Origin of the sequence: Variovorax nitratireducens (assembly GCF_051216545.1) — a bacterium.
In the GTDB taxonomy this organism is placed as follows: Bacteria; Pseudomonadota; Gammaproteobacteria; order Burkholderiales; family Burkholderiaceae_C; genus Variovorax.
Genome location: NZ_JBPJZO010000012.1, coordinates 57,672 through 169,375, shown reverse-complemented (window position 1 = coordinate 169,375; position 111,704 = coordinate 57,672). Strand labels below are relative to the sequence as shown.

Sequence of the window (111,704 nt, the reverse complement as noted above, 5' to 3'; positions counted from 1 at the left end):
AGGCGGTACAGCATCGCCGTGAATCCCTCCCTGCGCCGTGCGTAGCGCTCGGCGAAGAAGGTCGAGATCATGTGCCAGAGGTTGTGCGGGTCGATCCTGGCGAGGGTGACGAGTCCGTCGCCTTTGCCGTAGCCGGGGTTGGCCTCGATGAAAAAGCGCGCCGCGGGCTTGTCGCATTGGCGCCAGTAGTAGCGCTCGACCTCGGAGTCGCGCGTGATCCAGTGCACCTGGCGAGTAAGCGGGTTGTCGGAGGTCACGCGCTCGAGGCCGAACGAGTTCGCCAACTCGTCCATGACGTCGACCACGGCCGGCGGCGGCGGATGCCGGGTGCTCGGCCAGACCACGTCGAAGTGCTTGGCAAACAGGCAATAGCTCGAAGGGTGCACCAGCGAGCCGAGGTAGTAGACGCGCCGCCCGGGGTAGCGCAGCAGGTAAGGCACGCCGAGCTTGAGGCCGAAGCGCGTGTTGGTATTGCCACCCCGGTAAGCGCGCAGCGAACCGGCCTCGGCACGAAAGATGGCGCTCGCCTTGCCGGCCAGTTCACGCTCGAAGATGTGCAGCGCGAAGTAGCCGACGATCTCGCCTGCGTGGTTGCGGTGCACGTTGATCCAGGTGTGCTCGGCCGGGGACTCGACCACGTACTTCGCGAACGAGTCGCGGCTGACGCCGTCGAACACCTCGCAATGGACCTTGTAGAGCGCATCGATGAACTCTTGCCGCGCGGCGGGGTCGAGCTTGCTCGGGACGACGATGGCGGATTTGGCGATCTTCGGCATGGGTGTCGGGCTCGCTGCGGACCACCCGTCGAACCGCCGGAAATCCGAAGGCCTGCGGGTGGCACGCGTGGCGGCATACTGACGGCCATGCTCGCCGAACCGCCGCCCCTTTGCAACCGCCGGACGCATCCGGCCGAGGCGCTCGCAGTCCTCGCCGAAGGTTGCGGGTTCCTGCTGCTCGGCGTGCTCGGCGTGCTCGCCGCACCAATTGCCCTGCCGATCGAGAACGTCGCGCGCCGGGACGCCCTGGTGCCCGGCCTGGCGCGATGACGCCTGCGCTCGCCCTGCACCCGCTGTTCGCCGGCATTTCGTCCGAGGCGCTCGCCTCCCTTGAACGACACCTGCAAACGCGTCGCTTCGAAGCGGGCGACATCATCCTGCGCGCCGGCGTGCCGTCGGCCGAGCTGTTCGGGCTGATCGACGGCGCTGTGCGCGTCGAGCTGGACGGGGGTGGCCGGCGGCTGCTGCTGTTGCCGCCCCAGTGCTTCGGCGAGCTGTCGGCGTTGACCGGCGATCCGGTCTCGGCCACCGTCGTCGCCCAGCGCGATGTGCGAACCTGGGTCCTCTCGGCCCCCGTTCTCTTGGAGGCGATGTCGCAGGAGGTCGCGTTCTTCCGCAACGTCGCGACCTTGCTGGGGCTGCGCCTTCGCGAGCGGACGCGCCGTGCGCCGGCGGCGCGGCCGCGCGTCGTGCTGGTGCCGACGGGGGAGGAAGGCGACCCGATCCTGTTGGCGGCGCTTGCCCGCGGTTTGCAGCACTACGCGCCCGGCTCCGAGCACGACGAGTCGCGCGACGACGCGGCAAGCGGCGCGCAGCGCATTCGCCGCTGGCGGGACGTTGGGCCGAGCGACGCAGTGCTGCTGCTCGGTACCGGCCAGGCCGGCAGCGCGGCGTTGCTGGCGGAACTCGATGCCGATGACGCGTTGCTGGTCACCGCAGACGATCTGCGCCGGCTCCCGGATACGCACGCCGCCCCCGTCGTCTGGCGCCCGGGTGCGCTCTCCGGGGCGGCGGCACTGCAGCGCTGGTGCCACGCGGTGCCGCGCGACGAGATCGACGCTGCGGCATCGGGCGGCGACTGGTCGCGGGCGCGCCAGCCGGCGCTCGATCACCTCGTGCGGCGGCTTTGCGGCCGGGAGGTGGGCGTGGCCATGAGCGTGGGCGCGGCTGCCGGGCTGGCGCACCTGGGGGTGCTCGAGGTCCTGGAAGGCGACGGGCTGCCGATCGACTTCCTTTGTGGCTCGAGCATGGGGGGTGCCGTGGCACTGGCCTTTGCCCGATTCGGCAGCGCGCGCGCGGCGACCGAGAACGTCCTGCGCGTGGTCGCGGACTTCGCGCGCGCCAGGGGCATGCAATGGCTGCCACGCGCCTCGCTCTTCTCCGCATCGCGCATGACGACGCTCACCCGCGAGCTGTATGGCGATGCCACGTTTGCGCAGTTGCGGTTGCCGGTCGCGGTCGTCGCGGCCGACCTGACGATGGGCAAGCGTGCCGTGCTCGACAGCGGCGCCGTGGCGCCGGCGGCACGGGCCACGGCGGCGATCCCGGGGGTGTTCGCCGCGGTCCGGCTCGGCGACTCGGTACTCGTCGACGGTGCGGTCGTGTCGCGCCTGCCGGTCGATCTGCTCGCTGCGCGCGGCTGCGGCTTCAGGCTCGCCGCGCTGGTCCGACCCACCTATCCCGAGGCGCCCCCCGATGCTGCGCGCGCCGCCGATCGCTTCGAACAGCGACTGCGTCGCCCGTTCGGCCTGCGCGCCGCGATGGGCGGTGCCTGGCGCTTGCAGGGCTGGTGGGACGCCGCCGCCCAGGCCGATCGCGCCGACCTGTCGCTGACCGTTCCGATCCCGGTCGGCGAAGGCTTCAACTTTGCGGCGGCCGAGGCCATGGTCGACTGTGGCCGGCGCACGGCGCTGGAGCGTCTGCCGCAGATCCGCCTGGCGATGCAGCAGGTCCTGGCGCCAGGGGTGCCTTGACAATACGCAGCCGGGCGTGGGTCACCGGCACCCAGTAGTTGACCTGCGGCGCGCCGCGCGCTCCACGCCCCTACGCCAGGCGCGCGCCTGGATTCCACCGCGCACGCCTGTACCGCCTGGCTCGGTGGCATACCGGCTGCGGCAGGCTGGCCAAAGCGGTCTCGACTTCGGTGAAGTCGCCCAGGACGTCTGGTTCCAAGAATGGGAAAAGGAGCTGGACCTTCGGGAGATTGCTCGCCACTAAGCTTCCACCGACACCGCAGCGACTTTCTTGGAAAGATCCTGGTAGTGCAGTTGGTCGCTGTCCCACCCGTGCACGAAAAGTACGCCAGGCTGATCGATCGCTCCCCCGACCAGATCGCCTTCCAGCCGTTCGCCTCCGCTCTGGATCGTGATGTCTTGTGTTTGCAGTGCCATGACGCGAAGGTGGTTTGCTCGTTCGCGTGAAATATTCAGTTGGCGGCCTGGGTGCAGTGCGCAGCCGGCGCCGCGCCCCGGCGCGCGGAGCCGCCTACGCGCAAATTTCCCTGAGCCCATGAATGCCCTCGGTCGGAAACAGCAGTGCGGGCTTTCGCAACGATTGGCGATGGAAGCTTGGGGCGCTTTGTTGAATATTCTGCCCCCAGTCCATGCGAGGAGACCTTGCGCGCTTCCCGCGGATCAGTTCGCGACCCCAGCAAGGTGCAGAACAGCCCCAAGCGCTCGGTGCGCCGGCGAGGCCGTCTTCGATTTCGAGCGCCGAGCGGGTGGCAACCATCAAGCGGGGCTCGGGCAGGTGTCCGCGCCCGCCGGATCGGGCGCTCAAATGCCGAGCAATGCCGGGTTGTGCCACAGGGAAAGCGGCGGATGCAGCTATCCTTGTGCCATGTCGTCTGATCTGCGTTTCATTGGCGTTTCGGTTGTCGAGGAGGTGCCCGGCGAGTTCCGCTGGGTCATCCTCAAGGGACTGGGAACCGTCCCCCTGATTGTGGAGCGGGATCTCTCGCCATGCGCCTTCACGAGCTGGGCAGCCGCCCTGGATGCCGGTGTGGTGGCACTCAAATGGTTGGCCGACGACGATCAAGCCGGGCCTCGCTGGTTCGAAGACTGCGAAGGCTGAGCCGCCTTCCGAGGACGGCTGCTGTGGCGGCGACCCCCCGCGCCTTCGCCGTGTCGATCCGCCGTGGCCGCCCGGACTCTGGCAGAACCGTGGTCATTTGCGGCGTCTGTCGTGCGCCGCCATCGTCCGGCCAATCTCCGAAGCCTTACGCGACCGCACCAGCGCTCGGGCTCGCTCGACCGACGCCGGGGCGAATTCGGGCGCCTCGCGCAACACGCACCACCAGGTCTGCGGGAACACTGTCCCGCTGCCCTTGGCGCCGCGCGGCGGGTAGACCTCGTAGCCTGACAGCAGCAGGCCGCGGTCGTTCAACTCCAGCACCCTGATCTTCGTCAGGACGGGCAGCTTGTAGCGCTCGCCGTCCGGCCCGAGCAGCACCGCAATGCGGCTGTTGAAGCCATGCCGGCGGATTCGCAGCTCGCCGCTTGCAGGGTCGGCCTTGACCATCGCCTGGTCGACCAGAACGCCCTGGCGGCGACATCTGTAGACGATTGCGTACATGGCGATACTGTACAAATAAACAGTATATGGCTACGATTGATCTCATGGAACAGGAACCGACGGCAGTCTGGATTGCGGCGTGCGCCCACCGGCTGCAGCAGCACTGGCGCACGGTCGATCCAGGCGAGCTGGAAGTGGTTGCCGGAGAAATCTGGCGCGACCCGCGCTTTCGATCGATGGCGCCCGACAAGGCCGCTGGCGAGTGGCTTTCGCCGGTAGCATCCGATCCATGTGCACCCGATACATCCCGCCGGACGTAGCCGAGATCGAGCGCGAATGGCACGGCTAGATGAGTTCTGATAGATCTGTCAGCGTGACGTGACCGAGGTTGCATCATTCGGGAACGCTTTCCCGATGCGTGCCTGGGCATGGCCGAGAAAGGCGCGCAGCTGAGGAGGTCGTACCGGCTTGATGATCACGGGCAGGCCAGCCGCGCGCGCCGCCATCAGATAGTCGCCCCCCACATCGCCGGTGACGATCAACGCGGGCAGTACGGCCTCGTTCAGCGCCGAACGCAGATCCTCGATGGCCTGGATGCCGCTCACCTGCGGCCCCAGCCGCAGGTCCACCACCAGCGCATGGGGTCTGAAGCCGGCGTGGAGCATGCCCAGTGCGCCCTCCACGTCGATCGCGGATCGAACGTCCATTCCCCATGAAGCGAGCAGCCCATCAAGCGCCTGCAACGAACTCGGGTCATCGTCGACCACCAGTATTCGCATCGCCAATGCGGTTGCTGAGGACGATGCGGCGGGCCGTTCGACATCCTCCGGCGGTTCGCTCATGGCGGCATCGGCCAAGGGGAGGTGAAGCTCGAACACGCTGCCTTGCCCTTGTACCGAGTGCGCAGTCACCCGCAGGTCGAGCAGTTCGCTCAACCGCTTGACGGTGGACAGCCCCAGGCCGTAGCCCAGCCGCCGGTCGCGCGCCGGATTGTCGACCTGGTAGAACTCTTCGAAAACGTGCGGCAGATGATCGGAAGAAATGCCAATGCCCGTGTCCTCGATGGCCAGCCTCAGCTGGCCGCTGTCGATCCGGCTGCTGATGCGCACCTGTCCCTCCCGCGTGTAGCGGATGGCATTCGCCAGCAGGTTGGTGACGACCCTGGCCAATAGGGCCCGGTCGCTGCGTACGACCACGTGGCCGGCGGCGATCTCGAAGCGCAGCCCCTTCGCGATGGCCACCGCCTGGTGCGGCCGGCAGCAGTGGCCCAGCAGTTCGTCGATGGCAAAGGTCGACCACTGCGGGCTGAGCGATCCGGCGTCGGCGCGCGTGATGTCGAGCAGGTCGTCCACCACGTCGGTCATGCCGTCGGCGCAGGCCACCAGCTGTTCCGACATCTCCTTCACGTGGCGCTCCGTGCTCACGGTGTGCACCGTCTGCGCCAGCAGCGCCATCGCGTTGAGCGGCTGGCGCAGGTCGTGGTTGGCCGAGGCGAAGAAGCGCATGCGCGCGGCCACCGCTTCTTCGGCGGTTCGCCGCGCCGAGCTGCTGCGCTCGTTCTCGGCGCGCAGCGCGATCACCAGTTCGGCATTGCGCTTGCGCTGCGCCTGGATCTCGTGAAGCGCGGAGGACAGCTCCCTGGCGCTGAGCAACGTGTAGACGCCGATGAGCGACACGATCGACGCCATGGCCAGGTGATAGCTGCCGCCGAACCAGATGTCGCGCAATACCAGCGGCCCGAGAATGAGCACCACATAGACGATGGCCGCGCGCCCCATCGTCGCGAGCCGGATCGCTCCGCCCAGCGAGACCGTGACCATGGTGATGTGAAGAATGGCCTCGGCCTGCGCAGGCCCGTCGCTCTGCAGCAGCACGCACAGCACACCGAACGAGAAGGCCATGAGCTGGTTGGTGGCCATGATGGGCAGCACCATCGCCGGCAGGTTCGCGCGAAGCCCCGGCCGCAACGCCCAAGCCAGCCAGATGCCCATGCGTGCGGCGACGATGACGCAGTAGACGGCGAACCATGCCTTCACGCGCTGGCCGTCCACGCCGTCCTTGTATTCGAGGTAGCACAGAAACCCCGCGGCAGCGGCCAGGATCCACGCCCAGGGCGTGGAGCGGATCATCTGCTCCAGTTGCTGGAACTGGAGATCCGAGAAGGACAGGCGCGAGGCGATAAAGCCGCGTGCGCGCGGCGCTTGCGCGGGAGAAAAAGAGTCGGAAGAGGAGGGCGCGGACTTCATCGCAAATCCAGCATCAGCCCCGCGCGCCGCGCTTGCACCAGCAGGTGGGTGCGGTTGCGCGCGTCCATGGTGTCGAGCAGGGCCGTGATGTGCAGCTTGACCGTGCGTTCCGCGATGTTCAGCTCGGCGGCGATCTGCTTGTTCTGCCGACCTTGGGCGACCAGCAGCAGCACTTCGAGCTGCCGCGGGGTCAGGTTGGAAGCAGGCAGGCAGGCGCGCGGCTGCAGCACATCGAAAGCCTCGCCGCCCGCCGCCACTTCGTCTAGAGCGGCGGCGATGCGCGCCACCGACTGCGACTTGCCGACGAAGCCGGCCGCGCCCGCGGCGCGTGCGCGCGCTGCGAGTGCCGGTTCCTCGTCGCCCGAGATCATCAGGCGGGACACGAGCGGGTGCCGGGCGCCGAACAGGCGCAGCCCTTCGAGGCCGTCTTCGCCGCCCAGGCGGTAGTCGATCAGCACGATGTCCGGCGGGCACTGCGAGGCGCGTTCCACGCCCTGCCCCAGCGACAGGGCGGTCTCCACCTCGAAGTCGGGCCGCGCGTGCGTCAGTGCATGCGCAAAGCCGACACCGAACAGCGGGTGATCGTCGACAAGCAGGAGTTTCATGGTGCCGTGATCCTCGGCGCGAGCCCGGCAGGCCGCGCAATCTCCTCGTAGGACGCCATTGTCCACACCGGTGGGTGTGGTGCGAGCCCGCGCCTCAGTTGCAACGACCGGCAGCGCGCAGCAGCGCGTTGCAAGCCGGTGCCGGTGTCGAGCTGGTCGCCGGCCTGGCATTGGAGCGGCGCGCGGATGCGGGCGCATCGCTCTGGCGCATCTCCTGGCAGATCGCATCGCTGACCACCCGGCCGACCACCGACACCGAACCTTCCACGTAGCAGTTGTACGTGCGGCCACCGTCGGTCTTGGCCAGGAAGGTCGTCTGCACCCCGCTGTCGGCCCGGTTCGAGATGGTGAACGCAGAGGGCGGCAGGCCCAGCGCACGCGACGTGTTGGTGACGATCGCGTCGTCGGTCACGGCATGCGATGCGCACCCGCCCACGAGGACGGTGGCAGCGAGAAGCGCGAAGAAGAGGGAGGTGGGTGAAGGTGTCATGCAACGCCGGGAAGTTCAGGGATGCGAGCGAACCCGCACTGGAACCCCCAGCCTAGCCAAACACTGCGCGCCCGGAAACAGCACCTTCGGGCAGGTGCCCGATGGTGCTATGGCCCGCGCCGAACCTCCTTTCTACGATCCGACCCTCTTGAACGAGCACAGAAGGCGCCGGGCCCCGGTGTCAGCTAACGAGGAATGGCAGTTATGACGAAGAAGAGCGCCTGCAGGCGATGGATGGCTTGTGCGTGGAGCCTGGCCTTGTTGACAGCCTGCGGAGGCGGCGGCGGTGGAGGGTCCGGTGGCAGCTTGCTTCCACCCATCGGCTTTCCTCCGCCCGTTGCGGTGACGCATCGGCTGGACGTCGGCATCACCGGTGCCGGTCGTGTCGCGTCGCAGCCCGCGGGCATCGACTGCGCCGACAACTGCGGCGCAGATTTCGCATCGGGCACGCAGGTCACGCTCACGGCCACACCGGCGGCGGGGCGGGTGCTCGGCAGTTGGGGCGGCGCATGCAGCAGCAATGCCAGCACTTGTACCGTGCGGATGGACGCCGCGCTCGCCGTGACGGCTGCGTTCGTCGCCGCACCGCCGGTGGTCGGTTGGGGCGATGCGGTCACGCTGTCCGCCGGCGGCGCCAGCCAGCCGAAGGTGGCAGTCGACGCGCAAGGGCGTGCACTGCTCGTGTGGCGCCAACTCGAGGCCGACCAGCTGACTGACCGGCTGTGGGGCAGCCTCTACCGACCGGGCAGCGGCTGGAGCACGCCGCAGCGTCTGGAGGCCAACAGCGGTGGGGTGCGCGACGTCCGCGTCGCCATCGACAAGGCCAGCGGTCGCGCCGTCGTGGTGTGGACGCAGCTGAGTTCGGTGACGGGCTACGACCTGTGGGCGCTGCAGGTCGACCCGTCGACCGGCTGGGCCACGCCGGCGCTGCTGGAGACAGGCAGCGGTACGGTCGGGTTCGCGAGCGCAGGCATTGACACCAACGGCAACGCGGTGGCCGTGTGGTCGCAGATCGGGCCCACCACGCGCTTCAGCATCTATGCCAACCGCTACACGCCGGCGGGTGGCTGGGGCACGGCCGCATTGATCGAGACCAATGAGGTCGTGGGCACCGTGGATGGCGATCCGGCGGTCGTGGTGGCGGGCTCGGGCGAATCGCTGGCCGTGTGGAAGCGCTCCACCGGCAGCAGCGCCTCGCTCTGGACCAATCGTGCCGATGCGAGCGGCAACTGGGCCGCAGCGGCCGAACTCGTGCCGGACGCGGGCACCGCGCAGTCGATCGGCGCGCACGATCTGGCGATCGACGCCGGCGGCAATGCGCTGCTGGCCTGGGGCCAGGTCGACCTGCCCGGTGGAAGCAACCAATGGGAGAGTGCCGTGTGGTTCAAGCGGTTCTCGGGGGGCGCCTGGCAGGGCGGGACCGCACGGGTGGGCGCGCCGTTCATGTCGACGCAGGCCTTGTTGAGCACGCCCGTGCTGCGCATGAACGCGGCCGGTGCGGCGGTCGTGAGCTGGGGGCGGCTGGACAACGCGCTCATGGCCGCAACGGCGCCACCGGGCGCGGCATTCGGCGCGGACACCGTGCTCCGGCCGGCCGCTTCTCAGGCGTTGACGAGTCTGCCCGCGCTGGGCGTGGACGACGCGACGAATGCGCTGGCAGCGTGGACTCAGGCCAATGGCGCAAGGACCGGCGACCTCTACGCTGCCCGCCACACGCTGGCCGGAGGTTGGGGCGCGCCGACGCTGCAGGAGCGCACCGATGAGGCGGCTGAAACGCCCGACATCGGCATGAACGAACTGGGGAATGCAGTCCTGGCCTGGCAGCAGTTCGAGCCGAGCGCGGGAACGCGCATCTTCATCCGACACTACGGTTCTGGTAGATAGGGTTGACCACTCTGCGCTTGCATGGGGGGTGCGGCACCGCGCGGAAGCCAGGTACGGCGCCAGGCATTGCTCCAAACAAAAAGCCGCGGGTCGGGTGCAACATACTTTCCGGTCAAGCCGCGCCTGCTGCTGGGGAGCTGGGAAGGAACGTGCATCCTGTCTGATCGGGATGGCCGAGCGGAGCGGTAGGCTGTGGGCGGCTGTGCCATCGGGCCGCTACCGTGCCTTGCCATCCCGGCGGGTGTGTCCGTCAAGGCGGATGGCAAGCAACGTCCGCAGGGCATGCCGCGCTGAAAGACAAGATCGTCCAGCAGGCGGTGGTGACAGTGCTCACGCCGATCTAGGAGACAGACTTCCTCGGCTTCTCCTCTGGGTCCCGTCCGGGGTGCGACCAGCAAGAAGTTTGCGTGTCAAATTTTTTCGTGCAGACGCATGAGTATGTTGGACGGCAGCGTCTCGTCCAGGAGTTTGCGCGCCGTCTCGACGCCGGCCACTGGCAGCAGATTGGGGTCGAGCAGGCCCACCTGCACCAACACGCTGGCCTGGTCCCAGCGTTGTTCACCAACAGGTGGTTGGCGTGGCCGTTAGCAGCCACATCGAGCAGCCGCTTCTTCGCGCGCTGCGCGCGTACAAGTCATCGATCGAAGTGTCCGGCGTCTGCGCAATCGCCGGCAACAGGTTCGCCGGTGGCGTGGCCGTCGGGCTCTCGTAGTACGCCACCATGCGCTGGGAAAATGCGCTACGCCTTACCAACCGCCGCTGTCGTCAGCAGCGCTGCGGTGGTCTTCGAAGCGGCCCAGCATGAAGTCTACGAACACACGCGTTTTGGCGGACATGTTGGCTTTGCTTGGGAAAACAAGATAGATGTCGGCCGGCGGCAGCGACCAGTCGGTCAAGACAAGACGCAGACGGCCGGATCGGAGATACGGCGCCGTATCCCACATCGATCGCATGAGGATGCCGTGGCCATCCAGTGCCCAGGTGAGCGCGCAGTCGCCATCATTGCTGCTCAGGGGTCCCCTGACCTTGACACTCTCGTTTCGAGTGCCGGAGCGCAGGTGCCAGGTTCCGAAGGTGTCGTCACTTTCACGGATGAAAAGGCAGGGGTGCCGCTGCAGTTCGCCAGGCTGGGTCGGCTCGCCGCCTCGCTTGAGGTAAGACGGCGCAGCGCAGAGGATGCGCTTGTTCGACGCCAGCAGTCGCGCGGTCAGTCGGGCATCTGGAAGTTCCCCGAAGCGAATGGAGGCGTCGAAGCCCTGCTCGACCAGATTGACCGGGCGATCGGTCAGGCTGAGTTGCACTTCGACCTCCGGATAGGCGCGAGCGAACTTCGACAGGGCGGGCGCGATGTGACGGCGGCCAAAACCCAAGGTGGCGCTGAGCTTGATCTGGCCTCGCGGGACAGCCTTCGCGCCGGCCACCTTGCGTTCCAGTTCATCCATATCCGCCAACACCCGCGCACCTTCGCTGACGTAGATCTCGCCCTCGGGCGTGAGACTGATTCGACGCGTAGTCCGGTTGAGCAGGCGCACCCCCAATCTCGCCTCCAGCATTGCCAGGCGCTTGCTGGCCGACGGAGGCGTCACGCCCATCTGCTGGGCTGCAGCGGCAAGCGTGCCCGACTTGATCACCAGCGTGAAGAACGCGAGATCAGAGTAGGTGTCCATGGTTTCTATTCGTTCTTTGAGCGCAAGTATGAAGTGTCTTTTGAGCCATTTATGTTGCCAGAGGATACTTCTACTATTCACTTCATGGATGGGTCATCGGGCGCCGGAGCATCGTTCTTCAGGCCCGATCTACCCAGCCTGCGCCCGGAAGTCCGCGCAGGTTTCACCGTCAAATCAATCTTCCAGGAGAGTCTCAATGACGTCTCGTACCCTGTACCAAAAGCTCGTCGACACACACACCGTGACGAGGCTCGACGAACAAAACGTTCTGCTGTTTTGCGATCTTCACTTGATGAACGAGTACACCAGCCCTCAGGCTTTCGCGGGGCTGCACGAACAGGATCGCGACGTCCTGATGCCTGCACAAAACGTCTCGACAGTGAGCCACGTCATTCCGACCCACCCTGTCGCGAATCGCATCATCCAGAACCCGGCTGCTGCCCTGCAAGCGAGCAACCTCAAGCGCAACTGTGTGCGCCATGGGATCCCCCTGTTCGACACCAACGATGCACTTCAGGGGATCGAGCACATTATTGCGCCCGAGCACGGAATGATCCGGCCTGGGATGGTGGTGATCTGCGGAGACAGCCACACCACGACCTACGGCGCGCTGGGGGCGCTTGGCTTCGGCATCGGCACGTCCGAGGTGGAGCATGTGCTCGCCACCCAAACCCTGGTCTATCGCACGGCGAACGACATGCGGATTCGAGTCGACGGGCAACTGCCGATCGGCACGACCTCGAAGGATCTGATCCTCATGATCATCAGCCGCATCAGTGCACAGGGTGCGCGCGGCCACGCAGTCGAGTTCTGCGGCAGTGCAATCAACGCGCTTTCCGTCGAAGCGCGATTCACGCTGTGCAACATGGCCGTCGAGGCCGGTGCCCGCGGGGCGCTCATCGCGCCGGATCAAGCGGCCATCGACTACGTCCTGGCGCGCGCGCCGGACATCACCGGCGACATTCGCGATCGTGCACTGGCCCGCTGGGCAACGCTCTATAGCGACGACGACGCCGTGTTTCACATCGAGCATCGCTTCGACGCCAGCGACGTGGCGCCCTATGTGACCTGGGGTACCAGCCCCGATCAGGCGATCCCCATCACTGGCAGCGTGCCAGCACCAGAAGGCCCGCAGCGGCTCAGCACAGAGCAGGCCCTGCGCTACACCGGCCTCGAGGCTGGCATGTCTCTCGAAGGACTGAAGGTGGATCACGTTTTCATCGGGTCATGCACGAACGCACGGATCGAGGATCTGCGAGCCGTTGCGAAAGTAGTGGAGGGGCGGCGCGTATCGCCAACGCTCCGGGCGATGGTTGTTCCCGGCTCAGGCGCGGTCAAGGTTCAAGCGGAAGCCGAGGGGATCGCCAAGATTCTCATCGACGCTGGCTTTGAATGGCGCCAACCAGGCTGCTCAATGTGCCTTGCAATGAACGACGACATTCTTTCCCCGGGTCAACGATGCGCGTCGACCACCAATCGAAACTTCGAAGGGCGCCAGGGACGCGGCGCCGTCACCCACTTGATGAGCCCCGCCATGGCCGCCGCAGCCGCGATCACCGGCCACATCACCGACGTTCGCCACATCGGCGTTGAAACCGCTGAAAGCGCCGTATGACTGAACTTGCCAATCGTATCGAGGGCATCGCCGCCCCCATTGAAATTGCCAACCTCGACACCGATCAAATCATGCCGAAGCAGTTCCTGCACGGCATCGACAAGGCGGGGCTCGATCGGGGGCTGTTGTGGGATCACCGCTTCACCGGCGACGGGCAGGTGAAGCAGGACTTCATCCTGAACAGCCCAGCGTACGCCGACACTCGCGTTCTCATGGCGGGCCCGAACTTCGGATGCGGCTCGAGCCGGGAGCATGCGGTGTGGGGACTTCAGCAGTTCGGCATCCAGGCGGTCATTGCTTCCGCCTACGGTGAAATCTTCTATTCGAACGCCATGAACAATCGCTTGCTGGCCGTCATGCTCGCAGAGGAGGAAGTGCAAGCATTGCTCAGCGAGTCACGGCAGAACCCAATGCCACTGCGCGTGTCGATCGATGTGGAGACCACGACGGTCAAGTCCCCGCAGCACACCTTTGCGTTCACGATGAGCGTGCGCCATCGCACGATGTTCCTGCAAGGCCTGGACATGATTGGCGCTTCCTTGAGCCACAGGGCCGAGATCGAGGCATTCGCTTCTCGACATTGGGCAGCCCAGCCATGGGTGAAAGACGTGGCGGGACGCACGAAGGCGCGTCTCGACGCGCACTGAGACCCAGCCGGCAACAAACGCAGCGCCCTCGTGCGCATTGCGATTCGACAACCCCCCAGGAGACAAACTCATGCATCGTCGTCACGTACTACTCTCGCTTGCTCTTTCCATTGGCGCATCACTCGGGGCAAACGCCCAGACTTGGCCGCAGCGGCCGATCAAGCTGATCGTTCCCTACGCCCCCGGCGGGAGCGCCGACATCGCAGCGCGGCTTGTCACCGATGAATGGGCCAAGAAGCTCGGCGGCGTCATGGTGGTCGACAACCGGGCCGGGGCAGGCGGCACTCTGGGCGTTGATGCCGTTGCAAAGGCCGCACCCGACGGCTACACCATCGGCCTCCAGACCGTCTCGCTGGCGATCAACCCTGCGCTGACGCCCAAGATGCCATATGACACGTTGAAAGATCTGGCGCCGATCGGAATGGTCGCGAGCTCGCAGCACGTGCTCGTCGTGACCAACAACTTGCCAGCCACGGACGTGAAATCCCTGATTGCGCTTCTCAAGGCCGAGCCCGGCAAGCACAACTACGCTTCCGCGGGAGGGGGCAGCACCTTTCACATGGCCGCTGAACTGTTTAAGGCGAACGCAGATGTTCCGCTTGTCCACATTCCCTACCGTGGCGGTGGACCGGCACTTGTAGACACCATCGGGGGCCAGGTCAGCCTGAGTTTCCCCGTTCTGTCGGCGGCCCTGCCGCAAGTGCAAGGCGGAAAGCTTCGTGCCCTTGGCGTCACCGGCACCAAACGATCACCGTTGATGCCCAACGTACCGACGCTCGCTGAAGCAGGTCTGCCCAACTACAGGTTCGAGACGTGGTTCATGGTTTTCGCACCCGCCGCCACGCCCAAAGCCATCATCGACAAGTTGAACGCCAGTTTGAACGAAGCGCTCAGTTCCCCCGCAGCCGCCGCGCGCATGACCAATGAAGGCTTCGATCCGATTCCATCGACCCCTGAGCAAGCAAGTGCCAGGCTCGAGAAAGAACTACCGCAATGGGGCAAGCTCATCAAAGAGCGCGGCATTAAGGCCGACTGAACACAAGCGTCCTCGGCCCAGCTCCCAGCTCCCGGCGGCCGCCAAAGCAACGTGGCGTCGGCGACGATGGATGCGCGATCCTTGCGTTCCTTGAGCTCCTGCCCGGCAGCTTGCGCCCGCATCAACGACTGCTGTCGGCCTCATACGCGACGTTGAGAGCATGGCCTCGTAAGACAGCAACGGGCCCACTGCTGACTTTCATAAGCCCGAATTCACGACCGCAAAGCAGACGCAAAACGACAGCCACATTAGATGGCTCGGAGCCACAACCGCGATTTCGAGCACCACTCGCGAACGCGCGGTTCGCCGGCTCCAAAGCTGAAAATCTCGCCGAGCCGGAGATCAGCTCACGCCCACGCTGCGTTGTGGCGGATGCAGCGTGGTCCGCTCAAAAGATCGTGATGCAGCCGGTGCTACTCGCTGCGACCAGTTGCCCTGTTGCGTTGTGCCCCTCCACCTGATAGCAGTAGGTGTTGTTGAAGACGACCGAGGCGTCGATCAGGGACGTTGAGGTGACCCTGGCTAAGGCGAACCCATCGCGCAGCACCAGGAAACTGGCAGCTAGAAGATCGTCGCTCCATTCCACTTCAACTGCTTCCGGACCGACACGCGTCAGCGCAAGGGCGAGCGGCGCAACTACAACTACAGGCTGCTGGACAGAAACGGCCACAAAGCCGCCACCACCCCCGCCGCCACCCCCGCCACCGCCACACCCGGCGAGACCTCCCAAGGCAATCGCTGCTACTGCGCTCCGCAACAGAAAACTGCGCGTGAATGCGATCATGGATGACATTTTAAATCTCCTCAGGGCGCTGTGGCGGGGCCAGCCGTCACAGTTAGCTTGGACGAACTGAGGTAGAGCAGCGGTCGCGGATCGCCACCCGGGCGTTCGATGCGCAGTTCCAGGAATCTATCGAACGGATTCGCGGTGGCCAAGTTGGCGACCATCGAGTAAGGCGCCATGGCATCGCCCGGCAACACTCCAGCGGGGCCGCGCAAATCTGTCCCCTTTGGCTGCTGATTCACCTGAACCCAGCTAAGGCGCAGGAGCCCGGAGGGCATTAACGCCTTGGCCTCTACCCGAATCGACTCGCGATTTGGGAAGCCGCCTCCTCCATCGCTCACGACGATGGCCGCTTGATCAACGGGTAGGTCCAGAGTGGTGCTGCCAATTACCAGGCGGAACGAACGGATCGCTCCGGCATAACGCCCAACATAGGGGTCGGGCTCGGCGTCAGGAGCGCTGTCCTCATAACGCACTGAAAACGACCAGTTACCTGACGCGAGGTCGCTTTGAGAGAAACCCAGATCGGCCGGAAGGGCTGCGAGCTGCTCGGCCTTTGGCGGTTTGAACGTGCCACTGCCTGAGAGCTTGACCTCGGCGGCGTCGCTCGTCCGCGACATTGCGATGCTTGCCGTCAAGACAAGAGCCACAGTAAACAGAAACGAAGCTGCCTTCAAGCGTTGCTTGGTCCTACGTTGTAGGGGTCGAATGCCTGATTCCATGGATGTGCTCCTTGTGGAACGCTCAATTCGAGCGGCTCTTGCGTAACGCGCGGAGCGGGTTTCGGCTACCCGCTACACGCTTGACTTGTTACAGAGCGTCAACGAGTGCACGCCTTTCGCGGCGAAACGTTGATACAGCATTGGCGATTTTGCCATCTTTTCGGAGAACCCATCGTGAACTTCGATCGTTCCGCCAAATGGGCTGTGGTAGCTGCCTTGGCTGCTGGCTCGTTATTCGCTGCTGCTTCGGCCCGTGCCGAGGTGAGTTGGTCCATCGGCATCGGTGGCCCCGTGTATTACCAGCCAGCACCCGTCTATACGGCGCCGCCGCCGGTCTACTATCAGCCTGAACCCCGCGTGTACTACCGTCCTCCGCCGCCGGTGTATTACCGTCCGCCGCCGGTGTATTACGGACCGCCGCCGCCGGTCTATTACGGGCCTGACTACAGGAGCGGCTATCGCTATCGTGATCACGGCCGTCGGGATTGGGACGACCGCGACGATTGAGGCCCCGTCAAACAGGCTATCGAAGCTCCGAAGGGGCACAGTGAATACGGCGGTCCCGCTGCTAGTGCGGTCGGGCCGCCGCATAGCGGCCGTTCGCCAAGGGCTCCTTGTGGCCGACTGTAGCCTGTCGGCTACCAGGAGCTTCGGGCCCTGAACCGACATTGAGCTGACGAGATTGAACGGCGCAAAGCGGCCGTTCTCGACAATCTGAGCATCGCGGTTAGGCTTCGGTTAGGCTCGACAATCCGGGCAGGTACCCGCAGATGAATGCGTGCAAGCGATCCACGCATGCCTCCCAAGGCCCTTATGGTCGCTGCTTTTGTCCATATTCTGCGGCGGGCGTGATGAGTTGGCGGTGGCGGGAGAATCTCCCGGCGGCGACGGTGACCGGACGAAAGCGAAAGTGACCGGCTGGGCGGTGTTCGCCCCGTGTCGCTCAGAAGCTGACCCGCCTTCCCACGAAGGGACCGCGCTGCCAAACGATCAGCGATGCCTTCATCCGCTCCGTGCCCATATCCAACCAAGTGTCACAACCAGGAGAATGATTGCAATCCACCGCGGGTAACGCCTTCTCCAAATGGAGAGCACGAGCAAGCTGCCAGCACTCAACACCGATCCCACGATCACAGGGTCTGTCATCAAATCATCTCTCTCTCAGGGCACTCGGGGCGTTCGGAGCAGGCGGAGTTCCTCGACGCGATGCGCGATCCGATGCACGAGGAGCACATCACCATGTGCCGCTGCGGCGGGCCGTTCGACCCCGCCGGCTTCGACGTCAATGCCGTCAACTCTGCAATCCGGAGGCTGCGCATCTGAGCCCGTCAGGGTGGTCTCGCGAGACGCTTACGCAGCACTCTGGCCCCACTTCAGCACGCACCGATCGCCGCTGGCACGGCGCTCAACCATCACAGCGCACAGCCCAGGTACCGCGTCCTCCAGTTGTGAGCGGATGAAAGTGCATAGGTTCTCCAGCGTGGCGGGTCCTAAGCCCCGAACTTCGTCCAGGAACCGGTGATCCAGCATCTCGCGCACCCGAGCGATCTCGCTACGTAGGAAGGCCAAATCGACCACCATGCCGGAGTTCGCATCAGGGCGGCCACGAACCGTCACCTCCGCCTCGTAAGTATGCCCGTGGATGCGCAGGCTTCCCTCGGTCTCGACGGTTCGATGCAGGGTGTGCGCAGCCTCAAAGAAGAACCGTTGCGACAACTCGTACACGGTCACGCAGGCCGGGGCGCTCTTAACGGCGGCGCCAGACATATGGGTCTCGAGGGCGGCAGCGAGGGCGGACATCAGCGGATTTCCAGGATCTTGTGGGTTTGGACAGACAGGCGCCACTGCGGGTGGGCCTGGCAATAAGCGATGGCAGCGCGGGTGTGCTGCCGCTGCAACGGGCCATCCATCGGCTGCAGAAGGTAGTACTTGAAGTCTCCGGCCGTTATCGCCTCTGGCAGCAGGTCTGGCTGCGGATAGACGAGTTTCAGTTCATCGCCGCTGCGCTGCACCCACTCGGCGCCGGCCTTCGGACTAACGCAAATCCAGTCGATGCCTGCCGGGGCCTGGACGGTGCCGTTTGTTTCAACTGCTATCTCGAAGCTCCGGGCATGTAGGGCGTCGATCAGCGCCGCGTCGACCTGCAGCAGTGGTTCACCACCCGTGAGCACGACATAGCGGTGCGCATGGCCCGCCGGCCACTGCGCGGCGATCAGTTCCACAAGGGCATCGGCCGTCTTGAATTTGCCGCCTAGAGTGCCTTCAGTCCCCACGAAATCGGTGTCGCAGAACTGGCACACGGCCTGGGGCCGATCTTCCTCGCGACCGCTCCAAAGGTTGCAGCCAGCAAACCGGCAGAAGACCGCCGGTCGGCCCGCCCGCAGCCCTTCGCCTTGCAGGGTATAGAAGATTTCTTTGACGCTGTAGGTCATGCGCTGCGGGCCCTTAAAGCCGATGCGAAGCAGTTCGCACGCGGGGACCTTGGCCGCAACCGTAGCTCCAGGTATGACGCTGACTTCGATCGCCGAGGTAACAGGTGTGGCTTTCCTCCAAGATCCGGGCTGCCAGATCTTGGGGTGATCGTACTTTCGGTGCGGATTGACACGGTTCAGGCAAAAAAGCCGTTCTGTATCAACGACTTGGGCAAACGGCTTTCCATATCGTTGAATGCAAGCTGTTGATTTCAAAGGCGATTTTGCGCGCCGACGTGTCATTTTGCACCGAAGGTACGATCACCCCTACAAACGCTACGTGCAGATCGGGGAGGGGACGCACACCGGGATGGAAAGGAACCGCATGCAGTTCTTCGAGGCAGTCAGCGGTTCCTTGATGAGAGGGTTCAAAGTTGGGCAGTAGCTGATGATCACTCGCAGGATCGGAGTTCCCTAGAGCAGCCGATGGCCAACGCCGGCTGCTGGCCGAATGTAGCCGGTCGCTGCCTCCGGAGCCTTGCGGCCCAAGCCGTCGTGCCGCCATACAAGGTTCTCGCTTGAACTTGCCGCAATAGCATGTGGCTTCACACGCGCGCTTCGCAGCGGCTCAGGTGGCCTGCCGCTTTGGCCGTGCGGATCTTGGCGCCTCGCTGCGCGCCAGCCACAGTCCGCTCGCAACGATCAACGCCCCGCCGCCCAGCGTCCACGCATCGGGCACGGCCTGCCAGAACACCCAGTCCAGCACAAGCGCCCAGGCGAGGGCGCTGTATTCAAAGGGGGCGATGGTGGCGGCCTGGCCGTGACGGAAGGCCTCGGCGATAGCCATCTGGCCCAGAAAGCCGCTGATGGCCAAACCCGCAAGCACCCAGGTGTGCTGAGCCTGGATTGGCACCCATTGCGGCGCCGATAGCAGGCCACCGCCTACAGCCATGCCGGCCGTGGTCCAGAAGACCAGCGCGGCGCTCGATTCGGTGCGGCTGATGAGCCGGCCCAGCATGTTCGACAGCGCATAGCAGACTGCGGCCACCAGAATCGCCAGAGCGCCCACCGAGAGGAAGGCTCCCTGCTCGGGCCGCAGTGCGATGACGACGCCAATGAAGCCCAGCCCGATGGCGATCCAGTGTCGCGGCTGGACCGACTCGCCCAACATCGGCACGGCGATGAGCACCATCAACAGCGGAGCGATGAAAGTGAGTGTGTAGGCCTCTGCCAAGCCCAGGGTCTTCAGGCCATAGACGAAGAGCACGAGCATCGTCATGTTCAGCGCGGTGCGCAGCAGGTGCAGACGCCAACGCAGCCGGCGGCTGAAAACGCCGGCTGCCTCGCGCCGCCAGGCGATGTACAGGCACACCAGGGGCAGCGCCGTGAGACCGCGCAGTGCCATCACCTGCACCGGCGGGTAGTACCCAGCCAGGTTCTTGAGCAGTGCGTCCATGCAGGCAAAGAAGGCGCAAGCCAACAGCATCGCGGCGATGCCGCGCAGGGTTCCGGTCGAGTGCATGGTCGGGTTGTCTCGCGGCAGTGGCCGTGGAAGGGACTTGTTCTCGACCGCCTGGTATAGGCGCTGCGAACGTCTGATCCTGGCCGACTGTAGCCTGTCGGCTACCAGGAGCTTCGGGCTCACTCCGGTCATTGGGCTCAGCAGAAAGCAGCCATTCGGCTGCAGCGGGCTCTGGCTTGCCCTACGACGCGGTCGGGGACGGCGCAAGGGTATCGCGGACTTGGGAGTTCCGTGACCCTACAGACTGAAAATTGACGGGTCGTCCAGGAAGAAGCGAAAGCTCTGTACTTTGAAATCTTCTACTGGAGCTCTGGCGGAAATGTGCGGCTTGCCGCGCTCTTCGATGTCGTGAATCAGGATGCCGACCAGCACAAGCTCGCTCCGACAGAAAGCATCGATTTCCCCAACCTCGACCAATCTTCGAAGCTCATCTGTGGTCTTCTTTTGCGATGGCTTCTTAATCTCAAAGACTTCGCCCGAGCCCTTGGCTGCAAGAGTGAAAGGCTTGAACGATTGCCGGTCCTTCAGAAAAACCAACGCCCGTCGTTGGGCCTCGTCGAAAAGGATTCGTTGAAAAGCTCCAAGGCTGCTGATGGAGCCTTCTCCGTCAAAGCGTCTGGCTGGTAAGTCCTTGAATAGCTGAACATCCCCGAATGCGAGCCTTTCAGCATCCGCCGCGCGCTCTAGTCGGATTGCTCGACTGGGCCAAATCATCCCTTCCGCTTCCTGCATGCATCGTATTCCGCTCTTTCGCTCGTTTGCCCGAAAGTAGCCCAAGCTCATTGTTAGCAATGCGGAAATCACACCAAGCGTCCGCTCATCAGCCACTTTCGACCTGACAAGTGCGAGGCCGCGCTCAAGTGAGTCAAAGGCGTCCTTCAACGCTTGCTTCTGGTCAACCCGCTTTGGCAAGAAACTGTAGTGAAAATCGTCCGGGGCATTGCTATAAACCGCCACCCAAAAATCGTGGTAGTCGCCAACTGAATCGAAATCTCGTTTGAAGGGTCGTGTAGCGTCCAAACTCATCCGTGGCTCTCATATGTGAACGTATTCGTGACACCAGGGTCCGCTTCTGGCCGATTGTGTTGAAAAACTCGTCTGGAATGTTGCCTACACAGGCGATCGCAGAGGATTCGCAATCGAGTTGGTGACGCAAGAACACGCAACAAGCCTCGCGGCCCGTCTCACGCATTCCTCATTGCAGCACCTGCTTCGGTCGGCATCAACCACTTGGCCATCCGCCGGAGGTTCTGTGCTGTGGCCGCCATCAGGAACTCGTCCTGGGCACCACTGAGACCGCGAAGCCTGAGTCGATCTAGCTTCATGATGCGCTTGAGGTGCGCGAACAGCATCTCCACCTTCTTGCGATCCCTGCGCGACTGTGTGTACTGCGGTGTCTGTGCGATGGAACGTGCAACGTCACGCGCACCCTCGTGAATGCTGCGGGCAATCTTGCGGTACGGCGTGTTCGGGCAGCAGCGATCCTTCATCGCACAGTCGTTGCAATCTGCCTGACTCGCCCGATAGATGATGGTGTCGGCCTTGGTGATACGACTGCGCGGCGTTGTGAACTGGCGTCGGTCGTTGCGCAGCGGATGCCCTTCAGGGCAAACGTACGCATGGCGCTCGGGCACCCACTGGAACTCGCCGATCGATAGGCTGCCATCCTTGCGGACCGTCTTGTCCCACACGGGTACGTGAGGTTCGATCTGCTTGTCCTCGACCATCCAGCCGAGCAGTGGTGCGGTGCCGTAGGCGGTGTCGCCCACGAGCCGTCGGGGCTTCATGTCGAAGCGCTGCTCGACGCGCTCGATCATCGTGCGGGTGGAGTCCACCTCCCGCGTGCGGTGCGCCGGCGTGGCCTCGACGTCCATGACGATCCCTGCTGACAAATCGATCAGGTAGTTGGTTGAGTAAGCGTAGAACGCCGGCCCACCGGGCGCTGCCGTCCAGCGTGCAGCGGGATCGGTCGGGGAGATGTTTCGGGGTGCAGCCTCTGTGTCGCGCGTCTCTTCGGGCGTATCGTCAGCGACTGGATTGGTGACGTCGAGTGCATCAAGGTACTCGCGCACAGCGCGGCTGCACTGAGTGCCTTGGCGCCACTGCGCGATCTCGGAATTTGGGACGTTGCGCGCACGGTTGGCGTCGGCCTTGATGATGCTGGCATCAATGGCGAATCCTTCGCCTTGAACCAGCCCCTCGGTCATGCAGCGGCGCAGCACGGCCTCAAAGACAAAGCGCAATGCATCGCTCTGGCGGAAGCGGCCGTGACGGTTCTTGGAGAAGGTCGAGTGATCGGGCACCCTGTCTTCAAGGCCCAGACGACAGAACCAGCGATAAGCCAGGTTGAGGTGGACTTCCTCACACAGCCGGCGCTCGGAGCGAATGCCCAGGCAGTAGCCGATCACGAGCATACGAACCATGAGTTCGGGATCGATCGAGGGCCGGCCGGTGTGGCTGTAGAACGGTGCCAGATGTTGGCGCAGCGCACCGAGGTCGAGGAATCGATCAACGCCCCGAAGCAGGTGATCACGCGGGACGTGATCTTCGAGGTTGAATGCGTAGAAGAGCTGATCGTGGACTGTGCCCTGACCCATCATGATGCGTACCTCCATCGATGACGAAGGGCATGCAAACAGCGAGCCAACTCTTAGCATTCACCAGAGTTTTTCAACACAATCGGCCGACTGTAGCCGGTCGGCTACCCGGAGCTTCGGGCCCAAGGGCGACGTTCCCCAGGCGGTGTTGAGCTGTGCAGACCAGTCGCTCGCGTAGGCGGCTGCGGGAGATGTCCCTTGCCCACCGTCATTGGCGATGGTGCTGCTGGCGGCGATCCTGCTGAGCCTTTGCGGGGCGCAGCCGCCGCTTGCCCGTGGCCGCATCATGGGCGGCCAATCTCGGGAGCCGGAGGCCGCGCGCATCCAGCGCGGCAACTACTCGAATAGCAGCATTCCGCTGAACGAGAAGGACGGCGGCGACCCGGACTCATTCGTCAGCGGCAATCGCGATACCGGCCTAGCCGTCAAGTCGCGCTCGCCCTCGAAACCGATGTCGGCTGGGTCGAGGCCGCACCGAAGAACTTGCCGTCTGCCGGCGCCCGCATCATGCATGTTGTGGATGCGACAGGCCCGTACCCACTACCACAATGGTGGCCCGGCTGCATTCGCACCGGCACGGCGCGTGTTTGAAAGCTAGCAGCGCCGCGACTGCTCAACCACGCAAATGGAGATATTCACATGGGTAAGTCTATTGACACACGTGTATTGACGTCAGGCAACGAAGGTGAGGCGGCGCCGCTCGCCGAATCTACGCAGTACGAGAGCCTGCCTGGGCTGAACTTCAACGTACAGGACCCCAACGCCGAGTCGAGTAACGGGGTCGACGCCGAGTCCGCCCTTGGAGCCACCGAGTACGAAGGCTCGGTCGGCGGCGGGCGCGGCGACGAGGCACTGGCCGCAGCGGCACCGGACGCGCTGCTGGGCAGCTATGACGCGAGCGAGATCTCGCTGCGTCCTGAGGTCATCATCGGCACCGATGACCGCGTGCGCGTGGGCAACACGACCGTGTACCCCTGGCGTGCAATCTGTGGGCTGAAGATCACCGCGGCCAACGGCAGCCGTTTCATCGGCACCGGCTGGTTGATCGCACCACGCACCGTCATCACCGCCGGTCACTGCGTGTTTATGCACAACGAAGGCGGCTGGGCGCGGTCGATCGAGGTTGTGCCGGGGCTGAACGACGCCGCACGGCCCTATGGCAGCGCGTCCAGCGGTGCCCTGCGCAGTGTGACGGGCTGGACCCAGTCGCGCAACCGCGAGTTCGACTACGGCGCCATCATCCTGCCCGGCAATGCGCGCTTGGGCGATCGCACTGGCTGGTTCGGCCTCGCGGTGCGCGACGACGCTTTCCTACGTGCGGCTAGCCTGAACCTGTCGGGTTACCCTGGCGACAAGGGCGGCAACCAACAATGGTTCATGGCGCAGCGCACGAAGAGCGTGTCAGCGCGCGTGATTACGTACGATATCGACACCATGGGTGGTCAGAGCGGATCGCCGGTGTGGATTCTGCAGAGCGGCCAGCGTTTTGGCGTGGGAGTGCACACTAACGGCGCCAGCAGCGGTAACTCGGCCACGCGCATCAACACGGACGTGTTCAACCGCATGATGGCGTGGAAGAACGAAGGCGCTTGAGGCCAGCGGATCGCATGCCGTCCTTCAAGTTGCAGGTCGTGCGTGCTAACGGCACGCCCGCCGCCGATGCACTTCTGTCCGTCGCCGGTGCTCCGGTTCCGGTGCCAGACTTGGGGTACGTGGCGGACGCTGCCGGCCGGGTTTCCATCGACGGGCCGGCCGGCAATTACACGTTCAGCATCTGGCTGGACGGCAGCGAGCGGCTCGTGCAGTACGAACTGAGCCCGCAGTCCGGCGTCCACTTAATACGGCTGCCGGTCTGAAGGCATGACAGCGAGGGTCACCCGACGCGCGCCGCTGCGACCGCGATGGCCTGCTGGGACGCCGACCGACTTCTTCTTGCCGGTTCGGCTCCCCCTCCTTGAACAACCTGAAAGCAGACCTTCGCGACCGACGGCTCATGGCGGCGGATTCAACCGGTCGATGCAACACACTAATAACTGCGTAGGCAGACGGAGTGTTGCAGATGAAGTACCGGACAAGAACCTTCTACACGGACAGCCAGAAGGCACTGATGTGGGAGCGCTGGAAGGCCGGCTGGACTCTCCATCTGATTGCCCTGTTTGATCGATCGCACGGATCCGTACGAGGCATCCTGGCTCTGACGAGCGCCCTCCACGGTCAGCCGCGAGATCGAGCGCAATGGCGGGCGAGTTGGCTATCGGGCGAACCAGGCCGACAGCGCCGCTTGGGATCGTGCATATCGTCCCAAGCGCTGCAAACTGGCTGAGAACCGCGCATTGGCGCGCGTCGTGACCGATAAGCTGCGCCTGCTGTGGTCGCCGGAGCAAATCGCGGGGTGGCTCAAGCATACTTATCCGTGCGACGAGACCTTCCACGTGTCACACGAGACCATATACCGTAGCCTGTTCATCCAAGCGCGTGGCGCGTTGAAGAAGGAGCTGCTGGAGCACCTGAGACGTACTCGCGGCATGCGTCGCTCTCGTCACTACACGCAGAAGACGGCAATTCATGGGCAGATCGTCGATGCCGTTTCGATCAGCGAGCGACCCGCCTCAGTCGAGGATCGGGCAGTGCCTGGTCATTGGGAAGGAGACTTGGTGTTCGGCAGCGCAAACAGCCAAATCGCGACGCTGGTTGAGCGCCAAACGCGATATGTGATGTTGGTGAAGCTGGAAGGCAAAGACACGCAGACGGTCGTGAACGCGCTCATCAAGAATGCTCGCAAGTTGCCGCAGGAGCTCTACAAATCACTGACTTGGGACAGAGGCACGGAGATGCACGGGCACAAGCAATTCACGATGGCCACCGACATCCAGGTCTACTTCTGCGACCCACGCAGCCCTTGGCAACGCGGAAGCAACGAAAACACGAACGGACTGCTCAGGCAGTACATGCCGAAGGGCATCGATATCTCGGGCTACTCCCAGGCTCAGCTCAACGCGATCGCGCGACAATTGAATGCGAGGCCGCGTAAGACGCTCGGCTTCCAGACGCCCGCTGAGATGTTCAGCGAATCTGTTGCATCGACCGGTTGAATCCGCCCTCGCGCATTGACTTTGGCGCCCATCAATCACTACCGCCGCATCCACTGCCGGCCTCCGGTGCATCCATTCATCGACATCGACCACTTCAAGACGATCAACGACACCCAGGGCCTGCCACCGGCGACACGGTACTCAAAGAGTTCGCGGATCGACTGAAGGGCGCGGTGCGAATCAGCGACACGGTCGCGCGCCTGGGCGGCGACGAGTTCGTCGTGGTGCTCGAACAGTTGCACAACAACGAGGAGGCCGAGCTGATTGCAAGCAAGATCGTTGCGGCCATGCAGGCACCGATTGTGTTGGCGAGAGGCACCGTGACCTCCACGGCCAGCATTGGCGTGGGCCTGTTGCGCGACGACGACGAAGCCTCGTCCCCCGGGCGAGCTCATGGCCGCCGCCGATGCAGCGTTGTACGACGCCAAGTACGCGGGTCGAAACACGTTTCGCGTCCGTGCCTGCACATAGCAACGGCACCGTCTGACGGTGGGAGCCGATGGGCGGCTTGTTTCCCTAGTCGCGGCTAAACCTGCTGGCGTCGCTCGATGTTGTTGGGCACGCTCGCGGCGCTGTTGTCGGGGCGGGATTCGATGCTGCTGCATGCCGCCGGCCCGACAGCACCTACCGCACGGCCTGCAAGAGGGAATCAACCGGAGGCGTCTTTACGGGGCGGCCCGCGTCGTTGTCGACGGCTTTTCGTCTGGAAAGCATCTGGCTTCGTGCCTTTGAGACGAGGCCGTGATTCGGTCCCTATGTGCCTCCTTTGCTTGAACGACCGCTCCCGGCCCGTTGTCGGCCTCCCAATCCATTCGAGCGCGGTCTCGTCGCAGCCGGGCAGCATCCATCGCATGGGGCTAGGCAACCGCCAGGCAGTGGGCTACGGTTGGCCTTGAGCAGCCATTCCATCGCATCGGGAGTCGAGTTGGCCCAACTTTTGGACTTCGGCAATAGGGCGGATGGCGGGTCGGACAGATTTCTGGTAACACTGTTACTGCCAGCCATGGCGATCGGCAAGGGCATCGGCGAACGAATGGAAGGCAGGTTCCTGCGATGAAACATGTTGTTCGCGATCCGCACGTCGCCCTGAATCCGCCCGCGACGCCCGCTCGGCCGCCGCTTGCCATGTTCGCCGGGTGGGCCGTGCTGGTCGCCCTGGCGATGTCGGCGCAGCTATTGTTCCAACCCTTCGTGTGGCGCAACTGGCCGTGGGACGAGGTGATGACCGCATGGATCGAACTGGCAGGCAATCGCCTTGCGGTCGCGGTGGCCATCGCGCTGACGGCGGCTCTGGCCTGCCGACTTCCGTATCGCTCACCGCTGGCACGCGCCGCCGTGCTTGCCGTCGCCATCGTGGTCGGCGCTGTCGCGGGCGAGTTCGCACTGATTGCCGCTGGTTCGCTCGAGGCTCCCCCGGATGCCGTTGCGCTGCTGACGCGCGTGATCCAGTGGGGCATGCTGTCGGCCAGCATCGCCGGCCTGTTCTTCCTGTGGCGGCGCGCGAGCGCACTGCAGGCCGAGGCGCAGGCCCTCGAACTGCGGCAGGTACAGAACGAGCGCCAGATCGCCCAGGCCCGCCTGCAGGCGCTGCGCAGCCAGATCGAGCCGCACTTTCTGTTCAACACCTTGGCAACGGTGCGTCGACTGCACCATACCGAACAAGGCCAGGGCGCGCATTTGCTCGCCCATTTTCTCGACTACCTGCGCTGCACGCTGCCCGAGATTCAGCGCGAAGGAAGTACGCTGCGCCAGGAGATTGACCTGGTGCGGGCCTACCTCGCCGTGGTGTCGGTGCGGATGGATGACCGGCTCGACGTCGCCTTCGACGTGCCCTCATCACTGCTTGACTGCGAGTTCCCGCCGCTCGCAGTTGCCACGCTGGTAGAGAACGCAGTCAAGCACGGCGTCGGCCCCGCGCCGCAGGGGGGTTCCATCCTGGTGCAGGCGCGCAGCGTCGGCTTCTCGCTCGAAGTGGTCGTCGCCGATACGGGTATCGGCTTCTCCAGCGCCGGCATGGGCGGTTCGGGCATCGGCCTGGCAAACATCCGTGCCCGCCTGCTGACCCTCTACGGCCGCGACGGCACGCTGCTGCTCGCCGCCAACCACCCCTGTGGAGTGCGCGCTTCGATCCGCATGCCACTCGTTCGGTCCGGACATCTGCAATGACCATTGGCCGGCGGCACGGTCGTCGTTGGAGCCTCGGTGCGGCGACGCCGATGTGGCAGCGCGGCTTGGTCTATGGGCTGTTGTGGGGCGTCACGATCACGGCCGGCGAGGCGTTGAGCCTGCCGTTCGGCCACTTGAGTGGATCCGAGCATGCGATGGCAATCGGTTCACTCCTCCCGATGTGGGGCATCTCGGGTATCGCGATCGCCTGGGTCGCCTTCAGAGCCGAACACGACCAGCTGCAGACCTGGATGACGGCGCTGTTGATGGTGCTGCTCGCGGTGGCGCTGAGCGCGATCAACAGTGCGTTTTGGTGGTTGTGCGCCGAGTTGCAAATGCCACTCGCGGCCGCACGGGCACTCGGTGATCCATTGCCATCGTGGACCAACTTTTTCTACAACCTCTGGATGACCCTGTTCCACGGTGCCTTGTTCACCGCCGGCTGCATGCTCGCGATGCGCACCGAGCGCACACGGCATTTGCTAGGGGATTCACAGATTGCACGTGGCAAGAGCGAGGCATTGCTCGCGGACGCCCAGTTCGATGCCTTGCGCGCGCGCATCGATCCCGCGTTCCTGCTGCGCGCCATGGCCGAGGTCCAGCGGCGCTATGCGCAGGACGCTCCGGGCGCCGACAGCCTGCTCGATCAGCTCGTCGCGTTCCTGCGCCACGCGATGCCTGGAGTGCGAGGCGGCAGCTCGACCCTCGGGGCGGAACTGCGGCTGGCGCAGGCCTATGCACAACTGTGCGAACAGATCGACCCTCTGCGCTGCCGCTGGCGATTCCACCTGGCGGAGACGCCGCCCGACATTGCATTTCCGCCGCGGCTGCTGCTGCCCTTGCTCGACCAGTTGACGCCCGCGCATGTCGGCGGGGGTTCCGGCGAACTGAGGTTGGCAACGACGCAGGGCGAGTTGAGCCTCACGATCCACCATGCAGGCCGGGCGGCTCGCCTGGAGGAGCCGTTGGTGTACCGGATTCGGGTTGCGCTGCGGGCGACTTTCGGCGATGCCTGTTCGCTATGGATCAACCGCGCCGGGCTGCCTGACGCGCCTGCCCTGGTGCTTCGGCTCCCGCTCTTGGGCGCGGCGAAAGCGCCGGTGCCATCGCCGGCTCAAACATCATTTCCCCAGGAGGTGCACTATGGATGACAAGCTTCCCGATCACAACGCCGACGAGCTGCGTCGCATGCTGCTGACCTTGCTGCCGGCGCTCACGCTAGGCGCCGACGCCCTGGCTCAGGACGCTACCAAGGTGCAGCCCGGAGCCTACCGGGTGGCATTCGAGAACGATCGCGTCCGCGTGCTGGAGTTCCGCAGCCGACCTGGCCTCGGGGTGTGCGGTGTCGGCATGCATTCGCATCCGGCCCACCTGACCGTGACCCTGAGCGCGGGCAAGGCACGCGTCAAGACGCCCGACGGCAAGGAGTTCATCGGCGAGAACAAACTTGGCGACGTGTTCTGGAGCGAGGCCGAGACACACGAGGTCGAGAACATCTCGGGCAAGGACATGCGCGCCCTGCTGGTCGAGCTCAAGGCGCCGGCCGGCCGCAGCTGATTGCCATGCGCCCGACCACTGCCCTGATCGCCGAAGACGAAACTGTGCTGCGCGAGGAACTTCGCGCGCATCTGGCCACACTGTGGCCCGAGCTCGAGATTGCCGCGCTGGCCCAAAACGGCATCGAGGCGCTGCGGCTGATCGAGCGGCATCAGCCCGACGTCGCGTTCCTGGACATCGACATGCCGGGCCTCACCGGTCTGGAGGTGGCCAGGCAGTGCGAGGGGCGCTGTCATGCAGTATTTGTCACGGCCTATGACGCCTACGCGGTGGCGGCGTTCGAGCAGGGTGCCATCGACTATGTTCTAAAGCCTTACGACGCGGCACGCCTTGCGTCCACCGTGCGCCGGGTGCGCCAGCGACTGGATACAGCGCCGGTCTCGCTCAGCAGCGTGCTGCGCGAGCTCGCCGCCGCAGCGCCGCAACGCCAGCAACTGCGCTGGATCAACGCCTCGATCGGCAACGAGGTCAAGCTGATCATGGTCGACGAGGTTTGCTACTTCCAGTCCGATACCAAGTACACGCGAGTCGTCACCGCCGACAGCGAGGCCCTGATCCGCCGTTCCCTCAAAGAACTGCAGGAAGTGCTGGATCCGGCGAATTTCTGGCCGATCCATCGTTCGACCATCGTCAATGCCAACGCCATCGCGGGCGTGACACGTGACTTCCGCGGGCGGGTGTCGATCAGGCTCAAGTCGCGCAGCGAAAAGCTTCCGGTGAGCGACGCCAACGTGCATCTGTTCCGGCAGATGTGAAGTTCCAGAGCCGAATCCACGCAGCTTCGCGCCGCCAGGAAGGCGTTTCGTCGGCTCTTCTGCGCGCCGGTCGCATCGCCCTTCCGCGCCAGGACTGATCCGCCTAACTTGAGGTCGTTTCCGAGCAGAGTGCGACGGGAGCGCAGTGGGCGACTGCAATCGCCCGACCCTCAGGAGGGCAACGACATGAACGCAAGACAGTGGAAATACGCGTTGGGCGGCGGGCTCATCGCAATGCTGGGCCTGCTGCCAGCCTGCGGCGGAGGTGGGAGTGGTGGGGGCGCCGGCGTGGTCGGACTGGGCGGACTCGGCAGCTCGGCTGCGGTGGCGCCGCCCGTGAAGATCACCGTTACCGGGCCTAGTCCGGTGTCCTACTGGAACGAGGTGGCCGCCAACACCATCAATGTGCCGGCCGCATCCACCGGCTCTCCGGCCGAGCAGCGGCCGACAAGCTCGGTCGACCTGGCGACGGTGCACGTGGCGATCTACGACGCCGCGATGGCGATCACGGGCACGCACCGGCCCTATGCCGTGACTACCGTCACCGCCTCGGGCAGCGATGAGGCCTCGCAAGAAGCGGCCATCGGCGCCGCTGCCTACGGCGTGCTCATCGGCCTGTTCCCGAACCGGACGGCGCAGTACCAAGCGGCCTACGACAGCTATACGGCCGGCATTGCCAACGGCGATGCCAAGGCCCGCGGGCTCGTGCTCGGTGCCGAAGTAGCGCGCGGCATTCTGGCGCTGCGCGCCAACGACGGGCGGTCGGTGGCACTGGCGCCCTACGTGCCCGGCACAACCGCCGGGCGCTTTCGGGGCAGCAACCCGGTCAATCGCTACGCGCCGTTCATCAAGCCGTTCTCGCTGACCAGCGCGGCCCAGTTCCGCGTGCCGGCACCGCCTGCGCTCGACAGCGCGCTCTACGCGCAGGACTTCAATGAAACGCGCACTCTGGGTGACGCCGTGAGCAGTACGCGCACGGACGCTCAACTGGAAGTCGCAAAGTTCCACACTGAGCCGCCGCCGCGCTTCTGGCCGCGCAACCTGCGCCGGTTCGCCATGACCGACGGCCGGCTGGCCGACCATGCGCGCCTGATGGCCATGTTGTTCGTGGCCCAGGCCGACGCGGAGATCGCCTGCTTCGAGTCGAAGTACTTCTACGAGTTCTGGCGACCGCAGAGCGCGATTCCGCTGGGCGAAACCGACGGCAACGCAGCCACCACGGCCGACCCGGCGTGGAAGCCGGTGGTGCCGACGCCCAACCACCCGGAGTATCCGGCGGCCCATGCGTGCGTGACGGGCGCCCTGACCGAAGCGCTGAAGGCGTACTACGCCACAGACCAGATTGCATTCAGCTTCGACAGCACGGTGACCGGCAGCACCCACGTCTTCGATTCGACCGCCGCGCTGGTTCAGGAAACTCGCGAGGCGCGCATCTTCGGCGGCATGCATTTCCGCAGCGCACTGCTGAGCGGGGATCAACTGGGCGTCAATGTCGGGCGCTGGGTGGTGCAGCACAACTTTCAGCCGCGATGAAAAAGGGGCCGTCATGTCCACCCGCTGCGTCATCCGCACGCTGATGTGCGTCGCCGTGAGCCTCGTGGTCTTCGAGCAGCCGTTGCATGCTCAGCAGCGCGTGTATCTGACCAAGGCCGAGATCGAGCAGACCGTGATCGGCAAGGGCATCGTTTCAAGAAATCTTGCGAGCGGAATGCTCTCCCACTGGGAATTCCGATCCGACGGCCGCGTCTCTTTCGTCAACCAGAGTGGCCCAGGCAGTGCGTCCGGCACGTGGGTCATTCACGAGGGCGGCCTGATGTGCGTCACGATGGTTTCACGAACCGGCTGCCGCTATTGGTTCAAGAAGGGCGATACGGTGGCGAACACGAGCTCCAATGAAACAGATGCGCCAACGGTGGCCGTAATACGGTTTGAGTAGCTCCGCGGCAGTGGAGCCATGAATTTGGCCGGCTCTGCGAATGGCTGTTTTTGGCCGACTGAAGCCGGTTCAGCGATTGGAGCAATGGGTCCATAGCGGAAGTCAGACGCAGAGAAGCGGACCTAGGGCACGGCGAGCACACGGCAGGCGAACTTCAAAAGCCTGCTCAGGCATCGCAGCAAAAAACTTTGTCGATACTTTCCCAGTCATAGCAGACAGCGCAACAATACCCCGTCGCCGGAAAGCCTACGGCCTGGCGCGTGAGGGCCGCACCACGCTCCAGTGCACCACGAACCAATGCGGCCCAGCCATTGGAGGTACGTATGCGAGCCCTGAAATTCCTGCCAGTAGTAGCTCTGATCCTCGGATGTCAATCGACCCCTCAGCCGGTTGCGCGCACGTGGGAGCTGCCTGCCGGCGTCAAGACGATGCAGGTCAATGGCTATGACATGGCCTACGTGGAGAGGGGGTCGGGCGATCCCGTAATCTTTGTTCATGGCGCTGGTGTGGATTACCGCTATTGGGCGGCACAGATGGAGCCGTTTTCGGCGAAGTTCCGCACGATCGCCGTCAGCCTCCGCCGCTACTACCCCGAGCCGTGGCGCGGTGACGGTGACTTCAGCCTCAATCAGCAGGTTGCAGATCTCGAGGCGTTCATCAGGCAGCTCAACGCCGGGCCGGTGCATCTTGTCGGGCACTCTCGTGGGGGTTCGGTCGCGCTTTACACCACGAGCAAGATTCCCCGCATGGTCCGGACCCTCACTTTCGCCGAGGGCGGAACCGGCATGCCTGCCTTTTTCCCCACCGATCCTGTGCTGGCGGAGCGCCGCGGCATCGCCCTGCGTGCGATGACTGAGAAGCTCAAGAAGGGTGAAACCGAGGCGGGGCTTGAAATCTTCATGGACTACGTGAGCGGCCCGGGCGCCTGGAAGACCACCTCTGACGGCACCAAGAACTCCCTTCGCGCCAACGCCTGGACGCTTGCCGCCGCTGAGATTGACACCCCGACGTGGGCGCCGTACACCTGCGAGGATGCCAGGCGGCTGAATGTGCCAGTCCTGCTGTTGGAAGGGGAGTCGACGCCAGGAACCTTCAAAGCTACCCTGGACAACGTTCAGGCTTGCCTGCCCCGCAACACGCGAGGCGTCGTAAAGAACTCGTCGCACGGGACACCTCGAGCGAACCCGCAGGGCTTCAATACTGCCGTCATGACTTTCATCGCGGCGCATTGACTGCAACGCGCCTGCAGGTGCCGGTGTGACTGCCGGTTTTCAAATTGATCGCGATAGATGGAATGCGCCTGCCTCCGCGACGCCCCAAGAGCACTCGCGGCCGGCCGCTTTGGGACGACGTTCTCGAACGCCGGCTACTGGCCTGTATGAATCAACACGCTGCGCTTGGCCCCATCGAGCTCATATTCCATCGTGCTCCCCTTGGGAGCGCCAAGCTCAATGAGTTTCTTCCGCAGAAGTGGAATTCCCCTTGGCACATCTGTGAGTTCGACGTCCAACCCAACCCATTCAATCTTCTTTTCCTTGGACAACGAGCTTCCCCCTCCGGTGACTTCACCCAACCGCGCCTTCTTGAGAGCCTCATCGAGCGGGTCTTCATATTTGCTTTCGCGCTCAAGCGGCATGATGGGTTCCGCGATCTTCACGAAGACAAATGTAGGTCGCTGCTGGGCCGAAGAAATCGAAACCACCAGACATGCGGCCAGGAGTATGAAAAAGCGTTTCATGAGCAGCATCTGGGAAGACGGGGACGGTCAAAATCTCGAAGGACGAATTGAATGGCCCCTTTTGGCGACATCGTGCCACACCCGCACCAACGCCCGCAGGGCCCTATGCTGCCACTGACAGGCGCTCCCATCGGTGCGGAAGCAGTTCATCAATGCGGCTGTTCGGCTGCGCTGGCGGGCGCGTGAGCACGGCGCCTCGAACTGTGCGCCGGGACGGCACCGTTGCTTGGGATTGTCCATGCTGTGCGGTGGCAAGGCAGCGCCTGCGCCACCTCTACCGCACTCACTGCCTCCACCGCCTTCGGGACAGCTGGAGCCGAGTACGGATCGCCCAAATTTCCTTGAGCTTGAAAGGCCGCTTCTGCCCGATGAGTTTGTCTTTGTTCCACGGGGGCCGTGGTGCTGAGACGGTGAGAACGTCCATGTCGATCTCCTGTGCAGTTTAGGGATCGAAACCTTGCGCCGGTAGGGCACTTGGGGCCCAACGCAGCCGCTCATGGTTCACGGTTTCGGATCCATCCTGTCACTCAACACTCTCGGCAACGGACACTGCTGATGGCCTTACGAGGTCAACTGAGCACTCGCTAGCCGCTGTTGGCCACACTGGCGCGTTACAGGCCAGGTCGCCAAGTCCCGTGAAAACCGAACGGCACGCGGTGCGGCAAACGGGCGACCGCAACAGGTCCTGTGGCCAGGTCCATGGCATCGAACACCAGGAGGTCGCTGCGCTTTTCCTTTTCACGCCAGGCCACGGCAAGCAGCCAGCCGTCACCTTCGGCTGCGCCGGTCGCGCGCGGCACGAAGACCGGTTCGGACACCACGTCTCCATGCGGCAGCGTGTGCATGCTACGTTCGCACGTATCAAAGTCGAAACGGGCGAGGCTGTCATAGCGCACGCTTTCCGAGTCGTCCCGCGCGCGCGATGTCGCATGACAGGTGTAGAAGCCGTAGCGGTTGCGCCGGCCCGTGTAACGCTCGTCAATGCGTGGAAACTCCGCCACCAGGTCGTCGAGGTACTCGCGCTGGAACCCGGTGTCCGTGCCGCCCAGATTGAAGGTCCAGCGGCACAGGCGCGCGGCCATCGCCTCGGGTTCACCGGGACGGCCCTCGGCATCGGGCAGGCCCGGTGCCGTGTCCGACTGCATCACATAGGCCACGATGGTGGCGCCGTCGTCCCAGGCATTCATCACATGGAACACGTGGCAGGCGTCGGCGTCGAACCAGCGCAGCGTGTCCGCCGCACCGCCGTGCTGCATCACGCCAACATGGGTTCGCAGGCCGGCCTCCCAGGCCAGCAGTGGCTTACCGCGCATGGCGCGTTCCACGCTGAGCGTCAGCGGCGTGACGGGAAAGAGAACATGCCCGCGCGTCACCATGAAGTCATGCGCCATGCTGGCATACGGCGCTGTGAATGACTGGAGCCTGGTGACCTCGCAGTGCCTGTCCATCACGCCATAGAGCATGGTCGGCGAGCAGGGGCCATCGGGTGAGTACGCGAAGAAGTGCAGGTCGCCGCTCTCGGGGTCCACCTTCGGGTGCGCGGTACAGCGCGAGGTCACGCGGTCGCCGAAGCTCTGGTGGCCTTTGGAAGCCAGCGTATGGGCGTCGAGCTCAAAGGGCTGATGCGATTCTTCGAGCGCGAACAGCCGCTCACCATGCCACAGCATGCTGGTGTTAGCCGTGCCACCGTTTCGGCCCTGCACCAGCGGGTCGCTGGTGGCAGGGTTGCCGAAGGTGCCGAAGAGCGCGCGTCCAGCTGCATGCTCGAGCTGCCATTTCGGCGTGCGCGCCCAGCGGTTGCTGTACGACACCCCGCCCTTGTCGATGTGGAAAGCATGCACCATGCCGTCGCCGGAGAACCAGTGGTAGCTGTTGTCGCGCGGTGCGTATTGCGGGCTTGGGCCGACGCGGTACAAACTGCCCGACAGCTCGGGGGGCAGCCTGCCTTCGATGTGGAGCGTCGGGATATCGTGTTCCTCGGTGAGCGGCGCGTAGTTGCCGGTGAAGAAGTGAGGGTTGCTCTGCATCTGGGCGTTCACGTGGGGTTCTTTGGGGTTCATTCAGGAGGTCGATGCGCCGTCCAGCCGGGCGATCGCTTGCCCGACATAGGCAGCCAATGTCACGTCGATGCCCGAGCCGGCCCGCAGAGCCGCGTCGTGGCGGAACGCGCGTTGCAGCTTCGCGTGCAACGCGGCGTCGCCGCCGGCCTTGGCGAGCGAGAGCGACTGCCAACGCAGCGCCAGAGCGCGCATGGCTGCGCCGTTGGCAGGAGCGCCCGCCAGCATCTGTTGCCGCGCCTCGGCAATGAGCGGCGGCCACGCATCGGTCTGCGCAACGTAGTGCTGGCGCAGCTTGACCATGTCGTCGGCGCTGCAGTAAGGCGCGTAGAGCTGCAGGCGCGCGAAGGCCATCGCGTGCGAGATGTACCGGATGCACCTGCGATCCACACCGGTCAGCGCGTGGAGCGATGGCTCGTTCCAGTGCATCGTGTAGAGCTTCATCAGCAGGCCTTCGTCGCCACCGGCTTCTTCGAGCAACAGTTCTATCCAACGCTGCGCCAGGGCCTGTGCCTCCGGGTTCTCGGGCGAAACGCCGGCCGCAACCAGGTGTTGTAGCGACGCCGACAGCTCGGCGCGCTCGGGCGCCACGGCGTCAGCGAAACCCTCGCGTTGCGTCTTGAGTGTGCGCTGCTCGTCGTCGCTGAGGTACTTCGAGCCCGCGACCATGCATTCGAGCGCCAGGAGCCAGTCGTCGATGCGGGGTTCTTCGCTGGCCTGCAACTGGCTCTGCACCGTGAGCAGGTGGGTGCGCAGCGCCGATGCCTGCAGGATTTCGCGGTCGAGTTGCGCCACCTGCTGGGCCACGACTTCCGAAATCCCGCCGGCCGCGTTGTCGAGCAGGCCTTGTATTTCAGCGAGCGACAGGTCTAGTCGCCGCAATGCCTGAATGCGGTAGAGCCGCGCCACGTCTTTCCGGTCGTACAGGCGGTAGCCGCCACTGGACCTTTCGGACGGCACCAGCAGGGCGATGTCGTCGTAGTGCCGCAATGCGCGCACTGTCAGCCCGGTGCGCCGAGCGAGTTCACCAATCTTCAAAAACATGCCTTCCCTCTCAAGTTGAAGGCATCCTAGACCGTGCCGTGGCGAGAGGGTCAAGCTCTTTTTCAGTGTCGCCGCGCGTTGTTTTGAGGTCCGCTATCGATCCGGACGGCAGGCGCTCGTTGCCCGCTGAGGCCGGTGCCCTCAGGATATTGGAGAGTTGCTGGATGTCGCGCGAGCCCTCTTCGCGGATCTCAGTTCGCGGCGAGGCCTGAAGACAGTGTTTCGCAGGGCGGGCGTCCCCGGCTGCGCCGGTCGGGCCGCTCCAGGTTCGCGCTGGGCGCTCATCCTTCGGGACGGCCTTCGGCCGCCTTGCGCACCCCTGACGCGGGCGCGGGATCCGAAGACCTCCGGTTGTCAGTGGAGGGCGGGGTGGGCTTGCCTGTGTGCCCCGACGTTACCCCACCGTTCTCGCGTTCAAGGCCCTGCGCGCGCTGCGCGTGCTCGGCGCGTGCCGCGCGCCTGCGGCGGCCTGGAGCGCTGCGCTGCGGCGGGGTGCCTTGGGGTCACGCAGGCAATCCCGCCTGTGTCGTCCACAGGAGTTCCTCATGACCGCAGCTTCCGCTCTGTCCCATCATCAAATCCGCGTCCTCGACGCACTGCGTCCGATCCTCGGTGCCCAAGCCGAGGCACTCTACGAAGCGCATGGCCGCTCGCTGCAAAAGCTGGCCGGCTTTGCGCGCGACTCCTCCTTGCCGGGCTGCCGGCGTCTGGTGACGAGCCTCGCGCTGGCGCAGGAACTGCTCGTCGAGGAGCTGATCGCCGCGCCGGTGTTCGATGCGCCGACGGCGGTGGCCGACTACCTGAAGCTGCACTTCGCGGGCCAGCCGCACGAGAGCTTTGCGATCCTGTTCCTCGATGCGCGGCATGCGCTGATCGCGTTCGAAGACGTGTTCCGGGGCACCTTGACGCAGACCAGCGTCTATCCGCGCGAGGTGCTCAAGCGCGCGCTGCATCACAACGCGGCCGCCGTGATCCTGGCGCATTCTGTGGCGCGCGACAGAATGCGCCTTATGTTCCCCGAATCGTTATGTGCCGTGCCGTGACGGAGCCTGCGGCTTCCGTCGAGTCGGCAGCATTGCAGGCCACATAAGCAGACGTGGCATCTGGCATCACCGTCGTCGGTATTGATGTCGACGGGTGGTTGCCTTGAAAGCCAAGCCCCGGCGGCCTCCTAGTGTAGTGCGCCGCTCTGTTTTTTACTTATTGATCGACGCCAGCAGTGGTCACCTGCGAGAGCGGAAACCTTGCCCGGGATGTAGCGAGAAGTGGGGCGATCGCGCGACAATTGAATGAGAAGGCCGCGTAAGACGCTCGGCTTCCAGACGCCCGCTGAGATGTTCAGCGAATCTGTTGCATCGACCGGTTGAATCCGCCACCCAAAGGCGAAGTTCGATCGCATCGAAAGCGGTCGGACACGGCCGAACCGGAACGTGCTCGCGCTAAACGGAGTCTAGGTTTTGGACGCCTCACCGTGCAGCCAAGAAAGAAAGGCTTCCACCGGTGGTCGTTTTCCGTGCCTGGCTGGATACACCGCGAAATGCGCCTTGACCTTGACGGCCTTGTCGAGCCCGAACACGGGCCGGAGCTTGCGCTCGGCGATATGCCTGCCCGCGATCGTCGCGCTTTCGAGCGCAACGCCGAGCCCTTGCGTGGCCGCGTCCAATGACATCTGGGCCCGATCAAACCGCACCGAGAACCGATCAGGAGCGCGCAGGTCGGTGAACGCTCCGAACCAGTCGGACCACTGAACGACGCTGACGTTGCTCTGGATGAGCTTGATCCCGAGCAGATGCTCGGGCCGCTTCAGGCGGTGCGCCTGAATGAACGCCGGACTCGCGAGCGGCAAAACGCGTTCCTCGAACAGCGGCTCGACCACCAGCCCTGGCCAGTTCGGCACACCGTAGCGGATGTCGATGTCCGACTGGCCCAGTTCGAAGTCGCTCGGCGTGTGCGCCGCCGACAGGTTCAGCGAAATGTCGGGGTAAGCCTGCGCAAACCCCTGCAACCTCGACATCAGCCACTGGCTTGCGAAGCTGGGTGCCGAATGGACGTAAAGGCTGTTGCTGACCCCCTGCCGCAGGTCTTCCGTCGCAGTCGCAATGGCGGACAACGCACCGCCCACACGCGACAGGTAGGTTTCTCCGGCAACGCTGATGCGTACCCCGTGTGCGCTGCGCTCGAACAGGCGTACCCCCAGGTGCGATTCGAGTCGTGCGACCTGGTGGCTGACTGCAGAGGCCGTGAGGTGCAGTTCTGCCGCAGCGAGCGCAAAACTGCGCCGGCGCGCCACGGCCTCGAAGGCCTGGAGGTTGATGACCGGAGGAAGCGAAGCCATGGGGTCAACCCTGCCGTTGAGTGACGGAACGTCATCTTAGACTGAAAACACTTCGCTTGTCGTCATGCAGCTCAGCGCCGAATATTCGCTTCACGAACACGGGAGACAAGCCGCGGCACACCAGCCGAGGCACCCGCAGAGGGTCACAGACCCCAGGGTCCGGAACGCCTGCTGTCTCCAGAGTTCGCCCCGAACCTTTATTTGCTGGAGACCCACGACAATGCTGCTCAAGGACAAAGTTGCCGTCATCACCGGCGGTGCCGGCCTCAACGGCCTCGGCTTCGCCACCGCTCGATTGATGGCATCGCACGGTGCCCGCGTCGTCGTGCTCGATCTCGCCCGCGCCGAGCCGGCCGCCGCTGCAACGCAGCTTGGCACCGGTCACCTCGGCCCGCACTTGGGTCTTGTTGCCGACGTGACCGACAAGGCCTCATGCGACGCCGCCGCAGCGGCGGTGCTGAAGGCCTTCGGCCGCATCGACGTACTGGTCAACAACGCCGGCATCACGCAGCCGGCGAAGACCTGCGACATCACCGGCGCCGACTACGACCGCATCCTCGACGTGAGCTTGCGCGGCACGCTGTACATGTCGCAGGCGGTGCTGCCGGCGATGCAGGCGCAGCAGAGCGGCTCGATTGTGTGCATCTCGTCGGTTTCGGCACAGCGCGGTGGCGGCATCCTCGGCGGCCCGCACTACTCAGCGGCCAAAGCCGGCGTGCTCGGCCTTGCCCGCGCGATGGCGCGCGAGTTTGGCCCAGAGGGTATTCGCGTCAACTGCATCACCCCGGGCCTGATCGGCACCGACATTATCAAGGGCAAGCTCACCGAAGAGAAGAAGGCCGAGATCGCCGAGACGATCCCGCTGGCCCGCCTGGGCCGCCCCGATGACATTGGCGGCGCCTGCGTCTTTCTTGCCAGCGACCTTTCGCTGTACTGCACCGGTATCACGCTCGACGTGAACGGCGGCATGTTGATCCACTGACCGGCGCCCCAAAGCGCCATACCGCGACACAACACACCTGGAGACAAAAGACCATGCAACGCAAGACATTCACCCACACCCTGCTGGCCCTGGCGGCCGGCAGCCTTATGTTCCCGCTCGCCGCACAAGCGCAGGCCGTCAAGCTGACGCTCGGCCATGGCGCCGCCCCAGGCAACCCACGCCACGAAGCCGCGGTGAAGTTCGCCGAGGTGGTCAAGGCAAAGTCCGGCGGCCGCATCGAAGTGCAGGTCGCGCCGTCGGCTCAGCTTGGCGACGACGCGGCCATGGTGACGGCAATGCGAACCGGCGCGCTGGACATGTCGGCCAACTCGCAAGGCGCGGTCGCCAACGCCGTGCCCGAGTACGCCGCGTTCGGCATGCCGTTCCTGTTCTCCAGTGCCGCCCAGGCCTTCAAGGTGCTGGACGGTCCGCTCGGCAAGGAACTCTCCGACAAGTCCGCTGAAAAGGGCCTGATCCTGCTCGGCTATTGGGACAACGGCATCCGCCACATGACCAACAGCAAGCGCCCGATCACCAAGGTCGAGGACATGAAGGGCCTGAAGATGCGCACCCCGCCCGACACGGTGTTGGTAGACATCATGCAGTCGCTCGGCGCCGAGGCCCAGCAGATCAAGTTCGCCGAGCTCTACGTGGCCCTGCAGCAAGGCGTGGTTGATGGCCAGGAGAACCCGCTGGTGAACATCCACGCCAGCAAGCTCTACGAGGTACAGAAGCACCTGGCGCTGACCAGCCACATGTTCCAGATGACGCCCTTCCTGATGGGCAAGCGCAGCTGGGACCGGCTGTCGGAAGCCGACAGAAAGGCCGTCATCGAAGCAGCTGCCGAAGCCACGGCGCTGCAACGCAAGCTGTCGCAAGAGTCGGACGACAAGTTGCTGGCTGAACTCAAGGCCAAGGGCGTGCAGGTCACCACGGTCGACAAGGTCGCCTTCGAGAAGGCCACCGCACCGGTCGACGACAAGTGGCTGGCTACTCCCATCGGCCCGTACGTCAAGAAGGTAATCGCGGCAGCACGCTCCAAATAACCCTGGTTTGAGCGGCTTCACGGCGCCACCGGCGCCCTCGGATCCGCACTGAGGAGACTTTCATGAATGTTGTCGAACGCAACGCGGTCGAACGCGGCGTGGTGGGCCTGTGTCAGGTGGTGCTGTGGCTCAGCACGGTCGCGATCTTCGTGATCCTGGTGGCCAACACCGTGCTTCGGTATGCCAGAGGGTCCAGCCTGCAGTGGGCGAACGAGGTGCCGGAGTTGCTGTTTCCGTGGATGGTGATGGCCGGCGTGGTGCTGGCTGCCGTCCACAGCGCACACATCGCGACCACCTTCCTGATGGAGGCCATACCCGCCGCGGCGCGGCGCGTGGTCAGCGTGCTGAGCTGGCTGGTCGTCGCAGGGCTGTACGGCACGTTGGCCTGGGCGACTTTTCGCATGCTCGATGTCGTGCACGACGAAAAGTCTCCGATCCTGCAAGTTCCTGGTTCGCTGACCTACAGCTGCGTGATGGTGGGCATGGCCCTGCTCGCACTGCTGGCGCTGCAGTCCGCCTGGCAGGCCTCGCGCACCCAGCCTGAGCCTGCACACGACGCCGAACCCCAAGTGCCGACGGCGCACTGGTAGCCCCCGAATTAACTGGAGAACACCATGAGTGCACTCATCCTGCTTGTCTTTCTCGGTGCAGCGGTGGCCGCCATGCCGATCGCCCATGCGCTGCTGCTTGCCGCAATGGCCGCTGCCGCGACCTCGGACCGCGTGCCCCTGGATCTGCTCGTGCAGCAGATGGTGGCGCAGGTGCAGAGCTTCCCCTTGATCGCGATTCCGTTCTTCATGTTGACCGGCTCGTTGATGATGGGCGGCAAGCTCGGCCAGGCGCTGGTGGGCGTGTTGTCTGCGCTGATCGGCCGCTTCCACGGTGGCCCGGCCCAGGTCGGCGTGCTGTCGTCGACCTTGTTCGGCGGCGTCTCCGGCTCGGCGGTGGCCGATGCCTCGGCGATCGGTTCGCTGCTGATTCCCTGGCACAAGCGGCTCGGCTACCCGGCCGCGTTCTCGGCGGCGACCTTGGCTGCGGCGGCAACGATCGACATCCTGATCCCGCCGTCGATCCCGATGATCCTGTTCGCGCTGAGTTCGAACGCGTCGATCGCCGAGCTGTTCGTGGCCGGCGTGATGCCAGGCATTCTGATGTGCGGTGGCTTCATGGCGGCATGCTGGTGGGTCGGAAGGCGTCGCAACTTTCCGCGCGACACCACGCCCTTCGACGGCGCCGCGTTCCGCAAGCACCTGTTGTACGCCGCCCCGGCCGTGGTGCTGCCGGTGCTGATCATCATATTCCTGCGCTTCGGCATTGCCACGCCGACCGAGGTGGCGGTGCTGTCGACCCTTTACGCCGGCGTGGTGTCGATGCTCATCTACCGAGACCTGAGTCTCCAGCGCTTGCACCACGCGGTCGTGCAGGCTGGCCTGGCCACTGGCGTCGTGCTGCTGGTCATCATGACCTCAGCCGCGATCGGCTGGCTGTTGACCTTCGATCAGATGCCGCAGGGCATCGCGCAATGGGTCCAGTCCAACGTGCACAGCAAGTGGCTAGTGATCCTGTTGATGAACCTGCTGATGCTGTTCCTTGGCATGTTCATCGACCTGCCGGCTGCCGTGCTGCTGCTGACGCCCGTCTTCGTCCCGATGGCCCAGAGCATCGGCATGGACATGACGCAGCTCGGAATCATGATGGTCGTGAACCTCGCAATTGGCCTGTACACGCCGCCAGTCGGAACCACGCTGTTCATCACCAGTGCGCTGGCCAAGGTCAAGGTCGGCCAGACAGTGCGCGAACTCGGACCGTTCTACCTGGTCGCGTTCGGCGTCCTGGCACTCGTGTCCTATGTGCCAGCCAGCATCCTACGCTGACCCACCTTTCAACTTTCCCCAAGGAGATTCCCATGAGTACGACGATCGCTGCGCCGGCTGAACTCGCCGGGCTAAAGGAACTGAAGCAATCGGCTTACCGTATCCGGCGCTACGCGCTTCGGATGGGCGAAGTGCAAGGCCAGGGCTACATCGGACAGGCTCTCGGCTGGGCCGACGTGCTGGCGGTGGCCTATAGCCACGCGCTGAACCTGCGCCCTGATGAACCCGAGTGGGAGGGCCGTGACCGCTTCCTGCTGTCACACGGCCACTACGCGATTGCCTTCTACGCCGCACTGATCGAGACCGGCATCATTCCCGAGAGCGAACTCGAGACCTACGGCAGCGACGACAGCCGCCTGCCGATGTCCGGGATGGCGACCTACACGCCGGGCATGGAGATCTCCGGCGGCTCGCTGGGCCACGGCCTGCCGATCGCGGTGGGTATGGCGCTGGGGCTGAGGCAGAAGAAGAACCCGGCCTTCGTCTACAACTCGATGTCCGATGGCGAACTGGATGAAGGCTCGACCTGGGAGGCGGCGATGGGCGCGGCACACCACGGTCTCGGCAATCTAATCTGCCTGGTCGACATCAACAACCAGCAGGCCGACGGCCAGTCGTCGAAAGTGATGGGCTTCGAGCCGCTGACCGACAAGTGGGCATCGTTCGGTTGGCACGTCCAGCGCGTCGACGGCAATGAGTTGCCGGCTGTGCTGAAAGCCTTCGACGCCGCACGTGCCCTCACCGAAAGCAAGCCGCGCGTGATCCTGTTCGACACGCTGATGGGCAAGGGCGTGCCCTTCCTGGAGAAACGCGAGAAGAACCACTTCATCCGAGTCGATCCGCCGGAGTGGCAGCAGGCCCTCCAGATCCTGGACAACGACTGGTCAACCCAGCAAGCTGAAGGAGCATTGGCATGAACGCCCCCGTTACCGCGACAGTTCCCGAGAAGAAGCCGCGCCTCACCACGTCGGCCATGATCGCCTCCATTGCCGCCGAAGGGCAGCGCGTGAAGGCCGCGCCGTTCGGCAAGGCCCTGGTCGAACTGGCCGCCAACCGGCCCGAGATCGTCGGCATGACGGCCGACCTGGCCAAGTACACCGACCTGCACCTGTTTGCCCAAGCCTACCCAGAACGCTTCTACCAGATGGGCATGGCCGAGCAATTGCTGATGGCCGCTGCTGGCGGCATGGCCAAGGAAGGCTTGATCCCGTTTGCGACGACTTATGCCGTGTTCGGCACGCGGCGCGCCTACGACTTTATCCACCAGGTGATCGCCGAGGAGAACCTGAACGTCAAGATCTGCTGCGCGCTGCCGGGTCTGACCACCGGCTACGGGCCCAGCCACCAGGCGACCGAGGACATCGCGATGATGCGCGGCATTCCCGGCATGACCATCGTCGACCCCTGCGACGCGCTGGACCTGGAACAGGCGGTGCCGCAGATCGCTGCGCACAAGGGCCCGGTCTACTTGCGCCTGGCGCGTGGCAACGTGCCGCTGGTGCTGGACGAATACGACTACAAATTCGAACTGGGCAAGGCCAAGGTGCTGCGTGAGGGCAACGAAGTGCTGGTGGTCTCCAGCGGCTTCATGACGATGCGCGCGCTGGAAGTCGCGCAGTCACTCCAGGCCGACAACATCGGCGTGGCCGTGTTGCACTGCCCGACGATCAAGCCTTTGGACGAGGCTGCAATCATCGATGCCGTCAAGTACAAGAATCGACTGGTCGTCGTCGCGGAAAATCATTCCGTCATTGGCGGACTGGGCGAGGCAGTGGCGAGTGCGCTGCTCCGGAATCGTGTGCAGCCTGCGAGCTTCCAACTGGCGGGGCTCCCCGACACCTATCTCGATGCCGGTGCGCTGCCGACGCTGCACGACCGGTACGGGATCAGCCGGGAGGCGTTGGCGCAGCGGATCAAGGTCTGGTTGGGTTAAGCGCCAAGTCGGCGGTTGGAGAGATGGCTGACCGTCAGCTATGTTCCGATCGATCGAAGGTCGCCTTCTGGCCGACAGGGCGAGGCCGTGCAACCGTGCCGACAGCTTCGGGCCGAAAGGCACCAGGCGGCTTTTGCCGAACTTGGTGTCGCGGATCTGCAATGCCTCACGTTCCAGATCGACATCGCCGCACTGCAAGCGCGCGACCTCACCGATACGCAGGCCGAGCCCGGCCAGCAGCGCAAGGCGCCCTCGAGGCAGTGCACGGGTGATGTCGGCCGGGGTGATGTTCTCCCGATGCAGGTAGCGCAGGAAGACGCGCAAGGCGCCGGTGCAGTCATGAAGGCTGGTGGGGCAAGCGACTTCGCGCGTTCGGCGACGTAGCTGCCCAGCAGCGACGGCGAGAGGTCGGGCAGACCGACGGCGCCTTGTTGGAGAAACGCTTCGAACTTGCGCAGTTCGACGGCATGGCCATCGCAGGTCCCGGGCCGCAGTCCCTTCTTGTCGCACAGGTACGCGAAGAAGCCTGGCACGCTCGCCAGGAATAGCTTCGCGACGCGGTGCCGAACCCTCGCAAACCCCGGCACGGTGAGCTCGAGCAGTTGCTCGACTGGAACCTGAGCATTGGCGAGCACGGTGCCACTCGCCGCCCTACTGAGGCAGCTTGGAGCCTTGGCGCGCATCCACTCGTCGATGAACGGCTGCACATGCGCGGGTACCTGCTCACACGAGGTGACGCCGCGGGCGCAGACGAATTGGTTGAAGTGGCGCAGCGTGCTCACGTGCCGCAAGACCGAGGCACTCGATGCCCGTCGAGCTTCGAGCCAGCCGACGTAGCGGTCGATCTGCGGACCCAGCCAGAACGCCCGGATGCGGTCTGCGGTGACGGGCCGGTGCAAGTAGCGTTCCAGCATAAACAATCTCCTGTCTTCCAAGTTGAGGGAGATGTCATGCTGGGCCTGACGGCGCAGTTATGTGCCCGGCGACGGCGATGTGCTCTGTTCCACCCAGGCACGCGGAGGGCTCGGGCACATAACGATTCAGGCCACATAAGGCGCACAACCATCCCTTATGTTGATTTCCTTGTGTCAACGCGGAATGTCTGTCACCCTGTTGGTGGTCTACGTGTACCGGCGGAGGTGATCAACCGGACCGGTTACATGAGCGCCTAGCGTCTAGCTTGAGCCTTGTGCAAGGAGGGGAATGTGCCCGGAATGTCCAAAACGATTCTTGTGACAGGAGCGACCGGTGGTATCGGCTTGGCCGTCTGCAACAGGCTGGCGAAAGCTGGAAATTCCCTCGTTCTTGCAGCACGCGATTCCGCCAAACTTCAGTCACTCTGCGCTGAACTGTCGAACACCTGTCCCGGCATTTACTCATGGATCTCCGTGGACATGACGCGGGATGACTCGATCAAGAAATTTGCCGAGGAACTGACCGCAAGGAACGTGCTCCTGGACGGAGCAGTCTTGATGCCGCCCCAGGATCCGCCAACGAACGACCCTCTCCCAAGCAGCGACAAGTGGCGCGAGATATTTCAGAACAGTTTTGTGGGCCCGCTGTCGCTGCTCAAGGCGGCAATTGCGACCATGAGGCCTGATCCTGCAAATGACAGGAGATCCAAGATCGTCATCATCTCTGGAATCTCATCGGCGCAGGTCTTGGGCCACTACGCTTCAAGCAATGTGATTCGTTGCGCCTGGCTGGCCGAAGCCAAGACGCTGGCATTCGCATTGGGTGACCAAGGGATTCACGTGAATACGCTGTCCCTAGGGGGCACGCTCACGCCAGGGTATACAGCTTCTCTTCAGAAGCGCGCTGCCAAGGCCGGGACAACGGTTGAGGAGCGCCTTGCGGAAGAAACGTCGAACGTTCCCCTGAGGAAATATGGCACACCCGATGAGGTGGCCGCTGCGGTCGAAGGATTGCTGTCCGCGTTCTCCGATCACATGACCGGACTCAACGTCCTTCACGACGGCGGATTCACGAGAGCATATTGAGAACTGCCAGTGGCTCGGGGAGCACCAACCGGTTCGATAGATCAAGTCCCACCAGATTGCCCGTTTACGAACATCCAAAATACGCATGGTCAGTTCCGGATGGACGTCACCTGCGGTTTGATGTTCCGGCGCAGTTCGGCAAGTTCGCGTTCCCGCCGCTCAAGCAGCGTACCGTTCTCCTGCCAGGCTGCGTAGTAGTGGTCGACCAGAGCAACGAGTTTGGTCACCTGCTCGCGCAATGCGTCGTTCTCGCCACGCAATTCGAGGACGGCACGCTTGGCGGGGCCTGGATCGCGACGGCGCGGCCGTTGAACCTTGTGCAGTGCACGCAGCACTTCAGGGTGGTACCGGTACAGCGCGTTGCGCGAGACCCCGGCGAGTTGACACAGCGTTGTCGCGGTCAGCTCTTGGGGCGCGCTGCCCGAGGCCTGCTGTCGGACCATCTCTGCCAGTGCGTCGCGGAGCCGATTGGCCGGTGATCGGCGGGAAGGATCACCGGTCGGCTTGGTACCCATGCTTGGGCTCCTTGTTCGCATCCGCATCGATCACACGAATCAGCGAGCGCGCCTCGTTGAGACGTTCGCGCACGATGCGCAGCGTCTGCAGCGGCAGCGCCGGTTCGTTGAGTAGCGCCTCGTGGCGGTGGACTTGTTCGGCCCAATAGGGCCGATGCTGGGTGGACACGGCGAAGTTCCTGCATCGCGCGCAGGTCGAGGGCTCACGCCGCGCCGGGTTGGGGCCGATGGCGTTGCCCAAGCAAGCGCTGTGCTCTTCCCTGTAGACGCAGAACCCCCAGTCGCACACGCCGAGCACGAGGCCGGCGTCCACCAGCAAGCGCGCATAGCTCTTGAGGTCCTGCTTGAGCCGAGCGCCTCTGAAACGCGGACGCTTTGCGACAGTCGATGACCTCGCGCAACTGATCGACATGCTCTACGCCGCGTGCTTTGTCGTCATCTCCTACCTGGTGGGGCCCAGGGCGAGCGAGATCCTGCACTTGGAAGCGGGCTGCGTACAGCAGCGTGGCGACGGCACCATGCTCGCCGCACCGGGCCTGGGCGGGCGCGCCGGTGCGGAGATTGGTGTGCCCTGGTCCGCTGGGAATTCCATCGGCGATGCGCATGCGCGCGCTGCTGCAGCGTTTCGCTGCGTGGCTTGGCTTGCCTGACCATCAGGGCAAGGCTTGGCGGCTCGCGACGCATCAGGGCCGCAAGACCTTCGCCCGCTTCGCGGCGCTGCGCGACGGCTCCGCCTTGTTCGCGCTAGCCCAGCATCTCGGTCACCGCGAACGCGCCGTCACCGACCACGGCTATGCCGGCTCGGACTACCGTCTCAACCCAGGAGATCGAGTCCGAGATCCTCGAGCAGTCGGCCGTGGCCTGGGAACACCCTTCTGCCACTCGGTGGCGCCAGAGCTCTGACGGCGGCGCAGCCACAACTGGGCACGCCCTGCCTGAGCGCGATGCCCGGCGGACAGCGCCTCGGACAGCGGGCGGCGGCGCCACCCACTCGGCTCGGCGGTCTTTCGGAAGATGGCAAGCACATCGGCCCGGTTGCGCATGCCAAAGCGAGCTCGCACCTCCGGTGCTAGCGCATCGAGCATTTCCAGGAGTTGCCGCTCCGGCGCACTCGATAGCAGCACCTGCCCGGAGGGCGAAGTGAGCGCAGGAAACCGGCTGCCCACCGGGAGATTGATGGCAACGATGTGCGCACTGGGAATATTCTGCAGAACGACGACGTCCTCTCCGTCGAGCTCGACCCAGGAAACCGTTTCGAGCGTTTCCCTGGCATTTGAAGGAGAAACATCCATCGAATCGGACGTCTTGGAAGGTTTCGGGTGTCCATCCTTTCATCCGCGAACGGCGCATGCACGAGAGAAACTGAATGCGCCCTGACATACCAGGCCTCGAACAGGAAAACTCGTCACGGCGACAAATTCTCCTCATTCCTGTCATCGCCGATTTTTTGGCGCCCGTTAGGTCTTGCCTGTGCGGCAATGCACGCGACCTGAAACATTGAATGAGCAAACGATCCCCTCTCTCCATCGTTCAACTCGCGGGAACGGTCCTGACGTTCCTGACGGCCGGCTGCGTCGTTCAGCCACCGCCCCCAGTGCGCTATGCCACTGTTCGACCGGTGCATGTTGCCCCCGCCGCGCCACCCGTCGTGAGCGTGTACGTGGAACCGCCGCTGTATCAACCCCCACCGATCGCGGTGGCGTGGGCGCCCCCGCCCATGCTGGTGGAAACGCCACCGCCCTTGCCATTCGCCGATGCGATCTGGACCGGCGGCTATTGGACATGGCAAGGCAACTGGGTATGGGCCGCTGGCCGTTGGGCCGCACCGCCGCAGCCGGGCTACGGTTGGGTGCAGCCCTACTACGAGCATCGCGACGGCGCGGTGGTTTTCATCACGGGCCATTGGTCACCACCGGGGATCGCTTTCGTTCCGCCGCCGCTGGGCCTGAGCCTCACGGTTGCCGCCGCCACGGTCGGCGTGGTCGCCGGCCTTGCGCCGATCGGACCGCAGGGCGTGTTCGTTCCCGCGCCGCCCGGCTCACGACTCGGGCTGATCGTGCCGGCACCGATCGGAACGCCACCGGCCGTCGTCGTGAGCGCTCCACCAGTCACCAATGTCGGCATGCGGGTACAGAACACGACGATCAACAACGTGTCGAATACAACGAACGTCACCAACGTCACGAACATCAACAACACGCGCACCGTGACAGTGGTGGCGCCCGCCAGCGCGACCGCCAGCGGCCGACCGTTCGAGGTGGCGGTACCTGCAATCGCGCATCTTGCTGCAGCACTGCCGCCGGTCGTGCGCGCCATGGCACCGGTGCCGGCCAGCGTGAAGCCGATTGCCGCGTTCGTGCCAGTGCATCAGCAACCCACCGCCCCCCGGCCTCCAGAGGCCGTGCATGCTGCGCCCACCCCAACGCCGCCGGTCTCGGCAGCTCAGGCTCAAGCACGCCCTCAGGCGGCCTTGTCATTCGCAAGCGCCAAGCAAGCGGAGCCTGGGCGGCTCGCAGCACCTGCAAGGCCGAATGCCGAGCCGCCCAAAAAGGCAATGCCTGCGATCGACGAGCCGCGCCCACCGCGAGCCGATCCTGAATTGCGTGGGCGAGCACGCCAGGCCAGTGCGCAACGTATCGCGAGCGAGCAAGAGACCTCGCATTCGCTCAAGCAGGAGCCGACGTCAAGAGTACGGCCGGCTGCTCCGCCACACGCACATGCAGAACCCCGGCCAGCGCCTCGCGAACACACCGAACCCCATCGGAAGGAAGAGCACCGTGAGTAAGGTTGCGATGCGTCACGCCATCGTTCTCGGCGCGATCATTTCGGCTTGCGGGAGTGTCGCGGTGCCTAGCGCGCAAGCCGCGCCAGCGCAGTCTGTGCAGACGCAGTGGGGCTCGGTCAGCGAGCCTGCGCTGCCCGGCACTGTCTGCGCCACCTTGACTGCAGCCATGACCCCGGTCAACGGCTCGATCGACATGGCCGACGGCGATCCGTCGAACTCACAGCCCGACTTGCAGCGCATTCAGCGTGCGATCGATGCGTGCCCTTCGGGCCAAGCGGTCAAGTTGGTCCGCGGCGCTTCGGGTGCATCCGGGTTCATCAGCGGTCCGTTGAAGCTCAGGTCGGGCGTCAAGCTCTGGATCGACGGCGGCGTCACGCTCTTCGCGTCGCGCAACCCGAGAGACTATGACAACGGCGTCGGCACCTGCGGCACGGCGACGGCTTCGCGTCGACGATCCTGCAATCCCTTCATCCTGGCCGCCGCCACCGTGGGCAGCGGCATCGTCGGCGACGGTGCCATCGACGGTCGCGGCGGCAGCGTACTGACGAGCGGTGCGAACGCCGGCAGGCGATCGTGGTGGGACGTTGCCTTCCAGAACAAGACCGAGCAGTTGTCTCAACAGAACCCCTTGCTCATCCAGATTCAGGGGGGCAGCGACTTCACGCTGTACCGGGCCGCAGTGCTCAATGCGCCGAACTTTCACATCGTGACGGGCGATGTGAGCGGCATCACCGCCTGGGGCATCAAGATTCTGTCGCCCAGCCTGGAGTACACGAAGCCGGGCTATGCCTGCCCCGCCGACTCGACCCCCGACAAGACAACGCCCGCGACCTGCTTCACGCCGGAGACCGTGAAGAACACCGACGGCTTCGATCCCGGCCGCTCGGATCACGTGCTGCTGGCTCATTCGTACGTGAGCGTTGGCGACGACAACGTCGCGGTCAAGTCCCACGGCAAGCGGCCCTCGACAGACCTCGCATTCACCGACAACCATTTCTACTATGGCCACGGCATGTCGATCGGCAGCGAAACAGACGCCGGACTGCGCAACATGGTGGTGACCGATCTCGCGATCGACGGGTTCGACAGCACCGGCGGCATCGGCCTGCGCATCAAGTCGGACGCTTCGCGCGGCGGCAAGGTGGACGGGGTGACCTATCGCGGCATCTGCATGCGCAACGTCAGGCAGCCGCTGATCTTCGACTCGTACTACAGGCCTGCCGATGCGGGCACGCGCTATCCGCTTTTCACCAACATCAAGGTGAGCGGGCTTCACTCTTTTGGCAGTCGCAAGTACGGCGGCGGACAAATGACATTCGCCGGCTTCAACGCCGCCGGCCAGCGCAATCCGTTGTCGATCACCCTGGACAACGTGGTCTTCGACGGTCCGCAGCCGACCTTCGGGCGGGGACGCAATGGCGATCCCAGCACCGGGCCCACCGGGCCGGGGGCAACCCACTTCGTGTTCGGCCCCGGTGCAGTGAGCTTTGCGCCATCGATCTCGCCATCGAGCGTCAGCGACCTCACCGTCAGCACGATCATCGGCACGTCGACGCCCGTCGATTGCAGCGCGGCCTTTGTCCCGTTGAGTTCGGTGCTTGCGAGTTCGCCGATCTGACATCCCAAATTTTTACGCCGCCAACCAAGGAAAGACCCATGAAAACCAAGATTCGAATTCTCGTTGCCGCGCTCTTCGTGAGCGCCGGCGTCACAGGCTTTGCCCAAACGACGGCATCCACCGTGCAGCGCGACGTGAGCCAGCAGCAACGCATCGAGCAGGGCTTGCAAAACGGACAGCTGACGGTTCGCGAGGCGGGCAAGCTCGAGCACGAGGAATCCAAGATCGACAAGATGCAGGCACAGGATCTCAAGGACGGGCGACTCTCCAGTGCGGACCGAGCCCACCTTCGAGCTGCGCAAAATAAGGTCAGCGCCGACATCTGGGCCGACAGGGCGAATGGGGTGGTCGCCAACCCCGATTCAGGCTCTTCCAAACGACTTCAAGCCGATGTTCAGCGCAACATCACGCAAGACAAGCGCATCGAAGGCGGAATTCAGAACGGCTCGCTGAGCAACCGGCAAGTCGGCAGCCTGGAGCGCGGTCAGGCGCATGTGGACCACAAGGAGAGCGTCGCGGCCCGCAACGGACACATCGATGCGCATCAGCAATCGCAAGTCAATCGCGTGGAGAACCGCCAGAGCCGCCGCATCTACAAGGACAAGCACGACGCGCCGCAGCGCATGGGCTGAGTTGCTTCTCGGTCGAAAGTCCTTCTGCCGTTGCGAGGGTGTAGACGAAGCGCCTCAAGGGCCGGCAAACTCCCTGTACGCGAGCTTCTCTTTGGTCGTGGCGCAGATCGTTGTGCTGGATGCGGTCTTTTCGCTGGACGCAGTGATCACCGCAGTCGGCATGGTGAACGACCTTCCCATCATGATGGCAGCCGTGGTGATCTCCATCGCCATCATGTCACTTGCGTCAAAACCCTTGACCCGCTTCGTCAATGCACATCCCCCCGTGGTCGTGCCGTGCCTGAGCTTCCTGTTGATGAGTGGCTTGAGCCTTCTCGCCGAAGGCCTGGGCTTCCATCTGCCGAAGGGCTACCTGTACGCCGCCATCGGGTTCTCGATCATGATCGAGTTCTTCAACCAGTGGGCTCGGCGCAACACGGTCAAGTAGCGGGCGCGGATTCCTCTGCGAGAAAGAACCGCAGAGCCGCTTCTTCAGCCGCGCCGCCGTCCTCGCCGGTGGCTCTTGCGTGCATTGCGATGAGCTTGCGCGGATCCTGCTGGCTTCATGCGGGCGCATCGCCGTCCACCATCGTGGGCGCCGTCGTCCGCGTGTCGCGCGAGCGCGATGACGTTGGCCAGGCCATGCGCTGCCGCATGGCGATCCACCGCTTGAGAAAGATCGCTTGCTCTGCGTTGCAGAGAAGTTTTGCTGCGGCCTGCGGCCGCTGCGCGCCGATGGGCGGGTGCATGCGCCTTGGGTGCGGGGCGTGCCGCGGCGGATCTGCTTTCCGGGCCACCTCTTGACCGACGCATAGCTCGCGCGGGCCGCTGTCCAGCACTGCGGGCTGCGCCACCGTCCTCACCCGTTCCTCGCCTCCGCTCGGCTGCGGCCTCCGGGCGGTTGCCGGACATCGGCCCTTTCCGCTCGCTCTTCATGCGTCGAGGCGGCTCCGAAAGCAGATGTTCAACCACCGCGGCACACCCCGCAGAAAGGCTTCGCCATGCATGCAACTTCATTCACCCGTCCGCGCGTTGCGCGCAGCGCCAACAGCCAGACCGCCACGGGCGTTCCCCCCGTACCCCCCGAGGACTCACCCAAAGCAGGTGCTGGCAAAGGCAGGAACGCCATGGGGTCCGGCGGTAGTCACGTCGACGTGCGGCAGGTCATCACGGATCGCCTCATCGCAATGCTCGCGCAGGGCGGCAACGTGTTCCGCGCGCGCTGGACGCGGGCGGCCTCGCGCGGCATGCCGCGCAATGGCAAGACCGGCGCGCCGTACCACGGGGCCAATGTGCTACTGCTCTGGGATGCGGCGATCGAGCAGGGCTATGCCGCCAATGTCTGGCTGACCTACAAGCAGGCGGCCAGCCTGGGCGCGCAGGTGAGGAAGGGAGAACGCGCAGTGATGTGCGCGCATTTCGAGCGCAGGGCCCGCAAGGGTGGCGCGGTCGAACACGACAACGCTGAGCGAGACGGTGAGGAAGAGGAGGGCAGGGAGGGCAGGGAGGGCAGGGCGGAGGCCGCGTCGGCCCACGGCTACCTGGTGTGCGTGCCGTTCTGGGTGTTCAATGTCGCGCAGATCGATGGGCTGCCCGCCGAGGTGCTCGAGCATTGCGCCGCACCCGCGCCTTCGCCGCTCGGGCCGGTGGAAGGTGCCTTCCGGCTGCTGGCCGGATGCGGTGCGACGATCCGGCATGGCTTCGACCGGGCGGCCTACCTGCCCGAGCTCGACGAGATCCGGTTGCCCTGGCCCGATCGCTTCACGAGTGCCGAGGCGCGTTGCGCCACGTCGCTGCACGAGCTGGTGCACTGGACGGGCCATCCGAGCCGGCTCGATCGGCAGTTCGGTGCGCGTTTCGGGGATGCGGCCTATGCGTTCGAGGAACTGGTGGCCGAGCTCGGCTCGGCCTTCCTGATGGGCCACTGCGGGCTGGTCGACGCGACCCTCGAAGGGCATGCCGCGTACCTGGACAGCTGGCTGCAGGTGCTGCGGAACGATCGGACGGCGATCTTCACGGCTGCGCGGCATGCGGGTGCGGCGTTCGACTTCATTCTGGCCAGGGAAATGCCTGTGCTCGAAACTTCACCGGCGGCGTCGCCGAGACGATGACCGAGCATGGCCGCGGTGCGGGAACGCGCCGGGCGGAGGTTGCGAACGGTTCAAGCATCCCTGAAATGTCCGAAAAATGTATGTGAGTTTCGGACATTTGAATTTGACTCTTGTCCGAAATATGTATATATTTTTCGGACAGGAGTTGGTTATGTCCGACATTGCGGCCCGCATCTCATCGCTGATCGACGCTTCCGGCCCCGGCCATGTCTGGGTTCCGGCCGACTTCGCGCAGCTTGGCTCTCGGGATGTCATCGACAAGACGTTGCAGCGCATGACCCTGCGCGACCAACTCCGCCGCATTGACCGGGGGCTCTACGACAAGCCCGTCACGAACAGGCTCACCCAGCGCACGACGACTCCGGATTACCGGGCCATCATTGACGCGATTGCCCGTCGCGACAATCTGCGCATCCTGGTTGACGGCATGACTGCTGCGAACGATCTGGGCCTGACCGATGCTGTCCCTGCTCACGTCATCATCTACACCGACACCCGTCGCCGCGCCATCCAGCTCGACAATCTGCCGATCGAGTTCAGGCTGTGTGCGCCAAGCCGGTTGTATTGGGCAGGCCGCCCGGCCATGCGCCTGGTGCAAGCCTTGCACTGGCTGAAAGACACGCTGCCTTCGGACAGCGGCCCTCTCCGGCAAAAAATCGGCAGGCTTCTGATCGACAAGAAGCAAGGCGCTGCCATCCGCGATGACCTGATACAAGGATTCAGCGCGCTCCCGATCTGGATGCAGGACTACCTGCGCCCCCTTCTTGACCTCTCGCCGGATGCCAAAGCAGGCGACAAGTCAACGCCTGCCAAACCAAAACTGCACCACGACCTACCGGCAGGCGCGAAATGAACGAGGCCTATCAGGCGGTCATCACCGCCAGCGACGAAGAGCGCCGCGATCTGTTCCTTGGCACGGCGGCCCGCCTTGGCACCGCCGTCCAGAACGTCGAGAAGGATTTCTGGGTTTGCTGGACGCTCGATGCGCTCTTCAACGGGCTGGAGCCAGGCGGCCCGCGTTTTCTCTTCAAAGGCGGGACATCGCTCTCGAAAGCCTTCGGCCTGGTTTCGCGCTTCTCCGAGGATATCGATATCACGGTGTTCCGTGAAGACTTGAACCAGGACGTAGACGTGGCGCAGCTTGATGCCATGAGCGGCAAGAAGCGCCGTGCGCGACTCGATGAAATCCGCAATGCCTGCCGGGCCTATGTCGACGGCCCCTTCTTTTCTCAATTGCAGGCGCGTGCAGCGGCGAGCATTCCGGGTGGTCGTTTCAGGCTTGAGAGAGACCCGGACGATGCAGACGGGCAAAGTTTGCTCCTTTGGTATCCGGCGGTCACGGCGCGTGAGGGCGATTACATACGGTCAGCGGTCAAGATTGAATCCGGCGCGAAATCGGCGCTGGATCCGCACACACCGGCAACGGTGCGTCCCTACGTAGACGATGACCTTCCAGACCAGGGGCTGGAGGTTTCCAACGTCGTGACCGTGAATCCGGAGCGAACCTTCTGGGACAAGATCACGATCCTCCACGGTCTCTACCAGTGGCACGAGCGCCGGGGTGTCTTGCGCCATGGTGGCCAGCGTGTCTCGCGTCACTACTACGACGTGCATCGCCTGATGCAAACGGAAGAAGCGCCGCAATGGCTCGCAGACAAAGCGCTGGCGGAAGATTGCGCTCGCCACGCGCGCCTTTTCTTCGGAAGTCCTGATTTGGGACTTGAGACGGCCAAGGCGGGCAGCTTCACGCTGCTTCCGGCCCCGGCCATGATGGAAGCCTTGCAGCGTGACTATGCCGCGATGACGGGGATGATTTTCGGGCCGATCCCTGCATTGGATGAGGTTCTTGCCAGCGTGCAGAAGGCGCAAGATGCCGTCGATGCCTAGGCTGAAAAAGCTACTGCGAAAACTCCGCATCAAATAGTTGCACGTGCTCCTGCTCTCGGCCTCAACCATGGTGGACGCGTTGCGGGCATCGAGACCCAAAGGATCGAGGTTTGACCGACAGCATTCATGTGGAGCGCAAGTGCAGCGAGGCGCAATGGATTCTTCGACGAAGCCACTCGTAGTGGCGACGTCCTGACCGCGCGGCACGCGCGTCGCTCCCCGATCGAGGGGCACTGCAAGCCGGCGCTCAGGCGACGAAACCACCCCAGCCGATGCCGCGTCCGCCGGTGCGCCGTGCGGCCTCCGCATCATCCAGGCTCTTCGCCGCGCGGCGCGCCGAATAGTCGGCAAACAGGGCATCGATGGCGCGCGTTCGCTGCTCGGAGGCACTAGCGCGGCTATCGGCCTGCAAGTTGCCCTTCACGAGCAACTCACCATCGGCTTGCTGGAGCTGGGCGTCCCCGCCAGGCGCCGGAATGCCAGGGATGGCAATGCCCGCCCGGCGAAGGATGGTCTCTTTCTGGTCGGTGGTGAGCATGACTGGCTCCTTATGCAAATGGCGTACCCGCGTCGTGAGCTGGTTATGCGCCAGCGGCAGGCCACCGCGGTCAGCAACGGTGCATGTGTGTTGTCGGCCGGCGCTTCCTCGCCGGTCGGCGTGAGTCGCTATGGGTCATTGCCGGTGCCATCGGCAGGGGATCGTGGTGCATGGTGCGTGGTGCGTGGTGCGGGCCCTGATCCGGGCGCCCCACCGGCTTCGCCGCTGTCGGGCTGCTCCAGGTTCGCGCCTTCGCGCTCATCCCCTGGCGGTGACGGGCCTGCTGGCCCGCCTTGCGCATCCCTGGCGCGGGGGCAGGGGCAGGGGGAGGAAAAGGGGACTGCGTCCCCTGGACTTGCCTTGATCAGACCTGCCTGCGGCAGGTAGAGGCGCTCGCCGCGCGGCGGTTCCGGTGCGCGTCGGCCTCGGGCGTGCTGACGTTTTCCTGTGCTCTTCGCTTTCTCCGGTGACTCTGCGCCCGCGGGGCCAGGTGATCGGTTGCGCCTGCAAGGGGGTGTTCATAACGCTTGCGCGTTACGAATGCTTCCCCCTTGCTCCCCCTCATCACGATGACGCTCGCCGTTGCCGCGATGGTTCTGAACAAGGTTCTCGACATCGTGAGCTCCTCAGGATATTCGTCGGTTCCGACTTCGCAACGTCCGCAGCCGACGGCGGGAGTCATTGCAAAGTCCGGCGCTATCGCACGTCGTCGGCTCCGTCGATGAGAATGAAGGCAATGCGCGCCAGCGCATCCGATCGATTGGCCCACGCATGGTTTGTGCCGCGCTGGATGAGGACATCGCCCGCGCGAAGCGTGACTTCCTGGGTATCCAAGACCGCGACAACCTCGCCTTGAAGGATCAACGCGTAGTCCACCGTGGCCGTGCGGTGCATGCCGGGATGTTTTTTCGTACCGGCGTCGTCGCGATGCGCATCGTGAAACATGCTGCCGAAGGTCGCTTGAATCCGTCGGCGTGTCTCTTCCGGATCCTTCGATTCGGGCGGTAGGTCAATGATTCTAAGTATGGTTCCGTGGGGTGGGGGTGCTATGCCCTGCAAGCTTTCCAATCCGTCTGCGGCTTCGACGGAGGCGGGCGACGATGTCGTACACCATATGTTGACGGCCTGAAACCCTGGCCTTGATTCCACGGTTCGCACATTGAGTGCTGAAGCGTCTTCTGCGATGCAGGATCGGCCTTCAGCGTCATGTCCGGTGACGACGCGGCGTATGGGATGGTGGGGGCTGCTCATTTGGTTGTTCCTCCTGGGCAGGTTGTCATTCGGCTTTGAGATTCAGCGATCGAATCGTTTTCTCCAGCGTCTGAAAATCGGCGCCGACTCGCTGAAGGTACTGCTGACTGCCCAGATATGCGGGATGCTGCGACTGTGTCTTGGCGGCATCGCGAAATTCCGTGGACTGCACGGCGACTTCACAAGCCTTGGCGAGCGTGTCCACGATGGCCGGACTGATCCCCTTCGGCGCCCACAGACCATTCAGGCCTGGCGCCAGCGAGGCAATGCCCAGTTCCTTGAAGGACGGCGCATCGGGATAGCGGGCTTGCCGCTGCTCAGCGAAGACTGCAAGCACCCGCAGCTTGTCATTGGCTGCGGCAGCTGCGGCAGAGGACACGCCGAACTGGATGGCACCGCCGATCAGGTCCACCAGCATGGGGCTATCCCCGCGATATGCGATCGAGTTGAATTTCAAGCCTGCCGCTTGCGCGAAATGCTCGGCGGAGAGATGGGGCACGGTGCCCTGTCCGGCAGTGCCGTAGGCGATCTTTCCTGGATCGGCCTTGGCCAGCTGCATCAACTGCTGAATGGACTTGATTGGCGAATCGGCGCTGACGACCACCGTCATGACGTTCTCATGCGTCTGGCAGACCGGCGTCAGCGTGTCGTACTTGGGGCCCTTCAACAGGATGGAGCCGCTGGTCACCGGCGTCGACGGACCGAAAGCCAAGGTGTAGCCGTTCGGCGCCGCTCTGGCGACCTGCCAGAAGCCGATCGTCCCGCCCGCGCCCTCCTTGTTGATGACGACCACCTGGGCGCCGAGTTGCGTTGCGATCGACCGCGCAAAAACACGCGCCATGCCGTCCACCGCACCTCCGGCCGAGAACGGCACGATCACCTGGATCGGTTGTTGCGCTGGGTAGTTCTGCGCGCCAGCGTGAAGCGCGCTTGCGCAAAGCGCAATAAGTACGATCGTTGATTTCATCTCTTTGTCTCCTGTGAATTTGTGTTGAAAGCGAAACTTTTGGGGGCTAGTTGCCGGTTGGCCAGGGTGCCGCGGGCAAGACCCTCGAGCGGCATTCGCCGAATCCGATCGATACGTGCCCCTCCTTGCTGGCACGCGCCTTGAAGACGAGCTCATCACCGTCGATGAGCCACTGCCGGGTCGTTCCGTCGGGCAAGAGCAGTGGCTCGTGGAACTCGGCGAGACAGCCCCGGCTGGCCGGATCGGGACCCGAAGCGGTTCCACTGCCAAGCAGATCGCCGGGCCTCAGATTGCAGCCATTCGAGGTGTGGTGTGTGACCATCTGCGCGAAGGTCCAATACAGGTATCTGGAGTTTGTCTGCGTGACGTTCAACGGCGGCATGCCGTCAGCGCGCATGCGCGCGCTCGTCAGCCAAGCCTCCAACTGCAGGTCGAGCCCGCCGCTTGCAATGTCGTCAGCGTGGTGGAGATGTGGCAGAACCGCGGGTTCATCTGCCGCCCTGGTGCGCGCTGGTACATGAAAGGGCGCGAGCGCTTCCGCAGATACGACCCAAGGCGAGACGACCGAGCAAAAACTCTTTCCGAGAAACGGGCCGAGCGGGGTCGTTTCCCATCGCTGGATGTCGCGTGCTGACCAATCGTTGAGCAGGCAGTATCCGAACAGGTGCGTTTGGGCCGTGCGTAGAGGAATTGGGCTGCCGAGCGCGTTTCCCGGGCCGACGAACGCACCCAGTTCCAGTTCGAAATCGAGCGCCTTTGCCGGGCCGAAGTACATGGCGCCGTCGACACCTTTGGATTGCCCATGGGGCCGAAGCACGTTGTGGCCACTGACCCGCACCGAACTCGCACGACTGTTGTACGCAAGAGGCAGGTGATAGAAGGCCTCAGGAACCGGGTTGTCCGGGTGCGTGCTGCGCCGTGCGCGTGACAGATGATCGGACGAGGTGAGGAAATCGGTGAAGCCTCCGATCGCGCAGGGCAATTGCATCTCAACTGCATCGCTGGGAAGCAAGAGTTGGTCAGCGTGTGCATGGGCGCGCGCGGATGCGGCACCACCGCCGATCGCGAGCATCTCGAAGACTTGCATTCGCAACGCCGAGCTGGCGGGCGAACCCAGCGCCATGAGTTCGTTGAGCGAACCACCTGCGGCAGCCTGCGCAGCTCCTTTGGCAAGCCCCGTAAAGAACCCCGCCCTGTTTGCCTCGGCGATGTCGAGCAGCTGATCGCCGATCGCGATACCGACGCGCGGAGTCCTTCCTGGCGCAGCGTAAACGCCGAGCGGCAAGTTCTGCAGCGGAAAGTCGTGGGCTGGAACGTTCGCGGCTTCTACCCAACTGCGACGCGCTGGATCGTGAGTGGCATTGAGTTGCGTCATGCAGGGGTCTTTTCAACTCGGATTTCAGGAGGGCCCGCCAGCCAGAACAAGACCGTTCCCGGTACCTCCATCGGCAGATCCCAGTAGCTGGAACGAGAGCTCGGAGCGCATTGATCGTGTGGCCATGCGGCTGAATGTATTCCCGGGCTTTCGATTCGTACAATCGAAAGTTCGGATCGATTAATCCAATTTTCAGATCAATGGCGCGGGCCTTGAGCGTGCAAGAAGACCGGCGCGAAGCGTACGATTGGGTACGCGATGTCCAGGGCGCCTTCCGCACCCGCCTCAGACGTCGAACCGCACGCCCTGCGCAAGAGGCAACTCGCCAGAGAAATTGATGGTGTTCGTCGCACGGCGCATGTAGTTTCGCCACGAGTCGGAGCCCGACTCGCGCCCTCCGCCGGTTTCCTTCTCACCCCCGAATGCGCCGCCAATCTCGGCGCCTGAGGTGCCAATGTTCACGTTGGCGATCCCGCAGTCTGATCCTCGGACGGACAGGAAAACCTCGGACTCACGCACGTCATTGGTGAAGATGGAAGAGGACAGGCCTTGCGGGACGTCGTTCTGCAGGCGAAGTGCATCCTCGAACTCGTGGTAGCCCATGACATACAGGATGGGAGCAAATGTCTCGCGCCGGACGGTCTCGGTCTGTGCGGGCATTTCGACGATGGCGGGACGCACATAGAAGGCGGTGGGGTGTTGCTCCTGCAGCAGGCGCTCACCGCCGGTGACTAGACCACCCTCGTCCCGGGCGGCTCGCAGCGCGCTTTGCATGCCTTCGAAGCTGGCGGCGTCGATCAGTGGCCCAACCAGCGTACCGCTCTCCAGCGGGTTGCCAACGGGCAGGCCGGCGTACGCCTTCTTCAAGCGGGCCACCAGCGTAGCCATCACAGTCTCATGCACGATGAGCCTGCGCGTAGTCGTACAGCGCTGTCCGCAAGTCCCGGCTGCAGCAAAGGCGATGCCGCGCACCGCCAGGTCCAGATCCGCGGTCGGGGTGACGACCACCGCGTTGTTGCCGCCGAGTTCCAGCAGCGAACGGCCGAAGCGGCGGGCGACACGCGGGCCCAGCTCCCGGCCCATACGGGTGCTGCCCGTGGCGGAGACGAGTGCTACCCGCGCGTCGTCCACCAGCGTCTCGCCCACGTCCCGTCCGCCGATGATCACTTGCGACAGGTTCGATGGGGTCGAGCCGAACCGCTTGGCTGCCTTCTCAAAAATGGCTTGGCACGCCAGCGCCGTCAGAGGCGTCTTCTCGGAGGGTTTCCATACGACGGCGTTGCCGCAAACGACCGCAAGCGCCGAATTCCACGACCACACAGCGGCGGGAAAGTTGAACGCGCTTATCACGCCAACGACGCCGAGCGGGTGCCACGTCTCCATCATCCTGTGTCCAGGCCGCTCGGATGCGATCGTCAGGCCGTACAACTGGCGCGAAAGTCCAACAGCGAAGTCGCAGATGTCGATCATCTCCTGAACTTCGCCGAGACCCTCCGAGAGGATCTTTCCGGTCTCGATCGATACGAGCTTTCCGAGCGCTTCCTTCTCCGCCCTCAGCTCTTCGCCCAAGAGGCGGACGAGTTCCCCGCGCTGCGGCGCAGGCACGTCGCGCCACGCAATGAATGCAGCATGCGCACGCGCGATGGCGTCGGAGACTTCGCCTGCAGAATGCGTGCGGAGGCGGGCCAGCTCGGCGCCATCAATGGGTGAGACAACCGGTAACTCGCCGCCGCTTGCGGCAGCGGCAATGCCAAAGTGATCGAGAAGGGAGGCGGTGATGGAGGAGGTCATGGCAGACACGGATGTTGAGGGTGGAAGGAAATCGCTGCTCCGTGGAGGAAGAGGCCTTCATCGTCGACGACGGCGCTAGTCTTTTCGACCAGCGGCTCGGCGGAGTGCGTGCGCAGTTGACGGATCGAACCCAGCACGCGCACGGAACACTCGCCCTGCGCGATTCATGGCGCCACCCAGGCGGCCTTGGGTTCGACGCCACTCGTGCGATCCTCGGTCGCCTGCGTGCGGCGGCGCACCAGTAGCACCACAAAGGGCAGCAGAATGAGCAGCGTGGACAAGGCGGCCACCGCCGGGTCAACCTGGTTGCGGATGTTCTCCCACATCTTGAGGGGGATCGTCACCACCTTGGTGCCGGCAATGAAGCTGGTCATGACGACGTCGTCGAACGAGTGCAGGAACGCCAGCAGGGCAGCCGACATCAGCCCAGGGGCCAGCAAGGGCAGCATCACGCGTCGGAAGGTGAGGGTGCGCGAGGCGCCCAGGCTTTGGGCCGCCATCTCCAGTCTGGAATCGAAGCCCGAGAACGACGCCACCATCACGACGATGACCAGCGGAATGCTCAGGCACACGTGCATGGCGATAACGCCCGTCAGTGTTCCATACAAGCCCATGTCGGACAGTACGGCGAAAGCACCCAGCGCAGTGACAACGGCCGGAACCACCATGGGCGCCAAAGCCATCGCATAGAGGACACGCCCCTCTCTACGCGGATTCATGCGCGCAATGCCGTACGCTGCTGCGGTCCCCAGAAGCAGTGTGAACACCACGCTGGTCGCAGCGATCTTGAAACTCGTGAGCGCCGCTGCAGCCCATTGCGCATCTGCGAACAGAAATCTGAACCAGCGCAGTGACCAGTTCGACGGGGGAAAGGCGAGGTTGTCGCCATCATTGAATGACACGACGGCGACGATGACGCTCGGTGCTACCAGGTAGACGCAAGCCAGGAACCCGAAGCTGAACAGAACCACGCGGCCGGCACGCTTACCCTGACCCGCGGCCCGGCCGGAATTTACCCGCCAGCCCGCTCCACTCAATGCGACGGCCGGGGTGCGGCCGCCAAACCACTGTGCGCCGATTGCCTTGCCGCTCCTGTCCAGCCACCGCGACCAGGCGGGCCGTGAGCCGTCGGTTGTGGCCGCTCCCGCGCTGATGAAATGAAGGAAGGCATAGACCACCAAAGTTGCCGCCAGCAGCACCAACGCCAGAGCAGCCGCGAAACCGAAATTCAGGGTCGTCTCCACGTTGGTGGCGATCAGGTTTCCCAGCATCAGGTCGCGCGAAGCGCCCAGCATTGCAGGCGTTATGTAGAAGCCTAGCGAAAGGACGAAGACAAGGATGCATCCGCTGCGAACCCCAGGCATGGTTTGCGGAAGATAGACGGTCAGGAACGTCCGCAGCCCGCCGCCCCCCAGTCCACGTGCCGCGCGCCACAGCATGGGGTCGATTGCCTGCATCGCCGCATAGATCGGGAGCACCATCAGCGGAAGCATGACGTGAATCATGCCGATGTACATGCCGGTACGGCTGTAGAGCAACTCGAATGGTTCCTTGATCAACCCCAACCCGAGCAATGCACCGTTCAAGGCGCCTTGGTCGCCCAGAAGCACGACCCACGCATAGCTGCGAACCAGAAAACTGGTGAGGAACGGGACGATGATGCAAAGCGTGAACAGCTGCTTCATCCGCCCCCGCGTCTGTGCGAGGCAAGCGGCGAGCGCATACCCAAGGAAGAGGCATGCCAGCGTGACGCTGCCGGCGATGCTGAACGTCTTGATGGCAATGCCGACGTTGATCGGGTTGAATGCCTCGGCGTACTCCCGCAGCGAAAAACCGGGCAGGTGAACGCTCAATCCCGCAATGCGCAGCAGCGGATAGAAGAAGAACCCCATCATCAGCAAGGCGGCGGGCGCAACCGCCAGGCGAAGCATCGCAGTTCGAGAGATCGTCAGCATTTTGCTTGTCCGGATTCGAAGGGGTGGAGAATTACTTGGTGATCCACTCGTTCCAGCGCTGGGCCAGGCGTTCGCCGTTGGTCTTTCCATCGGCGCCGACTTCGGAATACCAGGCATCGTTCACCATGTAGGCGCGCTTGCGGTTGTCGGGATGCGTCACCATGCCGGCGGCCAGTTCCTTGCTGATGAAATTGAAGGCGTCCGGGTGGACGGGGCTGTATCCGGTCAACGTCACGTACGCTGCCTGGCGCTGGGGCTGCAGCGTGTATTCAATGAACTTGTGGGCCTCTGCAACGTGCTTGGCGCCTTTGGGAATGATCCAGTACAGGCCAGTCATCTTTGCCTGGTTCCAGACGATCCTCATCGGCTTGCCGGCTTGCGACAACGCAGTGAACCGGCCGTCGAAGCCCATCCCCAATGCGGCTCCACCACTGGAGAAGATCTGCATCTGTTCGCTTCCCACCTTCCAGTACTTGCGGATACGCGGCTTGATCTTGTCCAGGCTGCGGAACGCGCGGTCCACGTCCAGCGGATAGAGCTTGTCCATGGGGACCCCATCGGCGAGCAGAGCCTCCTCGAAGGGCCCCTGGCTGCCCAGCTCACCGTTCTGAAGGACGCGCGTCCCCGGAAACTTCTCGATGTTCCAGAAATCGGCCCAGCTGGCCGGCGCCGGACTGCCTTCGGGATACTTGCCAGCGTCCAGTCCCAGCACCCAGGAGTAGTAGATGAACTGCACTCCCCACGGTGTCTTTGACTCGGGACTCAGCTTGTCGACCAGGGATTTGTCGATGCGGGCGTAGTCGATGCGTTCCAGCAGCGAACTCCTCGACAACATCGTCCCACCGGCTGGCGAGAAGCCAGCAACATCGAAGTCCATATTGCCGCTCTGCGCCTTCAGCTTGACCGTCGCCGTCGTCGCCTGGTCGCGCACGACATTCACCTTGATGCCGGTCTCCTTCTCGAACGGCTCCACAAACGCCTTGAGCGCGCTTTCCCCCTGCAGGCCACCGCCAACCACCACGGTCAGTTCTGCAGCCAGCGCTTGGGATGAAAAGACCGCGGCGAAAAGTGCGATCACCATCGAGGGAAGACGGACAGTGGTGTTCATATCGAACTCCTGGTTGGTGGAAATCAAACGTTGAAGAGCTGCACATCGGCCACGGCAAAGGTCAGCTCGACAGCAGCGCCTCGCTGGTGCAGGACGCTGTTGAAGGAGCGGGGAATTTTGGCAACGATCACCTGGTCATCAACCTTGATGTGGTACTCGTTGGCATCTCCCAGAAATGCGACTTGCCCAATGATTCCAGGCAGGGTGATGTTCTCTCGATCGCCAGCGTGCATACCGCGCGGGCCGAGTTGTATGGCTTCGGGTCGGATCATGGCGACGACCTTGTCCCCCGCCGCGCACTTCAGGCTGGACGGCACTTGCATCCGCGTCGATCGCGTCACGATGTCGACGACACCGCGATCGCTCACGCTGACCACGCCGTCGATGAAGTTGGCATCGCCGACAAAGCCGGCGACATACGAATCGTTGGGCGAGTCATAGATGTCCAGCGGCTTGCCGACCTGAGCGATCCTGCCGTTTCGCAGCACGACGATGCGATCCGACATGGTGAGCGCTTCCTGCTGGTCATGGGTCACGTAGATGATGGTCTTGCCGAGTTCCAGATGGAGATCCTTGATCTCGACGCGCATTTCCTCCCGCAACTTGCGATCAAGCGCGCTGAGCGACTCGTCCATCAGAATGAGCGGAGGATCAAAGACGGTTGCTCGTGCCAAGGCCACACGCTGTTGCTGGCCCCCGCTCAACTGGGCGGGCCTTCGATGGGCGAACGTGGACATCCGCACGCGCGCCAGCGCCGCGTCCACCAGTGCCTTCGCGGAATCGGCGGCCACGCCGCGCGCCTTCAGGGGGAACTCGACGTTCTCGCGAACCGTCATGTGAGGAAACAACGCGTAGCTCTGGAACACGATGCCTTGATTGCGCCGATTGGGCGGCACGCGATCCAACCGCTTGCCATCGACCCAGATGGTTCCGGAGGTCACATCCGTGAAACCCGCCAGCATCATCAGAAGCGTGGACTTGCCTGAGCCGCTGGGCCCGAGAAGCGAAACGAATTCACCCGGATTGATCTTCAGGTCGACGTCTTCCACGGCCGGCACGCCGTCGTAGACCTTGCTCACGCCGCGGAATTCAACCGCGCCTGAACGGGCGATTGCCTCAACTGGAGATTCCATCGGTTGCCGGCTTGCCGACAGATCTTCGCGTGCTGCCTTCATGTTTGCCTTCAATGCCTGGTGATGCGTGGCGCAGTGCCCATGAGAAGTCAGTTGACGATCCAGGCTCTTGGGTCATGGTCCTTGCGATACAGGGACAGATCCGTACTCTGGGAACGCGCGTACGTGTCAAAGTGCTCCTCGAAATGAACGATCTTTTCGTTTTCGACAATGTAGAAGTTGAAGACGAACATTTCGCACTTCGCTCCGTCGCTCGATTCGATGTCCAACCGGAACCGGCGCGCCACCTTGTTGTCCTCGCAGACGAAGACGATGTAGGCCGGATCCATGATCAGGGTCTCCGATTTCAAACCTGCGGCGACGCGCAGGAAGTGCTCGTTCGCCGCCTTCCACCCGACAACGGCCTTCGCGCCCGGAAGCAGAACCTTGACGTTGTCGGCCAGGTACAGCTTGTTGGCTTCGGCCGGATCCTTCCTCCACGTGACGTGCCACGCTTCGACGATCTCCTTGGGGCTCATTCGATTTCCTTTCGTTGGGGTTAACCGCAATGCTGACTTTTCACCGAGGCCAGAAGCGGACATCGGTTCGTCAACAGGTGCTGGCAAGCGTATGGCAGCGGGTGTCCGTGGGCAACACATGCATACTTATGGTTCGATAAGGCCGCTCCTGGCTTACCATTTGGATGACAGATGGAACTTCGACGCCTAGAGATTTTTGTAGTGGTCGCTAGCGAGCTGAATGTTCGGCTGGCCGCCAAACGCCTCGGCGTGACTCAGCCCGCAGTGAGTTTGCAACTGCAGATCCTGGAGACGGAACTCGGTTTCGAACTGCTGCAGCGCCATCAGAATCGAATCGTTGGACTGACGGCCGCAGGCGCCTGTTATTTGCCGGCCGCCCAACAGCTGGTCATCCAACTGCGACTTGCACGGCAGTCCGCTCTGGACATCGCCGATGGACACACGGCGGTCGTCAAGGTCGGGCTTTGTGAGGACGTGGCGACGGGAAGCCAGGTGTGGCATGCGCTCGGAGCATGCGCAAAGGTGGATCACCTGATGCTACGGTTTGTCGAGCTGCCGCCTGTGGAACTCGTCGAGTTCACCCGTGCGAGGGCCATTGATCTGGCGTTCGTACCGCTGATGATGAACGTGCAGGGCCTGCGGGTCATGCATCGTTGGTCCGAATCCTGGCTGGCGGTTCTTCCCTCTGCGCATCACCTGGCGAATCGCTCGAGCCTGGAACCAGCTGACCTGGCCAACGAATTCCTCATTCTGGGCGCTCGGGATCAGGCCGCTTCCGGACACCAGCTCATCGAACAGGCCTTCGGCCAAAGCGGCATACCTGTTCGCAGCGTGGTTCGTGCCAAACATCGCTCGACGATGATGGTGCTGGCCGCCACTGGCAGAGGAATCGCATTCGTGCCGCAGTCACTCGGGCTGCTCAACCTGCCAGGCCTGACCATGGTGCCGTTCTCGGCACCCAACCTCGAGATTGGGGTCGTCTCGCCGATTCGGCTTGAGGATCAGCCGCCGAACGAGGCAGTGGAGCTGCTCAGCGGCCGCCTGACGTCGCTGCAAATACCGCTCTCTTCCCAATGAATTTGCGGCAGCTTCAGTACTTCGTGGACTTTGCGAAGAACCTCGAGACAGGCGATGCGAAATCGGCGTGGCTCCACTTCAAGAGCCATGCAGGAGCCCTCGAACGAGATCTGGGTACAAGGCTCATCGAGCGGGACCGCGTCGGGATCCTTCGATTGACGCCAGCGGGTGTAGAGTATCTCGCGGCGGCCAAGCGCCTGCTTCACATGCACGACGAGGCCGTCACGGAAGCAACAGACGCCGCCAGGGGCCAGGCAGGCGCGCTCAGGCTCGGGATCTGCGAGGAGGCAGTCACCACCCGGCTCACGCGGCTGCTTGCGATGCACAAAGAGCGGTACCCCGCAACCCAGGTGCACCTGGTCGAAGACTCGTCCTCTGCATTGGTCGCGGCACTCCAGCGACGGGAGCTTGATCTCGCCCTGATCCTGCCCGTCGTCGACCTGTCGGAGTCTTTGCTGACCGAGGTGCTGTGGGCTGACGGATGGTTGGCAGCAATGCCCAGCGGGCACGTGCTTGCGAACAAAGAGGTGCTGGAATGCCAGGACTTCATCAATCACGATCTCCTGCTGGGCGATCCCATGTGGTCGTCCCATGGTCATGACATCATTCGCGAAGCCTTTCGGCTGCAGGGCATCCAGCCGAACATCAGGGCGCTGGTGTTCAGCCGCTCGACGATGCTCGTGTTGAGCGGTATAGGTATCGGCTGCACCTTCGTGCCGGCTTCGATGATCAGAAATCCAAAGCGCCCCCATGCCGCGAATGTGTTTCGTCCGTTTCGAGCTCCGCCCTTGAGCATCACCGCGGCCTATCTCACGGACGCGCCAAAGATCTCGATTGGATTCGTGGAACTCGCGCGCGATTCTGTCGCGAGGGAATCGGAAAGCAATGGCGGCATCTGAGCCAAGCCCTCCAGTCGGCGAGCGACAGGATGAGGGCGACCTCGATTCCGAGGATTTCGATCAGGTCGAGCAGCAGCTGGGCGAAGCGCTCGAAGCCGTGGACGAGAAGCTGGAAGCGGCCAGCGCGGGCCTCTGGCAATGGCGGCCGGAACGGCTGGCCATCGCGGGCGCACTGATCCCGACCGCCTGACATTCCGCCGATGTCACTTCCATCAACGTTGACGACGCAGCTCAGATGCCCATTGAACACCTCTTGAATCGATCGGAGGCACTCGACGATGCCGTCGTCGCGCTGCTCGGCGGCGACGCCTATCGGCACGTGGCCACACCGGTCAGGGCAGGCGCCAGCGCAGTCGCTGCCGGTGTCTCGCTCGAGCATGCACGCGCGTTGCGCGTGCTGATCGCCAATGCGCTTGCATCGTCTGCCATCGCATTGATGCGTCTGCAGTTCGAGGCGTTGACCCGCGCGGTCTGGCTGCTGCATGTGGCGGACGATGACCAGATTGCACTTGTGCTGGCGCCCCTCTCGGCGGAGACGGAGAAGAGCGCCAGAAAACTTCCGATGGTCAGCAAAATGCTCGGAGCCCTGGACGCCTGTCCGGCTGCGGGCGCTGCCGCGCCGACTGCGATGCTCAACCGCTTCAAGGCGAGGCAGCTTCACGCCTTCAACTCGTTCGTGCACGGCGGCATCCATCCGCTGCAACGCCATCGCGATGGCTGTCCAGTCGTCATGCTGCTTCAGGTGCTGCAGTCTTCGAATGGTTTGATGACGATGAGCGGAATGGTGCTTGCGGTGCTCACCGGCAATCACTTGCTGGCGACTCGGATGAACCGGATTCATGCGGGGTACGAAGACTGCATGCCGGAGCTCCTCGCCTCGTACTGACGAGCTTGTCGGTGCTGCGCTCCGGGTGAGCGTGGCGCATGGCGTCTTGGCCCGGGCCACGCAAGCGCGGGCGCCCCACCGGCTTCGCCGCTGTCGGGCTGCTCCAGGTTCGCGCCTTCGCGCTCATCCCCTCACGGGGACGGGCCTGCTGGCCCGCCTTGCGCATCCCTGGCGCAGGGACAAGCAGACAAGGGGACTTCGTCCCCTGAACTTTTCTTGATCAGACCTGCCTGCGGCAGGTAGCGGCGCTCGCCGCGCGGCGGTTCCGGTGCGCGTCGGCCTCGGGCGGTGCTGCCGTTTTCCTGTGCCCTTCGCTTTCTCCGGTGACTCTGCGCCCGCGTGGCCAGGTGACCGGCTGCGCCTGCAAGGGGGTGTTCATAACGCGGTCGCGTTACGAATGCTTCCCCCTTGCTCCCCCGTCCCCGCCGTCGCTGCCGTTCACCGGGCGAAGAACTCAGGAAAACGGCGGCCAGCTCCGGGTAGGAGGCCGATGCGTACCGGAACCCTTCCTGGAAGGGCTCTGAATCTAGGAACCCGGCATCTCTTTCAACTCAATTTCAACTGCAAAGGATACGAAATGACTGTCATTGCCAAGCCCACCAAACCCACCAAGCCAAAGAAGAACGTTGCATCGCGCGTGCACAAGCCAGAGAAGAAGTCGGCGGTTGCCGAGGTCACTGCGCCGGCGGCTGTCGAGCCCGCGGGGCGCGATGTGCTTGTGCCGCTGGACAGGCTGTTCATCAGCGAGGCCAACGTGCGCAAGGTGCACCACGCGGCAGGCCTTGCCGAACTGGCCGCGCTGATCGAGGCGCAGGGGCTGCTGCACCGGCTCAGTGTGGTATCGCAACCGGACGGGCGCTTCGCCGTGGTCGCGGGTGGGAGGCGGCTGCGCGCCATGCAGATGCTGGTCGAGGCCGGACGCTGGCCCGCCGCGCAACCCGTCGAATGCAAGCTGTACGAGGAAGGCCAGGCTGTGCAGGTGTCGCTCGCGGAGAACTCGGGCCGCGAGGCCATGCACCCGGCCGACCAGATGGGCGCGTTCAAGCGCTTGATCGATGAGGGGCTGACGACGGCCCAGGTGGCGGATCGCTTCGAGGTCTCGCCGCTCACCGTGGAACGGCGCCTCAAGCTCGCGCGTCTCGCACCGCGCTTTCTCGACCTGTACCGCGCCGACGAGATCGAGCCCGATCAGCTGCAGGCGCTCGCGCTGGTCGAGGACGAGGCCGCGCAGGAGGCCGTCTGGGACGGTCTGAGTGTCCACGACCGCAGCGCGTGGCGCATCCGCAGCGTCATCACCGCCGAGGCCTGTAGCGCCGACAGCCGGCTCGCGCGGTTCGTCGGGCTGGATTGCTACGAAGCCGAGGGCGGCACGGTGCGGCGTGACCTGTTCTCCTCGCCGGAAGACCTCGGCGGCATCTTCCTCGACAATCCCGGGCTGCTGCAGACGCTCGCGATGGACAAGCTGCGCGGCCTCGCGGCAGCGATCAAGGAGGAGGGCTGGTCGTGGGTGGAGTGTTCGCTCGACACGGACACGACCGCGCTGCGCGCCCACGGCCGGGTGGACAGGGAGCGGCGCGCACCGACACCCGACGAAGCGCAAGTGTTCGAGGCGCTGGCTGTCGAGCAGCGCGCCTGCATGGATGCCTGTGATGCTCACCAGGACGAAGGCGTCCCGGACGCCGAGGATTTCGATCAGGTCGAGCAGCAGCTGGGCGACGCGCTCGAAGCCGTGGAGGAGAAGCTGGAAGCGGCCAGCGCAGGCCTCTGGCAATGGCGGCCGGAACGGCTTGCCATTGCGGGCGCATTGATCCGGGTCGACCATCGCGGCAATGTCCAGATCGAGCGCGGGCTAGTTCGCCCCTCCGACCGGAAGGCGATGGCCGCGGGCACGGAGGGCGGCCTCGGCGAAGACGACGAATCGGCACCGCGGGATACGTCTGCGACTTCGCGCCCCGAGTTCAGCGAGAAGCTCATGCGCGACCTCACGTCTCATCGGACAGCAGCGATACAGGCGGCGCTCATGCAGAACCCGCACATTGCGCTCGTGACGCTGGTGCACCGGATGGCCGAGACGGTGTTCGGGCTGTACGGTGCCGGCGACGACGTGGTCAAGGTGACCGTGCGCACGATGGGCGACAGTGCGCTGGCGCAGGATGCGAGCGACTACGCAGCCAGTCCCGCGGCGACGCTGCTCGGCGCTGCGGAAACGGAATGGGGCGACCGCCTGCCGGGTTCACCGGCGGCGCTGTTTCAGTGGCTGCTGGCGCAACCCCAAAGCACGCTGCTCGAACTGCTGGCCTACTGCACCGCGCGCAGCGTCAATGCCGTGACCGCGCGGCCTCGCACCGCCAACCACAGCGACGCGCTGGCCGAGGCACTCGGCGTGGACATGGCGGACTGGTGGATGCCGACGGCTGCGTGCTACCTCAACGGCGTCAGCAAGGCCAAGGCACTCGAAGCCGTGAAGGATGCGACCGGGGTGGATGCGGCGCAGGCGACCGCGGGCATGAAGAAGGCCGAGGTCGTGGCGTACTGCGCGAGCAAGCTGGAGGGAACGCGGTGGCTGCCGTCACCGCTGCGGGTGAAGGGCAAGTCAGGTGATGCGCCCTGCGTGCCGAAGGATGAGGCATCGGGCGATTGAGTCGAGTGGGGTCTTGCGGGCCGGCGAGGGCGACCTTGCCGGCCTTTTCTTTGCGGGCGCTCGTCATGCGTTCGGCATGCCGAACGCGGCGTCCTTGTACCGCCTTGCGGGCGACGGTCGAGCAACTTTGTGTAGGCAGATGGCTATCGGGTGTGATGGCGGTCAGGGGGGAGGGGATCTCGGAAAGGTCAATCGTTGCGTGCTCCACACGACCGTGACGCTGGATGCCTTCGATCTCCAAATGACCCAGTCTTTCGCCGCCCAACCGCGTCTTGGCACGGGAATCGGAGGATCACAGCAGGGTCTCGATCACTGAAATGAACAGACCGGAATTGTTGATCACCCGTCCTTGCGGGTTGAGTCGCACTTCCTTCATTCCGACCGAGTCGGACTCGTTGCCCCCAATAGTTCTCAAGTACTTTCCTTTGGTGTCGACGCCGACTTCCATGACAACCGCCGAGTGAGACTCGTAAGATTTGTGCGTCGACGCGAATGCGAAATCGAATGTATTGCCGGAGCGGTTGTTGTGAAGTATGTCGCCGACCTTTGGTGAGTACCGGGTCACTGGATGCCCACGGAAATCGCCTGTGCTGTTGGAGGCATTTGCAATCGCCTGGAAGACGAACTGAGAATGAGCCTGCGCAAACTTGAACTGGGATGCCGTAGCGCCGGCCTTCTGAACGCACCACGAGACAAACACCGCCGACCATGCCGTCGCTGTCCCAGGAAAGGCGAAGCCGAGATCCTGCCAGTAGGCCTTGATCTGCGACGCGAGCGGTTCCTGGTTCTCTCGCAGAAGGTGATGCTTCTCGAACTGCTGCACAGCGATAGTCGCCAGCTTCTTCTGAAATAGTGTTGGCACAGAGCCTCCTGTTGGAATTGAGCTTCAGGGATGACGGACAGGTCTAACCGCTTCTTTGCGCGATCGCCTTAAGCTGCAGCTTCAGGACATCAGACGAAGTCACGTTGTGCCAAGTCGTAGTGGCGATTTCCGAAGGTACCGTCAGATCTCAGCTTGTCGATTTCGCGCTTGAGCGTCAGAAGGCGCTCGTGATACTTGGGCTCACCAAGCTTGAGCAGCGAAGTCAGGGGGCTAGCAGAGGACAAAGCCATGGCGATATCGACGCTCTTTGCTCGACCTTGATGCCGAATGTCTGCCACGACAACACATATGGTGTCCTCAGCTCCATTCAGCTTGTACTGGGCTGCGTATCCTGCCATCTTCGATTTGAAGTTTTCAATGCCGATCGCAACCTGTGCATCGCGGTGCAGCGGATCGTTTTGAACCCAATGAATGAACTTTGCCGACTGAATGACTTCGGTGTCTTCGACCTCGTTGCGCGTGGGATTGAGATAGTCGAGCAGACCGACTGTGGAGGACGCGGTCTCCAAAGGCACAGTCGTACCGTCATCCGCATGTCGACATATCCGCCCGCCAACCAGTTGAAGATCTGGAAAGTATTCCTCGGCCAGAGGAAGAGAGAGCAGTTTGCGAAAATAGAGGACGAAATCGCCATCAGGGACGTGTGCGGCGAATTGGAGGAAGGAGAACGTGAACAGCGCGCGATCGTACGTATTCAGCGTGTGGAAGAGAGCGCCTTCGGCCTTCGCGGTGGGATGGATGAAATCTGCCCAAAAGCCGAAGGTGGGTCTGAAGACGGATCGGTCGTAGGTCTGCGCCGGCGATCCTTCTATGTTCATCAGGCCCTTGCCGCCTTCATAGGGAACGCGCCGCCCGATGAAGAACCGCTGACCATCCACCTTGCCGAAGTACTTGTTCCCTTGCTCGAGAGAAAAGCTGATGACCTTCATGTGATCTCCTTGCTGCCGGCGAAAACAGAGCGGATGAAAGCCGTCCGCTCGGTGGGCAAGACTAACGGTCAGAAGCCGCTTGCGATATCCACCGAACGTGGGAGGCACACGCCCGCGTCTTGTGATGCGATGACGGGTTGTGAGGAGACCTCAACGTGCCTCGAAATCGGGACTCGCGGGGAGCTTGGCAGCATGAGCCGAGCTGAAGAGGCGCGGCACAATTAGGCCGTGGAGAGCCTCTTGAATTCATTGAAGACAGAACGCTGGTTGTGAAGCGCCATGGCTTCATGTACCAACCCGTTCTCGCGGATGTTGAACCAAGCGTTCAAAAAAGGCGGGTGAGAGAGCGGGTCTTCATCGACCTTGCCCTTCGGGACTCTCGGTAGGTACGGGACGCATCATTCATGAATTTCGCGAATGCCGCCACTTCGCAGTTGCTGGTTCAATCCACCTGTGACACATCGCTCAGCTGTCAAGCTGATCGCTCGCTCTTTAAATTTCCGGGGAACAGGCGGCAGCGCGCTTCGCCCCGCGGGCTCTAGTGGAAGATCGCGACGATCGCGACCTTGGGTGCCATAGGCACGGCTGCAGCGCAGAGGAAGGCGTCGAGACACTGATGCAAAGGGCTGTATGCGCGGGCTTCCCTGCGGCGCTCGATCGCCTTTCGGTAGCACGTTGCGTGTTCGTTGAGGCGGGAATCGAACTACCCATCGAACCGCATCGCTGTTGCCGCGAAGTGGCCAATAGTTGACTCTCTTGCAGCGGCCGTGCTTTCTATGGCCAGCGTTCGCTGTCAACTAGCGCCGTTTGCACAGCTGGTCGAGTTTTTAGTTTCTGTCGCGCCCGACATGCCCACAGTTGATTTCTCAACCGAATTAGGGACACAACCTCAGGACTTGCCCAGACGTTCGTGAACCTTGGTGCGGGTGGCGGCATCCACGGATGGCCATACGGACATCAGCGCGCGTCCGATGCGCGCCTGTTCCAGGATGTCGCGCGTTCCGAGCCAGATCGCCCCGCTCACTAGCACCGCCGATAACGCTGCACTGATCGCGCAGGCGCTCCACAGGCGAGGCGCGGTGCCTGCAGTGCGCAACTTCGGCGGCGGTAGGGAATTGCCCTGCATCGCCGCCTCGATGCGCGCGGCCGACGCACCGAGCTTGCGGCCAGCCTCCAGCATAGCCGGTTGCGCATCGATTGACTGCTGAACCAGCTGGCCCAGCGTCGTCAGGTCGGCATCCAGTTCTTCGCGCACCTTCGTCAGCGTCTGCGCCGCTTCCTCGGCGCGCTGCAGCAATGGATCGACATCTTCCAGCAGGATCCGCAGCGCCGCATGCTGCGCGCTCGCCGGATTCATGCACGCTTTCTGCCTGCGGGGACGGCTGCAGGTTCGTTCGCACTCCGATCGGCAAAAAGCAGCGCGTGTACGCGCGCGAGATTCTGGTGAGCTGTCACGGCGAGATCGTGGGTCATCTGGCCGGACATGGCGCGCTCAAGCGCTTCCATGTCGCCCGAGCGTTTGGCTTCGCTGCGCGCAGCCTTCCAGTCGGTCGTGCTGCTCGCCAGTTCGCGCACGACCTGGCCGGACTCCTTCGCCAGTTCATAGGCCTCATTGCGATCGACGACCGCATGGGGCTCGTAGACAGCCTTGCCTTTGCCGTCCGCAGCCGCATAGCCCAACACCTGCGAGTAGACGACCTCGACCGGATCCAGCGCATCGCTTCCGTACTGGTTGAAAATCACCCGCACCTTGCGCCCGTTCAGCCCGAGCTCGTGCAGCCAGTCGATGGTCGCGATGGTGTCGCGCTGCTGCTTGTCCGCCGGCACCGTGGGGACCAGCACGAGATCGAATTCCCCCACGGCACTCTTGAACCGTTTCATCTCGGTCATGAAGGCCGCAACGTTTGAAGCGCCGACGTCCACGATGACCTCCTCGCTCAGCATGATCTCGCGGAAGATCTCTTTGAAGCGGCTGGCGCTCAGTTCCTCCACATCGAGTCCCTGCATGTCGTTGGCCGCGCTCGCATTGATCGACTCCACGCTCAGGATGCGCGCGCCTGGAGCGTAGGCGGCGAGCAGGTGCACGGCCAGGGTGCTCTTGCCGACGTTGCCGGAAAGGTTCAAGACGCAGATTTTCATGGGAGATCCTTTGAAGGTGGGTTGCGATGACGCTGGCGGTAGTTCTCGCGCGCAATGCGGCTGTAGTCTTTGGAGGCGACCTCTCGGGCGCGCTGCAGCGCGTCCAGGACATGGGTGGTCGATGAAGTGCCCGTCGATGGCGAAGCCCGCGTTGAGCCGCCCATCTCCCCGCATTCATCCGGCAGGGACGATGTGCCTTGAGCTTCTCCAATCAGCTCGACAGGACTGATCAACGCGACGGGCAATGCGGCGGGCAAGGCGGCGGAGGGCGCTGGGGAGGTGCGCGCCGGCGTAGCGCCGCGCTGGGCCTTGCGCGCTCTTCCCAGCGCAATGCGGTAGTTCGTCCAACTGGTGGCCAGACCGCCTGCGGTGATTGCTTCGTGGATCGAGCGGTGCGAGTGGCCCGCCCGGACAGCGTCCTGGATCAGCGCAGACAGGCGTGCGATGACCACGGATTCGCTGCGCAGTTTCTGGGCAACAAGCTCCAAAGTGCTCTGTTGTAGAAGATCAAGAGATGTTGATCGAGGCATTTGATGTGGTCAAAGCGAGCATTGGCCGCTATATTTTGGCGCATGAATGCCAAAAATGTCTCGTCGAATTGTGATGGCGCGCGTCAGGCTGGCGCTATTTCGGCTACTGATCGACTACACGAGAGCATCGTCTTGGCTACGTTCGAGCTACAGGTTGGCTACATCGAGGCTACGAAGTGGCTACCGAGTGCCTTCGGCCTGCGGTCACGCTCCCGGTCGATCCTCCGGCTCAACCGGCTCCCTTACCCCTCGAAAGGCCTCGTTTTGGCGGACGGCAATGGGCTCGCCGACTCGCCTAGGGCCGATACACCATACGCACCTACCAGGTGCCCGCAAACCCGCATGCAGCCTCGAAAGTCCGGTATGACCGGCGCTCGGCAAGGTATGACCTCGAATGCGCAAACCCGCATGGCTGCTCGCTAGGAAGGTATGACCATGGCCAGCATCGTGTCGCTCAAGTTCAACGAGGAGGAAGCGCAGGTGCTCCTGCGCGCCCATGCCGCCTCCGGCGTCACTGGTGTCAGCTCGCACATCAAGCAGGTCTACTTCGACGCGCTCAAGCTCAACGTCGGGGTGCTGCAGGAAATCCGGGCCGACCTCGACCGGATCGGCAGCGGCATCGAACGTCTTCGCGGCAGCGACGACGGACGGGGGGATCCGGACATGCTGCTGAGCATCGTGTGCGGCCTGTACGTGATGGTGCGCAAATCCGTCGGCGAAAGCATCCGAGCCCAGGCCGACCAGGCGCTGGATGTCGGTGCGATTGAAAGCTACCTCAAAGGCAGGTGAATTCTCGATGTTCGTGAACCACCGCACCCCCGACAACACGCTGCGCTCGTGGCTCGCGCTCTGCGTGCTCCTGGCCATCGTCGGTGGCTGGATCGCCAACGTGGTCTTGTACTACCGTCTGCCCGCGCCGCTCTTTGCGAAGGGCCTCTGGTACGCGGCCAAGGAGACGCCATTCCTCCCCGTGCTGTGGATCGGCCCGAGCCTCGGCCTGGTGCTGGGCGTCCTGACGTTCGCCCTGTGCGTGAAGCGCTATGCCAATCATTTCGGCGGCTCCGTCTTCGTTACGCGCCTGCGCGGTCCCAGGATGGTCGGCCAGCGCGTGCTCGCCTCCCAGACGCGTCGCGGCAAGGATCAGCTGCTTTTTGCGGGCATTCCGATCCCGAAGGATGTGGAGAACACCCAGTTCTTCATCGGTGGGTCCACCGGCACCGGCAAGAGCGTGTGCATCGGCGAGTACATCGAGAGTGCCTGCGGCCGCGGCGATCGAATCATTTGCGTCGACCCGGATGGCGCCTCGATGCGCTACTTCTACAGGCCGGGCGACATGATCCTGAACCCCTTCGACAAGCGCAGCCAGGGCTGGAGCATCTTCAACGAGATCCGCACCAGCTTCGACTGCGAGCAGTACGCGATCAGCCTCATACCGCGCAGCCCGTCGACCGAGCAGGAGACCTGGAACAGCATGGGCCGCACGATCGTGAGCGAGACCCTCACCGTGCTGCTGCGCCAGGGCGCGGGAACCACCGAGCGCCTGGTTCACTGGCTGACGACCGCCAGCAACGACGACCTCAAGGCGCTCCTTGCGGGCACGCCCGCGGCCGGCTGCTTTCATGGCGCGCCCGATACGCTGGCCAGCATCCGCACGGTGCTGACGCAATACATCACGCCGCACAAATACCTGCCGTCCGGCGACTTCTCGTTCAGAGACTGGCTCGACAAAGGGCACGGCAGCCTCTGGATCACCTGGCGGGAGGACATGCTGCAGGCGCTCAAGCCGCTGATCTCGTGCTGGGTCGACGTCACGTGTGCGAGCGTGCTGTCGATGCCGGAAGAGCCGGGCCGGCGAATGCATCTGGTATGCGACGAACTCGACTCGCTCGAGAAGCTGAACTACATCATCGATGCCGCGACCAAGGGCCGGAAGAAGGGTCTGCGCATCATGCCCGGCGTGCAATCCCTGGCCCAACTCAATGACACCTATGGCAAGGACGACGCGCTCACCTTGCGCAACTGTTTTCGGAGCGCCTTCCTGTGCGGCATCGGGGAACTCGACACCTACACCGCCGAGGAGTTCTCGCGCGGGTTGGGCGAACACACGGTGCTGCGGCGCGCGCCCAGCGTTTCCGTGGGCACGGCGGGCGGGAAAGGCACGCTCTCGCATCGGCAGGACACGGAGCGGCTCGTATCGCCTGCCGAATTCCATCTGCTGCCGAACCTGACCGGCTACGTGAAGCTGGCGGGCAACTATCCGATCGCGCGCGTGACGATGAAGTACCAATCGCGACCGGTGGTGGTGACGCCGATGATCATGGCCGACGGATTCCACGATCGGCCGCAAGCCGAGAACCTGTTGTTCACCGCACCGGGCGCGCGCGCGTCCGCAGTGGCGAGAGCCGCATCACCGATCGCGTCGGCTTGACCGGGAAGCTGCCCATGCTGTCCTTCAAGTTCGTGACCAGCGCCTCCGGCGCCGCGCATTACTTCGAGACCTCAGACGACTACTACGGCAACGAAGGTCATCGCGGCGAATGGCTCGGGCTGGGCGTGCTGGATCTCGGGCTCGAAGGGGCTCACGCCGTGGACCGCGAGACCTTCCAGAACCTGCTCGACGGCCAGCTCCCCAACGGAAAGCGCATTCGTCTGAGCCAGACCAAGGGGAGCAAGGATCGCAAGGGCATCGACTTCACCTTCAGTGCGCCGAAGTCGGTGAGCATCCAGGCGTTGGTGCAGGGTGATGCGCGCATCGTCGCCGCCCACGACGCAGCCGTGAAGAAGAGCCTCGAGTTGCTGCAGCAATTCGCCGCCACGCGCAAGAAGCAGGCAGGCCTGTCCTTCCGGGAGCGCACCGGGAATTTAGTGACCGCCACCTTCCGCCATGAGTTGTCGCGCGCGCAGGATCCGCAACTGCACACGCATGCGATCGTGATGAACCTCACCCGGCGCGCGGACGGCGAGTGGCGGGCCCTGTCCAACGAAGACATGCTGCGCAATGTCAAGGTGGTCGGCGCGTTCTACCGTGCCACGTTGGCGGCCGAACTCAAGGCTCTCGGCTTTGAGCTGCGCGAGACGCGCAGGGGCGGCTGGGAGCTTGCACACATCCCGGATGCGGCGATCCGGCATTTCAGCCAGCGCAGCCGCGAGATCGAGGCGCTCCTCGCTTCGCGTGGCCAGGATCGCGAGAACGCTTCCACGGCGCAAAAGCAGATCATCACCCTGGCAACCCGCCCCAAGAAGACCGAGAGTGATCGGGCCTGGCTGCGCCAGCACTGGCGCGAGACGGCGCGCGAGGCGGGCGTCGACCTGGATGTCCGACCCGGCATGAGTAAGCGTGTGGCCGTAGCGGCAGAGAGCGCGGTGGACGCCGTGCGCGAGAAACTGACCGGCCAGAGCACGGCGCGCAAGGCCGCGGATGACGCGATCGACTTCGCGATCGCGCACCTGGCCGAACGGCAGGGCATCTTCTCGCGGGCCGAGTTGCTGGAGGTCGCCTACGGTCGAGCGGCGACGCGCACAACGACGGCCGTCGTGGAAGCCGCGCTCGAGCGGGCCAAGACCGACGGGCGACTCCTGCCCGAATTGCCGCTCTACCAGACGGCGCGCTCCCTCAACATCAGCGCGGGCGAACTGGCCAAGGATCCGAGCGCGAACAGGTTCAAGGGCCACGACGACTTCGAGAAGCTGACCAGGGTGTCCTGGGTCGCTCTCACGATGGCCGTGCGAGGCCAGACGCAGGCGCAGGCCGAGTCGTCGGTGGCGTCAGCCATCCAGCGGGGCGCGCTGGTGGCAGCCGAAGTGCGCTTCGCCACCCCCGAGGCCAAACGAAGCGAGATCCGGATCCTGGCGATCGAGAAAGCCGGGCGGGGTGCGGTGCCGGCTGTCGCCTCTTCGGAGGTCGTGCAGCACATGCTGGCGGCGAGTGATCTCAATGCGGGGCAGCGCGATGCCGTCTCGATGGTGCTCACCGCACGCGACCGCTTCGTCGGCATTCAAGGCTTGGCCGGCACCGGCAAGAGCCACATGCTCAGCAAGGCCGTGGAGGGTATCAAGGCAGAGGCCGGCCGGCTCTCGGTGCGGCACGGCTATCGCGTGATCGGCCTGGCCCCCTATGCCTCGCAAAACGAGGCGCTCGCCTCGTTGGGCATGGAGTCCCAGACGCTGGCGTCGTTCCTCGCCCGCACCAGCGAGCAGCGCCGCCTCGACCGCCATTCCATCGTCTTTCTGGACGAAGCGGGCGTGGTGCCTGCGCATCAGCTCGAGAAACTGATGGGCATTGTCGAGAAGCAGGATGCGCGTTTGATCCTGAGCGGCGACCGCAAGCAGACGCACGCGGTGGAGGCCGGCAAGCCCTTCGAGCAGCTGCAGGATGCGGGGATGACGAAGGCCTTCCTCACCGAGATCAAGCGCCAGAAGAACGACGCGATCCGCGCGGCGGTGGTTCATGCTGCGAACGACGAGGTGCCCCTGGCGGTGTCGGTGCTCAAGCACACCATCGTGGAAGTCCGGCAGGACGCGCGTCGCCACGCGCGGCTTGCCGAGGCCTACGTGCAGCTGCCGGAAGCCGAGCGCAAGGAAACCCTGATCGTCGCCGGCACCAACGACGCGCGCCGCGCGATCAATGCGCTGGTGCGCGGCGGCCTGGAACTGGCGGACGGGCAGTCCGTAGAGGTTCTGAACAACGTGGACATGACGCGCGCCGAACTGCGCTCTGCGCAGAGTTACGAGCCCGGCCAGATCGTCGTGCCGCAACGCAGCTACGGCAAGGAGCTCATGCAGGGCGAACAGCTTGCGGTGGTGAGCCACGACCTCGCACACAACACGCTGACGGTGGCGCGCGAGGGCGGCGAGCGCGTGACCTTCGATCCGGCCCGGCATTCGATGCTGCGCTTGTACGAAAGGGAAACTGTCGATCTCGCGCCCGGCGATTGGGTGCGCGTCACCGCGAACGACAAGCGTCTGGGCATTTGCAACGGTGAACGCTATCAGGTCGGTGCCGTGGACGGCACGCATGTGATCCTGCTGAACGCGCGCAAGGGCACGAGCACCAACCAGGAAGGCGCAAAGAGCGCCGACATCCGGATCGATCGCCGGCGCCCGCTGCACCTGCAGCATGGCTATGCGAGCACGATCCACTCGGCGCAGGGGCTCACCAAGAATCGCGTGCTGGTGGACGCCAACACCAAGAGCCTCACCAGCAACCGCGCAGTCTTCTATGTCGCCATCTCTCGCCCACGCAACGACATCACCCTGTTCACGGACGATGCGGCCAAGCTGGGGGCTGCAATGAGCCGGGAGCCAAAGAAGTTCGCGGCCCTTGAATTGCGCGACAGCCGCAACGAAGCGACTGTTCTCAAAGCCAAGACAGACCTCTCGGCGCGCCGCAAGCTCGCCGCGCAGGTGAGGGTTCGGCCCACGCCGACGCGCGGCTTGCCGGACGCGTTCACAGTACGCCGGTAGAGTTGCAGATCATGATGTCGTTTCTGTTCACGCGGGACGCGTTGCGTTTGACGGGAGTTGCTCGAAATGTCCGCACGTGAAGGGTTCCTTGGCAGTTGGGTTCTTGCTGCCTTACTGATCTCGCTGTCGCCATCGACGTCGGCGCAATGTGAGCGCGACGTTTTTCTGGCGCTCGGCGGAGTGCCTTCGCCGCCATCGCCATCGAAAGGCGCATCACCGTCCGCTGGCGCGCTTGCCTCGCCCGCGCCCCTTTCACTGAGGCTTTCTGCCACGGCTGCCACGGCTGCCACGGCTGCCACGGAGGTCGCGACAAGTAAGGCCGCCCGGTTCACCGAGGCGCAGATACTTGCGCTTCCCGTCTCGGTGATCGTCACCGCCACCGACTGGACGCCGGTCAGCCGCTTCGAGGGCCCGCTGCTCGGCGAGGTACTCAACCTCAAGGCGGGCTCAGCGCAAACGCTGCGGGTCTATGCACTCAACGACTACGCCATCACCATCCCCGTGAGCGACCTCGACAAATATGCGCCGATCCTGGCGCACACCCGCAATGGTGTGCGGATGAAACGCAGTGACTTCGGCCCGCTGTTCATCGTCTATCCGAGGGATCAGCGCCCGGAACTGCGTGCGCCCAGCATGGCAGCGCGCATGGCCTGGCAGGTGTGTCGCATCGATGTGGAATGAACTGATGGCGCAATGGCCGAAGCGATGGCGGTTGTACGCAGTCATCGCGTTGTTCCCGTTGCTGTGCCTGTCGCTGGTCTTCTGGAGTTTCCCGGCGAACGATGCGGGCTTGCCTTCAGACGAGCCGGCCGACGGCTTCTACTGGTCCGCATCCCAATACCAGATCCATTTCGGAAAACTTCGCGAGCAACTCCTCAAGATCGCAGGGGCTGCCGCACAGGAGACGGCGGATCCTTCGGTCGATCCGCAGGACACGCAGGAGCTTCTGCTGCGCACGGACATCCTGGTGTCCCGGGGCAAGCTGCTGACCGAGCCGTCCGCCACGCACGACTGGCTGCGCTCGTTGCCGGGCTTCGACCGGCACGCCGCGGCCATCGCTGATTTCGACCGCGGCGTCAGCCGGGCCGTGACAGCGAGCGAATTCTCGGCGGCAGAGGCCCGGGAGGTTCTGAAGGCCTTCGATGCGATGGACACGACCGTTGCATCGCTCTCCAATGCCGCCCGCCAGCGTGAACAGGAAGGGCGCACCCGGCTGTTCGAGCAGCTTCGCCAGAGGAGGCTGTATGCGCTGGTCATGGTCGCGCTGATCCTCGGCTGGCTGGCCTGGATCCTCCTTGCCCAGCGCAGGGATCGCAGACTCGCCCGGGAAAGACTGGAAGCGCTCGATTCGGAGCGGCTCGCCAAGGCGCAGTTGCAGCAGTCGATCAACACCAAGGCCCAGTTCCTGAGCATGGTGAGTCACGAACTGCGCTCCCCGCTACAGGTCATCGTGTCCTCGGTCGATCTGCTCGACCTGGGCACGCCGGCGGCCGAGCGCCGCAGTGCGGTGGCCCGGGTCCGGCGCGCCGCACTGATGCTCGGGGTGCAGCTGCGGGATCTCTTAACGATCGCGCGCGGCGAAGCCGGTCGCCTCGAGATCAATCCGGAATCGTTCGAAGCCACCTCGCTTGTGGAAGACGTTGCCGAGGTCGCAGCCCATGCCGCCCGCGAGAAGGGTCTGCAGTTCTCGACAAGCGTGCCTCAGCAGCCTGTCTTCGTGCGCGCCGACGTTCAGCGCATCAGCCAGGTGCTGGCGAACTTGGTGAGCAACGCGGTGAAATACACCAAGACCGGGGAGGTGTCATTGGCGCTGAATGCGCCGCACGAGTCGGCAGGGCAACTGGTGTTCGTCATCACGGACACCGGACCAGGCCTGCCGCAGCGCGGCGTCGAGAGCCTGCAAAAGCCTTTGTCGCGCGAAGAGGAACTGAGACCCCGCAAGGACGGCTCGGGCGTGGGCCTGACGGTCGTGCGTACCGTGGTGGACCATCTCGGAGGCAGGGTCGACGTCGAGGTCAAGGCGGGGGAGGGCACGCGGTTCACGGTGACCGTCCCGGTGCTCTTCGAGGATCCCGACGAGGTGCCATCGGACGCGACGCCGGATGGACTGGTGCTGGTGGTGGACGACCAGGCCGATATTTCCGCATCGGTCGCCGCTCTGGTCGAGCGGTTCGGACACCCCTGTCATATCGCGCGATCCGGCGCAGAGGCGGCGACGATGCTGGGGCAACACGCGTACGAAACCGCGTTCCTCGATCTCGACCTGCCGGAGATTGGCGGCGTGGAACTGGCGCATCGGATTCGTCGCGATCCCGGGCCCAACCAGCACACTTACATCGTGGCGATCACCGCCGCCCGGCCGCAGATTCCCGAGGGTCTGTTCGACGAGGTTCTGATAAAACCGGTCGAGGGCCTGCGCGTCTGGTGGAATTTAGGCCATCGGTCACGAGGGCGGAAACGAGCATCGGGGGCTGAACCGGTTTCTCCACCATCTGCACCTTGAAGCGGGTTGTCGCCTCGCCGACCTCGCGGGGGTCTGCCGTGCCGTTTCGGGTCTTGCCGGACAAGAGCACCGCGGCCCGGTGGTCGGGCAGGTCGCGCACGGCCGCAAGCAGGGGCACGGCCGTCTCGTTGTTCGGCAGCAGCCAATCGACCACGTACCCGTCGAACAAGCCTTGCGGTATGTCCGCGAGAAGCTCTTCGGCCACGTAATAGGGCACCGCATCGATGCCCGCCGCGCGCAGCCCAGCGCACACCGAATTCGCCACGTCGCGTTCATCGTCGAACACCGCCACACGCGGCGCCGGCGTGTCGTCTTGCCCGATCACGAGGCGTGTGATGCGCTTTGCATCCCCGCCCGCAGCCGCTGTGGCAGGGACGACCACGTAAACCCCCGCCTTCTCCATCGCCACGAGCGCACCGCGCTGCGTCGATGACTCGTCCGCCTCTACTGCCTCTTCATCGGCAAGCCAGATCCTGCAGCCGATCTCCATGCCACCGACGCGCAGCGTCGCCCTGCTGCCGGATTCGGCGGGCGAGACGGCGCCTAAGACCTGCGCGAGGGATTCGCCGAACCGGTTTGCCAGCGCCTGAAAGTCATCGAGCGTCCAAGCCGAGCTCTTGTTGACGCGCTGGTGGGAGGCCGCCCGCGACAGATGGAAGAACTCGCCGACGAAGGAGGCGTGCCGGTGCTTGGGAAGGCCGTGTCGCTCCAGGAGCGCGCGCACCAGCTGCGCAGCGTGGGAAGGCGAATCTTCGTCCGGGGGCAAGGTCTGGCTCATCGGTGGCTTGTTTGTCTCAGTTTGTAATTTCGGGTGCGCGGTTCTGCGGCCGCTGGCATAGTCTTGTCAAACAGAACATCTCAGATCAATACATGATTTGTTATGCAAATCATTCTGCATGTACTTCACCACCCGTTCAATAAGTTGTTTGTTTTACAAAACCTGTTCGCTTTTTGGACGCAGCTCATGGACAGGCACCTGGCAAGCGCACCTGAAGTGAATTCTTGGGGAGAAATGCAATGGTAGCGATGGCCGCGCTGCTGGATCAATGCGCACCGCAAGTTTCGCCCGTCCTGATGCAGGCGCTGGTGCGAACCGAGTCCGCCTGGCAGCCGTTGGCGATCGGCATGGACCGGGCGCAGGGGGTCGTCAAGCAGCCGTCCACCGTCGAGGAGGCCGTTGCGACCGCGAAGTCGCTCGCCGCCGCGGGCCGCAAGTTCTCGGTGGGTCTCGCGCAGATCCACGTGAGCAACGTCGCGCTCTACGGCATGAGCTGGGAGCAGGCGTTCGATGCCTGCCAGAACCTGGGCGTCGGCCAGAAGATTCTCTGGAACTTCTATCACCGCGCATCCGCTTCGGGGTACTCGGGCGTCGCGGCGATCTGGGCGGCACTGCGTGGCTACAACTCGGGCGGCGTCGACCGCAGCATCAGCGACGACTACGCGAGCCGCATCTTCGCGTACATGAGCAGCGCCCCGCCGACGGTTCAACTCGGCCGGGGCGTTGCGCCGGTTGGTGCGTCGGCGCCGCTGCCCGCAACGGGCGCGGGAACCCCGAGCGCGGCGCTCAGCGTCGCAGCGCTGCGCGAGGCGCCGCCACCTGCTCCAAGTCGCCCGGGCGAATCGCTCGAGATCTTCGAGAAATCCGGCCATCGCGCGGGCTTCTGACGGCCGGCACTCATCACACACGCATCGCCATTCATTTCACCCAACGGAGATTTCATGCTGGAACAGTTCATCGCACCGCTGCAAAGAGTTGACCTGACGAGCGCACGACGCGCTGCCGCCTGCGCGCGGCTCGTGTGTGCGGCGGGCGCCCTGGCGATGGCGGTCGACCCCGTGATGGCGCAGAGCCTCAAACAGGCCGGCGTCAACATCTTCAACGTGATCTACGGCGTCGTCGGGGTCATCGGCGCGATCGCCTGCCTCTTGACCCTGCTGAACTGGGTCACCGGCAACTGGCTCGGCCGCGACGATCCCAAGAAGATCTTCTTCCAGTCACTGCTCGGCACGGCACTCGCATTCGCCGTCGTCGGGATCATCCAGTTCGTCAAGGACATGGTGGGCGGCTCTGCCTCCGGGATTTCGAACCTCTGAGCCGGTCATGACCGACATCGACACTCGCCACGAGGAGCCGGCGCTCGAGCGCGCGGTGATCTACCGCGGGCCACAGGCTCCGGTGCTGCAGGCCTATGTGCCGCTGCCGGTCTTCGGCGCCGAGTGCATGGTGCTGCTGCTGGGCATGCGCGTTTTCGGGTTCTGGACGCTGCTCCTCTTGCCGCTGCACCTCGTGCTGGTGCTCAAGACCAACGACAACCCGTTCTGGGTGCGCGATCTCGTTGCCAGCTACCGGCATCGCTGGTTCGTGCAGAACAAGAACACCCATGGTGCCGGCGTCGTGAGCTTCAGCCCGCACGTCAGTCGCCATGGGGGCAGACACGCCCGCCGCCAGGTGCACTGATGTCGGCCGTCCCCAAAATCCCCAATATCAAGGCCGAGCGCAGCGTCGCCAGTTGCCTGCCGTACTCCCAGCAGATCGACGACCACACCGTGGTGACCTACGAAGGTGATCTGACCCAGACGATCGAGGTGCAGGGCCTGTCGTTCGAGACCATCGGCCACAAGGAGCTCGACAACCTCAACCAGCAGTGGTTCTCCGCGATCAACAACATCGCGCGCAGCCCGAACGTGGCGCTCTGGACGCACGTGGAGCGCCGTCGGGTGCGCTACGACCTCTCGGGCATCGGCTACGACAACGACCTCAGCACGGAGTTTGCGAAACAGTACGCCCGCAAGTTCGATGGCGAACAGCACTTCGTCAACCAGTTGTTCGTCTCGTCGGTCTACCGGCTGGCCGGCAACCGGGCCGATCGCACCAGCATCCGCCTGTCCAAGCGGGGCAGCGAGGGCATGACGGAACTGCGGCTGCGTGCGCGCGACGAGCTTTCCAAGCTGTCGGCGCAACTGATGGCCAGCCTGAAGCGGTACCACCCGCGGCTCCTTGGGACGTACGCGAACCAGGGGGTGCTGTGCTCCCGCACGGCCGAGTTCTATTGCCGCGTGCTGAACAACGCGAACCGGCGCATCCGCCTCGATGCACACGAACTCAGCCAGAGCCTGCAGGCGGCAGCGCTCAACTTCGGCGCCGAGACGGTCGAGATCGAAGGGGTATCGGGATCCCGCTTTGCGGCGGTGCTCACGCTCGTCGCGCCCTATCGCGCCGAGCAGCTGGACTCCAAGGTCTTCGACGGCCTCTTGTCCTCGTCCTTCGAGTTCGTGCTGACCCAGTCGGTGACCGTGATGGCCTTCGACAAGGCCGATGCGCTCCTGAAAACCCAGTACAACAAGATCAAGAGCACCAGTGACAACGAGGAGCAGATGAAGGAGGTGGCCGCGGCGCGCACCCAGCTGCAGGCAGGCAAGTTCTCGATGTTCGAGCACGAGTTGATCCTCGTCGTCTACGGCGACTCCATCAAGGAGCTCAACCAGAACGTCAACGCCGCCGTCACGCTGCTCGACCAGAAGAGCATGAACACCTCGCGCGAGCGGGGAGGGGCGCTGATTTGCACCTACTTCAGCACGCTGCCGGGCAACTTCAAGTACGGCCGCATCCGGGCGATGCCGATCAGCAGCAAGAACTTCTCCAAGTTCTTCCCGATGCACAACCACCCGCGCGGCAACGCCGGCGGCAGCCAGTGGGGCGCCCCGATCGCGCTCATGAAGACGGCAGCGGGTGGCCCTTATTTCTTCAACTTCCACGTGAGCCGCAACCGTTTGCTGGAACAGGGCATCCGGCTGGACTATGACGAGGAGCCCGCGAAAGCCGATCCGGACGAAGACGAAGCGGCCAACGACCACGGGGATGTGCCGGTTCCGAGAGCGCACCGCAAGGAGCTCGGCAACTACAAGATCATCGGCCGCTCGGGCGGCGGCAAGACGGTGCTCAAGCTGGCGCTGCGTCTGCTCGCGCGCAAGCGGGCGATGGCGAGCGGCAAGCCGTTGAAGATCTTCAGCTTCGACAAGGACTACGGCGAAGAGATCTGCATCCGGGCCATGGGCGGACGTTACTTTCGCATCGCGGGCGGCGAGCCGACGGGCATGAACCCCTTTTCGATGCCCCCAACCGCCGAGAACATCTCGGTGATCCTCAGCATCATGTCCTGGAATGCGCAGTTCGACGGCAAGTACGCCATGACGCATAAGGACGAAGAGGATCTGCTGCGCAGCATCCGGCAGGTCTACGAACTCGAACCGAAACACCGCCGCTACGCGCGTGTGCGCGATGCGCTGCCGACCCACCGCGAGAACAGTCTGTACCAGGCGCTCGGTCGCTGGTGCGATGACGGCGCGTTCGCCTGGGTGCTCGACAACGCGCAGGATCGCTTCGACCTGGACGGCTCGCACACCTTCGGCTTCGACATGACGAACTTCCTCGACATCGAGGAAGCTCGCACGCCGATCCTGCGCTACCTCACGCACAAGATCGCGCAGAACGCTTCTGGCGCGCCGCACATCATCGACATCGCCGAGGCCTGGCGTGCATTGAAGGATCCGCTCATGCAGACCTTCATCGAGAACAAGGGAAAGACGATCCGCAAGGAAGACGGCGTGATCGGACTCGACACTCAGGAGCCGAGCGACATCAGCCGCTCGCCGCTGGGCAGCACTCTCTTGTCGCAGTTCCCGACGCAGCTCCTGCTGCCGAACGGAGAGGCCGAGCAGGCCGACTACATCGACGGGCTGAAGCTCACGCCGCGCGAATTCCATCTCATCAAGCACACCCCCGAGAACTCGGGGCAGTTCCTGCTCAAGAAGGGTGCCGAGTCGGTGGTCGTGAAGCTGGATCTGAGCGGCATGGAGGACATGTTGTCCGTCCTGTCCGCGAGCCTCGACAACGTCGACGTCATGCACGCCGTCATCGACGAGTTGGGCCCCGATCCCACCCACTGGTTGCCATCTTATCTGGAAAGGAGAGTGTGATGAAGCTGTTCAAGCGCGCGAAGCAGTTCATGTTTGGCCTAGTGGTCTGTGCCGGCCTCGCTGGCGGCGCCCATGCCCAGATCCCCGTGACCGTCACGAGCGACATCCCCGCGACCATGAACCAGATCGAGACGATCATGAAGTGGACGGAGCAGCTCAAGTCCATGAGCGATCAGCTCGACCAGATGAAGCAGGTCTACGGCACCCTGCAGGGCATGCGCAATCTCGGGAGCCTGATGAACAACGACTTGTTGACGCAGTACCTGCCGCAGGACTATGTCGGCGCAGTGCAGAGCTTGAAGAACGGGAGTGGGTCGTTCGCGGGGATTTCGGGTTCCTTGAGTGACATCGTTCGCGCGAATCAGCTGAAGTCGTGCGCGGAGCTGAACAGCGACGCCACCATGCGCTCGGCCTGCACGCAGCAGTGGCAGCAGTTGGCGCTGCAGAAGCAGATCGGCGATATGGGTTACCGCAAGGCCTCGGAAAACATCCGCAACCTGCAGAACTTCGTCGGCTCGATCAACTCTTCGACCGACCAGAAGGCGATCTCGGAAGTGCAGGCTCGCATCCAGGTGGAAACGGTGCGCATGCAGAACGAGCAGATCAAGCTGTCGACCATTCAGGCGATGGAAGAAGCGGATCGGCGCCTTCAGCAGCAGTCAGCCATCGACAACTTCAACGCCGGCATGACCCGTGGGTCTGCTGGTGGCATCCGGTTCTGAAATCATGAAGAAGCAATCTTTTATCCAGGCAGTCGTGGTCGCTTGCGTGTTGGTGCTCGCCGGCTGTGGCAAGCAGGAAGCGCCAGTCGAAGCAGCAAAGTTCGACCCAAGGTACATCGCAGCCGAAGCAGACAAAGGCAATCTGGGCCCACTGACCGAACTCAACAGCGCCTGCAGCGCTGAGGTTGAGAAGCGCGGAAAGCGCTTGTCCGCATGCAATGCCCAGGACGAGGTGCGAAAGCTGTCCAAGCCCATCAGCATCAGGTTCTGATGGAGAGCTCGCCGTGGCCGACAACATCATTGGCGACATCTACAACAACTTTGAGCGTGCCCTGACCGGGTTCTATCAAAGCGCAGCGGCCGGGATTTCTGGCTACGTCATCCCCATCGCTTGGGTGTTGCTCGGCATCTGCATGCTGATCTGGTGCTATCTGATCATCGAGGGCAAGGTGGCAATGCCGATCACCGACTGGCTGCTCAAGTTTGTCGGCTTCATGGTGGTGTTGTACGTCATGGGGAATGGCTACCTGTCCTGGGTGGCCACGCCCCTCTTCAATCTTCCTTCCGAACTAACGCGGGCGTTGAGCGCCACTTCAGGCAGTGCACCGGATCTACTGGGCCAGGTGAACGAAAAGGTGGTGGATTTGGTCTCTGCCATGTTCATGGCCGGAACCAAGCTGATCAAGGAACTTGCTTTCGGGCCGGCCATTGCGCTCTTCCTGATGGGCGTGCTCGTCATCGTCGCCGTCTACCTGCTTCTTGCAGTTGCGCTCTTCTCAATCATCTTCTCGAAGCTCGGTCTGAGCATGGTGCTGGCCGTTGGTCCGTTCTTCGTGTTGGCGCTGGTTTTGCCTCAGACACGCAACTACTTCTATTCGTGGTTGAACACGGCGCTTTATTTTATTTTCTATCACGTGTTCTCGGGGCTCTTCATCTTCATGTTCATCGGCATCGTGCACAGCTACGTCGGGAAGCTCAATACCACGTTGGGCGGTGTTGGTGGCGGAGGCGTGTTGGCAATGGTCGCGCGCCTCCTGGGTGCGAGTGGCGAAGGCCTGAACGTCGCCGCAATCTGTATCCCCATCTTGCTCATCTCGCTGGCGATGTTCTTCATGTTTCTTCAGATCCCAACGATGTGCTCGTCGCTCACCAATGGAAGCGGAGGGTCATTCGGGGCGGGTCTGACGCATCTGACGCATGCGAAGTCGCTTCTCAGCAGATCAAAAGCCAGATAGGAGGCGATCCGTGACACCGCGCCTGAAAGTAGTAGCCGCCTTGCTTGCTCTGGCCCTCTCCGGCTGCAGTGGCCCGAAGCCACCTCCTGGCTGGCCATCGGGTGAGGAGCGCCCGATCAATCGCTCTCAAGTCAGCAAGGCGGTCAAGTGACTGAGAAGGAGACCTACTTCGCCAAGGCGCTCGACTGGGACACCCAGGCGCGTCTCGACCTCGAACGCCGCGCGTCACGCAACGGCAAGATCGCGTGGGCGTGCGGCATCCTTTGCGGGGTCAGCGTCCTGAGTGTGAGCGTGCTCCTGCCGCTCAAGCAGTTCGTCCCGGCGATCATCCGCGTCGACAACGCCACCGGCGCGTACGACGTGCAGGCGCCGGGCGAGATCGTGAATGTCGGCCGCGATCGCGACCAGAAGATCATTCTCTCGGATGTCGCTCGCTACGTCCTGGCGCGCGAAGGCTTCACCCGCGGCGAGGCTGAGGCCAACTACAAGACGGCCTATTTGATGTCCTGCGGGCCGGTGCGCGCCGATTGGGAGAATTACTTCAACCCGGAGATCAACGCGCAGTCGCCCGTGAAGACGATGAGCCCGACCGACTCGGAGCGCGTTGAGATCCAGAACATCACGTTCCTGCCGACCGACCAGGACGACTTGCGGGTCGCGCAAGTGAGGTTCGACAAGACGGTGACCCGTGGTGTCGCGCCGCCCGTGCGCACGCGGTACATCTCCACCCTCACGGTGCGCTACGAGCACGCCAACATTCCCTCGCAGATTCGTGACCTGCACGTGAACGCGTTCGGCTTCTGCGCCGTGAACTACCGGCGGGATCAGGAAGGTGTGCCCCAGGTGCTGAGCGCTCCGGCACCAGGTTCAACAGGGCAGGGCGGATCCGTCCCCGCTCCCGCTGCGTCGATCACCCCGGCAAACGTTGGGATGCCTCAGGCGGTCGCGCGATGAAAGTGCCCGCCCGCTTGTTGTCGGTCGCATGTCTGGCCTGCACCGCAGGTTTGACTCACGCCGAGGTCGCCACAGTGCCGTCGGCCAGCGACGCCCGCATCCAGACCGTGCGTTTCACCGGCGACAACATCATCCGCATCGCCGCGGCCGAGGGCGTCGTCACGACGATCGAGCTCAGCAAGAAGGAAGAGATCAAGGACTTTGCCATGGGGGATCGCGACGCCTGGCACGCCGCCATCAACGGCAACCTGTTCGTGATCAAGCCCAAGGACGTCAAGGCGGACACGAACCTGACGCTCTTCACGAACCGGCGCAGCTACCTGTTCCAGCTCAAGACCACCAGCCGGACGGCGCGCAATGTCGCGTACTGGGTTCGGCTGCAATATCCGGAGGGCGATGCCACGACGCCAGAGGCGCTTGCGCTCGCGAAGCAGGAGGCCGACCGCAAGCGGATGAAGGCGGATCTCAAGGCGTCCGGGCTCGAAGGCAATCTCAACTACGACTACTGGATCGTCGGCCCGAAAGAGCTGCAGCCGCTGTCCATGCACGACAACGGCCGGCAGACCTTCATGCTGTTCTCGGCGGCCAATCCGATGCCGGGGGCTTTCATCATCGAGCCGGACGGCACCGAGAGCCTGGTCGACTACCACGTCGAGGAAGACACGATGGTTCTGCATCGCGTCGTGAAGCGGGTGATCCTGCGCCGAGGCGCGCTGGTCGCAGGCATCACCAACCGTTCGCCGACCCTGCCGATCCAGTCGGCGCCGACGGGCACGGCCAGCGGGAAGGTGCAGCGGGCAATCCGCGAACCCGGAGGCGAATGATGTTCGAGCAGAAGCAGGAAGCACCCGTTGCGGAGGAGGAGCGAGAGGGCCTGGTCGAGCGAAAGCGCGCCGTCGCGCCTGGGCAGAAACTCATCCTGGTTGCGACCTCGGGCGTGGCGGCGCTGCTGATCCTTTTCGGGATCGCCAGCAAGAACAACTACTTCGGGCTGTTCGGCGCGCCGGCACCGGCCAAGACGGATGCACAGAACGACGGTCGTCCGCTGTCGGCGCCAGAGGTCAAGGTTCCGCTCTCCCTCGGCCCGCCGTCAGCAGCACCGTCGTATGTCGAGTGTCCCGGTGGGCTGCGCTTGCCGATCGGGTTGAACTGCCCCGAGCCGGAGAAGAAGGCCGATGCGGCCCAGCCCACTGGGCAGGGTGGCATATCGGAAGAAGACCGCATCCGGGAGCGCAGGCGCAAGAGCGCCATCAACCTGGCGGTGGCGCAGCCCAGCGTCGCCGCTGCGGCGCAGCTGGGCGCCGCGGTGACCAATGTCGGGCTGCCGGGCGCCTCGACACCGCAGGGCGGTACCAACGCCCTGGCCAGCGCCCTTTCCGCCACGATCACGCCCGGCACCAGTGCGACGATCAACCGCAACCCGTCGATGACGCTCGCCAAGGGAACCCTGCCGGATTGCACGTTGCTGACGGCGATCCTCACGGATCAGCCTGGCTTCCTCAAGTGCATCCTCAGCGCGCCCGTGATGTCGATGGACGGCAAGGTCGTACTCATGGAAGCCGGCACCACGATGGAAGGGGAGTACACCCAGGGACTGCAGGCGGGCCAGACGACGATCTTCACACTCTGGTCACGGGCGGTCACGCCGAACTTCGTGTCGGTGCAGCTGAACTCGCCGGGGACGGATGCGCTCGGGCGCGCCGGAACCTCTGGCTATGTCGACAACAAGTGGTTCGAGCGCTTCGCCGGCGCGGTGTTCTTCTCGCTGTTCGAGGATGCCAAGCAGATCTACATCGCGCGCGACGATGCGCGTGCCTCCCAGCGCGCCAGCGGTAACAGCTACGGCGATACCTACAACATCGGCTCGCAGGGAACGCTTTCGCAGTTGAGCAACACCGGCAGCACGACGAAGTCGATCGTCGAGGAAATGCTCAAGCAGGGAAGCCAGCTGAAACCCAGCCTTTACAAGAACCAGGGGGAAATCATCAAGATCTTCGTCGCACGCGACGTCGACTTCTCGACGGTGTACGAACTGCGGCCGGCGGCGTCGGCCAACTGAGGAGGACGGACGTGGGCGCTTCCGACAAGTACGTTTCCATTCTGGCGCACCTGCGGGCCTTCGAGGGCTGGCTGGCTGATCCGAGCGTGAACGAGGTGGCGGTGAACGCACCGGGCATCGTCCAACTATGGAAGCGCGGCATCTGGGAGCAGGTGACAGCGCCAGCGATCAGCTTCGAGTACCTGCAGGCGCTGGGCAATTTCCTGGCGAACATCTCGCAAAAGCCATTCGACGAGGGCGATCCGATCCTGTCGGCGTACCTGCCCGGTGGAGAGCGGATCGAGATGACGATGCCGCCGACGGCGGCGCGCGGGATGATCTATCTGAACCTGCGCAAGCACACGAGCCAGTCGTTCGAGCTGGGGCAGTTTGTCGAGCAGCGGTACTTCGCCCACACGCGGCATGTGCATTCGGCGTCGTTGACTGACGACGACCGGGCCCGGCTCCTGGCGCAGCTCGAGCCCGCGCAGGTCGAGCTGTGGGATCTCGCGAAAGCGGGTGACTGGCCAGCGTTTCTGGCGCAGTCGGTGCGCAGCCACCAGAACACCATCGTCTCGGGCGCGACCGGCAGCGGCAAGACCTCATTCATCCGCGCGCTCATCGAACTCATCCCGAGCTGGGAGCGGCTGATCACCGTGGAAGACACGCCGGAGATGCCACTTCGGAATCACCCCAATGCGCAGGCGCTGTTCTACCGTCGTGACGGTCACGCCGGCGAGCGGGTGGTTGGCGCCACGGCCAAGCAGGTGCTCCAGGCCGTGATGCGCAAGACGCCGAACCGCGTGCTGCTGGCCGAACTCCGCGGTGACGAAACTTTCTACTACGTGCAGAACGTTCTCAACTCGGGCCACCCGGGTGGCATCACCACCGTCCATGCCAATTCGCCCCAGGAGGCGTTCGTGCGCATCGCGCTGCTGATCAAGGCGTCGGACGAAGGGCGGAGCCTCGCGCTCGACGAGATCCTGCGGTTGCTGCACACGCTGGTGCACGTCGTTGTGCAGCTGGTGTTCGACAGAGAACTGGGCCGGCATGTGCCGGCGATCTACTACGACCCGATGTATGCGCTGTCGGTCGTGCGGTGAGGTGGCGTCCAGCGCAGGATCGAGAGCCAGATACCGGCTCTCTGACGAAGGAGAAGGCGATGAATCGGATTCAATTGATCGGACGGCTCGGCCGCGATCCGGAATCGGGGCAGAGTGCGAAGGGTGGCTTTGCCACTTTCAGCCTGGCGACGCATGAGTTCTGGACAGACCGCGCCTCCGGCGAAGTTGTCGAGCACACGGAGTGGCATCAGTTGGTTTGCTACGACCGGCTGGCGGAGGTCGCGCTCGAGTTCCTCACGAAGGGGAGCGAAGTCTATGTCGAGGGTCGGCCGCGCACCACGCGCTGGACGGACAAGGAGGGCAAGGAGCAACGCGCATCCGAGATCCGGATCGACGAACTGAAAATGCTGCGCCGGGCACCAAAGTCTGACCCGGCCGTCCTTGCGGCGAAGAGCCTTGCATCCGTGGAAAAGCTGATGCGCGATGCTGCAATAGGGCTGCGCAGGGACGTGACCATGGGCGACCTCGCCGACATGGTGAACAGCATCCGCATCGGCTTGGTCGGTGCAGAGGTGCCCACGAAGGCAATCGATGAAGCCACCGCGTAGCGTTTTGCCGGGTGAGCTGACGCTCGATGTGCGACCTGCGAATGCGGCCGGAAGCGGGCTGGAAGAGTCGAGTCGAGAAAAGACACCCGCGATGGTTTCCGGACGATCGCTCGATGCGGCTCGCAAGTCAGACTTCTTGTTATTGTCGCAACCGCCAGAATTGCGAGAGCAGCGCGATACGGCAAAGGAAGAGGTTGCGCTGAGGGTGTCGGTGATCGACGGCGGCGACCGCATGGTCTACACCGATCTGCGCGATCGCAAGGGCTGGGCTCAGCCTCTGGCTATGAACCAGGCGCTGCGCGACGCTAGTCCCCGTCATGACATTCACGAAACGGTGTCGGGCTCACAGGCGCGTGTAGTCCGCACGCTCGAGCGCTTCGAGTCGGGAGCAAAAGGCGAATCAAGGGCGATGCCGGCTACTCCGTATCAAACGGGAAAGGCAAATGCGCGTAGCCGCGACTCCATTGCATCAGTCCAACTGGAGACAAGGATTTCCAAGAATCTGCCGCACACGAATGTCCCTTCGGCTTCCCGCCGCTCCCGTTAAACACACAGCGCCTGCGACCTCGGAGCGGCTCCTGAAAGCAGGACAGGTCAACCCCATTCCTGGCGCCGACTGCGCCCGCAGCATGTGTCCGATGCTGTGGCTTCGACGAGCTCAGACATTTCGCGCATGGCCAAGCCGACGAGTAGATCCTTCTTTGGCCCTGTGAAGTCCAGCTTGGCATCTTTCCAGCCTGAGTCCACTGGCACCGGGTCCTTTCCAGGCACCCAGATGTAGCCCGGCGCGTCGTTGACGATTCCGAAGAGGATGTCGACGACGCTGAGGTACTTGCCGATGCTGATCCTGATCTCCTGCGCTCCCAATCGATCAGGAGCATAGAAGTCAGCCTTTTCGAGGATCGCCTTCAACCGGGATACGTGGCTCGTCGGCTTCCGGCAATGTCCTGAAGCCTGCTCCAACGTCTTCATAGGCGGGACACTTGTCGGAGCGCGTCTTCAGTGCATGACCACTGTATTTGCAGGTCAGCGTCGCCTTCTTTCGCGGCTCCTCGAACTCTTGGTAGGACGCGAGAACTCCTCTCTCAAACTTCAGAACGAACACGGTGGCGCCGCGCTCGTTCCACATGGTCTGACATCCGCTGTAGCTTGCCTCGACATTGCGAGGGAAGACGAAGAGGAAGGAGCCGTGGTCGGCATTCACGGCAGCAGCGCGCGGTGGTGCAACAAGCGCGCAGTTTTCGCCGGCGTGCGCCGTGGCGGCGATGCCAATGGCACAGCAAGCACCAAGGAGTAGATGTTTGAAGCGAAGTGACATGAGCTTATCCTCCTAGCAGGGGCACGAGGCCTTGTATCGACGCAGGATATCGCGGGACTTGCCTTTAGCCTCATCGAGCGACCGCTTTGATGGCATCACCTCTCCTCGCAAATGCGCTGAACCAGGAACACCCCCGAACCAAGGCTGGAAATTCCTGTGCCCAGTGGCGGAGCTGTCTTGGCCGGCGTGCAACGCGCGAGCAAGGCCCTTTTGAGTGCAAGATTTGATGTTGTCGTCGACATAGTGATCGAACAGCCTGGAAGCATCCTGAGCTGATTGGCCGGCCCTGCCGTCACGCATCGCATGCCAGAAGGAGTTGCCTGTATCTTGACTTCCAGGCAGGAAATCAACGCCTCCAACTTGCGTATCCAAGCCCGGGAACGACATGTCGCCATCCAATGCCTGCGACGTGATCCAGTTGTGTTCCGCGTATCCAAACAGGCCCAGTGGATCTTGAATTTCAACGGATTGACATTCGCATAGTTGATCCGATTCCATCCCCCCATCAAGGCCGATGGGGTCAGTTTGTGCATAGCGCCTGGTGGTCGGGTTGTAGCTACGGAAGTAGTTGTAGAACAGCCCACTCTCAGCATCTGCGACCTGCCCCGCAAACCTGAGCCTGAAGTACATCTATATAGGCGATGCGATGATCCTGGGAATCGTCTGTTCGGTAAGCAGCGCTTTGAAACGCGCGCAAACCCATTCGTCGCTCAAGCACGAGAGGCTTCAGGCAACTTGCCGCGCACCAGCGCTTTCTCGCGAAGCGACGGCCCTGATCGGTGAAGCGAACACTGCTGCTCGATAAATGCCTTCAACGCACATGTACTAGCCGTGCAAGCTACCCACAAACTGACCTGACAGAACACCCTGTAAAAATCCCAACGCTTGCGTTGAAGGGACATGTTCGGGGCCTCTTAACGCAAGGCAAGGAAATTGAAGACTCCCCCTTGCGTCTTGGCCCGAGGGGGAAGGTCCGTAGCCACAAGATCCCGGACCGAAAATGGGTCCGCACAAAGGCGCCGCAAAAGGCCAATGTGCAAGGGCCCATGAGTGGCGTGTTGTTCGAAGGACATTACCTGCACAAGTTGTTCTTTCAACGATGCTAAGGGTGGCTCGCCGTTCATCGTTGCTTTGTTCAGGGCGATCCGGATGTCCGTGAGCGCGGAACGGCAGGCGGTGAGGACATCCCCTCGCGTTTCCCTAAAAAACGCTCGGTGGCGATCAAATAGGTGCTTCTGGCGCTTACGCTCTTTGCGCCGGAAGCGGCGGTCGGCAACTGATCCGAATTCAAAGGTCACGGCCGCTAGGTCCGCGCCCTGGAAGATCGGGCGAATCGAGAGCATGTGTGCATCACCGAATCGGTCGACAAGCGGGTGAAAAGGTCGGACGCCGGTTGCAGGGGCGTAGCGATCACCTTTGGCGCCTTGGCACTGCTGGCAGGATGGAACGAGGTTGCGCGAGAACACCGCCCACCACGGAAAGTGCTCTTCGGGCAAATAGTGGTCGGCGGTCCCAGCCAGACCAGAGCGACCGCAATAGGGGCAGCTGCGAGCACCGCTTTCGGCCCGCGACTCAATGTATTTGAAGGCACCTTTGCCTTTCCGCCCTTCAGCATACTTGCCCATCAGTGCTTTTTTAAGGTCGGGGTCGATAGCGGGCTGGCCTTTCTGCGGGTTACGCAGGACAGACTCGTACTGGCGGTACTGCTTGAGGATGAGCGTCCGGTTGTCCACGACTTGCCGATTGTGCACCCCTAGTGGCAATACACTTTCGAGAAGCGCTTGGTCGTCCAAGACCAGTAGCTCAAGCGACCTCATCTCGCCCCTTTCTCAGTTGCTCGTAAAGGGATACTCGCGCGGATTCGCCCAGTTCCCGACTTGCGGCTTCAATTTCCTCTGGCGAGTGCTTGCGTGCCACGAACTCTCCCACGCGGCGCTCGAAGTATTCGTGAATCTCCCAGTCGTCGAAGATGACGTTTGACAGCTCGGTCAGACCGGCGCCAAGCGTTTGAAGCATCGGCTCGTAATCTTGGATCTTCCCGCTTTGGGTCGACCGCTTGAGTACATGTACCGCGGATGACGGCGTCTCCCTGACAACATACAAGGGGTGTGTCGCGATCACGCAGTGTGCGTTGCGCGTTTCCAGAAGGAAGCCTAGAAGCTTCATGAGCTCAGCGATCATGCGAGGATGCAATGACAGCTCGGGCTCGTCCAAGAGGACCAGTCCTGCTTGGGGGATTGCAGCCAAGAGAATGCAGGACATTCCCAACAACGCCCGCTCGCCTGAACTGAGCGCTCTGGCCTGCGTCTGCGTCGCAACGAGCGGGGCGAGATCAAGATCAACCCACCCCATTATTTCCGTCTTTTTTCCTTCCGGCGCGTTGGCCAGACCGGCGAGCCGCACATACCGTTGCTCGCGGATCAAGGCCGTAATGGAATCGTTTACGTCGGCCGCCTCCCCAATTGGCACCATGATCTGGTCGAGTTCAATGAATCCGTCTACTGCACGTTCAAGTTGCTTATATTGCGTGTCCGATCGAAGGATGAGCGTCAATAAGCGAGTGAGGGCGGCCCAGCCCTCTACGGTAGCCGGATGAGCCTGGATTTGGACGCTGCCCGCCTTTTCGAAGGCGACCGGTTCGTCCAAAGGCGAAGGTATGAACAGCATCGGTCCATGGGAATTGACCGGCGAGTCGGCAACTAAAACTTTAAGGAACTTGGTCTTGCCCGTGCCGTTCGGCCCCACCAAAACGTTAATGCGATTGATCCCAAGAGCATCGGGCAAGAAAGACAGTCGGAGGCTGCCCTTCTCGAGCGAGGCCTCTTCGACCTCAATGGTCTCAGGTCGCTCCAGCCGATTCACAAGCCTTTTCGTCCCGGCCAATTGGTTAGCGAAACCGAATACGGCAATGAACGTGCTGTCCAGTCGCAGCAGCGATTGACCGTAGGCCCGGGTGCCGCGAAAAAACTGCACGTCACGACTGCGATCCGCTTGAATCTGGAGCACAGCTAGATCGTGCGCTTCCGCAAGCAACTCACGCGCGTTGCGCCGGCCGACGGCAAAGATTAGCTTTTGGTATTGATCCGAATCCAGGAGTGCCCCGAGGTAGAAATAGCCATCCAACGCCTCAAGCAGCGGCGCCAGTTCGTCGTTGTCGTTAACAGCGCGGACAGCCCTCTCCAGGAAATCGGACGTGCCCGTAATAGCCTGCTTTGCGTCCTGTTGCGCCACTAGCATCTTGCCCAAGAGGCGCTCTGGAGGCATCTTTCCACCCCGCGCTACTAAGTACTCCACGCGGCTCGCGGTTCCGAAATCGTTAAACCGGTCGCTGGAAGGGTAGACGATGAGATAGGGGGCATCGGGCGCCATGCGAGACGCACTGGCGAGCGCTATCGAGTAGGACGAGGCAATAAATGTGCGAGAGGTCACTGGGCAGAGTGTTCAGGAGTGCATGAGGCGCGACGGACGCGCCTATCGGGCGTTGCGCGATGGCCAGACGGATCCCAGCCAACCTAGGTACGTCATCGGAGAGGAAAATAGTGCGGAAGCAGGCGTGGCGACGATAGGTGAATTATTGCTTTTGCGTTTACGCTTAAAAGTAGCACGAGAATCCGGCCACAGCCATGAGTACGAATTCGAGGGTTCTGGCGAGTGCCCCGATGTTTGGATGCTCGCAGAGTGTTGCTTGCCTGACTTTTCACGCTCCGAGCAGCCTCGGTACGAGCGGGATGCTGCCGCTTATGGTCGGTGCGCGCATGCGATGTGGGTGGCAGGGGTCGTGCGCCGCGTGGTGGGCCGAGCATCGGTACAGCACGGCACACGGGACTGCGGCCGACCAGCAAGAGTCGGCTTTTGCCGTAAACAGACTTCGTAGGCACCTTTGGCGAACGTCGGCAATCAGTCTGAGGCGGTCGTAAGGTTGCTCGCGCTTCACGCCTCTAAACCACGTCCCATGGGCTGCTCACAACACGCTTGTACCGATCCATCACCGCCGGTTCCACGCCCAGCCAGCCCGCCACCTCTTCAGGCGCCGTCCCCCGGCGCAGCTGCCGCAAGGCAAAGGTGTGGCGCAGCCTGAAGGTGCCTCCATCATTGCTGTCCAGTCCCGCCTCCTGAAGGAGCTGGCGCGTTGCCGCGTAATGCGACTGCTTGCTCCAGGGCTTGCCCGTGCGCGTCGACGGGAAAAGCACCTCCCCCGGAATCTGCACCTCCAGGCGAACCACAAGCCAGTGCTGCAGCAGCTCGCCCGCCCAGGGCGCGATCGGCGTCTCCCGTGCAGCCGAATCCCCATGCACCGGAATCGAAACCTTCCAGGGGCACTCGCGCACCCGCCCGCCCCGAGAAATGGGCGACTTGAGCGTCAACGCCCGCACATCCGCCGGCGTCAGCCCGCCGCCAAGATGAAGGCCGACCGCCACCCGGTTGCGCAGCTCCTGCCAGGTGAATGCCACATGCGCATCCCGTCGCGCACCGCTGACTCCCGGGCGAGGGCGCGCATTCGACAGAAACGCGATCAGATGCTTGGCCTCGGCCACTGAGAGGAACTCGGGCAGGGGATCGGCACTGGCCGCCTCGGCGTAGCGCACATGGGGATTGTCAGCAAGCCAGTCCGACGCCGCGGTATTGGGCTCTTCGCCAGTCTGCGCCGCATGGTGACGCAACACCCGATCCACCAGCCGCACCAGCCGCAACGCATGCCGTGGGGTGAGGGAGAGGTCGGCGCTTTTCATGCCGAAGCGGGCCGCCTGGAAGGCCTGCAGATCGGCCACATCCAGCGACGTCAGCGTGACGGCGGGCGACTGGCCCAGACACCAGCCCATGAACCCGCGCCACATCTCCCGGTAGACCTCGATCGATCCCGGCTGGCGCAGCGACTGCGAAGCGCGTTGGTCGGCCAGCCAGCGCTCAAAGGCCTCACGCAACCCAGCCTGGGTGGGAACCTCGTCGAAAAGGGGAAGGGAAGCCATACTAAATATACTAACGCCACCGAAGAGTGTTTGCAATGCGGATTTCGATGCTTAGAAGAAAGTGACGGACGGGGGAATTTGGGAAGGTTAGCTTGTTTGTGCCGTTAGTACATATGCTGTTGCATTTTCTGTCACTGCGATTTGAAGACTGCGAAATGTGTCCCTTAGCATTCACTCCCAGCTTCGGACTTGCTCCGATCCAGCGGGATCACGCCGTCTTGGAGCAACGGCGCGACCATCTTCCGAAAATTGGTCAGGTCTTCCGCTGACGTGGTGCCGGGCATCGAGACCTCCAGCAACGCTCCGCGCGACGTGCTCCACTGTTCGACTTTCACCTTGCCAATCACCGTGCGCGTCATCTTGTTGACGCATCCTTTCGGCGTTGCCTTTAGCGACTCGGGGAACGACAGCGGATGCTTGGCTTCGAGTTCGCAGGATCGGGTGAGTTTGCGCACCACGTCCTTGCGACGTACCGTGACGTCCATTTCTGTCTTGTCCTTGGCGCCGTCCAGCGGGCAAACCCATGAGCCGGGCGACGCCGACACGTCCGCGCGTGTCTTGTAGGTGAGTTCGACCTTGCCGTCCGATCGGGTGCGCATCCTTCCGATGACCACTTCGTTCGGAGAAGGCGTCTGCGTCATATCGAGCTGGAAGTACTGGATCGAGTAGGTATTGACCTCCTGCTTGCCCTTGACTTTCAAGAGCTTGATGACATCGCCGGTCGTGGCGGGGCCGCCTTGAGCCCAGCGGATCGCATATTCCGCCGGCTCGGCCGCGAAAACAGCTGCGGGTGCGAGGAGCAGGGCCAACACGCAGCTGGCGAGCAAGGCGGTCATTTGGATCGCTTCCCGGCGGCAGGTCGCTTTGCCGGTGCGCGCTTGCGTGCGGCCGTGGAACGCGCGGCCTGCTTCGCGGGGCGAGCCCGGGACACCGACGCGTCCTTAGGCGACTCCTCCTGCTCGTCCTCGGCGGCCAACGGAGCCAAGGCCTCCTGGCCCTTGCGAACATCGGCTTGCTGAATTTCCTTGACGAACTTCAGGCCCGTGAGTTGCTCGACATGTGCCACTGTCGTGAAGTGCTCGTTGAGCCGCGCGAGCTCCTCCGGGCTGTTGAAGTTCTCCGCGGACTCGGGCATGCCTCGGGTCAGCTGCTCGAACACGGGACGTTGGTTGGCGATCACCGCTATTGCGCGCAGTTTCGTTTTCTCGACCCAGGCCGCGATCTTCCAGAATTGCATCGGGACCTGCGAATCAAATCGATATGCAGGATCCTTGTCGTCTTCGAAGACCGGTCCTGCAAACACACACACCCGCTGGCGATGCACCACGGCATTGCGCAGGATGTACGTCTCCACCGCACGCCACCGCAACTTGCCCTTGGAGCCTGGCCTGTCCTCTTCGCTTCCCTGGTTAAAGTAACCGAACTGGGGCGCCGCATTCGTGTAGAAGAAGGTGTCCGATTCGGCCGCCAGCGCTTCATCTTCCGTTCCCCAAGCGGGATCTCCCCGCATGATGATGTGACCCTTCTGCAGCATCCGCGCCGTGCGCTGAGTCATCACCGCCGCATATTTTTTCCGTGCTGCCGGCGAGGCGTCGGCAGCTGGATAGGGGGGCTTGGCGAATCCAGGAACCTCCTGGTCTTCATAGAATTCGCGAGTCATCTGCTCGTCAGGCGACACCCGGGCGTCCGGCCGGAAGTCGTCCGACGCCTCCGCTCCGAGTGATTCGACGCCCAAGTCGCTCAGGGTCGGCGTTAGGTTGACTGTCTTGTCCTGGCGATTGACCGCCGCGGAACGGGCCCCATCGATGTTGCAAGCGGTGACGGCCGCCAAGCGACGGTCGCCGTTCATGAAAACCGAAAAGTGGTGGTAGCGCAGCTCGTGGGGGTCATCGTCTTTGACGGCTTGCCGGTTCAAGGCGAGTCGATAGCTCACCCCGTCGAAGGATGGGACAGGTACGATGAAGCCCGGCAGGAAGCCTGGTTCATAGCCACCCCGGTCGCTGAAGTCCACGTCCTCCCAAGCGGCCTTTTTCGCCTCCGCGCCTTCGACGCCGGCGGCGGCACTTGCGACGCTCGCCGTCAGGCCGGCGGGAATATCCTCGGCGAGGCGCCTGCCATCCAGCAATGGCGCTCGCACCGTGATCTCGATCGGGAACACCCAAGATACCGTCCCGTTGGCCTGGGTCAGGCTCACTGCGCCGCCGGACCCGGACACAGTCTCCGCCGCGCGCTTTTCCTGCGGAGGTGACACAGGACCGCCACGTTCGTTCTTCTTCCACAGAACCAGCAGACGCTCCACGGCGCCGCGGTGGGACGCCCCGAACGATTTCGCGTTGCTTCGCAGAAACTTCACGATGGCACTAATGCGGATGCCCTCGTTGACGTCCCTACGCAGCGGCCGACCCTCGGCATCTTTCAGCTCGAGCCAGGGCTCGCCCCAATGATGCAAAGCAATCGGTTCCCAGCGATTGTTGCAGACGGGCGAACCCGAGGATCCCCTCTCAGTGTCTGCCAAGTAGTGCAAGACTTCGTGGGTCTCGTCGCGCGAGACCAGGTTGTTCTCGCGCACGACGACCTGCTTGAGCCCGCCGTTGGGATGTTGGATGATGTTGGCGATCTCGCCCAGCATGTGCTTGTCGGCCGCGTCTGAAAGCGGCATATAGCCGAATTCGGCCATGTCCTTGCTGCCGCTCATGCGCCGGCCGAGAGCGATCAACGTGAAGTCGAGGCCGTCGACCGGATGGGTGACAAAGCACGCCGCGGGGTCGAACGCGAAGCAGGTGACGGGCAGCGCGCCGCCGGCATCCGCCGCCTCGTAGTCGAACTCCACGTGCATCAGTGCCGCCTGAGCAGGTGTGGAGATCACATGATGGTTGGTCAGGAAGACGCCGGGTGCCACCAAGAAGCCGCTGCCTTGCGCGCGACCCGAACGGAAGGCGATGCGGCCCACGGCATTGGCCGCGATGCGGCCCTTGGCGAGAAACTCCACCCCCACCAGGTCGATAGTCGGGCCCTGGAACGCCTCGGAGCCGGCGGCGGATCGACTCTTGTCGATGGAGGTGGCATTGCGCTCGATCATGTCCGCGACGGCCTTGGCATCGCGCATCGGCATGTTGGTCTTCGCGGCGATCCGGCGCACCCGCCGTTCTGGCGAGGTCTCGGCGCCCAGCGGGTTGCCCGCATTGATCTGAACCAGTGAACGCTGGATCTGATGGGTCTGCGCCAGGACGCGCTGGCGCACCAGTTGCCGGAGCTCCTGCAGGCCCGCATCGTCCACGAACTCACCCCCATCCACCGGACTTCTAGTCACCATGGCTTCCCCCGGAAGTAAAAATACACGCCTTGTTCGCTGGAAGGTTCTGGGGAGGTCAGGCCCATCTACCCCCTCGTTGACGCCACAACTGGATCGAAGTTGAATCAATACGCATTCGACCGATGGCGCGGGTAGGCGCTACTGCCACACGCACTCTAGCCAACTTTCGCGTGAACTCAATCCCTCTTTCTGGGGTGGTAAGCCTCCGTACTCTGCAGCGCTACAAGGCCCGCGGCTACGCCCCTCGCGCTGTGTACCTTGCCCTCTGGTTCGAGAGTCGGTGGGGGCCGTCAGCGCTGCACGAAGGGAGCGTTCAACGAAGCTGTGCATGCGCGGGCCTGGGTGGCTTCCCTGGAACGGGAATGCGAAAGGCTGCACCGCGTGATTCGGGTGCTGGAGGAGGCGCATGAAAGGCCAGCAGCGAATCTGGGGGTTTATCGCGCCTGTAGGCGAGCCTGGTTCAGGCGCCAGCTTTGCGGCAGCGATTGCGGTCGGTCGTGCCGCGCTAGCGACGGCCTACTATCGCAGAAGCGGTCTTTCAATGCGGTGAGGCGCACCGCGCAAATCAGGATCAAGCGCAAGGTGAAACTGGCCCGGGCACTTGCGCAGCAAAACGTGGCCGGCAACGCCGCCACCGCGCAGCGCCCGCAGCGAACGCGCCGCGCAGCGTCGTTGGTTGTGTAGTGTGGGTGTATTGGTTACGCTCAGCCGCTATTTACACCGCGAGGCCGCTTCTGGTCCGGCGGGACCCTGCAGGAGCGTGCTCATGTCGGCAATCCGGACCTTTTCTGTGGCTTTGCTGCTTGCCCATCTTGCCTGTTCGGCCACGGCGCAGCCGCAGTTAACGTGGGAGGTCGTGAACCGCTTTCCCCTCCTGAAGGACGAGGCGTTCGACCGCATTCAAGCAGCATGGGATGCCGGAGGCCATGAGTCCATGGTGTCTTATATGACCGAGCGCCTGACAGCCAAGAGCCAGCGGACAATTCCAAAAGAGGAGTTTTTCCTCGTCGACCCGAACAAGGAGACGCACCAGACCGCGAGTTTGTTCGCCGACGATGCGCGCATCGTTGTGGTCCTCGAGTTGAAGGGCGCAAGCGGACCTTGTACCTGGGAACTCCCGTCATCTGGCACAGCGAGTGCGGGTGCCTGCAAGGCAGAGATCCGCCTCCCATACGGAGCCAGCGCAGCGGCGGCTGTCACGAGCGGCGGTCAGAGATTTGATGCAACTGTGAGACCGAGCAACATCGTCCTCGTCTCGATGGGCGACTCGTTTTCATCCGTCGAGGGAAGCCCAGACAGGGCCGCGCTCTACTCCGATCACACGGAGACACCTGTGTGGAATGACTGGTTCATTAGGGCGCCTGGACCCTATGCCAGGCCTGTGTGGTGGGATTCGCCGTGCCATCGTTCTTTGCTTTCCTAGTCTGTGCTGGCCCCTCTGAAAATTGCGCTTACGCACAAGCAAGCCACCGTGCGCCTCGTCAATGTTTCTTGTTCTGGCGCCGAGTTCATGGACGGGATATTTCTGGCCCAGCAAAGGCGCGTCATTCCGTCCGACCAGGATGCGCTTGACTGGCAGAGAGATGGTTTAGCCGGGCGCACGTCCTATGGCAACCACTACCTCAAGAAATCGCAGGTCAACTTGGTTCGCGATGTCTTGTGCGCCACGGAGGAGGGGACCGAGCCCATCTCGAAGCTTCCGGAGAAGGGCGTGGCCGTTCAGCGAAAGTGCTCCAACCGAAAAGCGGACCCTTCGGCGCTTTTGTTCACCGGGGGTGGGAACGATGTCAAGTTCGCCGGTGCTGTGACCGGGCTCCTTGTCCCAGATCGGACCGTCTCTGGGCGTTCGGTTCCAGAGTGGGTGCTGCGATTGGTGCGAGACAAAATTGGAGCGATCCTGGTGCGGCAACTCGGCGACGGCGCAAAGGAGCTTGAAAAGGACTATGGCACCTTGATCGCTGCGGCTGCTGAAGGCGCATTGGTTCGACCAGATCAGGTGCTCCTGGTCAGATACCCAGACCCGCTCGGAGGCGCCGATTCATCCGCCAAGAACGGATTCCGATGTACGGGTCCGCTCCAGCAGGCGCGCTTCGTGAACTCCTATATGTCCTTTGGACCGACCGCGCGAGAGGTATCGAAATCATCGCCGATCCGTCTCTGGCGGAGCAAAATAAACTGGGCCTCCTGGATTGGCGACAAAGAGGTGGTCGACTTCGGGGCATATTCATTTCCCGCTGTGCAAAGCATGCTCTCGAATTCAGGGGTGAAAACGGTTGCCTGGGAAGCCTCAAATACAAAGCTATTCGCAAAACGCGTCATCTGCGCTCCCGTCGCCAGTTTAGAGGTGCCCTCGGTTCCGACATTTTTCTACAACGACAACAAGAACGAGTGCGCCATGCCGTTCCCCAGACAGCGAACGCTGAAGGAGATTCAGTTCGAAGCGCCTGGGAGGATGATGGTGAACAGCTCCAACGACTCCATGCTCAACCTGCGCTCGTGGGGTGGCGACAAGGAGCCGACAGACGGCGAGTTACTCGTCGCCGCCGGAGGCACCGTCCACCCGACACACGAGGCCTACGCACTAGCCGCCGACTCGGCCTACGACGGTCTATGCCAAATTCTCAGGGTCGCACACGACGTGTGTGCAGACAATCTTCCGAGGAAATAGGTCGCATCACACCCACCGCGGGATGTTGGTTTGCGAAGTTCCAATGACCAAGAAGTCGCACCGTGGTGTGTGATTTTCTTTCGGGCCAAGGCGATCCCCCGCCCACGGAGTCATTTCTAATTCCGCTAGCCCCGATCTCGAACTGATCCCGCCTACGTAACAGCCCTCAAGGTGCTGTGCCGACCACAACGGTGATGTCATGCGACGGTGCGAAGGGGAGGGCCGTCAGCAGTTTTTCCACCGTCCGCGCCGAAAAGAAGCTCGCAGGGCTCCCCGCCGGCTGCACGCGGGTAGCGGGCTGCTCCAGATTCGCAATCGCGCAATAAGGGCTTGAACGCGACCGACTGTCGCGTTCGAAGCACCTCGGCACCTCGGGCCTTTGCGTTGGCCAAGCGTGCGCCCCTGTCAGCCGGGCGGTCCTTCAGCCATTGGCTCGGGCCATTCCAACATGACCCTTGTGCCGCCCATGTGCGGTCGGATGGCTAGACTTGCACCGATGGTTTGTGCCCGCGCGCGCATGTTGGCTAGGCCATGACCACCGCCTGAAAGCGGAGCATCCTCGCGCATGCCCCGTCCGTTGTCCGTCAGGGTGATGAGGACGTGAGGGGGATCTGATTCGTCTCTCCATTGCGCATGCATGGTGATTCTGGTGGCGCCTGCATGCTTGAGGACATTGGTGAACGCCTCAAGAAGAATGCGTTGCAGCTGCAGCGCCGCCTGCGCGTTGAGCATTGCGATGGATGGCATCAAGGCGACATCCCAGACCAGTTCGATGCCTGCGGCGTCCAACCTCGGCTGGACGCGGTACCGCAGCGTCGCCAGCACTGTCGTCAGATCATCCTGAGTCGGTTGGAGCGAATCGACGGCCATTCGCATTTCGTCCAGAGCCTGATTGACGTGCTGTTGGACTACCTCCCGATCAGGTGATGGGTGCGCTACAACGTTGAGCAGCCCGACAAGTTGGGACCCGACCCCATCATGGATCTCGCGCATGATTCTCTGGCGCTCGAGCAGCACTGCCTGTTCTTCCTGCTTGATCCGGAGTTCCTCGAAAGCGCCGCGCAGCTGTGCCTCGCGCTCGGCGACAACGTTCGCGAGATTGGCGTTGAGCGCCCTGTAGTCGGCCACAGCACGGCTGTAGCGCTCCACGACAAGCCCAGCCAGTATCACGACAAAGAAGAACATCGCATGGGGTGTTAGCGTAAAGCTCGCACCTCCAAGGAGCCCCATGCGCACCAGGATCAGATCATGCGCTCCTGCGATGATCGCCAGAGTCCCCGCTGTCAGAAGGACCCACGCGATCGGTTGGCGCGCGATGAATGCCTGCCGCAGGACGATGGGCCAGCATGCCATGGCGGTCAGCTGGAGCAGAGCCAGCCCAGCAGTCCACAGCATCGGATGGGACCATAGGAAGGAGGTGCACGCCATGACCACCGCGGCTCCCAAGACCCCATACAAGCCCTTTACAAACCATGGCGGGCTTCGGTCGAGCACGAGCAAGACGAAGCGTGCAATCAACGCGATATGACATGCATAACAGACCGCGACGATCGCACCCCACCAGGGCCATGGCAGCGGCACTTCCACCATCGCCCGATCCAGGTTCCGCGTCACCCCGGTCAGAGCTGCGAGGCTGAAGCAGCCGTACAGCGTGTCGCGTTGCCGGAGCCATAGCCCGGCGGCTAAGCCTCCCATCAACAAAAGGCTCACTGCATACACCAATGCTGACGTATGGCGCCAGCGCTGCTGAGCTTGCTGTACTCGCGCGAGCGCAGACTCGCGGCCAAACTGAACGCTCGCGAGACCACCACCGCGCTGACGCTGCGCTGTGACCAAGACCGTTAATTCCTGAGCCCGACCGGGCCGAGAGAGCGCAGGGGGCAGGACGAGGAGATGACCTGCCTTTGCGGCGTCATAGTGCGGGTCCCTTGGCGCGCCCAAGCGCGCGAGAGGGACGCCATTGAATATCACGGTGGCCTGGTTCCCGAGCCCAGAAATCAGTAGCGCCTCCACCTCGTCGGTGGGCTGCGGAGGTAGAGACATCCGTAAACTCACGCTGCCGCCATGGCCGGGATATTCGTGGTCCCAGCGAAATGGCAGGCTTACCGTGCGAGTCTGCGGTGCAAGGCCGTCGGGCCGCGCGGTGATCTCCGCGGATGTGACCGCGTGCTCGTGCTGCGCGGCAGCGCAAGGGATCGAGGCGGCAAGCGCCGCAATCGACGCCAGTGCGATCAATGCACCAACGCGAGTACCCCTAACGACAGCCGCGGCCTCCCGTTCCTGCGAGGCGAGCGCCTCAGGGGAGCCAGCCGAGGTTACGAGCCTCAAACACCGCTTCGGACTTGTTGTGGACATCCAGCTTCCCGTAGATATTGCGGATGTGCGTTTGTACCGTGCTTGCGGAAATGCCCATGCGACCGGCCACCTCGATGTAAGTGAAGCCGCGGGAAACGAGGTCGAGCACTTCGAACTCCCGTGGCGAGAGTTTCTCAGCGACCGTACTGTGGGCTGTCGTGCGGCTCGCCCCTGCACCCGCTGGCTCTGACGATGGCTTGTCCAGCCCCTGGGCCTGCCAACGCCTCAGCAGCTGCCTAGCGATCACTGGCGACATCGGCGAACCGCCGGCACGCAGGTGGCGTATGTGCACTGCTAGGTCTGCCTCCGTTCCATCCTTGAGCAAATAGCCACTTGCCCCGG

Annotated in this window: 107 protein-coding genes and 6 pseudogenes (2 of these 113 cut by a window edge); 64 read left to right on the top strand and 49 right to left on the bottom strand. The window is 63.5% G+C overall.

All coding sequences use genetic code 11. The features are described from left to right. Positions 1–776, bottom strand: the 5' portion of a protein-coding gene (locus tag ACSFA8_RS23160) for a cyclic nucleotide-binding domain-containing protein (RefSeq protein WP_435481828.1). Its footprint begins 715 nt before the window's first position; 776 of the gene's 1,491 nt are visible here — the first part of the coding sequence; the start codon lies at positions 774–776; the stop codon falls past the left edge of the window. 87 nt (positions 777–863) lie between these two features. Between ACSFA8_RS23160 and ACSFA8_RS23155 the strand changes: the two genes are divergently transcribed. Both ACSFA8_RS23155 and ACSFA8_RS23150 read left to right on the top strand, forming a co-directional pair. Beyond that, positions 864–1,046 (top strand): hypothetical protein, encoded by a 183-nt coding sequence (locus ACSFA8_RS23155; RefSeq protein ID WP_435481827.1) that lies wholly within the window; start codon positions 864–866, stop codon positions 1,044–1,046. Continuing rightward, positions 1,043–2,749, top strand: a complete 1,707-nt coding sequence (locus ACSFA8_RS23150; protein WP_435481826.1) for a patatin-like phospholipase family protein — start codon at positions 1,043–1,045, stop codon at positions 2,747–2,749. The genes ACSFA8_RS23155 and ACSFA8_RS23150 overlap by 4 nt, the downstream gene beginning before the upstream one ends. 240 nt (positions 2,750–2,989) lie before the next feature. Here the strand turns inward: ACSFA8_RS23150 and ACSFA8_RS23145 are convergent, their stop codons facing one another. Then, entirely contained in the window at positions 2,990–3,166 is a 177-nt protein-coding gene (locus ACSFA8_RS23145) for a dienelactone hydrolase family protein (protein ID WP_435481825.1), read from the bottom strand. A 448-nt stretch (positions 3,167–3,614) separates the two neighbouring features. On the opposite strand from ACSFA8_RS23145, the gene ACSFA8_RS23140 reads away from it, so the two are divergent. Further along, positions 3,615–3,848, top strand: a complete 234-nt coding sequence (locus tag ACSFA8_RS23140) for a hypothetical protein (protein ID WP_435481824.1) — start codon at positions 3,615–3,617, stop codon at positions 3,846–3,848. A 93-nt stretch (positions 3,849–3,941) separates the two neighbouring features. Here ACSFA8_RS23140 and ACSFA8_RS23135 read toward each other — a convergent pair whose 3' ends face one another. Beyond that, complete coding sequence (locus tag ACSFA8_RS23135) at positions 3,942–4,349, bottom strand: hypothetical protein (protein ID WP_435481823.1); 408 nt, start codon at positions 4,347–4,349, stop codon at positions 3,942–3,944. Positions 4,350–4,393: 44 nt separating this feature from the next. Between ACSFA8_RS23135 and ACSFA8_RS23130 the strand changes: the two genes are divergently transcribed. Next, complete coding sequence (locus ACSFA8_RS23130) at positions 4,394–4,609, top strand: hypothetical protein (RefSeq protein WP_435481822.1); 216 nt, start codon at positions 4,394–4,396, stop codon at positions 4,607–4,609. A gap of 48 nt (positions 4,610–4,657) precedes the next feature. Here ACSFA8_RS23130 and ACSFA8_RS23125 read toward each other — a convergent pair whose 3' ends face one another. From ACSFA8_RS23125 to ACSFA8_RS23115, 3 genes are all read right to left on the bottom strand, one after another. Then, positions 4,658–6,535, bottom strand: a complete 1,878-nt coding sequence (locus tag ACSFA8_RS23125) for a sensor histidine kinase (protein WP_435481821.1) — start codon at positions 6,533–6,535, stop codon at positions 4,658–4,660. Further along, positions 6,532–7,140 carry a response regulator transcription factor gene (locus tag ACSFA8_RS23120; RefSeq protein ID WP_435481820.1) on the bottom strand — a complete coding sequence of 203 codons (609 nt, stop codon included), beginning with the start codon at positions 7,138–7,140 and terminating at the stop codon, positions 6,532–6,534. The genes ACSFA8_RS23125 and ACSFA8_RS23120 overlap by 4 nt, the downstream gene beginning before the upstream one ends. Positions 7,141–7,234: 94 nt before the next feature. After that, positions 7,235–7,630, bottom strand: a complete 396-nt coding sequence (locus tag ACSFA8_RS23115; protein WP_435481819.1) for a hypothetical protein — start codon at positions 7,628–7,630, stop codon at positions 7,235–7,237. Between the two features lie 306 nt (positions 7,631–7,936). Between ACSFA8_RS23115 and ACSFA8_RS23110 the strand changes: the two genes are divergently transcribed. Next, the gene (locus tag ACSFA8_RS23110; protein WP_435481818.1) at positions 7,937–9,514 is read left to right on the top strand and encodes an InlB B-repeat-containing protein; all 1,578 of its coding nucleotides are present in this window, start codon (positions 7,937–7,939) and stop codon (positions 9,512–9,514) included. A 410-nt stretch (positions 9,515–9,924) separates the two neighbouring features. On the opposite strand, the pseudogene ACSFA8_RS23105 reads toward ACSFA8_RS23110, so the two are convergent. After that, positions 9,925–10,065: pseudogene (locus ACSFA8_RS23105) on the bottom strand (dienelactone hydrolase family protein); the annotation flags it as partial. Between the two features lie 26 nt (positions 10,066–10,091). On the opposite strand from ACSFA8_RS23105, the gene ACSFA8_RS23100 reads away from it, so the two are divergent. Further along, positions 10,092–10,226: a hypothetical protein gene (locus ACSFA8_RS23100; protein ID WP_435481817.1), complete on the top strand. Its 135-nt coding sequence runs from the start codon at positions 10,092–10,094 to the stop codon at positions 10,224–10,226. Between the two features lie 34 nt (positions 10,227–10,260). Here ACSFA8_RS23100 and ACSFA8_RS23095 read toward each other — a convergent pair whose 3' ends face one another. Further along, positions 10,261–11,181 (bottom strand): LysR family transcriptional regulator, encoded by a 921-nt coding sequence (locus ACSFA8_RS23095; RefSeq protein ID WP_435481816.1) that lies wholly within the window; start codon positions 11,179–11,181, stop codon positions 10,261–10,263. A gap of 196 nt (positions 11,182–11,377) precedes the next feature. Here ACSFA8_RS23095 and leuC point away from each other — a divergent pair, with 196 nt between their 5' ends. From leuC to ACSFA8_RS23080, 3 genes are all read left to right on the top strand, one after another. Then, entirely contained in the window at positions 11,378–12,796 is a 1,419-nt protein-coding gene (gene leuC, locus ACSFA8_RS23090) for a 3-isopropylmalate dehydratase large subunit (RefSeq protein WP_435481815.1), read from the top strand. After that, positions 12,793–13,443, top strand: coding sequence for a 3-isopropylmalate dehydratase small subunit (gene leuD / locus ACSFA8_RS23085; protein ID WP_435481814.1), 651 nt, complete (start codon positions 12,793–12,795; stop codon positions 13,441–13,443). Before leuC ends, leuD begins: the two co-directional genes overlap by 4 nt. 70 nt (positions 13,444–13,513) lie before the next feature. Continuing rightward, positions 13,514–14,479, top strand: coding sequence for a tripartite tricarboxylate transporter substrate binding protein (locus tag ACSFA8_RS23080; protein ID WP_435481813.1), 966 nt, complete (start codon positions 13,514–13,516; stop codon positions 14,477–14,479). A gap of 388 nt (positions 14,480–14,867) precedes the next feature. Here the strand turns inward: ACSFA8_RS23080 and ACSFA8_RS23075 are convergent, their stop codons facing one another. Both ACSFA8_RS23075 and ACSFA8_RS23070 read right to left on the bottom strand, forming a co-directional pair. Beyond that, the gene (locus ACSFA8_RS23075) at positions 14,868–15,263 is read right to left on the bottom strand and encodes a hypothetical protein (RefSeq protein WP_435481812.1); all 396 of its coding nucleotides are present in this window, start codon (positions 15,261–15,263) and stop codon (positions 14,868–14,870) included. Between the two features lie 20 nt (positions 15,264–15,283). After that, positions 15,284–15,985 carry a hypothetical protein gene (locus ACSFA8_RS23070; RefSeq protein ID WP_435481811.1) on the bottom strand — a complete coding sequence of 234 codons (702 nt, stop codon included), beginning with the start codon at positions 15,983–15,985 and terminating at the stop codon, positions 15,284–15,286. A gap of 174 nt (positions 15,986–16,159) precedes the next feature. Here ACSFA8_RS23070 and ACSFA8_RS23065 point away from each other — a divergent pair, with 174 nt between their 5' ends. Next, positions 16,160–16,492 carry a hypothetical protein gene (locus tag ACSFA8_RS23065; RefSeq protein ID WP_435481810.1) on the top strand — a complete coding sequence of 111 codons (333 nt, stop codon included), beginning with the start codon at positions 16,160–16,162 and terminating at the stop codon, positions 16,490–16,492. A gap of 843 nt (positions 16,493–17,335) precedes the next feature. Here ACSFA8_RS23065 and ACSFA8_RS23060 read toward each other — a convergent pair. From ACSFA8_RS23060 to ACSFA8_RS23040, 5 genes are all read right to left on the bottom strand, one after another. Then, positions 17,336–17,752 (bottom strand): 6-pyruvoyl trahydropterin synthase family protein, encoded by a 417-nt coding sequence (locus tag ACSFA8_RS23060; RefSeq protein WP_435481833.1) that lies wholly within the window; start codon positions 17,750–17,752, stop codon positions 17,336–17,338. A gap of 32 nt (positions 17,753–17,784) precedes the next feature. After that, a complete protein-coding gene (gene queE, locus ACSFA8_RS23055) occupies positions 17,785–18,417 on the bottom strand; it encodes a 7-carboxy-7-deazaguanine synthase (RefSeq protein WP_435481809.1) in 633 nt (210 codons plus the stop codon). A gap of 607 nt (positions 18,418–19,024) precedes the next feature. Beyond that, on the bottom strand, positions 19,025–19,918 hold the full coding sequence (locus ACSFA8_RS23050) for a DMT family transporter (RefSeq protein WP_435481808.1): 894 nt from the start codon (positions 19,916–19,918) through the stop codon (positions 19,025–19,027). Positions 19,919–20,155: 237 nt separating this feature from the next. After that, a complete protein-coding gene (locus ACSFA8_RS23045; protein ID WP_435481807.1) occupies positions 20,156–20,944 on the bottom strand; it encodes a hypothetical protein in 789 nt (262 codons plus the stop codon). 158 nt (positions 20,945–21,102) lie between these two features. Then, positions 21,103–22,518: an IS1182 family transposase gene (locus ACSFA8_RS23040; protein WP_435481806.1), complete on the bottom strand. Its 1,416-nt coding sequence runs from the start codon at positions 22,516–22,518 to the stop codon at positions 21,103–21,105. A 214-nt stretch (positions 22,519–22,732) separates the two neighbouring features. On the opposite strand from ACSFA8_RS23040, the gene ACSFA8_RS23035 reads away from it, so the two are divergent. From ACSFA8_RS23035 to ACSFA8_RS22980, 12 genes and pseudogenes are all read left to right on the top strand, one after another. After that, positions 22,733–23,113: a hypothetical protein gene (locus ACSFA8_RS23035; RefSeq protein WP_435481805.1), complete on the top strand. Its 381-nt coding sequence runs from the start codon at positions 22,733–22,735 to the stop codon at positions 23,111–23,113. Between the two features lie 41 nt (positions 23,114–23,154). Further along, positions 23,155–24,108: a trypsin-like serine peptidase gene (locus ACSFA8_RS23030; protein ID WP_435481804.1), complete on the top strand. Its 954-nt coding sequence runs from the start codon at positions 23,155–23,157 to the stop codon at positions 24,106–24,108. A gap of 14 nt (positions 24,109–24,122) precedes the next feature. Next, complete coding sequence (locus ACSFA8_RS23025; protein ID WP_435481803.1) at positions 24,123–24,371, top strand: hypothetical protein; 249 nt, start codon at positions 24,123–24,125, stop codon at positions 24,369–24,371. A 203-nt stretch (positions 24,372–24,574) separates the two neighbouring features. Continuing rightward, positions 24,575–25,607, top strand: a pseudogene (locus ACSFA8_RS23020) (IS30 family transposase). Between the two features lie 173 nt (positions 25,608–25,780). Beyond that, positions 25,781–26,137, top strand: a complete 357-nt coding sequence (locus tag ACSFA8_RS23015) for a diguanylate cyclase domain-containing protein (protein ID WP_435481832.1) — start codon at positions 25,781–25,783, stop codon at positions 26,135–26,137. Between the two features lie 523 nt (positions 26,138–26,660). After that, positions 26,661–27,773, top strand: coding sequence for a sensor histidine kinase (locus ACSFA8_RS23010; protein ID WP_435481802.1), 1,113 nt, complete (start codon positions 26,661–26,663; stop codon positions 27,771–27,773). After that, entirely contained in the window at positions 27,770–28,924 is a 1,155-nt protein-coding gene (locus tag ACSFA8_RS23005) for a sensor histidine kinase (RefSeq protein ID WP_435481801.1), read from the top strand. Before ACSFA8_RS23010 ends, ACSFA8_RS23005 begins: the two co-directional genes overlap by 4 nt. Beyond that, on the top strand, positions 28,917–29,330 hold the full coding sequence (locus ACSFA8_RS23000) for a cupin domain-containing protein (protein ID WP_435481800.1): 414 nt from the start codon (positions 28,917–28,919) through the stop codon (positions 29,328–29,330). The genes ACSFA8_RS23005 and ACSFA8_RS23000 overlap by 8 nt, the downstream gene beginning before the upstream one ends. A 5-nt stretch (positions 29,331–29,335) precedes the next feature. Beyond that, positions 29,336–30,085: a LytR/AlgR family response regulator transcription factor gene (locus tag ACSFA8_RS22995; RefSeq protein WP_435481799.1), complete on the top strand. Its 750-nt coding sequence runs from the start codon at positions 29,336–29,338 to the stop codon at positions 30,083–30,085. 186 nt (positions 30,086–30,271) lie between these two features. Next, positions 30,272–31,618 (top strand): vanadium-dependent haloperoxidase, encoded by a 1,347-nt coding sequence (locus ACSFA8_RS22990; protein WP_435481798.1) that lies wholly within the window; start codon positions 30,272–30,274, stop codon positions 31,616–31,618. A gap of 13 nt (positions 31,619–31,631) precedes the next feature. Then, positions 31,632–32,021: a hypothetical protein gene (locus ACSFA8_RS22985; protein WP_435481797.1), complete on the top strand. Its 390-nt coding sequence runs from the start codon at positions 31,632–31,634 to the stop codon at positions 32,019–32,021. A gap of 323 nt (positions 32,022–32,344) precedes the next feature. Then, entirely contained in the window at positions 32,345–33,253 is a 909-nt protein-coding gene (locus ACSFA8_RS22980) for an alpha/beta fold hydrolase (protein ID WP_435481796.1), read from the top strand. Between the two features lie 134 nt (positions 33,254–33,387). Here ACSFA8_RS22980 and ACSFA8_RS22975 read toward each other — a convergent pair whose 3' ends face one another. The 3 genes from ACSFA8_RS22975 to ACSFA8_RS22965 form a co-directional block, all read right to left on the bottom strand. Further along, entirely contained in the window at positions 33,388–33,759 is a 372-nt protein-coding gene (locus tag ACSFA8_RS22975; protein ID WP_435481795.1) for a hypothetical protein, read from the bottom strand. A gap of 611 nt (positions 33,760–34,370) precedes the next feature. Further along, a complete protein-coding gene (locus tag ACSFA8_RS22970; RefSeq protein ID WP_435481794.1) occupies positions 34,371–35,819 on the bottom strand; it encodes a carotenoid oxygenase family protein in 1,449 nt (482 codons plus the stop codon). After that, complete coding sequence (locus ACSFA8_RS22965; protein WP_435481793.1) at positions 35,820–36,860, bottom strand: MerR family transcriptional regulator; 1,041 nt, start codon at positions 36,858–36,860, stop codon at positions 35,820–35,822. It lies immediately after the preceding gene. Between the two features lie 545 nt (positions 36,861–37,405). On the opposite strand from ACSFA8_RS22965, the gene ACSFA8_RS22960 reads away from it, so the two are divergent. Then, positions 37,406–37,903, top strand: a complete 498-nt coding sequence (locus ACSFA8_RS22960) for a JAB domain-containing protein (RefSeq protein WP_435481792.1) — start codon at positions 37,406–37,408, stop codon at positions 37,901–37,903. Positions 37,904–38,310: 407 nt separating this feature from the next. Here ACSFA8_RS22960 and ACSFA8_RS22955 read toward each other — a convergent pair whose 3' ends face one another. After that, the gene (locus tag ACSFA8_RS22955; protein WP_435481791.1) at positions 38,311–39,195 is read right to left on the bottom strand and encodes a LysR substrate-binding domain-containing protein; all 885 of its coding nucleotides are present in this window, start codon (positions 39,193–39,195) and stop codon (positions 38,311–38,313) included. Between the two features lie 220 nt (positions 39,196–39,415). Here ACSFA8_RS22955 and ACSFA8_RS22950 point away from each other — a divergent pair, with 220 nt between their 5' ends. The 6 genes from ACSFA8_RS22950 (at position 39,416) to ACSFA8_RS22925 (ending at position 45,030) form a co-directional block, all read left to right on the top strand. Continuing rightward, complete coding sequence (locus ACSFA8_RS22950; protein ID WP_435481790.1) at positions 39,416–40,177, top strand: SDR family NAD(P)-dependent oxidoreductase; 762 nt, start codon at positions 39,416–39,418, stop codon at positions 40,175–40,177. A gap of 53 nt (positions 40,178–40,230) precedes the next feature. Then, positions 40,231–41,223 carry a TRAP transporter substrate-binding protein gene (locus ACSFA8_RS22945; RefSeq protein WP_435481789.1) on the top strand — a complete coding sequence of 331 codons (993 nt, stop codon included), beginning with the start codon at positions 40,231–40,233 and terminating at the stop codon, positions 41,221–41,223. Between the two features lie 62 nt (positions 41,224–41,285). After that, on the top strand, positions 41,286–41,813 hold the full coding sequence (locus ACSFA8_RS22940) for a TRAP transporter small permease (protein ID WP_435481788.1): 528 nt from the start codon (positions 41,286–41,288) through the stop codon (positions 41,811–41,813). Positions 41,814–41,837: 24 nt separating this feature from the next. Then, a complete protein-coding gene (locus tag ACSFA8_RS22935) occupies positions 41,838–43,097 on the top strand; it encodes a TRAP transporter large permease (RefSeq protein WP_435481787.1) in 1,260 nt (419 codons plus the stop codon). A gap of 32 nt (positions 43,098–43,129) precedes the next feature. Beyond that, positions 43,130–44,014 carry a transketolase gene (locus ACSFA8_RS22930; protein WP_435481786.1) on the top strand — a complete coding sequence of 295 codons (885 nt, stop codon included), beginning with the start codon at positions 43,130–43,132 and terminating at the stop codon, positions 44,012–44,014. Then, entirely contained in the window at positions 44,011–45,030 is a 1,020-nt protein-coding gene (locus ACSFA8_RS22925) for a transketolase family protein (RefSeq protein WP_435481785.1), read from the top strand. Before ACSFA8_RS22930 ends, ACSFA8_RS22925 begins: the two co-directional genes overlap by 4 nt. A 150-nt stretch (positions 45,031–45,180) precedes the next feature. Here the strand turns inward: ACSFA8_RS22925 and ACSFA8_RS22920 are convergent. Both ACSFA8_RS22920 and ACSFA8_RS22915 read right to left on the bottom strand, forming a co-directional pair. Then, positions 45,181–45,228 (bottom strand): annotated as a pseudogene (locus ACSFA8_RS22920) (hypothetical protein); the annotation flags it as partial. Positions 45,229–45,404: 176 nt separating this feature from the next. Then, positions 45,405–45,713 (bottom strand): annotated as a pseudogene (locus tag ACSFA8_RS22915) (hypothetical protein); the annotation flags it as partial. A 531-nt stretch (positions 45,714–46,244) separates the two neighbouring features. Between ACSFA8_RS22915 and ACSFA8_RS22910 the strand changes: the two are divergent. Then, positions 46,245–47,030 carry an SDR family oxidoreductase gene (locus ACSFA8_RS22910; RefSeq protein WP_435481784.1) on the top strand — a complete coding sequence of 262 codons (786 nt, stop codon included), beginning with the start codon at positions 46,245–46,247 and terminating at the stop codon, positions 47,028–47,030. An 89-nt stretch (positions 47,031–47,119) separates the two neighbouring features. Here the strand turns inward: ACSFA8_RS22910 and ACSFA8_RS22905 are convergent, their stop codons facing one another. Together ACSFA8_RS22905 and ACSFA8_RS22900 are read right to left on the bottom strand one after the other, a co-directional pair. Continuing rightward, positions 47,120–47,545 carry a hypothetical protein gene (locus ACSFA8_RS22905; RefSeq protein WP_435481783.1) on the bottom strand — a complete coding sequence of 142 codons (426 nt, stop codon included), beginning with the start codon at positions 47,543–47,545 and terminating at the stop codon, positions 47,120–47,122. Then, the gene (locus tag ACSFA8_RS22900) at positions 47,523–47,864 is read right to left on the bottom strand and encodes a hypothetical protein (RefSeq protein WP_435481782.1); all 342 of its coding nucleotides are present in this window, start codon (positions 47,862–47,864) and stop codon (positions 47,523–47,525) included. Before ACSFA8_RS22900 ends, ACSFA8_RS22905 begins: the two co-directional genes overlap by 23 nt. Before the next feature lie 91 nt (positions 47,865–47,955). Between ACSFA8_RS22900 and ACSFA8_RS22895 the strand changes: the two genes are divergently transcribed. The 6 genes and pseudogenes from ACSFA8_RS22895 to ACSFA8_RS22865 form a co-directional block, all read left to right on the top strand. Continuing rightward, positions 47,956–48,195, top strand: coding sequence for a hypothetical protein (locus tag ACSFA8_RS22895; RefSeq protein ID WP_475544491.1), 240 nt, complete (start codon positions 47,956–47,958; stop codon positions 48,193–48,195). Further along, complete coding sequence (locus tag ACSFA8_RS22890; protein ID WP_435481834.1) at positions 48,149–48,448, top strand: site-specific integrase; 300 nt, start codon at positions 48,149–48,151, stop codon at positions 48,446–48,448. The genes ACSFA8_RS22895 and ACSFA8_RS22890 overlap by 47 nt, the downstream gene beginning before the upstream one ends. Before the next feature lie 598 nt (positions 48,449–49,046). Beyond that, positions 49,047–50,330: a hypothetical protein gene (locus ACSFA8_RS22880; protein ID WP_435481779.1), complete on the top strand. Its 1,284-nt coding sequence runs from the start codon at positions 49,047–49,049 to the stop codon at positions 50,328–50,330. Next, the gene (locus ACSFA8_RS22875) at positions 50,323–51,948 is read left to right on the top strand and encodes a glycoside hydrolase family 28 protein (RefSeq protein ID WP_435481778.1); all 1,626 of its coding nucleotides are present in this window, start codon (positions 50,323–50,325) and stop codon (positions 51,946–51,948) included. Before ACSFA8_RS22880 ends, ACSFA8_RS22875 begins: the two co-directional genes overlap by 8 nt. Then, positions 51,894–52,580, top strand: coding sequence for a hypothetical protein (locus ACSFA8_RS22870; protein ID WP_435481777.1), 687 nt, complete (start codon positions 51,894–51,896; stop codon positions 52,578–52,580). The genes ACSFA8_RS22875 and ACSFA8_RS22870 overlap by 55 nt, the downstream gene beginning before the upstream one ends. Positions 52,581–52,656: 76 nt before the next feature. Further along, positions 52,657–53,004: pseudogene (locus tag ACSFA8_RS22865) on the top strand (TerC family protein); the annotation flags it as partial. Between the two features lie 118 nt (positions 53,005–53,122). Here the strand turns inward: ACSFA8_RS22865 and ACSFA8_RS22860 are convergent. After that, on the bottom strand, positions 53,123–53,308 hold the full coding sequence (locus tag ACSFA8_RS22860) for a hypothetical protein (protein WP_435481776.1): 186 nt from the start codon (positions 53,306–53,308) through the stop codon (positions 53,123–53,125). 378 nt (positions 53,309–53,686) lie between these two features. Here ACSFA8_RS22860 and ACSFA8_RS22855 point away from each other — a divergent pair, with 378 nt between their 5' ends. From ACSFA8_RS22855 to ACSFA8_RS22845, 3 genes are all read left to right on the top strand, one after another. Next, positions 53,687–54,670, top strand: a complete 984-nt coding sequence (locus ACSFA8_RS22855) for an ArdC family protein (RefSeq protein WP_435481775.1) — start codon at positions 53,687–53,689, stop codon at positions 54,668–54,670. A 151-nt stretch (positions 54,671–54,821) separates the two neighbouring features. Continuing rightward, positions 54,822–55,523 carry a DUF6088 family protein gene (locus ACSFA8_RS22850; RefSeq protein ID WP_435481774.1) on the top strand — a complete coding sequence of 234 codons (702 nt, stop codon included), beginning with the start codon at positions 54,822–54,824 and terminating at the stop codon, positions 55,521–55,523. Continuing rightward, entirely contained in the window at positions 55,520–56,557 is a 1,038-nt protein-coding gene (locus ACSFA8_RS22845; RefSeq protein ID WP_435481773.1) for a nucleotidyl transferase AbiEii/AbiGii toxin family protein, read from the top strand. Before ACSFA8_RS22850 ends, ACSFA8_RS22845 begins: the two co-directional genes overlap by 4 nt. Before the next feature lie 247 nt (positions 56,558–56,804). Here the strand turns inward: ACSFA8_RS22845 and ACSFA8_RS22840 are convergent, their stop codons facing one another. The 9 genes from ACSFA8_RS22840 to ACSFA8_RS22800 all read right to left on the bottom strand — a co-directional run bounded on the left by ACSFA8_RS22840 (position 56,805) and on the right by ACSFA8_RS22800 (position 67,193). Then, entirely contained in the window at positions 56,805–57,095 is a 291-nt protein-coding gene (locus ACSFA8_RS22840) for a hypothetical protein (RefSeq protein WP_435481772.1), read from the bottom strand. Between the two features lie 696 nt (positions 57,096–57,791). Beyond that, complete coding sequence (locus ACSFA8_RS22835; RefSeq protein ID WP_435481771.1) at positions 57,792–58,346, bottom strand: cupin domain-containing protein; 555 nt, start codon at positions 58,344–58,346, stop codon at positions 57,792–57,794. A gap of 25 nt (positions 58,347–58,371) precedes the next feature. Continuing rightward, a complete protein-coding gene (locus tag ACSFA8_RS22830; RefSeq protein WP_435481770.1) occupies positions 58,372–59,313 on the bottom strand; it encodes a Bug family tripartite tricarboxylate transporter substrate binding protein in 942 nt (313 codons plus the stop codon). Positions 59,314–59,359: 46 nt separating this feature from the next. Next, entirely contained in the window at positions 59,360–60,688 is a 1,329-nt protein-coding gene (gene fahA, locus ACSFA8_RS22825) for a fumarylacetoacetase (protein ID WP_435481769.1), read from the bottom strand. Between the two features lie 285 nt (positions 60,689–60,973). Then, entirely contained in the window at positions 60,974–62,479 is a 1,506-nt protein-coding gene (amaB, locus tag ACSFA8_RS22820; RefSeq protein ID WP_435481768.1) for an L-piperidine-6-carboxylate dehydrogenase, read from the bottom strand. 164 nt (positions 62,480–62,643) lie between these two features. Continuing rightward, entirely contained in the window at positions 62,644–64,434 is a 1,791-nt protein-coding gene (locus ACSFA8_RS22815; protein ID WP_435481767.1) for an ABC transporter permease subunit, read from the bottom strand. Between the two features lie 31 nt (positions 64,435–64,465). After that, positions 64,466–65,542, bottom strand: coding sequence for an ABC transporter substrate-binding protein (locus ACSFA8_RS22810; RefSeq protein WP_435481766.1), 1,077 nt, complete (start codon positions 65,540–65,542; stop codon positions 64,466–64,468). Between the two features lie 23 nt (positions 65,543–65,565). Beyond that, positions 65,566–66,717 (bottom strand): ABC transporter ATP-binding protein, encoded by a 1,152-nt coding sequence (locus ACSFA8_RS22805; protein ID WP_435481765.1) that lies wholly within the window; start codon positions 66,715–66,717, stop codon positions 65,566–65,568. Between the two features lie 47 nt (positions 66,718–66,764). After that, on the bottom strand, positions 66,765–67,193 hold the full coding sequence (locus tag ACSFA8_RS22800) for a nuclear transport factor 2-like protein (RefSeq protein WP_435481764.1): 429 nt from the start codon (positions 67,191–67,193) through the stop codon (positions 66,765–66,767). A 171-nt stretch (positions 67,194–67,364) separates the two neighbouring features. On the opposite strand from ACSFA8_RS22800, the gene ACSFA8_RS22795 reads away from it, so the two are divergent. From ACSFA8_RS22795 to ACSFA8_RS22775, 5 genes are all read left to right on the top strand, one after another. Beyond that, a complete protein-coding gene (locus tag ACSFA8_RS22795; RefSeq protein WP_435481763.1) occupies positions 67,365–68,270 on the top strand; it encodes a LysR family transcriptional regulator in 906 nt (301 codons plus the stop codon). Further along, positions 68,267–69,169, top strand: a complete 903-nt coding sequence (locus ACSFA8_RS22790) for a LysR family substrate-binding domain-containing protein (RefSeq protein WP_435481762.1) — start codon at positions 68,267–68,269, stop codon at positions 69,167–69,169. The genes ACSFA8_RS22795 and ACSFA8_RS22790 overlap by 4 nt, the downstream gene beginning before the upstream one ends. Then, positions 69,156–69,359, top strand: a complete 204-nt coding sequence (locus tag ACSFA8_RS22785) for a hypothetical protein (RefSeq protein WP_435481761.1) — start codon at positions 69,156–69,158, stop codon at positions 69,357–69,359. Before ACSFA8_RS22790 ends, ACSFA8_RS22785 begins: the two co-directional genes overlap by 14 nt. A 45-nt stretch (positions 69,360–69,404) precedes the next feature. Then, a complete protein-coding gene (locus ACSFA8_RS22780) occupies positions 69,405–70,055 on the top strand; it encodes a DUF6988 family protein (protein ID WP_435481760.1) in 651 nt (216 codons plus the stop codon). A 577-nt stretch (positions 70,056–70,632) separates the two neighbouring features. Beyond that, entirely contained in the window at positions 70,633–72,696 is a 2,064-nt protein-coding gene (locus ACSFA8_RS22775) for a ParB/RepB/Spo0J family partition protein (protein WP_435481759.1), read from the top strand. Positions 72,697–72,988: 292 nt separating this feature from the next. Here the strand turns inward: ACSFA8_RS22775 and ACSFA8_RS22770 are convergent, their stop codons facing one another. The 5 genes from ACSFA8_RS22770 to ACSFA8_RS22750 all read right to left on the bottom strand — a co-directional run bounded on the left by ACSFA8_RS22770 (position 72,989) and on the right by ACSFA8_RS22750 (position 77,177). Continuing rightward, a complete protein-coding gene (locus tag ACSFA8_RS22770) occupies positions 72,989–73,558 on the bottom strand; it encodes a DUF2272 domain-containing protein (protein WP_435481758.1) in 570 nt (189 codons plus the stop codon). An 89-nt stretch (positions 73,559–73,647) separates the two neighbouring features. Further along, complete coding sequence (locus ACSFA8_RS22765; RefSeq protein WP_435481757.1) at positions 73,648–74,508, bottom strand: hypothetical protein; 861 nt, start codon at positions 74,506–74,508, stop codon at positions 73,648–73,650. A gap of 889 nt (positions 74,509–75,397) precedes the next feature. Then, complete coding sequence (locus ACSFA8_RS22760; protein ID WP_435481756.1) at positions 75,398–75,865, bottom strand: hypothetical protein; 468 nt, start codon at positions 75,863–75,865, stop codon at positions 75,398–75,400. Further along, a complete protein-coding gene (stbB, locus tag ACSFA8_RS22755) occupies positions 75,862–76,647 on the bottom strand; it encodes a StbB family protein (RefSeq protein ID WP_435481755.1) in 786 nt (261 codons plus the stop codon). The genes ACSFA8_RS22760 and stbB overlap by 4 nt, the downstream gene beginning before the upstream one ends. Next, the gene (locus ACSFA8_RS22750) at positions 76,644–77,177 is read right to left on the bottom strand and encodes a hypothetical protein (RefSeq protein ID WP_435481754.1); all 534 of its coding nucleotides are present in this window, start codon (positions 77,175–77,177) and stop codon (positions 76,644–76,646) included. The genes stbB and ACSFA8_RS22750 overlap by 4 nt, the downstream gene beginning before the upstream one ends. A 435-nt stretch (positions 77,178–77,612) precedes the next feature. Here ACSFA8_RS22750 and ACSFA8_RS22745 point away from each other — a divergent pair, with 435 nt between their 5' ends. From ACSFA8_RS22745 to ACSFA8_RS22725, 5 genes and pseudogenes are all read left to right on the top strand, one after another. Continuing rightward, positions 77,613–77,966, top strand: coding sequence for a hypothetical protein (locus ACSFA8_RS22745; protein WP_435481753.1), 354 nt, complete (start codon positions 77,613–77,615; stop codon positions 77,964–77,966). A 7-nt stretch (positions 77,967–77,973) separates the two neighbouring features. Then, positions 77,974–79,605 carry a type IV secretion system DNA-binding domain-containing protein gene (locus tag ACSFA8_RS22740; protein ID WP_435481752.1) on the top strand — a complete coding sequence of 544 codons (1,632 nt, stop codon included), beginning with the start codon at positions 77,974–77,976 and terminating at the stop codon, positions 79,603–79,605. 14 nt (positions 79,606–79,619) lie between these two features. Next, positions 79,620–82,640, top strand: a complete 3,021-nt coding sequence (gene mobF / locus ACSFA8_RS22735) for a MobF family relaxase (RefSeq protein WP_435481751.1) — start codon at positions 79,620–79,622, stop codon at positions 82,638–82,640. 66 nt (positions 82,641–82,706) lie between these two features. After that, the gene (locus tag ACSFA8_RS22730) at positions 82,707–83,321 is read left to right on the top strand and encodes a putative pterin-binding protein (RefSeq protein ID WP_435481750.1); all 615 of its coding nucleotides are present in this window, start codon (positions 82,707–82,709) and stop codon (positions 83,319–83,321) included. After that, positions 83,311–84,939 (top strand): annotated as a pseudogene (locus ACSFA8_RS22725) (sensor histidine kinase); the annotation flags it as partial. The gene ACSFA8_RS22730 and the pseudogene ACSFA8_RS22725, both read left to right, overlap by 11 nt. 46 nt (positions 84,940–84,985) lie before the next feature. Here ACSFA8_RS22725 and ACSFA8_RS22720 read toward each other — a convergent pair. After that, the gene (locus ACSFA8_RS22720; RefSeq protein WP_435481749.1) at positions 84,986–85,921 is read right to left on the bottom strand and encodes a helix-turn-helix domain-containing protein; all 936 of its coding nucleotides are present in this window, start codon (positions 85,919–85,921) and stop codon (positions 84,986–84,988) included. Between the two features lie 248 nt (positions 85,922–86,169). Between ACSFA8_RS22720 and ACSFA8_RS22715 the strand changes: the two genes are divergently transcribed. The 13 genes from ACSFA8_RS22715 to ACSFA8_RS22655 all read left to right on the top strand — a co-directional run bounded on the left by ACSFA8_RS22715 (position 86,170) and on the right by ACSFA8_RS22655 (position 97,288). Continuing rightward, positions 86,170–86,808, top strand: a complete 639-nt coding sequence (locus tag ACSFA8_RS22715) for a lytic transglycosylase domain-containing protein (RefSeq protein ID WP_435481748.1) — start codon at positions 86,170–86,172, stop codon at positions 86,806–86,808. A gap of 54 nt (positions 86,809–86,862) precedes the next feature. Further along, a complete protein-coding gene (locus ACSFA8_RS22710) occupies positions 86,863–87,237 on the top strand; it encodes a hypothetical protein (RefSeq protein ID WP_435481747.1) in 375 nt (124 codons plus the stop codon). A gap of 7 nt (positions 87,238–87,244) precedes the next feature. Continuing rightward, positions 87,245–87,601 (top strand): hypothetical protein, encoded by a 357-nt coding sequence (locus ACSFA8_RS22705; RefSeq protein ID WP_435481746.1) that lies wholly within the window; start codon positions 87,245–87,247, stop codon positions 87,599–87,601. Further along, positions 87,601–90,120, top strand: a complete 2,520-nt coding sequence (locus ACSFA8_RS22700; RefSeq protein WP_435481745.1) for a VirB4 family type IV secretion/conjugal transfer ATPase — start codon at positions 87,601–87,603, stop codon at positions 90,118–90,120. The genes ACSFA8_RS22705 and ACSFA8_RS22700 overlap by 1 nt, the downstream gene beginning before the upstream one ends. Continuing rightward, the gene (virB5, locus tag ACSFA8_RS22695; protein WP_435481744.1) at positions 90,120–90,842 is read left to right on the top strand and encodes a P-type DNA transfer protein VirB5; all 723 of its coding nucleotides are present in this window, start codon (positions 90,120–90,122) and stop codon (positions 90,840–90,842) included. Before ACSFA8_RS22700 ends, virB5 begins: the two co-directional genes overlap by 1 nt. Before the next feature lie 4 nt (positions 90,843–90,846). After that, positions 90,847–91,113 (top strand): hypothetical protein, encoded by a 267-nt coding sequence (locus tag ACSFA8_RS22690; protein WP_435481743.1) that lies wholly within the window; start codon positions 90,847–90,849, stop codon positions 91,111–91,113. Positions 91,114–91,126: 13 nt separating this feature from the next. Beyond that, positions 91,127–92,077 carry a TrbL/VirB6 family protein gene (locus tag ACSFA8_RS22685; RefSeq protein WP_435481742.1) on the top strand — a complete coding sequence of 317 codons (951 nt, stop codon included), beginning with the start codon at positions 91,127–91,129 and terminating at the stop codon, positions 92,075–92,077. A 147-nt stretch (positions 92,078–92,224) separates the two neighbouring features. Further along, positions 92,225–93,031 carry a VirB8 family type IV secretion system protein gene (locus ACSFA8_RS22680; protein ID WP_435481741.1) on the top strand — a complete coding sequence of 269 codons (807 nt, stop codon included), beginning with the start codon at positions 92,225–92,227 and terminating at the stop codon, positions 93,029–93,031. Beyond that, positions 93,028–93,855: a TrbG/VirB9 family P-type conjugative transfer protein gene (locus ACSFA8_RS22675; RefSeq protein WP_435481740.1), complete on the top strand. Its 828-nt coding sequence runs from the start codon at positions 93,028–93,030 to the stop codon at positions 93,853–93,855. The genes ACSFA8_RS22680 and ACSFA8_RS22675 overlap by 4 nt, the downstream gene beginning before the upstream one ends. After that, positions 93,852–95,090 (top strand): TraB/TrbI/VirB10 family type IV secretion system protein, encoded by a 1,239-nt coding sequence (locus ACSFA8_RS22670; protein WP_435481739.1) that lies wholly within the window; start codon positions 93,852–93,854, stop codon positions 95,088–95,090. The genes ACSFA8_RS22675 and ACSFA8_RS22670 overlap by 4 nt, the downstream gene beginning before the upstream one ends. Before the next feature lie 11 nt (positions 95,091–95,101). Beyond that, complete coding sequence (gene virB11 / locus ACSFA8_RS22665) at positions 95,102–96,172, top strand: P-type DNA transfer ATPase VirB11 (protein WP_435481738.1); 1,071 nt, start codon at positions 95,102–95,104, stop codon at positions 96,170–96,172. Positions 96,173–96,231: 59 nt separating this feature from the next. After that, entirely contained in the window at positions 96,232–96,741 is a 510-nt protein-coding gene (locus ACSFA8_RS22660) for a single-stranded DNA-binding protein (protein ID WP_435481737.1), read from the top strand. Continuing rightward, positions 96,725–97,288, top strand: a complete 564-nt coding sequence (locus ACSFA8_RS22655; protein WP_435481736.1) for a hypothetical protein — start codon at positions 96,725–96,727, stop codon at positions 97,286–97,288. The genes ACSFA8_RS22660 and ACSFA8_RS22655 overlap by 17 nt, the downstream gene beginning before the upstream one ends. 47 nt (positions 97,289–97,335) lie before the next feature. Here ACSFA8_RS22655 and ACSFA8_RS22650 read toward each other — a convergent pair whose 3' ends face one another. The 8 genes from ACSFA8_RS22650 to ACSFA8_RS22615 form a co-directional block, all read right to left on the bottom strand. Then, on the bottom strand, positions 97,336–97,653 hold the full coding sequence (locus tag ACSFA8_RS22650; protein ID WP_435481735.1) for a hypothetical protein: 318 nt from the start codon (positions 97,651–97,653) through the stop codon (positions 97,336–97,338). Further along, entirely contained in the window at positions 97,628–98,059 is a 432-nt protein-coding gene (locus ACSFA8_RS22645) for a hypothetical protein (protein WP_435481734.1), read from the bottom strand. Before ACSFA8_RS22645 ends, ACSFA8_RS22650 begins: the two co-directional genes overlap by 26 nt. Positions 98,060–98,071: 12 nt before the next feature. Beyond that, entirely contained in the window at positions 98,072–98,689 is a 618-nt protein-coding gene (locus tag ACSFA8_RS22640; RefSeq protein ID WP_435481733.1) for an RHS repeat-associated core domain-containing protein, read from the bottom strand. A 284-nt stretch (positions 98,690–98,973) separates the two neighbouring features. Further along, entirely contained in the window at positions 98,974–99,792 is an 819-nt protein-coding gene (locus ACSFA8_RS22635) for a hypothetical protein (RefSeq protein WP_435481732.1), read from the bottom strand. A 70-nt stretch (positions 99,793–99,862) separates the two neighbouring features. Continuing rightward, a complete protein-coding gene (locus ACSFA8_RS22630) occupies positions 99,863–101,428 on the bottom strand; it encodes an AAA family ATPase (RefSeq protein WP_435481731.1) in 1,566 nt (521 codons plus the stop codon). Positions 101,429–101,997: 569 nt separating this feature from the next. Continuing rightward, on the bottom strand, positions 101,998–103,026 hold the full coding sequence (locus tag ACSFA8_RS22625) for a tyrosine-type recombinase/integrase (RefSeq protein ID WP_435481730.1): 1,029 nt from the start codon (positions 103,024–103,026) through the stop codon (positions 101,998–102,000). Positions 103,027–103,190: 164 nt separating this feature from the next. Next, positions 103,191–103,862 carry a hypothetical protein gene (locus ACSFA8_RS22620; protein ID WP_435481729.1) on the bottom strand — a complete coding sequence of 224 codons (672 nt, stop codon included), beginning with the start codon at positions 103,860–103,862 and terminating at the stop codon, positions 103,191–103,193. Beyond that, the gene (locus tag ACSFA8_RS22615) at positions 103,859–106,303 is read right to left on the bottom strand and encodes a DNA/RNA non-specific endonuclease (protein WP_435481728.1); all 2,445 of its coding nucleotides are present in this window, start codon (positions 106,301–106,303) and stop codon (positions 103,859–103,861) included. The genes ACSFA8_RS22620 and ACSFA8_RS22615 overlap by 4 nt, the downstream gene beginning before the upstream one ends. 802 nt (positions 106,304–107,105) lie before the next feature. Between ACSFA8_RS22615 and ACSFA8_RS22610 the strand changes: the two genes are divergently transcribed. Together ACSFA8_RS22610 and ACSFA8_RS22605 are read left to right on the top strand one after the other, a co-directional pair. After that, complete coding sequence (locus ACSFA8_RS22610; RefSeq protein WP_435481727.1) at positions 107,106–107,762, top strand: hypothetical protein; 657 nt, start codon at positions 107,106–107,108, stop codon at positions 107,760–107,762. Positions 107,763–107,810: 48 nt separating this feature from the next. Then, on the top strand, positions 107,811–109,007 hold the full coding sequence (locus tag ACSFA8_RS22605) for a hypothetical protein (RefSeq protein ID WP_435481726.1): 1,197 nt from the start codon (positions 107,811–107,813) through the stop codon (positions 109,005–109,007). 405 nt (positions 109,008–109,412) lie between these two features. Here ACSFA8_RS22605 and ACSFA8_RS22600 read toward each other — a convergent pair whose 3' ends face one another. Both ACSFA8_RS22600 and ACSFA8_RS22595 read right to left on the bottom strand, forming a co-directional pair. Beyond that, positions 109,413–111,242 (bottom strand): sensor histidine kinase, encoded by a 1,830-nt coding sequence (locus ACSFA8_RS22600; protein WP_435481725.1) that lies wholly within the window; start codon positions 111,240–111,242, stop codon positions 109,413–109,415. 61 nt (positions 111,243–111,303) lie between these two features. Continuing rightward, positions 111,304–111,704: the 3' portion of a response regulator gene (locus ACSFA8_RS22595; protein WP_435481724.1), read on the bottom strand. 292 nt of this gene lie beyond the right edge of the window; the window shows 401 of its 693 coding nt (coding positions 293–693); its start codon lies off the right edge, out of view; it ends in the stop codon at positions 111,304–111,306.

Bases quoted from the DNA above. Each gene is read 5' to 3' on its own strand.
- ACSFA8_RS22690 (WP_435481743.1), top strand. From the start codon at position 90,847: ATGAAGAAGCAATCTTTTATCCAGGCAGTCGTGGTCGCTTGCGTGTTG.
- ACSFA8_RS23150 (WP_435481826.1), top strand. From the start codon at position 1,043: ATGACGCCTGCGCTCGCCCTGCACCCGCTGTTCGCCGGCATTTCGTCC.
- queE (WP_435481809.1), bottom strand. From the start codon at position 18,417: ATGACCTACAGCGTCAAAGAAATCTTCTATACCCTGCAAGGCGAAGGG.
- ACSFA8_RS23060 (WP_435481833.1), bottom strand. From the start codon at position 17,752: ATGTCTGGCGCCGCCGTTAAGAGCGCCCCGGCCTGCGTGACCGTGTAC.
- ACSFA8_RS23130 (WP_435481822.1), top strand. From the start codon at position 4,394: ATGGAACAGGAACCGACGGCAGTCTGGATTGCGGCGTGCGCCCACCGG.
- ACSFA8_RS22760 (WP_435481756.1), bottom strand. From the start codon at position 75,865: ATGAATCCGGCGAGCGCGCAGCATGCGGCGCTGCGGATCCTGCTGGAA.
- ACSFA8_RS22850 (WP_435481774.1), top strand. From the start codon at position 54,822: ATGTCCGACATTGCGGCCCGCATCTCATCGCTGATCGACGCTTCCGGC.
- ACSFA8_RS22710 (WP_435481747.1), top strand. From the start codon at position 86,863: ATGCTGGAACAGTTCATCGCACCGCTGCAAAGAGTTGACCTGACGAGC.
- ACSFA8_RS22630 (WP_435481731.1), bottom strand. From the start codon at position 101,428: ATGGCGCCCGATGCCCCCTATCTCATCGTCTACCCTTCCAGCGACCGG.
- ACSFA8_RS22980 (WP_435481796.1), top strand. From the start codon at position 32,345: ATGCGAGCCCTGAAATTCCTGCCAGTAGTAGCTCTGATCCTCGGATGT.
- ACSFA8_RS22675 (WP_435481740.1), top strand. From the start codon at position 93,028: ATGAAAGTGCCCGCCCGCTTGTTGTCGGTCGCATGTCTGGCCTGCACC.
- ACSFA8_RS23050 (WP_435481808.1), bottom strand. From the start codon at position 19,918: ATGCACTCGACCGGAACCCTGCGCGGCATCGCCGCGATGCTGTTGGCT.
- ACSFA8_RS22740 (WP_435481752.1), top strand. From the start codon at position 77,974: ATGTTCGTGAACCACCGCACCCCCGACAACACGCTGCGCTCGTGGCTC.
- ACSFA8_RS22895 (WP_475544491.1), top strand. From the start codon at position 47,956: ATGCTCTACGCCGCGTGCTTTGTCGTCATCTCCTACCTGGTGGGGCCC.
- ACSFA8_RS22935 (WP_435481787.1), top strand. From the start codon at position 41,838: ATGAGTGCACTCATCCTGCTTGTCTTTCTCGGTGCAGCGGTGGCCGCC.
- ACSFA8_RS22810 (WP_435481766.1), bottom strand. From the start codon at position 65,542: ATGAACACCACTGTCCGTCTTCCCTCGATGGTGATCGCACTTTTCGCC.
- ACSFA8_RS23025 (WP_435481803.1), top strand. From the start codon at position 24,123: ATGCCGTCCTTCAAGTTGCAGGTCGTGCGTGCTAACGGCACGCCCGCC.
- ACSFA8_RS22930 (WP_435481786.1), top strand. From the start codon at position 43,130: ATGAGTACGACGATCGCTGCGCCGGCTGAACTCGCCGGGCTAAAGGAA.
- ACSFA8_RS22985 (WP_435481797.1), top strand. From the start codon at position 31,632: ATGTCCACCCGCTGCGTCATCCGCACGCTGATGTGCGTCGCCGTGAGC.
- ACSFA8_RS22945 (WP_435481789.1), top strand. From the start codon at position 40,231: ATGCAACGCAAGACATTCACCCACACCCTGCTGGCCCTGGCGGCCGGC.
- ACSFA8_RS23135 (WP_435481823.1), bottom strand. From the start codon at position 4,349: ATGTACGCAATCGTCTACAGATGTCGCCGCCAGGGCGTTCTGGTCGAC.
- ACSFA8_RS23075 (WP_435481812.1), bottom strand. From the start codon at position 15,263: ATGATCGCATTCACGCGCAGTTTTCTGTTGCGGAGCGCAGTAGCAGCG.
- ACSFA8_RS22860 (WP_435481776.1), bottom strand. From the start codon at position 53,308: ATGCACCCGCCCATCGGCGCGCAGCGGCCGCAGGCCGCAGCAAAACTT.
- ACSFA8_RS22815 (WP_435481767.1), bottom strand. From the start codon at position 64,434: ATGCTGACGATCTCTCGAACTGCGATGCTTCGCCTGGCGGTTGCGCCC.
- ACSFA8_RS22750 (WP_435481754.1), bottom strand. From the start codon at position 77,177: ATGCCTCGATCAACATCTCTTGATCTTCTACAACAGAGCACTTTGGAG.
- ACSFA8_RS23035 (WP_435481805.1), top strand. From the start codon at position 22,733: ATGGTGCTGCTGGCGGCGATCCTGCTGAGCCTTTGCGGGGCGCAGCCG.
- virB5 (WP_435481744.1), top strand. From the start codon at position 90,120: ATGAAGCTGTTCAAGCGCGCGAAGCAGTTCATGTTTGGCCTAGTGGTC.
- ACSFA8_RS22785 (WP_435481761.1), top strand. From the start codon at position 69,156: ATGGCGGCATCTGAGCCAAGCCCTCCAGTCGGCGAGCGACAGGATGAG.
- ACSFA8_RS22800 (WP_435481764.1), bottom strand. From the start codon at position 67,193: ATGAGCCCCAAGGAGATCGTCGAAGCGTGGCACGTCACGTGGAGGAAG.
- ACSFA8_RS22940 (WP_435481788.1), top strand. From the start codon at position 41,286: ATGAATGTTGTCGAACGCAACGCGGTCGAACGCGGCGTGGTGGGCCTG.
- leuC (WP_435481815.1), top strand. From the start codon at position 11,378: ATGACGTCTCGTACCCTGTACCAAAAGCTCGTCGACACACACACCGTG.
- ACSFA8_RS23125 (WP_435481821.1), bottom strand. From the start codon at position 6,535: ATGAAGTCCGCGCCCTCCTCTTCCGACTCTTTTTCTCCCGCGCAAGCG.
- ACSFA8_RS22660 (WP_435481737.1), top strand. From the start codon at position 96,232: ATGAATCGGATTCAATTGATCGGACGGCTCGGCCGCGATCCGGAATCG.
- ACSFA8_RS22925 (WP_435481785.1), top strand. From the start codon at position 44,011: ATGAACGCCCCCGTTACCGCGACAGTTCCCGAGAAGAAGCCGCGCCTC.
- leuD (WP_435481814.1), top strand. From the start codon at position 12,793: ATGACTGAACTTGCCAATCGTATCGAGGGCATCGCCGCCCCCATTGAA.
- ACSFA8_RS22705 (WP_435481746.1), top strand. From the start codon at position 87,245: ATGACCGACATCGACACTCGCCACGAGGAGCCGGCGCTCGAGCGCGCG.
- ACSFA8_RS22970 (WP_435481794.1), bottom strand. From the start codon at position 35,819: ATGAACCCCAAAGAACCCCACGTGAACGCCCAGATGCAGAGCAACCCT.
- ACSFA8_RS22730 (WP_435481750.1), top strand. From the start codon at position 82,707: ATGTCCGCACGTGAAGGGTTCCTTGGCAGTTGGGTTCTTGCTGCCTTA.
- ACSFA8_RS22625 (WP_435481730.1), bottom strand. From the start codon at position 103,026: ATGGCTTCCCTTCCCCTTTTCGACGAGGTTCCCACCCAGGCTGGGTTG.
- ACSFA8_RS23005 (WP_435481801.1), top strand. From the start codon at position 27,770: ATGACCATTGGCCGGCGGCACGGTCGTCGTTGGAGCCTCGGTGCGGCG.
- ACSFA8_RS22745 (WP_435481753.1), top strand. From the start codon at position 77,613: ATGGCCAGCATCGTGTCGCTCAAGTTCAACGAGGAGGAAGCGCAGGTG.
- ACSFA8_RS22765 (WP_435481757.1), bottom strand. From the start codon at position 74,508: ATGAAGGTCATCAGCTTTTCTCTCGAGCAAGGGAACAAGTACTTCGGC.
- ACSFA8_RS23030 (WP_435481804.1), top strand. From the start codon at position 23,155: ATGGGTAAGTCTATTGACACACGTGTATTGACGTCAGGCAACGAAGGT.
- ACSFA8_RS22620 (WP_435481729.1), bottom strand. From the start codon at position 103,862: ATGACCGCCTTGCTCGCCAGCTGCGTGTTGGCCCTGCTCCTCGCACCC.
- ACSFA8_RS22835 (WP_435481771.1), bottom strand. From the start codon at position 58,346: ATGAGCAGCCCCCACCATCCCATACGCCGCGTCGTCACCGGACATGAC.
- ACSFA8_RS22905 (WP_435481783.1), bottom strand. From the start codon at position 47,545: ATGGGTACCAAGCCGACCGGTGATCCTTCCCGCCGATCACCGGCCAAT.
- ACSFA8_RS22780 (WP_435481760.1), top strand. From the start codon at position 69,405: ATGCCCATTGAACACCTCTTGAATCGATCGGAGGCACTCGACGATGCC.
- ACSFA8_RS22795 (WP_435481763.1), top strand. From the start codon at position 67,365: ATGGAACTTCGACGCCTAGAGATTTTTGTAGTGGTCGCTAGCGAGCTG.
- ACSFA8_RS23010 (WP_435481802.1), top strand. From the start codon at position 26,661: ATGAAACATGTTGTTCGCGATCCGCACGTCGCCCTGAATCCGCCCGCG.
- ACSFA8_RS23070 (WP_435481811.1), bottom strand. From the start codon at position 15,985: ATGGAATCAGGCATTCGACCCCTACAACGTAGGACCAAGCAACGCTTG.
- ACSFA8_RS22670 (WP_435481739.1), top strand. From the start codon at position 93,852: ATGATGTTCGAGCAGAAGCAGGAAGCACCCGTTGCGGAGGAGGAGCGA.
- ACSFA8_RS22995 (WP_435481799.1), top strand. From the start codon at position 29,336: ATGCGCCCGACCACTGCCCTGATCGCCGAAGACGAAACTGTGCTGCGC.
- ACSFA8_RS22640 (WP_435481733.1), bottom strand. From the start codon at position 98,689: ATGTACTTCAGGCTCAGGTTTGCGGGGCAGGTCGCAGATGCTGAGAGT.
- amaB (WP_435481768.1), bottom strand. From the start codon at position 62,479: ATGACCTCCTCCATCACCGCCTCCCTTCTCGATCACTTTGGCATTGCC.
- ACSFA8_RS23155 (WP_435481827.1), top strand. From the start codon at position 864: ATGCTCGCCGAACCGCCGCCCCTTTGCAACCGCCGGACGCATCCGGCC.
- ACSFA8_RS22790 (WP_435481762.1), top strand. From the start codon at position 68,267: ATGAATTTGCGGCAGCTTCAGTACTTCGTGGACTTTGCGAAGAACCTC.
- ACSFA8_RS22855 (WP_435481775.1), top strand. From the start codon at position 53,687: ATGGGGTCCGGCGGTAGTCACGTCGACGTGCGGCAGGTCATCACGGAT.
- ACSFA8_RS22990 (WP_435481798.1), top strand. From the start codon at position 30,272: ATGAACGCAAGACAGTGGAAATACGCGTTGGGCGGCGGGCTCATCGCA.
- ACSFA8_RS23140 (WP_435481824.1), top strand. From the start codon at position 3,615: ATGTCGTCTGATCTGCGTTTCATTGGCGTTTCGGTTGTCGAGGAGGTG.
- ACSFA8_RS22950 (WP_435481790.1), top strand. From the start codon at position 39,416: ATGCTGCTCAAGGACAAAGTTGCCGTCATCACCGGCGGTGCCGGCCTC.
- ACSFA8_RS23095 (WP_435481816.1), bottom strand. From the start codon at position 11,181: ATGGACACCTACTCTGATCTCGCGTTCTTCACGCTGGTGATCAAGTCG.
- ACSFA8_RS23120 (WP_435481820.1), bottom strand. From the start codon at position 7,140: ATGAAACTCCTGCTTGTCGACGATCACCCGCTGTTCGGTGTCGGCTTT.
- ACSFA8_RS22720 (WP_435481749.1), bottom strand. From the start codon at position 85,921: ATGAGCCAGACCTTGCCCCCGGACGAAGATTCGCCTTCCCACGCTGCG.
- ACSFA8_RS23000 (WP_435481800.1), top strand. From the start codon at position 28,917: ATGGATGACAAGCTTCCCGATCACAACGCCGACGAGCTGCGTCGCATG.
- ACSFA8_RS22715 (WP_435481748.1), top strand. From the start codon at position 86,170: ATGGCCGCGCTGCTGGATCAATGCGCACCGCAAGTTTCGCCCGTCCTG.
- fahA (WP_435481769.1), bottom strand. From the start codon at position 60,688: ATGACGCAACTCAATGCCACTCACGATCCAGCGCGTCGCAGTTGGGTA.
- ACSFA8_RS23080 (WP_435481813.1), top strand. From the start codon at position 13,514: ATGCATCGTCGTCACGTACTACTCTCGCTTGCTCTTTCCATTGGCGCA.
- ACSFA8_RS22645 (WP_435481734.1), bottom strand. From the start codon at position 98,059: ATGTCACTTCGCTTCAAACATCTACTCCTTGGTGCTTGCTGTGCCATT.
- ACSFA8_RS23040 (WP_435481806.1), bottom strand. From the start codon at position 22,518: ATGATGGGTCAGGGCACAGTCCACGATCAGCTCTTCTACGCATTCAAC.
- stbB (WP_435481755.1), bottom strand. From the start codon at position 76,647: ATGAAAATCTGCGTCTTGAACCTTTCCGGCAACGTCGGCAAGAGCACC.
- ACSFA8_RS22610 (WP_435481727.1), top strand. From the start codon at position 107,106: ATGTCGGCAATCCGGACCTTTTCTGTGGCTTTGCTGCTTGCCCATCTT.
- ACSFA8_RS22965 (WP_435481793.1), bottom strand. From the start codon at position 36,860: ATGTTTTTGAAGATTGGTGAACTCGCTCGGCGCACCGGGCTGACAGTG.
- ACSFA8_RS22955 (WP_435481791.1), bottom strand. From the start codon at position 39,195: ATGGCTTCGCTTCCTCCGGTCATCAACCTCCAGGCCTTCGAGGCCGTG.
- ACSFA8_RS23115 (WP_435481819.1), bottom strand. From the start codon at position 7,630: ATGACACCTTCACCCACCTCCCTCTTCTTCGCGCTTCTCGCTGCCACC.
- ACSFA8_RS22880 (WP_435481779.1), top strand. From the start codon at position 49,047: ATGAGCAAACGATCCCCTCTCTCCATCGTTCAACTCGCGGGAACGGTC.
- ACSFA8_RS22830 (WP_435481770.1), bottom strand. From the start codon at position 59,313: ATGAAATCAACGATCGTACTTATTGCGCTTTGCGCAAGCGCGCTTCAC.
- ACSFA8_RS22845 (WP_435481773.1), top strand. From the start codon at position 55,520: ATGAACGAGGCCTATCAGGCGGTCATCACCGCCAGCGACGAAGAGCGC.
- ACSFA8_RS22840 (WP_435481772.1), bottom strand. From the start codon at position 57,095: ATGCTCACCACCGACCAGAAAGAGACCATCCTTCGCCGGGCGGGCATT.
- ACSFA8_RS22655 (WP_435481736.1), top strand. From the start codon at position 96,725: ATGAAGCCACCGCGTAGCGTTTTGCCGGGTGAGCTGACGCTCGATGTG.
- ACSFA8_RS22890 (WP_435481834.1), top strand. From the start codon at position 48,149: ATGCGCGCGCTGCTGCAGCGTTTCGCTGCGTGGCTTGGCTTGCCTGAC.
- ACSFA8_RS22960 (WP_435481792.1), top strand. From the start codon at position 37,406: ATGACCGCAGCTTCCGCTCTGTCCCATCATCAAATCCGCGTCCTCGAC.
- ACSFA8_RS22975 (WP_435481795.1), bottom strand. From the start codon at position 33,759: ATGAAACGCTTTTTCATACTCCTGGCCGCATGTCTGGTGGTTTCGATT.
- mobF (WP_435481751.1), top strand. From the start codon at position 79,620: ATGCTGTCCTTCAAGTTCGTGACCAGCGCCTCCGGCGCCGCGCATTAC.
- ACSFA8_RS23045 (WP_435481807.1), bottom strand. From the start codon at position 20,944: ATGAGTTTGGACGCTACACGACCCTTCAAACGAGATTTCGATTCAGTT.
- ACSFA8_RS22700 (WP_435481745.1), top strand. From the start codon at position 87,601: ATGTCGGCCGTCCCCAAAATCCCCAATATCAAGGCCGAGCGCAGCGTC.
- ACSFA8_RS22910 (WP_435481784.1), top strand. From the start codon at position 46,245: ATGTCCAAAACGATTCTTGTGACAGGAGCGACCGGTGGTATCGGCTTG.
- ACSFA8_RS22775 (WP_435481759.1), top strand. From the start codon at position 70,633: ATGACTGTCATTGCCAAGCCCACCAAACCCACCAAGCCAAAGAAGAAC.
- ACSFA8_RS23145 (WP_435481825.1), bottom strand. From the start codon at position 3,166: ATGGCACTGCAAACACAAGACATCACGATCCAGAGCGGAGGCGAACGG.
- ACSFA8_RS22805 (WP_435481765.1), bottom strand. From the start codon at position 66,717: ATGAAGGCAGCACGCGAAGATCTGTCGGCAAGCCGGCAACCGATGGAA.